This is a genomic window from Sphingomonas sp. UV9, assembly GCF_004101245.1.
GTDB lineage: Bacteria > Pseudomonadota > Alphaproteobacteria > Sphingomonadales > Sphingomonadaceae > Sphingomonas.
Genome location: NZ_SCIN01000004.1, coordinates 1 through 115,343, shown reverse-complemented (window position 1 = coordinate 115,343; position 115,343 = coordinate 1). Strand labels below are relative to the sequence as shown.

At 66.4% G+C, this 115,343-nt stretch carries 102 protein-coding genes, 3 tRNA genes and 1 pseudogene (1 of these 106 running past the window's edge); 46 read left to right on the top strand and 60 right to left on the bottom strand.

The window, feature by feature from the left end; translation table 11 throughout:
- Window positions 1–1,075, top strand: the 3' portion of a protein-coding gene (locus EQZ23_RS17540; RefSeq protein WP_128455901.1) for a DUF3526 domain-containing protein. 188 nt of this gene lie to the left of the window's left edge; the window shows 1,075 of its 1,263 coding nt (coding positions 189–1,263); its start codon lies beyond the left edge, outside the window; the stop codon is at window positions 1,073–1,075.
- 96 nt (window positions 1,076–1,171) lie between these two features.
- Here EQZ23_RS17540 and EQZ23_RS17535 read toward each other — a convergent pair whose 3' ends face one another.
- Window positions 1,172–1,999, bottom strand: coding sequence for an inositol monophosphatase family protein (locus tag EQZ23_RS17535; RefSeq protein WP_128455748.1), 828 nt, complete (start codon window positions 1,997–1,999; stop codon window positions 1,172–1,174).
- 90 nt (window positions 2,000–2,089) lie between these two features.
- Between EQZ23_RS17535 and EQZ23_RS17530 the strand changes: the two genes are divergently transcribed.
- The gene (locus EQZ23_RS17530) at window positions 2,090–2,626 is read left to right on the top strand and encodes a redoxin domain-containing protein (protein WP_128455747.1); all 537 of its coding nucleotides are present in this window, start codon (window positions 2,090–2,092) and stop codon (window positions 2,624–2,626) included.
- A gap of 200 nt (window positions 2,627–2,826) precedes the next feature.
- Window positions 2,827–3,777 (top strand): GGDEF domain-containing protein, encoded by a 951-nt coding sequence (locus tag EQZ23_RS17525; protein ID WP_240663658.1) that lies wholly within the window; start codon window positions 2,827–2,829, stop codon window positions 3,775–3,777.
- Between the two features lie 460 nt (window positions 3,778–4,237).
- Here EQZ23_RS17525 and EQZ23_RS17520 read toward each other — a convergent pair whose 3' ends face one another.
- Complete coding sequence (locus EQZ23_RS17520) at window positions 4,238–4,855, bottom strand: YbhB/YbcL family Raf kinase inhibitor-like protein (protein WP_128455745.1); 618 nt, start codon at window positions 4,853–4,855, stop codon at window positions 4,238–4,240.
- A gap of 3 nt (window positions 4,856–4,858) precedes the next feature.
- The gene (locus EQZ23_RS17515; protein WP_128455744.1) at window positions 4,859–5,368 is read right to left on the bottom strand and encodes a hypothetical protein; all 510 of its coding nucleotides are present in this window, start codon (window positions 5,366–5,368) and stop codon (window positions 4,859–4,861) included.
- 81 nt (window positions 5,369–5,449) lie between these two features.
- On the opposite strand from EQZ23_RS17515, the gene EQZ23_RS17510 reads away from it, so the two are divergent.
- Complete coding sequence (locus EQZ23_RS17510; protein WP_128455743.1) at window positions 5,450–5,878, top strand: DUF1810 domain-containing protein; 429 nt, start codon at window positions 5,450–5,452, stop codon at window positions 5,876–5,878.
- A 66-nt stretch (window positions 5,879–5,944) separates the two neighbouring features.
- Window positions 5,945–6,070 carry a hypothetical protein gene (locus EQZ23_RS20515; RefSeq protein ID WP_259457500.1) on the top strand — a complete coding sequence of 42 codons (126 nt, stop codon included), beginning with the start codon at window positions 5,945–5,947 and terminating at the stop codon, window positions 6,068–6,070.
- Window positions 6,071–6,090: 20 nt separating this feature from the next.
- On the opposite strand, the gene EQZ23_RS17505 is transcribed toward EQZ23_RS20515, so the two are convergent.
- Window positions 6,091–6,738 (bottom strand): DsbA family oxidoreductase, encoded by a 648-nt coding sequence (locus EQZ23_RS17505; RefSeq protein ID WP_128455742.1) that lies wholly within the window; start codon window positions 6,736–6,738, stop codon window positions 6,091–6,093.
- Between the two features lie 103 nt (window positions 6,739–6,841).
- On the opposite strand from EQZ23_RS17505, the gene EQZ23_RS17500 reads away from it, so the two are divergent.
- Complete coding sequence (locus EQZ23_RS17500) at window positions 6,842–7,429, top strand: alpha-ketoglutarate-dependent dioxygenase AlkB (RefSeq protein WP_128455741.1); 588 nt, start codon at window positions 6,842–6,844, stop codon at window positions 7,427–7,429.
- A 6-nt stretch (window positions 7,430–7,435) separates the two neighbouring features.
- On the opposite strand, the gene gyrB is transcribed toward EQZ23_RS17500, so the two are convergent.
- The 8 genes from gyrB to EQZ23_RS17460 form a co-directional block, all read right to left on the bottom strand.
- Window positions 7,436–9,997 (bottom strand): DNA topoisomerase (ATP-hydrolyzing) subunit B, encoded by a 2,562-nt coding sequence (gene gyrB, locus EQZ23_RS17495; protein ID WP_206364309.1) that lies wholly within the window; start codon window positions 9,995–9,997, stop codon window positions 7,436–7,438.
- Window positions 9,998–10,072: 75 nt separating this feature from the next.
- Complete coding sequence (locus EQZ23_RS17490; protein ID WP_128455739.1) at window positions 10,073–10,756, bottom strand: Fe2+-dependent dioxygenase; 684 nt, start codon at window positions 10,754–10,756, stop codon at window positions 10,073–10,075.
- On the bottom strand, window positions 10,750–11,496 hold the full coding sequence (locus EQZ23_RS17485; protein ID WP_128455738.1) for a tetratricopeptide repeat protein: 747 nt from the start codon (window positions 11,494–11,496) through the stop codon (window positions 10,750–10,752). The genes EQZ23_RS17490 and EQZ23_RS17485 overlap by 7 nt, the downstream gene beginning before the upstream one ends.
- 9 nt (window positions 11,497–11,505) lie before the next feature.
- Entirely contained in the window at window positions 11,506–13,992 is a 2,487-nt protein-coding gene (locus EQZ23_RS17480; RefSeq protein WP_128455737.1) for a TonB-dependent receptor, read from the bottom strand.
- Window positions 13,993–14,065: 73 nt separating this feature from the next.
- Window positions 14,066–14,308: a ribbon-helix-helix domain-containing protein gene (locus tag EQZ23_RS17475; RefSeq protein WP_128455736.1), complete on the bottom strand. Its 243-nt coding sequence runs from the start codon at window positions 14,306–14,308 to the stop codon at window positions 14,066–14,068.
- Between the two features lie 7 nt (window positions 14,309–14,315).
- Window positions 14,316–16,139 (bottom strand): cobaltochelatase subunit CobT, encoded by a 1,824-nt coding sequence (gene cobT / locus EQZ23_RS17470; protein ID WP_128455735.1) that lies wholly within the window; start codon window positions 16,137–16,139, stop codon window positions 14,316–14,318.
- 3 nt (window positions 16,140–16,142) lie between these two features.
- Entirely contained in the window at window positions 16,143–17,147 is a 1,005-nt protein-coding gene (gene cobS / locus EQZ23_RS17465) for a cobaltochelatase subunit CobS (RefSeq protein ID WP_128455734.1), read from the bottom strand.
- Between the two features lie 178 nt (window positions 17,148–17,325).
- Window positions 17,326–17,850, bottom strand: coding sequence for a J domain-containing protein (locus EQZ23_RS17460; RefSeq protein ID WP_128455733.1), 525 nt, complete (start codon window positions 17,848–17,850; stop codon window positions 17,326–17,328).
- 123 nt (window positions 17,851–17,973) lie between these two features.
- Here EQZ23_RS17460 and EQZ23_RS17455 point away from each other — a divergent pair, with 123 nt between their 5' ends.
- The 6 genes from EQZ23_RS17455 to EQZ23_RS17430 all read left to right on the top strand — a co-directional run bounded on the left by EQZ23_RS17455 (window position 17,974) and on the right by EQZ23_RS17430 (window position 21,999).
- Entirely contained in the window at window positions 17,974–18,261 is a 288-nt protein-coding gene (locus EQZ23_RS17455) for a BolA family protein (protein WP_128455732.1), read from the top strand.
- Window positions 18,261–18,968 carry a glutathione S-transferase gene (locus EQZ23_RS17450; RefSeq protein WP_128455731.1) on the top strand — a complete coding sequence of 236 codons (708 nt, stop codon included), beginning with the start codon at window positions 18,261–18,263 and terminating at the stop codon, window positions 18,966–18,968. Before EQZ23_RS17455 ends, EQZ23_RS17450 begins: the two co-directional genes overlap by 1 nt.
- Window positions 18,965–19,411 carry an NUDIX domain-containing protein gene (locus EQZ23_RS17445; protein ID WP_128455730.1) on the top strand — a complete coding sequence of 149 codons (447 nt, stop codon included), beginning with the start codon at window positions 18,965–18,967 and terminating at the stop codon, window positions 19,409–19,411. The genes EQZ23_RS17450 and EQZ23_RS17445 overlap by 4 nt, the downstream gene beginning before the upstream one ends.
- Complete coding sequence (locus EQZ23_RS17440) at window positions 19,401–20,300, top strand: pirin family protein (protein WP_128455729.1); 900 nt, start codon at window positions 19,401–19,403, stop codon at window positions 20,298–20,300. The genes EQZ23_RS17445 and EQZ23_RS17440 overlap by 11 nt, the downstream gene beginning before the upstream one ends.
- Before the next feature lie 106 nt (window positions 20,301–20,406).
- A complete protein-coding gene (locus tag EQZ23_RS17435) occupies window positions 20,407–21,282 on the top strand; it encodes an alpha/beta fold hydrolase (RefSeq protein WP_128455728.1) in 876 nt (291 codons plus the stop codon).
- A 237-nt stretch (window positions 21,283–21,519) separates the two neighbouring features.
- Window positions 21,520–21,999, top strand: a complete 480-nt coding sequence (locus tag EQZ23_RS17430) for an RcnB family protein (protein ID WP_128455727.1) — start codon at window positions 21,520–21,522, stop codon at window positions 21,997–21,999.
- Window positions 22,000–22,035: 36 nt separating this feature from the next.
- Here EQZ23_RS17430 and EQZ23_RS17425 read toward each other — a convergent pair whose 3' ends face one another.
- Window positions 22,036–23,136, bottom strand: coding sequence for a DUF2332 domain-containing protein (locus EQZ23_RS17425; RefSeq protein ID WP_128455726.1), 1,101 nt, complete (start codon window positions 23,134–23,136; stop codon window positions 22,036–22,038).
- Window positions 23,137–23,183: 47 nt separating this feature from the next.
- Between EQZ23_RS17425 and hisG the strand changes: the two genes are divergently transcribed.
- The 11 genes from hisG to EQZ23_RS17370 all read left to right on the top strand — a co-directional run bounded on the left by hisG (window position 23,184) and on the right by EQZ23_RS17370 (window position 34,941).
- Window positions 23,184–23,849, top strand: coding sequence for an ATP phosphoribosyltransferase (gene hisG / locus EQZ23_RS17420; RefSeq protein ID WP_128455725.1), 666 nt, complete (start codon window positions 23,184–23,186; stop codon window positions 23,847–23,849).
- Entirely contained in the window at window positions 23,846–25,141 is a 1,296-nt protein-coding gene (hisD, locus tag EQZ23_RS17415; protein ID WP_128455724.1) for a histidinol dehydrogenase, read from the top strand. Before hisG ends, hisD begins: the two co-directional genes overlap by 4 nt.
- A gap of 298 nt (window positions 25,142–25,439) precedes the next feature.
- A complete protein-coding gene (nusB, locus tag EQZ23_RS17410; protein WP_128455723.1) occupies window positions 25,440–25,895 on the top strand; it encodes a transcription antitermination factor NusB in 456 nt (151 codons plus the stop codon).
- A gap of 114 nt (window positions 25,896–26,009) precedes the next feature.
- On the top strand, window positions 26,010–26,903 hold the full coding sequence (gene thiL, locus EQZ23_RS17405) for a thiamine-phosphate kinase (protein ID WP_128455722.1): 894 nt from the start codon (window positions 26,010–26,012) through the stop codon (window positions 26,901–26,903).
- A gap of 89 nt (window positions 26,904–26,992) precedes the next feature.
- Window positions 26,993–29,149, top strand: a complete 2,157-nt coding sequence (locus tag EQZ23_RS17400) for a sodium-translocating pyrophosphatase (RefSeq protein ID WP_128455721.1) — start codon at window positions 26,993–26,995, stop codon at window positions 29,147–29,149.
- Window positions 29,150–29,294: 145 nt separating this feature from the next.
- Window positions 29,295–32,681, top strand: a complete 3,387-nt coding sequence (locus tag EQZ23_RS17395; protein ID WP_240663657.1) for a DNA methyltransferase — start codon at window positions 29,295–29,297, stop codon at window positions 32,679–32,681.
- A 186-nt stretch (window positions 32,682–32,867) separates the two neighbouring features.
- Entirely contained in the window at window positions 32,868–33,086 is a 219-nt protein-coding gene (infA, locus tag EQZ23_RS17390) for a translation initiation factor IF-1 (RefSeq protein WP_031441079.1), read from the top strand.
- A 46-nt stretch (window positions 33,087–33,132) separates the two neighbouring features.
- Window positions 33,133–33,699, top strand: coding sequence for a nucleoside triphosphate pyrophosphatase (locus tag EQZ23_RS17385; RefSeq protein ID WP_128455719.1), 567 nt, complete (start codon window positions 33,133–33,135; stop codon window positions 33,697–33,699).
- Complete coding sequence (locus tag EQZ23_RS17380) at window positions 33,692–34,639, top strand: ribonuclease (RefSeq protein WP_128455718.1); 948 nt, start codon at window positions 33,692–33,694, stop codon at window positions 34,637–34,639. The genes EQZ23_RS17385 and EQZ23_RS17380 overlap by 8 nt, the downstream gene beginning before the upstream one ends.
- Window positions 34,639–34,812, top strand: a complete 174-nt coding sequence (yacG, locus tag EQZ23_RS17375; RefSeq protein ID WP_128455717.1) for a DNA gyrase inhibitor YacG — start codon at window positions 34,639–34,641, stop codon at window positions 34,810–34,812. Before EQZ23_RS17380 ends, yacG begins: the two co-directional genes overlap by 1 nt.
- 53 nt (window positions 34,813–34,865) lie before the next feature.
- Window positions 34,866–34,941, top strand: a tRNA-Phe gene (locus EQZ23_RS17370).
- Window positions 34,942–35,137: 196 nt separating this feature from the next.
- Here EQZ23_RS17370 and EQZ23_RS17365 read toward each other — a convergent pair.
- The 5 genes from EQZ23_RS17365 to EQZ23_RS17345 form a co-directional block, all read right to left on the bottom strand.
- A complete protein-coding gene (locus EQZ23_RS17365) occupies window positions 35,138–36,208 on the bottom strand; it encodes a 5-(carboxyamino)imidazole ribonucleotide synthase (protein ID WP_128455716.1) in 1,071 nt (356 codons plus the stop codon).
- An 11-nt stretch (window positions 36,209–36,219) separates the two neighbouring features.
- A complete protein-coding gene (gene purE, locus EQZ23_RS17360) occupies window positions 36,220–36,675 on the bottom strand; it encodes a 5-(carboxyamino)imidazole ribonucleotide mutase (RefSeq protein WP_128455900.1) in 456 nt (151 codons plus the stop codon).
- A gap of 286 nt (window positions 36,676–36,961) precedes the next feature.
- Window positions 36,962–37,648 carry a 2,3-diphosphoglycerate-dependent phosphoglycerate mutase gene (gene gpmA / locus EQZ23_RS17355; protein WP_128455715.1) on the bottom strand — a complete coding sequence of 229 codons (687 nt, stop codon included), beginning with the start codon at window positions 37,646–37,648 and terminating at the stop codon, window positions 36,962–36,964.
- A 139-nt stretch (window positions 37,649–37,787) separates the two neighbouring features.
- Window positions 37,788–38,909 carry a M14-type cytosolic carboxypeptidase gene (locus EQZ23_RS17350; protein WP_128455899.1) on the bottom strand — a complete coding sequence of 374 codons (1,122 nt, stop codon included), beginning with the start codon at window positions 38,907–38,909 and terminating at the stop codon, window positions 37,788–37,790.
- An 11-nt stretch (window positions 38,910–38,920) separates the two neighbouring features.
- Entirely contained in the window at window positions 38,921–39,535 is a 615-nt protein-coding gene (locus EQZ23_RS17345) for a DUF4136 domain-containing protein (protein WP_128455714.1), read from the bottom strand.
- Window positions 39,536–39,708: 173 nt separating this feature from the next.
- Here EQZ23_RS17345 and ykgO point away from each other — a divergent pair, with 173 nt between their 5' ends.
- Together ykgO and EQZ23_RS17335 are read left to right on the top strand one after the other, a co-directional pair.
- On the top strand, window positions 39,709–39,834 hold the full coding sequence (gene ykgO, locus EQZ23_RS17340) for a type B 50S ribosomal protein L36 (protein ID WP_003046794.1): 126 nt from the start codon (window positions 39,709–39,711) through the stop codon (window positions 39,832–39,834).
- Between the two features lie 4 nt (window positions 39,835–39,838).
- A complete protein-coding gene (locus EQZ23_RS17335; protein WP_128455898.1) occupies window positions 39,839–40,453 on the top strand; it encodes an HAD family phosphatase in 615 nt (204 codons plus the stop codon).
- 100 nt (window positions 40,454–40,553) lie between these two features.
- Here the strand turns inward: EQZ23_RS17335 and EQZ23_RS17330 are convergent, their stop codons facing one another.
- On the bottom strand, window positions 40,554–41,159 hold the full coding sequence (locus EQZ23_RS17330; RefSeq protein ID WP_128455897.1) for a L,D-transpeptidase family protein: 606 nt from the start codon (window positions 41,157–41,159) through the stop codon (window positions 40,554–40,556).
- A 214-nt stretch (window positions 41,160–41,373) separates the two neighbouring features.
- On the opposite strand from EQZ23_RS17330, the gene EQZ23_RS17325 reads away from it, so the two are divergent.
- Window positions 41,374–42,078: a murein L,D-transpeptidase catalytic domain family protein gene (locus EQZ23_RS17325; RefSeq protein ID WP_128455713.1), complete on the top strand. Its 705-nt coding sequence runs from the start codon at window positions 41,374–41,376 to the stop codon at window positions 42,076–42,078.
- Window positions 42,079–42,217: 139 nt separating this feature from the next.
- On the opposite strand, the gene EQZ23_RS17320 is transcribed toward EQZ23_RS17325, so the two are convergent.
- From EQZ23_RS17320 to EQZ23_RS17290, 7 genes are all read right to left on the bottom strand, one after another.
- Window positions 42,218–43,276 carry a glycosyltransferase family A protein gene (locus EQZ23_RS17320; protein WP_276318489.1) on the bottom strand — a complete coding sequence of 353 codons (1,059 nt, stop codon included), beginning with the start codon at window positions 43,274–43,276 and terminating at the stop codon, window positions 42,218–42,220.
- A 35-nt stretch (window positions 43,277–43,311) separates the two neighbouring features.
- On the bottom strand, window positions 43,312–45,822 hold the full coding sequence (locus tag EQZ23_RS17315; protein WP_128455712.1) for a DegT/DnrJ/EryC1/StrS family aminotransferase: 2,511 nt from the start codon (window positions 45,820–45,822) through the stop codon (window positions 43,312–43,314).
- A 137-nt stretch (window positions 45,823–45,959) separates the two neighbouring features.
- Window positions 45,960–47,867 carry a CocE/NonD family hydrolase gene (locus EQZ23_RS17310; RefSeq protein ID WP_206364308.1) on the bottom strand — a complete coding sequence of 636 codons (1,908 nt, stop codon included), beginning with the start codon at window positions 47,865–47,867 and terminating at the stop codon, window positions 45,960–45,962.
- Between the two features lie 96 nt (window positions 47,868–47,963).
- The gene (locus EQZ23_RS17305; protein ID WP_060525867.1) at window positions 47,964–48,263 is read right to left on the bottom strand and encodes a hypothetical protein; all 300 of its coding nucleotides are present in this window, start codon (window positions 48,261–48,263) and stop codon (window positions 47,964–47,966) included.
- A gap of 45 nt (window positions 48,264–48,308) precedes the next feature.
- Window positions 48,309–51,143, bottom strand: coding sequence for a pitrilysin family protein (locus EQZ23_RS17300; protein ID WP_128455710.1), 2,835 nt, complete (start codon window positions 51,141–51,143; stop codon window positions 48,309–48,311).
- Window positions 51,144–51,321: 178 nt separating this feature from the next.
- On the bottom strand, window positions 51,322–53,946 hold the full coding sequence (locus EQZ23_RS17295) for a TonB-dependent receptor plug domain-containing protein (RefSeq protein ID WP_128455709.1): 2,625 nt from the start codon (window positions 53,944–53,946) through the stop codon (window positions 51,322–51,324).
- 74 nt (window positions 53,947–54,020) lie between these two features.
- Window positions 54,021–55,343 carry a sugar porter family MFS transporter gene (locus tag EQZ23_RS17290; RefSeq protein ID WP_128455708.1) on the bottom strand — a complete coding sequence of 441 codons (1,323 nt, stop codon included), beginning with the start codon at window positions 55,341–55,343 and terminating at the stop codon, window positions 54,021–54,023.
- Between the two features lie 179 nt (window positions 55,344–55,522).
- Between EQZ23_RS17290 and EQZ23_RS17285 the strand changes: the two genes are divergently transcribed.
- Complete coding sequence (locus EQZ23_RS17285) at window positions 55,523–56,554, top strand: protein CsuE (protein WP_128455707.1); 1,032 nt, start codon at window positions 55,523–55,525, stop codon at window positions 56,552–56,554.
- Here EQZ23_RS17285 and EQZ23_RS17280 read toward each other — a convergent pair.
- From EQZ23_RS17280 to EQZ23_RS17235, 10 genes are all read right to left on the bottom strand, one after another.
- Complete coding sequence (locus EQZ23_RS17280; protein WP_128455706.1) at window positions 56,539–58,980, bottom strand: DUF3772 domain-containing protein; 2,442 nt, start codon at window positions 58,978–58,980, stop codon at window positions 56,539–56,541. The genes EQZ23_RS17285 and EQZ23_RS17280 overlap by 16 nt on opposite strands.
- A 365-nt stretch (window positions 58,981–59,345) precedes the next feature.
- The gene (locus EQZ23_RS17275) at window positions 59,346–61,403 is read right to left on the bottom strand and encodes an acetyl/propionyl/methylcrotonyl-CoA carboxylase subunit alpha (protein ID WP_128455705.1); all 2,058 of its coding nucleotides are present in this window, start codon (window positions 61,401–61,403) and stop codon (window positions 59,346–59,348) included.
- 126 nt (window positions 61,404–61,529) lie between these two features.
- Window positions 61,530–62,516, bottom strand: coding sequence for a biotin synthase BioB (gene bioB / locus EQZ23_RS17270; protein WP_128455895.1), 987 nt, complete (start codon window positions 62,514–62,516; stop codon window positions 61,530–61,532).
- Between the two features lie 122 nt (window positions 62,517–62,638).
- Window positions 62,639–64,783, bottom strand: a complete 2,145-nt coding sequence (scpA, locus tag EQZ23_RS17265) for a methylmalonyl-CoA mutase (RefSeq protein ID WP_128455704.1) — start codon at window positions 64,781–64,783, stop codon at window positions 62,639–62,641.
- 130 nt (window positions 64,784–64,913) lie between these two features.
- On the bottom strand, window positions 64,914–65,693 hold the full coding sequence (locus EQZ23_RS17260; protein WP_206364307.1) for an enoyl-CoA hydratase-related protein: 780 nt from the start codon (window positions 65,691–65,693) through the stop codon (window positions 64,914–64,916).
- Window positions 65,693–66,118, bottom strand: a complete 426-nt coding sequence (gene mce / locus EQZ23_RS17255) for a methylmalonyl-CoA epimerase (RefSeq protein ID WP_128455702.1) — start codon at window positions 66,116–66,118, stop codon at window positions 65,693–65,695. The genes EQZ23_RS17260 and mce overlap by 1 nt, the downstream gene beginning before the upstream one ends.
- On the bottom strand, window positions 66,115–66,336 hold the full coding sequence (locus EQZ23_RS17250; protein WP_128455701.1) for a hypothetical protein: 222 nt from the start codon (window positions 66,334–66,336) through the stop codon (window positions 66,115–66,117). Before EQZ23_RS17250 ends, mce begins: the two co-directional genes overlap by 4 nt.
- The gene (locus tag EQZ23_RS17245; protein WP_128455700.1) at window positions 66,333–66,620 is read right to left on the bottom strand and encodes a hypothetical protein; all 288 of its coding nucleotides are present in this window, start codon (window positions 66,618–66,620) and stop codon (window positions 66,333–66,335) included. The genes EQZ23_RS17250 and EQZ23_RS17245 overlap by 4 nt, the downstream gene beginning before the upstream one ends.
- A gap of 57 nt (window positions 66,621–66,677) precedes the next feature.
- A complete protein-coding gene (locus EQZ23_RS17240) occupies window positions 66,678–67,184 on the bottom strand; it encodes a hypothetical protein (protein WP_128455699.1) in 507 nt (168 codons plus the stop codon).
- Window positions 67,185–67,319: 135 nt separating this feature from the next.
- On the bottom strand, window positions 67,320–68,846 hold the full coding sequence (locus EQZ23_RS17235) for an acyl-CoA carboxylase subunit beta (RefSeq protein ID WP_128455698.1): 1,527 nt from the start codon (window positions 68,844–68,846) through the stop codon (window positions 67,320–67,322).
- Window positions 68,847–68,947: 101 nt separating this feature from the next.
- On the opposite strand from EQZ23_RS17235, the gene EQZ23_RS17230 reads away from it, so the two are divergent.
- Complete coding sequence (locus tag EQZ23_RS17230) at window positions 68,948–70,342, top strand: XRE family transcriptional regulator (protein ID WP_128455697.1); 1,395 nt, start codon at window positions 68,948–68,950, stop codon at window positions 70,340–70,342.
- Window positions 70,343–70,483: 141 nt separating this feature from the next.
- Here EQZ23_RS17230 and EQZ23_RS17225 read toward each other — a convergent pair whose 3' ends face one another.
- Window positions 70,484–70,900, bottom strand: a complete 417-nt coding sequence (locus EQZ23_RS17225) for a thioesterase family protein (RefSeq protein ID WP_128455696.1) — start codon at window positions 70,898–70,900, stop codon at window positions 70,484–70,486.
- Window positions 70,901–71,070: 170 nt separating this feature from the next.
- Here EQZ23_RS17225 and clpB point away from each other — a divergent pair, with 170 nt between their 5' ends.
- Window positions 71,071–73,647 carry an ATP-dependent chaperone ClpB gene (gene clpB, locus EQZ23_RS17220; RefSeq protein ID WP_128455695.1) on the top strand — a complete coding sequence of 859 codons (2,577 nt, stop codon included), beginning with the start codon at window positions 71,071–71,073 and terminating at the stop codon, window positions 73,645–73,647.
- Between the two features lie 259 nt (window positions 73,648–73,906).
- On the opposite strand, the gene EQZ23_RS17215 is transcribed toward clpB, so the two are convergent.
- Together EQZ23_RS17215 and EQZ23_RS17210 are read right to left on the bottom strand one after the other, a co-directional pair.
- Window positions 73,907–74,170 carry a hypothetical protein gene (locus EQZ23_RS17215; RefSeq protein ID WP_128455694.1) on the bottom strand — a complete coding sequence of 88 codons (264 nt, stop codon included), beginning with the start codon at window positions 74,168–74,170 and terminating at the stop codon, window positions 73,907–73,909.
- Between the two features lie 127 nt (window positions 74,171–74,297).
- Complete coding sequence (locus EQZ23_RS17210; protein WP_128455693.1) at window positions 74,298–77,237, bottom strand: TonB-dependent receptor; 2,940 nt, start codon at window positions 77,235–77,237, stop codon at window positions 74,298–74,300.
- A gap of 279 nt (window positions 77,238–77,516) precedes the next feature.
- Here EQZ23_RS17210 and EQZ23_RS17205 point away from each other — a divergent pair, with 279 nt between their 5' ends.
- A complete protein-coding gene (locus EQZ23_RS17205) occupies window positions 77,517–78,035 on the top strand; it encodes a hypothetical protein (RefSeq protein ID WP_128455692.1) in 519 nt (172 codons plus the stop codon).
- Here EQZ23_RS17205 and EQZ23_RS17200 read toward each other — a convergent pair.
- From EQZ23_RS17200 to xseA, 3 genes are read right to left on the bottom strand one after another with little or no spacing between them, the layout of a single operon-like run.
- Window positions 78,032–78,910 (bottom strand): M23 family metallopeptidase, encoded by an 879-nt coding sequence (locus EQZ23_RS17200; protein WP_128455691.1) that lies wholly within the window; start codon window positions 78,908–78,910, stop codon window positions 78,032–78,034. The two genes, EQZ23_RS17205 and EQZ23_RS17200, sit on opposite strands and share 4 nt — an antisense overlap.
- Entirely contained in the window at window positions 78,907–79,107 is a 201-nt protein-coding gene (locus EQZ23_RS17195) for a DUF2093 domain-containing protein (protein WP_128455690.1), read from the bottom strand. Before EQZ23_RS17195 ends, EQZ23_RS17200 begins: the two co-directional genes overlap by 4 nt.
- Window positions 79,108–79,130: 23 nt before the next feature.
- Window positions 79,131–80,573, bottom strand: coding sequence for an exodeoxyribonuclease VII large subunit (gene xseA, locus EQZ23_RS17190; protein WP_128455689.1), 1,443 nt, complete (start codon window positions 80,571–80,573; stop codon window positions 79,131–79,133).
- Between xseA and purD the strand changes: the two genes are divergently transcribed.
- The 3 genes from purD to EQZ23_RS17175 all read left to right on the top strand — a co-directional run bounded on the left by purD (window position 80,572) and on the right by EQZ23_RS17175 (window position 84,079).
- Complete coding sequence (gene purD / locus EQZ23_RS17185) at window positions 80,572–81,837, top strand: phosphoribosylamine--glycine ligase (RefSeq protein ID WP_128455688.1); 1,266 nt, start codon at window positions 80,572–80,574, stop codon at window positions 81,835–81,837. The two genes, xseA and purD, sit on opposite strands and share 2 nt — an antisense overlap.
- Window positions 81,838–82,062: 225 nt before the next feature.
- Window positions 82,063–82,818 (top strand): hypothetical protein, encoded by a 756-nt coding sequence (locus EQZ23_RS17180; RefSeq protein WP_128455687.1) that lies wholly within the window; start codon window positions 82,063–82,065, stop codon window positions 82,816–82,818.
- Between the two features lie 145 nt (window positions 82,819–82,963).
- Complete coding sequence (locus EQZ23_RS17175) at window positions 82,964–84,079, top strand: VacJ family lipoprotein (protein WP_240663655.1); 1,116 nt, start codon at window positions 82,964–82,966, stop codon at window positions 84,077–84,079.
- A 295-nt stretch (window positions 84,080–84,374) separates the two neighbouring features.
- Here EQZ23_RS17175 and EQZ23_RS17170 read toward each other — a convergent pair whose 3' ends face one another.
- Window positions 84,375–85,676 (bottom strand): hemolysin family protein, encoded by a 1,302-nt coding sequence (locus tag EQZ23_RS17170; protein WP_128455686.1) that lies wholly within the window; start codon window positions 85,674–85,676, stop codon window positions 84,375–84,377.
- A gap of 195 nt (window positions 85,677–85,871) precedes the next feature.
- Between EQZ23_RS17170 and EQZ23_RS17165 the strand changes: the two genes are divergently transcribed.
- Window positions 85,872–86,546, top strand: a complete 675-nt coding sequence (locus EQZ23_RS17165; RefSeq protein ID WP_128455685.1) for an OmpA family protein — start codon at window positions 85,872–85,874, stop codon at window positions 86,544–86,546.
- 142 nt (window positions 86,547–86,688) lie between these two features.
- Here EQZ23_RS17165 and EQZ23_RS17160 read toward each other — a convergent pair whose 3' ends face one another.
- The 7 genes from EQZ23_RS17160 to EQZ23_RS17130 form a co-directional block, all read right to left on the bottom strand.
- The gene (locus EQZ23_RS17160) at window positions 86,689–87,036 is read right to left on the bottom strand and encodes a tRNA-binding protein (protein ID WP_128455684.1); all 348 of its coding nucleotides are present in this window, start codon (window positions 87,034–87,036) and stop codon (window positions 86,689–86,691) included.
- Window positions 87,023–87,697 carry a glutathione S-transferase family protein gene (locus tag EQZ23_RS17155; protein ID WP_128455683.1) on the bottom strand — a complete coding sequence of 225 codons (675 nt, stop codon included), beginning with the start codon at window positions 87,695–87,697 and terminating at the stop codon, window positions 87,023–87,025. Before EQZ23_RS17155 ends, EQZ23_RS17160 begins: the two co-directional genes overlap by 14 nt.
- 344 nt (window positions 87,698–88,041) lie before the next feature.
- Window positions 88,042–92,574, bottom strand: a complete 4,533-nt coding sequence (gltB, locus tag EQZ23_RS17150) for a glutamate synthase large subunit (protein WP_240663674.1) — start codon at window positions 92,572–92,574, stop codon at window positions 88,042–88,044.
- An 11-nt stretch (window positions 92,575–92,585) separates the two neighbouring features.
- A complete protein-coding gene (locus tag EQZ23_RS17145) occupies window positions 92,586–93,224 on the bottom strand; it encodes a DUF2059 domain-containing protein (protein ID WP_128455682.1) in 639 nt (212 codons plus the stop codon).
- On the bottom strand, window positions 93,182–94,624 hold the full coding sequence (locus EQZ23_RS17140; protein ID WP_128455681.1) for an NAD(P)-dependent oxidoreductase: 1,443 nt from the start codon (window positions 94,622–94,624) through the stop codon (window positions 93,182–93,184). Before EQZ23_RS17140 ends, EQZ23_RS17145 begins: the two co-directional genes overlap by 43 nt.
- Before the next feature lie 151 nt (window positions 94,625–94,775).
- Entirely contained in the window at window positions 94,776–95,585 is an 810-nt protein-coding gene (locus tag EQZ23_RS17135; RefSeq protein ID WP_128455680.1) for an undecaprenyl-diphosphate phosphatase, read from the bottom strand.
- Between the two features lie 60 nt (window positions 95,586–95,645).
- The gene (locus EQZ23_RS17130) at window positions 95,646–96,599 is read right to left on the bottom strand and encodes a complex I NDUFA9 subunit family protein (RefSeq protein WP_128455679.1); all 954 of its coding nucleotides are present in this window, start codon (window positions 96,597–96,599) and stop codon (window positions 95,646–95,648) included.
- Between the two features lie 112 nt (window positions 96,600–96,711).
- Between EQZ23_RS17130 and EQZ23_RS17125 the strand changes: the two genes are divergently transcribed.
- From EQZ23_RS17125 to EQZ23_RS17105, 5 genes are all read left to right on the top strand, one after another.
- Window positions 96,712–96,798 (top strand) — tRNA-Leu (locus EQZ23_RS17125).
- A gap of 566 nt (window positions 96,799–97,364) precedes the next feature.
- On the top strand, window positions 97,365–98,003 hold the full coding sequence (locus EQZ23_RS17120; RefSeq protein WP_128455678.1) for a hypothetical protein: 639 nt from the start codon (window positions 97,365–97,367) through the stop codon (window positions 98,001–98,003).
- Entirely contained in the window at window positions 97,978–98,250 is a 273-nt protein-coding gene (locus EQZ23_RS17115) for a hypothetical protein (RefSeq protein ID WP_240663654.1), read from the top strand. The genes EQZ23_RS17120 and EQZ23_RS17115 overlap by 26 nt, the downstream gene beginning before the upstream one ends.
- A 496-nt stretch (window positions 98,251–98,746) precedes the next feature.
- Entirely contained in the window at window positions 98,747–99,058 is a 312-nt protein-coding gene (locus tag EQZ23_RS17110) for a hypothetical protein (protein ID WP_128455676.1), read from the top strand.
- A gap of 352 nt (window positions 99,059–99,410) precedes the next feature.
- On the top strand, window positions 99,411–101,624 hold the full coding sequence (locus tag EQZ23_RS17105; RefSeq protein ID WP_240663653.1) for an ATP-binding protein: 2,214 nt from the start codon (window positions 99,411–99,413) through the stop codon (window positions 101,622–101,624).
- A gap of 33 nt (window positions 101,625–101,657) precedes the next feature.
- Here EQZ23_RS17105 and EQZ23_RS17100 read toward each other — a convergent pair whose 3' ends face one another.
- A complete protein-coding gene (locus EQZ23_RS17100; RefSeq protein ID WP_206364306.1) occupies window positions 101,658–102,554 on the bottom strand; it encodes a LysR family transcriptional regulator in 897 nt (298 codons plus the stop codon).
- A gap of 78 nt (window positions 102,555–102,632) precedes the next feature.
- On the opposite strand from EQZ23_RS17100, the gene EQZ23_RS17095 reads away from it, so the two are divergent.
- From EQZ23_RS17095 to EQZ23_RS17080, 4 genes are all read left to right on the top strand, one after another.
- A complete protein-coding gene (locus EQZ23_RS17095) occupies window positions 102,633–103,808 on the top strand; it encodes an MFS transporter (protein WP_128455675.1) in 1,176 nt (391 codons plus the stop codon).
- A complete protein-coding gene (locus EQZ23_RS17090; protein ID WP_206364305.1) occupies window positions 103,805–105,019 on the top strand; it encodes an SGNH/GDSL hydrolase family protein in 1,215 nt (404 codons plus the stop codon). The genes EQZ23_RS17095 and EQZ23_RS17090 overlap by 4 nt, the downstream gene beginning before the upstream one ends.
- Window positions 105,020–105,024: 5 nt before the next feature.
- Window positions 105,025–105,801, top strand: a complete 777-nt coding sequence (locus EQZ23_RS17085) for an SDR family oxidoreductase (RefSeq protein WP_128455674.1) — start codon at window positions 105,025–105,027, stop codon at window positions 105,799–105,801.
- 264 nt (window positions 105,802–106,065) lie between these two features.
- A complete protein-coding gene (locus EQZ23_RS17080) occupies window positions 106,066–108,003 on the top strand; it encodes a M1 family metallopeptidase (protein WP_128455673.1) in 1,938 nt (645 codons plus the stop codon).
- Window positions 108,004–108,006: 3 nt separating this feature from the next.
- Here the strand turns inward: EQZ23_RS17080 and EQZ23_RS17075 are convergent, their stop codons facing one another.
- Window positions 108,007–108,618: a DUF1826 domain-containing protein gene (locus EQZ23_RS17075; protein WP_128455672.1), complete on the bottom strand. Its 612-nt coding sequence runs from the start codon at window positions 108,616–108,618 to the stop codon at window positions 108,007–108,009.
- Window positions 108,615–109,838, bottom strand: coding sequence for a GTP-binding protein (locus tag EQZ23_RS17070; protein ID WP_206364314.1), 1,224 nt, complete (start codon window positions 109,836–109,838; stop codon window positions 108,615–108,617). Before EQZ23_RS17070 ends, EQZ23_RS17075 begins: the two co-directional genes overlap by 4 nt.
- 165 nt (window positions 109,839–110,003) lie before the next feature.
- Here EQZ23_RS17070 and EQZ23_RS17065 point away from each other — a divergent pair, with 165 nt between their 5' ends.
- The 3 genes from EQZ23_RS17065 (at window position 110,004) to EQZ23_RS17055 (ending at window position 111,940) form a co-directional block, all read left to right on the top strand.
- Window positions 110,004–110,432 carry a MerC domain-containing protein gene (locus EQZ23_RS17065; protein WP_240663652.1) on the top strand — a complete coding sequence of 143 codons (429 nt, stop codon included), beginning with the start codon at window positions 110,004–110,006 and terminating at the stop codon, window positions 110,430–110,432.
- Window positions 110,432–111,244, top strand: coding sequence for a phosphatase PAP2 family protein (locus EQZ23_RS17060; RefSeq protein WP_128455671.1), 813 nt, complete (start codon window positions 110,432–110,434; stop codon window positions 111,242–111,244). Before EQZ23_RS17065 ends, EQZ23_RS17060 begins: the two co-directional genes overlap by 1 nt.
- A gap of 201 nt (window positions 111,245–111,445) precedes the next feature.
- Window positions 111,446–111,940 carry an Hsp20 family protein gene (locus EQZ23_RS17055; RefSeq protein WP_128455670.1) on the top strand — a complete coding sequence of 165 codons (495 nt, stop codon included), beginning with the start codon at window positions 111,446–111,448 and terminating at the stop codon, window positions 111,938–111,940.
- Window positions 111,941–112,071: 131 nt separating this feature from the next.
- Here the strand turns inward: EQZ23_RS17055 and EQZ23_RS17050 are convergent, their stop codons facing one another.
- From EQZ23_RS17050 to EQZ23_RS17015, 7 genes and pseudogenes are all read right to left on the bottom strand, one after another.
- Window positions 112,072–112,341, bottom strand: coding sequence for a hypothetical protein (locus EQZ23_RS17050; protein WP_128455669.1), 270 nt, complete (start codon window positions 112,339–112,341; stop codon window positions 112,072–112,074).
- A complete protein-coding gene (locus EQZ23_RS17045) occupies window positions 112,338–113,021 on the bottom strand; it encodes an aquaporin (protein ID WP_128455668.1) in 684 nt (227 codons plus the stop codon). The genes EQZ23_RS17050 and EQZ23_RS17045 overlap by 4 nt, the downstream gene beginning before the upstream one ends.
- Before the next feature lie 108 nt (window positions 113,022–113,129).
- On the bottom strand, window positions 113,130–113,414 hold the full coding sequence (locus EQZ23_RS17040; RefSeq protein ID WP_128455667.1) for a CsbD family protein: 285 nt from the start codon (window positions 113,412–113,414) through the stop codon (window positions 113,130–113,132).
- Window positions 113,411–113,941, bottom strand: coding sequence for a mechanosensitive ion channel (locus tag EQZ23_RS17035; RefSeq protein WP_128455666.1), 531 nt, complete (start codon window positions 113,939–113,941; stop codon window positions 113,411–113,413). The genes EQZ23_RS17040 and EQZ23_RS17035 overlap by 4 nt, the downstream gene beginning before the upstream one ends.
- A gap of 52 nt (window positions 113,942–113,993) precedes the next feature.
- Window positions 113,994–114,569 (bottom strand): annotated as a pseudogene (locus tag EQZ23_RS17030) (mechanosensitive ion channel); the annotation flags it as partial.
- A 56-nt stretch (window positions 114,570–114,625) separates the two neighbouring features.
- The gene (locus tag EQZ23_RS17020) at window positions 114,626–114,940 is read right to left on the bottom strand and encodes a hypothetical protein (protein WP_128455664.1); all 315 of its coding nucleotides are present in this window, start codon (window positions 114,938–114,940) and stop codon (window positions 114,626–114,628) included.
- A gap of 306 nt (window positions 114,941–115,246) precedes the next feature.
- Window positions 115,247–115,323, bottom strand: a tRNA-Met gene (locus EQZ23_RS17015).
- Window positions 115,324–115,343: the final 20 nt, after the last annotated feature.

The following is a 115,343-nucleotide window of genomic DNA, read 5'->3' as shown; positions in this document are numbered from 1 at the left end:
TGTCGATCGTACCAAGGATGCCGGGAGCGCCGCCTATTACAGCTTCCACCCGACCTGGGATGCGCCGGCACCGCTCGCCTTCGCCGCGCTCGGCATGCGCGACGTGGCGCCGTACATCCTGCGGGTCCGCGCGCTGGGACTGGAGGCGCAGATCTACGACGGCGACACCTTCAATCCCGAACTCGCACTGCCCGGCCGGTTCGATTTCGCCTTCGTGCTGGTATTCCTCGCGCCGCTGTTCGTGATCGCGCTGTTTCACGATCTCCGGTCGGCCGAGCGAGAGGCGGGGCGGCAGCGGATGCTCGATGCGTTGCCGAACGGGGGGCGTGCGCTGTGGCGGCGCCGGACGCTGCTTCGCTTCCTGCTGACGTGGAGCGCACTCGGCATACCCTTCGGTATTGCCGCGGCATTCGCGGGGGTCGGCGTCGCATCGATCCTGATCGTCCTTGTAGTGATCGCCGCCTATCTGCTGTTCTGGATCGCACTCGCCGCGCTCATCGGCCGGCTGCATTGGAGTTCGGTCGCGAACGCGGCGGCGCTGGCGGCGGCATGGCTCGTGCTGGTGCTGATCGTCCCGACCTTGTGCAACGTCGCGATCAACGCTGCGATTCCGGTCAACCAAGGCGCGGAGATCGCGATGGCGCAGCGTGAAGCGGTCAACGGCGCGTGGGACGTGCCCCGCCAAGCCACGATGCGGCGCTTCTACGCCCGCCATCCCGAATGGGCGGACTCGGCACCGCTCGGTCCCGAATTCCATTATAAATGGTATCTGGCCTTCCACGAGAATGGTGACGACAGCGTCGCCCCTTCGGTCCGTGGGTATCGCCAGGGCCTGCAAGCGCGCGATGCAGCGGGCCGTGCGCTCGGCTGGGTCCTGCCTTCGGTTGGCGTGCAGGCGCTGCTGACCCGGATCGCGCATACCGACCTGACGGCGCAACTCGCCTATCAGGACCGTATCCGCGCGTTCCACCGCCGTCTCCGCACCTTCTACTACGGCTATCTCTTCCGCGACCGACCGTTCGGTAGAACCGATTTCGACCGCGCGCCCCGCTTCACCGATCGAGATCGCGGCTGACGGCAAGCGCGCGGTCCTGCCGGTCGACCATCGCTCGCCTTCGGGCGGTGGTTCAAATTCGATACCAGCCCGTCGCAGGCGGGGGGAGAAGTCCGGTCAGTGGTCGTGGCCGTGCTCATGCCCATCGCTCTGCAACCGGTGCATTGCCTCGAGCACGTCATCCATCCGGGCGGGGTCGCCGATCGCCAGCACGTGGCCGGCGCTGTCCGCCGTCAGCGGATCGCCGTTCCAGTCGCACATCATGCCACCAGCGCCTTCGACCACGGGCACCAGCGCGGCGAAGTCATAGATCTTGAGTCCCGACTCGCACACGACGTCGAGATGGCCGCTCGCGAGCAGGCCGTAATTATAGCAGTCGCCGCCATAGACCGGCCCCTGCCGCGGATTGCCGCCCGAGATCGCCGCAACCAGCGCGAGGTAATGCGGCACGTCGACCTCGTCGAACAGATGCGGGCTGGTGGTGGCGATCGTCGAGCCGGCGAGTTCGCGGCAGCGGCGAGTGCGGACCGGCACGCCGTTGAGCGTCGTCGGACGCCCAGCGACACCGATCCAACGCTCGCGCTGGACCGGCTGATCGATGATGCCGAGCACCGGCCAGCCATCCTCGACCAGCGCGATCAGCGTGCCGAAAATCGCCCGGCCCACCGTGAAGCTGCGCGTGCCGTCAATCGGGTCGAGCACCCATTTGCGATTGGTAACACCCTGCTTCTCGCCAAACTCCTCGCCGACGATGCCGTCGCCCGACCGTTCGGCGTCGAGCAGCCGCCGCATCGCCGATTCGGCCTCGCGATCGGCGCGGGTGACGGGGGACTGGTCGTCCTTGATCTCGACGCCGTGCTCGTGACGGAAATAGGGTCGGATGACGTGGCCCGCAGCATCCGCGAGGCGGTGCGCGAGATCGATATCGGCTTGGGTTACTGGCATTACGCACGCCTATCGGTCGCAGACGCAGGGAGCAATGGACGGAACGCCTGCGTCGGCGTAGGTCGTTGCAATCCAATCGGAGTATCGTCCATGCGCCTCTTCAAAACCCTTACCGCCGCCGCCCTTCTCGCGGCCACGCCCGCATTCGCGGCGCTCGCGCCCGGCGCCAGGGCCCCAGACTTCACGACGCGCGGCGCGATCGCCGGCAAGGTGTTCACCGTGCACCTCGCCGAGCAGCTCAAAAAGGGACCGGTCGTGCTGTATTTCTTCCCCGCGGCGTACACCGGCGGCTGCAACGCCGAGGCGCATGCGTTCGCAGAAGCGATCCCGGCGTTCACCAAGGCTGGTGGCACGGTGATCGGCATGTCGGCCGACAATGTCGATACGCTCAGCAAATTCTCCGCTGAAAAGTGCGCCGGCAAGTTCGCGGTCGCCAGCGCCGGCCCGAAGGTCGTCGCGGGCTATGACGTCGCGCTCGGCAAGCAGATTGCCGGCCGCGACGTGACCAAGCGCACCAGCTACGTCATCGCCAAGGATGGCCGCATCGCGTTCGTCCATGATGACATGAACCCTGCTCAGCATGTCGCGACGACGCTCGCCGCCGTCCAGAAGCTGACGGGTAAATAATCGGGCAAATCGTCAATCTTCACCAAACCGGCAAATACCTGCCGGTTTGGTGACTGTATGCTAACGCTTTCGGGTCTATCTTCGCTAAGGAGGACGCGGAGGATAACATGCGGGATGCGCAAGCACGAAGGTCGGTGTCGAAGCCGGAGCGGGACACCACGCTATTCGAGCGAATCGGTCGGTTTCTCGACGCCCAAGGTTTGAGCCCCGACCCCGCACATTATGATTTCGCGTTCGCCGTGTTGTCGGCGCCGGACGAACCTCTGGCCAGAGCGGTCGCAAGACTGACCGAAGACGGCGTGCGACTCACCCGGCGCGACATCGAGCGACTCGGCGGACGCGTCGTCGAAGGCTCTCCACCGATCCGGTCGCGCCAAAACAGTTCCGAGTCGAATACCGAGATCGACGCCGCCATCGCGCTGGTCACCGAGACGCAGCAGCATGTCGACGGGTTCGCACAGATCATGCGGACGATGCAGGACGAAACTCGCGTCTTCGGACGCGACCTGAAGCAGAGCGCGGCGGCGATCACGCAGCTGGCGGAAATCGACGAGATCACGCGCATCACCAGCACCATGATCGCCCGCATCCGCGATAGCGAGGTCAGGCTCGCGGAGGCGACGGCCGAGACGGATACGTTGCGTGCCAAGTTGGTCGAAGCGCAGGACAGCGCGCGGCGCGACGTGCTGACCGGGCTGCCGAACCGGCGCGCGTTCGAAGAGTCGTTTGCGGCGCGCGATCTGGCGGCCGGGCCGCACTGTCTCGCAGTGTGCGATATCGACCGGTTCAAACACGTCAACGATGTTCACGGCCACGGTGTCGGCGACCGCGTGCTGACCGCGATCGGGCAGGCGATGGCCGCCGAATGCGCGCCGCATCTCGTCGTCCGCCATGGTGGCGAGGAATTCGCGGTGTTGATCGGCGGGCTGAACCTGAGCGACGCGGCAGAACTGCTCGACACGGTCCGCGCGATCGTGGCCGGGAAACGCTTCCGCAACCGCGATACGGATATGCCGCTGGGGATCGTCACCTTTTCGGCCGGGATCACCGCGATTCATCCCGAAGAGAGCGCCGAGACCGCCTTTTCCCGCGCGGATCGCCTGCTTTACACCGCCAAGGCGGCGGGCCGCGACAGGGTCTGCGCCGGCTGATCCCGCAAATTGGTGCAATTCACGACGGCTACGTGGTGGGTTTTACCAACTCGGTGGAGCGTGAAACGGAAAGTCTCGGTAAATCAGCGGATTAAGAAACTGGCACGCGCCATGCAAAGCATTCGATGTCGGGGGCCGGATGGTCCGACACCCCGCCAATCGAAGGAAATCCTCATGTCGTTCCGTTTCGAAACCGCCCAGCGCATCGCTCTCTCGTTCGTCGGCGCAGTGTTCTTCGCAGCCGTCGCCGTCAGTGCCGCTACGCCGATCATCCCCATCGCCTGATACCGGCACCTGATCCCAGCGCCTGCTATCGGCACCCAGCCTTATCTTCCGGAGACCAATCATGGGTCGCAGCGTTATTATCGGCCTCGCCGCCTTTTCCACAACCATCCTTCTGATCGTCACGCACACCGGCACGACACTAGTCTGAACCACGACGGCGCAATCAACGCCGCGTTCAGGCAGGCGCACCCACGCCGACCGGCCCGATCGGTGCCTCCTCCTCCCGCGAATACGTCCCGATCAACAGCCCCGCTGCCAGCACATGGCCGGTAATGGCGTCGACCACCGCCGAACGACCGGGCGTCGCGCCGGCATCCCCGGCCCCCGCACCGACCGCGAACAGCTGGAACGCATAGCGATGCTCACCATGCCCGCTGGGCGGATCAGGTGGCAGCCAGCCCTCACGCAGGTATGAATTGCGCCCGACGTCGCGCCCCGCGGCGTCACCCGCGCCATCGGGAACGATCGCGCCCTCGGCCAGCCGCCCCGCATCGGCTTCGAGTCCCCAGATGATCGCATGGACCAGCGGCTGCGGCGCTGGCGCGTCGGCATCCTCGACGATCAACACCATGCGCTCGGTCCCAACTGGCGGCTCGCTCCAGACGAGGGGCGGCGATACCCCCTCGCCATCCGCAGTGAACCGTGGCGGCAGGCGGCCGTCATGCGCGAACGCCGAGCTGGTCAGATCGAGCGTTTCGAAATTCTCGCCGAGCTGGACGATCGCCAGCTTGTCGGCCCCGGCGCGCAGGCCACTCATCGCATGGCCGAGCCAGGCGGGGACGTGTTCGAGCATGGCTTATCCTTCCGAGGGGCAGGTTTCTGCACGACGCACAGGCGCAGCGCCGTCGTACCAATCGCTTTTCGCACCCATGGTTGCCGCATCGTGATGGCAGACCTCGGTCCGGCCGCGCTTGGGATCGACGATCACGGTCCAGTTATGGTCACCGCAATTATGCTGCTCGCAACCCCACGCCGCGACGCGCTCGCCGAGCATGAAGACGGGCGTCTCGGGGCCGGACCGACCGCGGATCGTGGCGCGCAATTTCGCATCGCCGACCGCGGTGACGAGCCCGGACGCGACATCGGTACGGTCGAAGAAATCTACGCCGCCGACCGCGTCGTGCGGATATTTCCCGACATACGCGGTGATCGACGTCGTCTGCGCCTGTCCCGGGATCGGCGTCGGCGCGCGAGTTTGCGGCGGCTTGTAATTGCTCGCGGCGAGCGTGTCGGTCGGATCGTCCTTCTTGCCGCAGCCGCTCAACAGGGGCAGCGCGAGCACCGCGATCGCCATCATCGTCTTCATGCGCCATCCTCTTCGTTGGTAGATCAACGTATCGGCGCATGTTGGGGTTGCGTCGAGCCGGCGCGCGACCATTTCGAGCGTATGGCTCATGATCTCGACCGCTTCGTCACCGCGCAGGACGGCGTCTATCGGCAGGCGCTCGCCGAACTGGGGGCCGGCGCGAAACGCAGCCACTGGATGTGGTTCGTGTTGCCCCAGATCGCCGGGCTCGGGCAGAGCGCGATGGCGCGGGCCTACGCGATTGCGGATGCGGCGGAGGCTCGGGCGTATCTGGCGCATCCGGTGCTGGGCGCACGGTTGATCGAGGCGACCGCCGCGGTGACGGCGGCGCGCGGATCGGCAGAGGCCATCCTGGGCGGGATCGACGCGGTGAAGCTGCGCTCTTCGATGACGCTGTTCGCCGCAGTGGCGGACGATCCGGCACCATTCCGCGCGGCGCTGGACCGGTTTTTCGGAGGTGCCGACGATCCTGCGACGCTGGATCTGCTGCGCCGGACGCCCGATCGATAAGATGCGGGCATTGTCGGCAACGCGTGTAATGTGACCGCGGGGCCTTCCGCCCCATGAGGTGCCGTGATGGCGAAGAGCCAGAAGAAATCCAGCAAGGAAGTCCGCAAGCCCAAGGCCGAAAAGGCACCAAAGGCGAATGCGTCGAACCCGACCACCAAGGGCAAGCCTGTCGAGATGACGACGCTGAACTGAGGCGTCGAACGGCGCGCGCGTCAGCCCGCCGCGGCGATCTGGCGCAGCGCCTGTTCGAAGACCTCGACCGGTTGGCCGCCCGAGATCAGATGCCTGTCGTTGATCACGATCGCCGGCACTGCATTGATCCCCCGGGCGCGCCAGAGCTCCTCCGCCGCGCGAACCTCGTCGGCATAGCGTCCCGAGCTTAGCATTTCCTCGGCCGCGACCGGATCGAGCCCCACCGCCGCCGCCGCATCGACCAGCACGCGGTGATCGCCCGGATCCGCGTTGTCGGTGAAATTGGCCGTGAACAGCGCATGCTTGAGCGCACCCTGCCGCCCTTCGATCTGCGCCCAGTGCAACAGCCGGTGTGCGTCGAACGTGTTGTAGATCCGGCTGGCGTCGGTCATCACCATCGTGAAACCGAGTTCGCGCGCGCGGTCGACGATCATCGCGCGGTTTGCCGCGGACTGCTCGCGGGTCGATCCGTATTTCTCCGCGATATGCTCGCCGATGTTCTGGCCGCCTGCCGGCATCGCCGGATTGAGTTCGAACGGTTGGAAGACGATCTCGGCATCGAGCGCGTCGGCCGCGCGCGCGAGGGCCTCCTCCAGCGCTCGCAGGCCGATGATGCACCACGGACAGGCGATGTCAGACACGAAGTCGATCTTGAGATGGGCGGTCATGGCAGTCTCCGGCAAGCGCGCACCGCGGTAGATCGCGGCGCTCGGATCGGCAACCGCGGGGCGTCGGGCTGACTACGGCCGCGCGCGTTCCTACATGCCGTCGATGGCAAACCCGACCGCAGACCTTTTCGGCACGCCGGTGCTGCCCGGCCTCGACTATCGCGACGCGTTGCTGGACCGGGACGAGGAGGCGGCGCTGATCGCCCGGATCGACGAACAGGATCTGGAGCCGTTCCAGTTCCAGGGATGGCTGGGCAAGCGGCTGACCAAGTCGTTCGGGTGGCATTACGATTTCGACACGAGCCAGTTCGGCGCGACCGATCCGCTGCCCGACTGGCTGCTGCCCATCCGCCAGCGCGCCGCCGCGTTCGCCGGACTGCCCGAGGACACGCTCGTCCAGGCGCTGTTGATCCGGTACGATCCGGGTGCCGGGATCGGCTGGCACCGCGATCGGCCGGTATTCGAGCACGTCGTCGGCGTTTCGCTCGGTGTGCCGGCGACGATGCGGTTTCGGCGACGCACGCCGGGCGGCTTCGAGCGCGCCGCCGTCCCGCTGGCGCCGCGCTCGGTGTATCATCTCAGCGGCGCGGCGCGGCACGACTGGGAGCACAGCATCGCCGAGATGGACGTGACCCGCTGGTCCATCACCTTCCGCAGTTTCACCGACAACGCACGGTCCGACCGGCGCTGACGGCGGTCAGACGTCCAGATTGGCGACGTTGAGCGCGTTGTCCTGGATGAACTCGCGACGGGGTTCGACGACTTCGCCCATCAGCTGGGTGAAGATCTCGTTCGCGCTCTCGGCATTCACCGCGGTGACGCGAAGCATCGAGCGGACTGTCGGGTCGAGCGTGGTTTCCCAGAGCTGTTCCGCGTTCATCTCGCCCAACCCCTTGTAGCGCTGGATCGCGAGACCCTTCCGCCCGGCGGTTAGGATCGCATCGAGCAGGTGGCTCGGGCGCGACACCTGGGTAGAGCCGCGGGTCGCGACGACAGCGGTGGCGGAGCCGATCACGCCGGCTTCTGGTTCCGCACCCTCTTCGGCCTCGGGCTCGGCCTCGGCATGGGGCTCGTCGGCTTGCGTGGCCTTGCTGGCGGGGATCAGGTTCGAGGTCTGCGCATAGCTCTCGGCCTGTTCGGCCGACAGCGAGTGCAGCTTCCGCGCCTCCGCCGACACCAGGAAGCTGGCCTCGATGATGTGGTGATCAGTCACGCCGCGCCATGCGCGCTGGAAGTGGATGCCGCCCTCTTCGGTCAGCACCGCAGTCCAGCGGGCCTCGCTATCGTCGAGTTCGAGACGCCGCGTCACGATTTCGAGACGCGACGTGCGATCCGCGACCGAGGCCTCGGGATCGAACACCCCGCCGAGTGCGAGCGCCTCGATCATCCCGGCGTCGTAGCGCTTGGGGACGTAGCGCATCAGCGTCCGCATCCGGCGCGCGTGGTCGACCAGATCCTTGAGCTTGTCGCCGGTCCGCGAGCCGGCTGGGCCCTCGAGGACCATCGTCGAGACGCCCGCGTCGACCAGATATTCGTCGAGTGCGGCATCGTCCTTCAGATACATTTCGGACCGGCCCTTGGTCGCTTTGTAGAGCGGCGGCTGGGCGATGTAGAGATAGCCACCCTCGATGATCTTGGGCATGTGACGATAGAACAACGTCAGCAGCAGCGTGCGGATGTGCGCGCCGTCGACGTCTGCGTCGGTCATGATCACGATCTTGTGGTAGCGCAGCTTGTCCGCGTTGAAGTCGTCGCGGATGCCGGTGCCCATCGCGGTGATGAGCGTGCCGATCTCGCGGCTCGACAACATGCGATCCTCGCGCGCGCGCTCGGTGTTCAGGATCTTGCCGCGCAGGGGAAGGATCGCCTGGAAATGGCGATCGCGGCCCTGCTTTGCCGAACCGCCGGCCGAATCGCCCTCGACCAGGAACAGCTCGGACTTGGCGGGATCGCGCTCCTGGCAGTCGGCGAGCTTGCCGGGCAGCGATGCGATGTCCATCACGCCCTTGCGACGAGTCAATTCGCGCGCGCGCTTGGCCGCTTCGCGCGCGGCGGCGGCGTCGATGATCTTGGCGACGATCGCCTTGCCGTGCGCGGGGTTCTCCTCGAGCCATTCGGCCATCTTGTCGGCCATCAGGCTTTCCAAGGGCTGGCGGACTTCGGACGAGACGAGCTTGTCCTTGGTCTGGCTGCTGAACTTCGGATCGGGCAGCTTGACCGAGACGATCGCGGTCAGTCCTTCGCGCATGTCGTCGCCGGTGAGCTGGACCTTTTCCTTCTTCAACATGCCCGATTTCTCGGCATAGTTGTTGAGCGTGCGGGTCAGCGCGGCGCGGAACGCGGCCATGTGCGTGCCGCCGTCGCGCTGCGGGATGTTGTTCGTGAAGGCGAGGACGTTTTCGTAATAGGAGTCGTTCCACTGGAGCGCGACGTCCATCGTGACGTCGTCGCGCGTGCCCGAAATCGCGACCGGCTCGGGCATCAACGGCACCTTGGCGCGATCGAGATACTTCACGAACGCGGCGATCCCGCCTTCGTAATAGAGCTCGACGGTCTTCATTTCCTCGTGCCGCGCGTCGGAGAGGAACAGGCGGACGCCCGAATTGAGGAAGGCGAGCTCGCGGTAGCGATGCTCGAGCTTGTCGAAGTCGAAATCGGTGATCTTGAAGGTGGCGGGCGACGGGAAGAAGGTGACGCGCGTGCCCTTCTGGCCCTCGGCTGCGTCGCCGACGATCTTGAGTGGCATCACCGCGTCGCCGAACGCAAAGCGCATGTAATGCTCCTTGCCGTCGCGCCAGATCGTCAGATCGAGCCATTCGCTCAGCGCGTTGACGACCGAGACGCCGACGCCGTGGAGGCCGCCCGAGACCTTGTAGGCATTCTCGTCGTTGGTGTTCTCGAACTTACCGCCGGCGTGGAGCTGGGTCATGATGACCTCGGCTGCCGAGACGCCTTCCTCGGTGTGGATCCCGGTCGGGATGCCGCGGCCATTGTCGGTGACGCTGACCGATCCGTCGGCGTTGAGGACGATGTCGATCCGGTCGCAATGCCCGGCGAGCGCCTCGTCGATCGCGTTGTCGCTGACCTCGAACACCATGTGGTGGAGGCCCGACCCGTCGTCGGTATCGCCGATATACATGCCGGGGCGCTTGCGCACTGCGTCGAGGCCCTTGAGGACCTTGATCGAGTCCGCGCCGTAATCGCCCATGTTCGGGAGGTTGGGATTATTGGTTTCGGGGTTGGATGCCATGACCAGCATATAGGCATCCGGGGGCCGAAACGGAAGCGAAATGGCCTGCGTGCGTGGTGGGGTACGGGTAGAACGAAGCGAACGTCAGGCGTCGGCCCAGCGCCGCAACAGATTGTGGTACACACCGGTCAGCCGCACCGTCGCCAGATCGCCCTGCCCTTGTGCGGCCGCGACCGCCTGCACGCCCTGGTCGAGATCGAACAGTATCCGCCGCGCACCGTCGTCGCGGACCATCGACTGCAACCAGAAGAACGACGCGACCCGCACCCCGCGCGTGACCGGCGCGACGCGGTGCAGGCTGGAGGCGGGATACACGACCATGTGGCCGGCGGGCAGCTTGACGCTTTGCGGCCCGAATTGATCCTCGATCACGAGCTCGCCGCCGTCATAGCTCTCGGGGTCGGCGAGGAAGAGCGTTGCCGACAGGTCGCTGCGGATGCGGAAATCGGAGCCGCGCTTGATCCGGATGGCAGTGTCGACGTGCAGCCCGAAATCCTGGCCCCCGGCATAGCGATTGAACAACGGCGGAAAGACTTTCAGCGGCAGCGCGGCGGCGACGAACAGCGCGGACTGGCCAAGCGCGTCGAGGATCATACCACCTGCCTCGCGCGCGGCGGCGGAGTCCTCGGGCAGTTGCTCGTTGCGCTTGGCGAGCGCGGATTGCGTGCCCGAGGTGGCGTTGCCGTCTATCCAGTCGGCCGCGTCGATCAGCGCGCGCACGCGGGCCACGGCAGCAGGATCGAGCACGTCGGGGATTGCGATCAGCATGCTACGCCCTCTCGCAGTGCCGCGACCCCGCGGGTGCGGAACGCGGGGATCTCACTGGTCGCCAGCCACGCTTCGGCCTTGGCGAGGAACGCCGCATTGCCGCGCTCACCTGCCTGTTTCAGCCAATGCAGCGCCGCCTCGATATCGCTCGCCGCACCGAGCATCCGCGCGTGATTGAAGCACCCACGGAAATCGCCGCCTTCCGCCGCTTGTCGATAGCAGTCCGCGGCCCGGGCCAGATCGCGCTCGCAGGCCCAGCCGTCCTCGGCGAAGCTGCCGACGAAGTTGATCGCCTTTGCGCTCGCGAGCCCGGTGTCCATTGCCGCTACCGTTTCCAGCAACGCCAGCGCAGCCGGTTTGTCCTCCGCCACCCCGTCACCCAGAGCGAGCAACGTCGCGTAATTGTACATCGCCCAGTCGAGCCCGCGCGCCGCTGCAACCCGGTAGCATTCGGCCGCTCGCGTCTTGTCGACGCGCGTGCCCCAGCCGAGATCGTAACAGCGCCCGACCATGTTCAGCGCCATCACGTGATGCTGCGCGGCCGCCCTGGTGAACCAGCCCAGTGCAGCGACCGGATCCGCCGCGACGCCGGTGCCGTCGAGCAGCATCTGGCCGTAGACCGCCTGCGCCTCCGCGACCCCCGCGTCCGCCGCTTCACGCACGAACGCCGCGCGCTCCGCCGGACTTCCGGAGAGGCGCGCGGCGATCGCGTCTGGGCTCAGAGTATCGATCGCCGTCACGGCCGTCCTTTAAAAGCGCAGGTTCACGGTGCCGAACACCGTACGGCCGGCGGCGAGCGTGGCATAGTGGCTGGCATAGGTCTGCGAGAAGTAGGCCTTGTTGGTCAAATTCTGCGCGTTGACGCTGACGTCGATGGTGTCGGTCAGCTTGTAGCTCGCACGCGCATCGAACCGCCAGTAATCGGGGCTGCTGCGCGTGAGAACCTTGGTCGCCGGATTGACCGTGACGACGCCAGCCGCGGTCTGCGTCGCGGTGCGGTTATCCGAATAGCCGCCGATCTGCTCGTCCATGTACAAGGCCGTGCCGCCGATCTGCAGCCGCTTCGTCACGCTGACGTTGGTCGTCGCGGTGAAGCTGTTCTTGGCGGTCTGCGGAACCTGCTTGCCGGTGTTGACCGACACGACGCCGATCGTACGGGCCGGCTGGAGGCCGGGGAGCGCGGCGGCGGTCAGCGTTAGGAAGCCGCCGTCGATGATCTTCGGATCGAGATGCGTGAAGCCGCCGAACACCGTCCAGCCGGGCAGGATCGTCCCGCTGACGTTGAACTCGACGCCACGGATCCGCGTCTCGCCGATGAACGACGCGGTGTTGTTATCGTCAAGCACGCGCGCGTTGGCGATGTCGGTCTGGAACACCGCCGCACCGAGCTGGAGCTTCTCGCCGAACAGGCTGGCCTTGGCGCCGACCTCGTACGACTTGGTCTTCTGCGGCTTCAACAGGTCGAGCACCGCGGCGGTGATCGCATTATCCTCGCGGCCTTCGCCGAGCAGGCTGTTGGGCGGCGTCGCAGCGGTCGCGTAGCTTGCATACAGGCTGGTCTCCGGCGTCGGCTTGAAGACAAGCCCAGCCTGCCAGTTGAACAGATTGTCGACGCGCTTGATCCGGGTCTGCTGGGCACCGGGCAGGGTGACGGTCGACTGGAAGCGATCGTAGCGCGCGCCGAGGTTGAGGATCAGCGACGGCATCAGCGTGATCGAATCGAACGCGTAGACCGCCTTGGTATTCGCGTCGTTCTGCGTCTCGGTCGAGGGCGCGCCCTTCACGATCGGCGTCTGCGTGGTCGACGTGTCGCTCGCGTAATTGACCCACGGCGCATACGGGTTCGGGTTGAACAGGCTCACGCAATAGGAGCGCGCGATCGTGACCGTGTCGCAGCGCGGGCTGATCGTCGAGCCATTGGCCGACACGAACGTGCCGCGCCGCGTCTTCTCCCACGAAATCTCGGTGCCGAGCGAGAAGCTGTGCTCGACCCCGCCGGTGTTGAACTTCCCGTACAGATCGGTCTGGTCGACGATGCTCTCGCTATAGCCGTAGCGCGTGTTGCCGCGCGTCCAGACATAGCCGCCGCCCGTCACCTTCGTGCCGCCGGTGGCCGGATTGACGCCACTGGTTGCCGTCGCGGTCGTGCCATAGACATTGCCCTGGCTGTCGTCGGGCAGCGTGAAGATATAGCTCTGGTCGCTATGCGTGTAGCGGGCGGTGTTGCGCAGCGTGATGCCGCCGAAATCATGCTCGACGCGGATCGTCGCCTGATTGGTGGTCGCATCGCGGAAATCGCGTGCCGCGAGCCCGTAGAAGTTCTTGCGCGAGACATAGCCGGTCTGGCCGCTCGCGGTGGTTACCGTGCCGAGCGCGGGCTGCGTCGAGACGTTGCCGGTGCCCGGATGGTTATTGATCGTGTAGAGATACGGGATGCCGCTGTCGGGCAGTTCCTTGCTCTCCATGTGATAGAAGCTCGCGGTCAGCCTGGTCGGCGTGCCGAGCCCGACGGCGAACGACGGCGCGATGCCCCAGCGCTTCGCCCAGATCGCATCGCGACCCGCGACGTCCTGGTCGTGCCACATCCCCTCGATCCGGAATGCGGCGGTATCGGACACCTTCAGGTTCACGTCGCCGGTGATGCGCTTGTAGTCCGCCTCGCCGTAACTGCCGCTGAGCGATCCGAAAGTCTCGAGTTGCGGCAGGCGCGACAGGATGTTGATCGTGCCGCCCGCCGAGCCGCGCCCGCCGAGCGTCGAATCCGAACCGCGGACGATCTGCACCGACTCCACCGCGAACACTTCGCGGGTCTGCGAGGCGAGATCGCGAACGCCATCGACATAGATGCTGCCCTGGCTGTCGAAGCCGCGGATGAAGGGGCGATCACCGATCGGATTGCCACCCTCGGCCGCGCCGAAGGTGATGCCGGGGACAGTGCGCAGCGCATCGGCGAGGCTGTTCGAGCCGGTCTGCTCGATGACCTCCTTCGGCAGCACGATCACCGAGCGCGGCGTGTTCACCAGCGGCGCGACCTGCTTGGGCCCGGAGTCGCGCGTCCGCTGACCGTTGACGAGGATCTCTTCGCGTTGCTGGTCGTCCGTTACCGGTGCCGTGGCCTTGTCGGCCTCAGCGGCATAGGCCGGTGCGGTGGCGAACGCGCCGACACACGACAGGGCGAGAAACGCGGGCACGGAGGGCGAACGCGGCAACGATGCGCGCGGCGAAGATAGCGACATGGACAAACCCCTTTGTTCTGAGAGGTTCGCTATTGAGAGTCGTTCGCACTGTCAACGCTAATGCGAGTAGTTCTCAATGAAGATTGTCAAATAGCCATGTTCTCAATGCGCTAGCGAGGTTGGGCGGATCGTCAGCGACGATCCGGATCGCATCGATCTCGGCCACGAGCGCGGACAGCGGCAGAGCGAGACGCACGGCCGCGGCTTCGAGCGCCTGCCAAAACGCGGGTTCGAGGCTGATCGAGGTTTGGTGGCCCGCGATGGTGATCGAGCGCTTGACGGGGCCGTGGAAGCCGCCGGCTGGCGCTTCGATCACGCGGCGCTCACTCGGTGTCGAACAGCGACGCGAGTTGTTCGATGATCGTCCCGCCAAGCTGCTCGACGTCCATGATCGTCACCGCGCGCGCGTAATAACGCGTGACGTCGTGGCCGATGCCGATCGCGACGAGTTCGACCGGCGACTTGGTTTCGATCCAGCCGATCACCTGGCGCAGATGGCGTTCGAGATACGAGCCCGAATTCACGCTGAGCGTCGAATCATCAACCGGCGCGCCGTCGCTGATCACCATCAGGATGCGCCGCTCCTCGGGACGCGCGACAAGCCGCGCATGCGCCCACATCAGCGCCTCGCCGTCGATATTCTCCTTGAGCAACCCCTCGCGCATCATCAGCCCGAGCGAGTTGCGCGCACGGCGCCACGGTTCGTCGGCGCGCTTGTAGACGATATGGCGGATGTCGTTGAGCCGACCCGGCTGCGGTGGGCGCCCTGCGGCGAGCCACGTCTCGCGACTTTGCCCGCCCTTCCAAGCACGCGTGGTGAAGCCGAGAATCTCGGTCTTCACGCCGCAGCGCTCGAGCGTGCGCGCCAGAATATCCGCGCTGATCGCCGCGATCGAGATCGGGCGACCGCGCATCGATCCCGAATTGTCGATCAGCAGCGTCACGACGGTATCGCGGAAATCGGTCTCGCGCTCGGACTTGTAGCTGAGCGACAGCGTCGGGTTGACGATCACGCGGGCAAGGCGCGCCGCGTCGAGGATGCCCTCCTCCTGATCGAAGTCCCACGACCGCGACTGCTGCGCCATCAGCCGTCGCTGGAGCCGGTTGGCGAGCTTCGACACGGTCGATTGCAGATGCACGAGCTGCTGATCGAGATGGCCACGCAGCCGCGCCAGTTCGTCGGCGTCGCACAGCTCGGTCGCCGCGATCACCTCGTCGAACTGAGTCGTCCACGGCTTGTAGTCGAACGCGCCGCCCATGTCCGCGAAGGGACGGTTCGGGCGGACCGGTTGCATCCCCTCCTCGCCGTCGTCGCCGGGCTCGCCGTCGATGTCGTCCATCGACTCGTCGCTCTGCTCGGAGCCGTCGCTTTCCTCGTTCTGCTGCTCGGACTGTTCGCCGCGCGCCTCGACTTCGCCCTGGCCGTCCTCGCCCTGCTCGTCGCCTTCCTCGCCCTCGTCCTGCTGCTGCTCGTCGGTGCCCTCGTCCTCGGACCCGCCTTCGTCGCTTTCCTCGGGGACCTGGTCGCCCTCGACCAGTTCCAGCTCCTGCAGCATTTTCCGCGCAAGGCCCTGAAATGCCTTCTGGTCGTCGAGCGCGTACGCCAGCGCGTCGAGATCGGTCTTGCTCTCGATCCACTCACGGACCAGCGCGAGACCGGGCGCGGCGATCGCGGGCGATTCCTGCCCGGTCAGCCGTTCGCGCACCAGCAGGCCGAGCGCGGTCGACAGCGGCACTTCGTCGCGGTTGCGCGCGCGCGTGATCGGATCGGCGCGCAGCCGCACGTCGAGCGCCATCGCGAGATTGTCGGCAATCCCCGCATAGCCCCGCGAGCCGAGCGCTTCGACCCGGGCCGTCTCGACCGAGTCGAACACCGCGCGGGCGACAGCCTCCACCGGTGCAGCCCGGTTGTGCAACGCGATGTCGTGGTGCTTCAACTGCAGCGCGAACCCGTCGGCAAAACCGCGCGCCTCGGCGACCTGTTCGAGCGGCAGCGCACGCGCGGGCATCGGCACCTTGATGTGCTTGCCCGACTGGGTCGGGGCGTCCGCGGTGAAGGCGAGCTCGACCTCGGGCTCCTCCGCGATCGCGCGCGCAGTGCCGGCCAGGACCGCCTTGAAGCGATCGAGAGGGGTTTCGTTCGCCAAGGCTTACGCCTTACCCACCACGCTCTCGGGGAGATCCTTGCCGAACACGCGCTGGTAATATTCCGCCACCAGCGGCCGCTCGGCCTCGTCGCACTTGTTGAGGAACGACAGGCGGAATGCGAAGCCGACATCGCCGAAGATCAGCGCGTTCTGCGCCCAGGTGATGACGGTGCGCGGGCTCATCACGGTCGAGATGTCGCCGTTGACGAAGCCCTTGCGCGTCATGTCGGCAACGCGGACCATGTTCTCGACAACCTTCTTGCCGTCGGGCTTGTCATATTCGCCCGACTTGGCGAGCACGATCTGCGCCTCGACCTTTGCGGGCAAATAGTTGAGCGTGACGACGATGTTCCAGCGATCCATCTGGCCCTGGTTGATCTGCTGCGTGCCGTGATACAGCCCGCTCGTGTCGCCGAGACCGACCGTGTTGGCGGTCGCGAACAGGCGGAACCACGGGTTCGGGCGGATCACGCGGTTCTGGTCGAGCAGCGTCAGCTTGCCCTCGGTCTCCAGCACGCGCTGGATCACGAACATCACGTCAGGCCGGCCTGCGTCATATTCGTCGAAGACGAGCGCGGTCGGAGTCTGCAACGCCCAGGGCAGCAGGCCTTCACGGAACTCGGTGATCTGCTGACCATCCTTGAGCACGATCGCGTCGCGGCCGATCAGGTCGATACGGCTGATATGCGCGTCGAGGTTGATCCGGATGCACGGCCATTTCAGCCGCGCCGCGACCTGCTCGATATGCGTCGACTTGCCGGTGCCATGATAGCCCTGGACCATCACGCGACGGTTGTGTGCGAAGCCTGCAAGGACGGCGATCGTCGTGTCCGCATCAAAGACGTACGCCGGATCGAGATCGGGGACGCGCTCGTCGGCTTCGGAGAAGGCCGGCACTTCCATGTCAGAATCGATCCCGAACATCTCGCGCACCTTCACCATGCGGTCGGGGGCGTCGAGGATCGTGGTCTCGCGGCTGTCGGGCTGGGTATTCGGAATATCGGTCATGTTGGCCTCGTGTTCCCGGTAGCTCTAGGCCATGCGCGGGCCGATACTCAACCGCCCGCGTCAAGAATGCGCGGATGAGTAACGTGGATGAACTGGACGAACCGCCCGGCGCGGGACGAGTTCCCCCGCAGGCGGCGGCGAAATATCGATCAGTGAGACCGCCGCATGACCGACGCTGTCAGGCGAAGGCCGCCGCGCCCTTCAGATGCTGGTACGCGGCGATCACCTTTTGCAGGTCGGACTCGTGCGCGCGGTCGCCGCCGTTGCGGTCGGGATGGAAGCGCCGCACGAGTTCGCTGTAGCGTTTGCGGAGCTGCGTGCGGTCGGTGTCCGTACCGAGCCCGAGCACCCGCAACGACCGCCGCTCGCCATCGGACAGCACGCGGCCGTCCTTGCGTCCCGCTGCCACGCGTTCGCCGAACCTAGCCCCGATCGCGTCGATCGGGTCGGCGAAGTCCGCCCATTTCGGCGGGGCATCGCCTCCGGCATGCGCGAAGGCGCGCGTCTCGCGTTCCCACCCGGCCATCGGACGCTGCGCATGGTGGATCTCGTCCGCGGTCATTCCGTCGAAGAAATTATACCCCGCGTTGAACGCGCGAACGTGATCGAGGCAGAACCAGCGGAATTGTGGCGGCCCACCTTCGCTCGCGCCCTCCAGCGGCGGCGCACGAAATTCGCCGGGTTCCTCGCAGTCGCGCCACATGCAGACACGCCCGCTCCCCTCCACGCGGCCGTGAAACCGTGGACTGGGTCGCGCCCTGCGATTGTTCTGACCATCTTCGCTCACCGGCTCCCCGCGCTTTCCGAAACGGGCTATATAGGTTCGATGACAGACCTCGCCACCGGCTCCATGCAGGACCAGATCACCGCGCGCCTCACCGCCGCGCTCGCCCCGACGCAGTTGACCGTGGTCAACGAGAGCGGACTCCATGCCGGCCATATGGGCGACGACGGCACCGGCGAGACGCATTTCCGCGTCGAGGTGGAAACGGCGAAGTTCGAAGGCCTCAACCGGGTCGCGCGCCAGCGGCTCGTGAACCAGGCGCTCGCAGACCTGTTGAGCACGCAGATCCATGCGCTCGCCATCAAGGCGCGCGCGCCCGGGGAACTCTGATGGCCTACAAGCTCTGGTATTGGCCCTCGCTGCAGGGGCGCGGCGAGTTCGTCCGCCTTGCGCTCGAAGGCGCGGAGATCGCGTATCGGGATTGCGCGCGGACGGCGGGCGAGGACGGGCTGATGGCCGATCTCAACGACCGCACCGGCCGCACCCCGTTCGCGCCGCCCTATCTCGAGCTCGACGGTCTGGTGATCGCACAGGTCGCGAACATCCTGATGTATCTGGGCGAGCGCCACGGTCTCGCCCCGTCGAGCATGGCCGACCGACTCTGGCTCAACCAGCTCCAGCTGACGATCGCCGACCTCGTTGCGGAGGTCCACAACGTCCACCATCCGGTCGCGATGATGGACTATTATGCCGACCAGAAGCCCGAAGCCGCACGTGCCGCCAAACAGTTCCGCGAGGACCGTATCCCGAAGTTCCTGGGCCATTTCGAGGACGCGGCGCAGGCCAATCCCGGCGAGTGGCTGATCGACCACAAGTGGAGCTACGCCGATACGTCGCTGTTCCAGGTGGTCGAGGGGCTCCGCTACATGTTCCCGCAGCGGATGAAGACGCTCGAGCCGGACTATCCGAACCTGATCCGCATCCATGACCAGGTCGCTGATCTGCCTGGGATCAAGGCGTATCTGAACAGCGATCGCCGCCTCGCGTTCAATACCGACGGCATCTTCCGGCATTACCCCGAGCTGGACGCCGAATGAGGGCAGCACGCCCCGCGGCGCGGATCCTCCTCGTCGACGCGCAGGACCGCGTGCTGATGTTTCGCTTCACCCCCGACGACCGTCCGCCCCTCTGGTGCACGCCCGGCGGCGCGGTGGATTCGGGCGAGAGCTATGCCGCCGCCGCGCGTCGCGAATTATGGGAAGAGGTCGGCCTCGATATCGACTGCGGACCCGAGGTCGCGCAACGCACGATCGACTTCGTGACGTTCGACGGCGTCGAGGTGACCGCGGACGAACGCTATTTCCGGGTCGACGTCGATACCTGCGAGGTGAAGGCAGGCAACCTCACCGAACAGGAGCAGAAGCTGCTCGTCGGTCACCGCTGGTTTTCTCGAAACGACATCGCGACGTTCGACGAAACGCTTTATCCAGCCGATCTCGTCGACCTCCTCGACGCCACGGAACCCCGCCATGCTCGATGATTTCGTTCTCCAGACCATCCTGCCCTCCACGCACGATCTCGGCGGGTTCAAGGTGCATCGCACCTTGCCGAACAAGGAACGGACGATGGTTGGCCCGTTCCTGTTCTTCGACCAGATGGGGCCTGCGCATCTAGACGTTGGTCAGGGCATCGATGTCCGCCCGCATCCGCATATCAACCTGTCGACCGTCACTTATCTGTTCGACGGCGCGATCGACCACCGCGATTCGCTCGGGACGCAGGCGCGGATCGAGCCCGGCGCGGTCAACCTGATGACCGCGGGCCACGGCATCGTCCATTCCGAACGCTCGCCCGGCGACGAGCGCGCGGAGGGGCCGAACCTGTCAGGTATCCAGACCTGGCTGGCGATGCCCGAGGCGGTGGAGGAGATCGATCCCGCCTTCGAGCACGTCACCAAGGCGCAACTGCCCGTGATCGAGGCGCATGGCGCGCGGTCGCGGATCATCATGGGGAGCCTGTGGGGCCAGACCGCGCCGACCACCACCTATTCGGGCACGATCTACGCCGACATCGCGCTGGATCCCGGTGCGAGCGTGCCGATCGACGCCGCGGCGGAGGAGCGCGCGATCTACCTCGCGATGGGTGAGGCGACGCTGGAGGGCGTGCCGCTCGAACCGCAGGTGCTCTACGTCCTGCGCCCCGGCATCGCGGCGACTTTGCGCTCGGCGACCGGTGGGCGGGCGATGCTGTGCGGCGGCGATGCGTTCACTACTCCGCGCCACGTCTGGTGGAACTTCGTCAGCTCCAACCGCGACCGGATCGAACAGGCCAAGCGCGACTGGAATGCGGGGAATTTCCCGAAAGTGCCCGGCGACGAGAAGGAATGGATCGAGATTCCGGCTGTGCCGAAAACGGTCAGCTATCCATAAAGATCTCCCCTCCCGCTTGCGGGAGGGGTAGGGGGAGGGCATGATCTACCGGCAGCGCGACGGGTAGGCCCTCCCCCTAACCCCTCCCGCCAGCGGGAGGGGAATAATGACCGAACTGACCCGCATCACGCTGTCCACCGGCGTGGACCTCGATGTCGCGATAACCGGCGACCCGGCAAACCCGCCCGTGATCCTGCTCCACGGCTTTCCCGAATCGCACCGCACCTGGCGGGACATCGCCCCGGACCTAGTCCGCGATCATTATGTCGTGGCTCCAGACCAGCGCGGGTTCGCGCGGTCGTCGAAACCCGATGGCGTCGACAGCTACACCCCCGACAAGATCGTCGCGGACCTGATCGCGCTCGCCGATCACCTCAAGCTCGACCGCTTCACGCTGGTCGGTCACGATTGGGGCGGCGCGGTCGCGTGGATGGCGGCGCTGCGCCGCCCGGAGCGGATCGCCAAGCTCGTCATCATCAACGCGCCGCACCCGCTCGTCTTCCAGCGGACAATGTTCGACGACCTCGAACAGCGCGCCGCCAGCCAGTATATCCGCGCCTTCCGCAATCCCGATCTCGAAAGGCATGTCGAGTCGATCGGCCTCGAAACCTTCTTCGACACGAGCTTTTCGAAGCATGCGGACCTCGCCGCGATGGCCGAGGACAAGGCCGCCTATCTCGACGAATGGGGCCAGCCCGGCGCGATCACCGCGATGCTCAACTGGTACCGCGCCAGCGCGATCGTCGTCCCCGCCATGGACGAGACGCCGCCGCGCCCCGCGTTCCTCGACGCGCCGTTTCCGCCGACGACGATGCCGGTGCTGGTGATCTGGGGGATCCAGGACAGCGCGCTGCTGCCGAGCCAGCTCGACCTTGCCGACTATGTCCCAGACCTGACGATCGAGCGGGTCGATGCGGGACATTTCGTGCCCTGGCAGAAGCCGCAAGCGGTGATCGCCGCGATGCGGACATGGGGCGTCTGAACGGGAGCGCCTGCCGAAGATCCCCGTCATCCCAGCGAACGCTGGGATTTCATCGGGGCGGAAGTCGTGGCCCGAACCGGGAGATCCCAGCGTTCGCTGGCATGACGGGAAGCGCGGACGCCCACCCGCCTGCGACCTGTCTGAATCCTGACGACCGCATTCGGAAAGCGTTCAGCGGGAACGGTGCAAATCTCTCTTCATGCCGCCAGAAACGGCACCGAACACAGGAGAGCAATCATGCGCAAGATCATCCTCGCGGCCGTCGCCGCCGCCACCCTCGTGCCCAGCTTCGCGACCGCGCAGAGCTACGGCGAAGTCCGCCGCGACCAGCGTGAAGTCCGACAGAGCCAGCGCGAACTGCAGCAGGCCCGTCGCTACGGCAACCGCGGCGATATCCGCGAAGCCCGCCGGGAACTGCGCGAAGACCGTCAGGAGCGTCGTGAAGATTGGCGCGACTATCGCCGCACGCATGGCAACGTCTATCGCCGTCCGGCCTATGTCGGCCCGCGCGGCTATCGCTATCGCCCGGTGACCGTCGGCTACCGGTTCGCGCCCGCTTATTATGGTCGCAACTACTGGATCAACGATTACCAGACGTATCGCCTGCCCCGCCCCGGCTACGGCTATCAGCGCTGGGTTCGCTACGGTCGCGACGTCGTCCTGGTCGACACGCGCAACGGTCGCGTCGCGCAGGTCAACAACGGGTTCTTCTACTAAGTGTGGTCCGGCCCGGGAGCGATCCCGGGCCGTTTCCTAGTCCGCCTCGTACGCACCGCGCCGCATGACGTAATCGCGCGTCTCGTACGGCGGCGCGAGACCCTCGACCCAGGCGCCGTGCGCGTGCGTCAGCGCGACCAGTTCCATCGGCCGATCGCCAGGCCAGCCGCGAACGCGGACTTCATGGCGATGCAGATCGCGGTTCGGCTCCATCATTACCCAGCCAAGCGGTCGCTCCGCCGACGCCCGCGCGCCCGCTTCGTCCATCGCGATCCTGATCCGCTCGCGCGACGCAGGCGGCAGATATTGCCAAACCACAGAATGCATCAGCACGCGCGTGACACCCTCGGGCTGCGGCTCGACCAGCCGCGCCTCGACCCAGTCGGCCGCATCGCCCTCCGCCAGATCGACGCCGCCGTCGCGCACCATCGCGATCGCCGACGCCAGCCGCGCCTGCCGCTCGACCGCGTCGACCCAGACATAGCCCTCCAACCGAACGCCCGCCACGGGGTCGGACAGATCAAGCGGGTGGATATCGACGCCGCGGGCCGACACGATTTCGACCGGCACAACCGGCGGCGTCTCGCCGCGCCATTCGGGCCGGATAGTCACCGGCGAGTCGGGCGGCCCGACCATCACGCCGCCCAGATCGAACCGATAGCGATCGATCAGCAGGTTCAGCCCCGCGCTCGAGCCGATCTCCAGCACCTCGATCTTTGGCCCGTAGCGTTGCGCGAGATGCAACAGCCCGGCCATCAACCCCGCCGACCGCCCCGCCTCGTTGGTTTGTGGCGGCCCGTCGAGCCAAGGCAGCAACGCCGCGTCATGCTTCGCGAGCGTCGCTTTCAGTGTGGCACCGACTGACGCGGAATCGGTGTCTTGCCCTGAGAACACGGCCGACAGCCGCGAATCTACTCCCGCCCGGTGCAACGCGTGCAACCCGCCGACTAGCCGCAACGCCAGCGCATCCGCGACCGGCTCGCCCGGCCAGTCGAGCACTTGTCGCCCCGTCTCGCTTTCTCGATCGAGCGCCGTCGCCAGTGCGGTGCAGACGCGCGCGGTGATCGGCGCGTCCATCGCGCTGCAATAGCCCGCCTGGATGTGGAAGCAGTCGCGGTTCGCGGTTTCATTGGCCATGCGCCAGGTTGTTGCACGCGCCGGGCCCCACCCGTAAAGCCCGGCGCGTGCCAGAGTCCCAGATCATTATCGCCGTCCCCAAGGGACGTATCCTCGCCGAAGCCCTGCCGCTGCTCGCGCGCGCCGGCGTGCATCCGGAAGCCTCGTTCTCCGACGAGAACTCGCGCGCGTTGCGGTTCGCGACCAACGACCCGGCGATCTCGCTGATCCGGGTGCGCGCGTTCGACGTCGCCACCTTCGTCGCGCACGGCGCCGCGCAGCTCGGCATTGTCGGGTCGGACGTGATCGCCGAGTTCGGCTATTCGGAACTGTACGCGCCGGTCGATCTCGGCATCGGCCATTGCCGCCTGTCGGTCGCCGAGCCCGCCGAGATGGCAGCGAAGGACGATCCGCGCGGCTGGAGCCACGTCCGTGTCGCCACCAAATATCCGCATGTGACGGCCGCACATTTCGCGGCTCGCGGCGTCCAGGCGGAGTGCGTGAAGCTCAACGGCGCTATGGAGTTGGCACCAACTTTGGGGTTGGCGCCGCGCATCGTTGACCTCGTCTCCTCGGGTCGCACGCTGCTGGAAAACGGCCTGGTCGAGGTCGAGACGATCATGGAGGTCACTAGCCGCCTGGTCGTCAACCGTGCCGCGATGAAGACCCGCAGCCGCGTCGTGCCGCTGGTCGAGGCGTTCCGCCGGGCGGTTGAGCAGGAGCAAGCGGCATGATCCGCCTCAACACCACCGACGCGGACTTCGCCACGGCCTTCACCGCGCTCGTCGAAGACCGCCGTGAGTCCGACGCGGGCGTCACGCAGGACGTTGCCGCAATCATCGCCGCGGTCCGCCGCGATGGCGAAGCAGCGATCCGCGACCTGACGCAGAAGCACGACCGCCACGATCTCGAGACTACCGGCTGGCAGATCGACGCCGCCGACTGCAAGGCCGCGTTCGACGCGCTGGATCCGGACCTGCGCGCCGCGCTCGAACTCGCCGCCACCCGCATCCGTGTCTATCACGAGAAGCAACGTCCGCTCGACAGCGACTCGGTCGATTCGGCGGGCGTCCGTCTCGGCGCACGCTGGCTCCCCGTAGACGCCGCCGGCATCTACGTCCCGGGCGGACGCGCGGCGTATCCGTCGTCGCTGCTGATGAACGCCATCCCCGCGAAGGTCGCCGGCGTTGGACGTTTGACGATGGTAACGCCGACCCCCGATGGCCAGATCAACCCGCTCGTCCTCGCCGCCGCGCATCTCGCCGGCGTCGACGAAGTGTGGCGCATCGGTGGTGCACAGGCGGTCGCCGCGCTCGCCTATGGCGCCGGCCGGATCACGCCGGTCGACGTCATCACCGGCCCCGGCAATGCCTGGGTCGCCGAAGCCAAGCGCCAGGTCTACGGCGTCGTCGGCATCGACATGGTCGCCGGCCCGAGCGAAATCGTGGTCGTCGCGGACGCGCTCAACGACCCCGAATGGACCGCCGCTGACCTGCTCAGCCAGGCCGAGCACGACCCGTCGACCCAATCGATCCTGTTCACCGACGATGCCGCGTTCGCCGACAAGGTCGCCGCCGCGGTCGACCGCCAGTTGGGCGAACTCGCCACCGGCACGGTCGCGCGCGTGGCATGGGACAATAACGGCGCGATCATCGTCGTCGAGACGCTTGCGGATGCGATCCCGCTGGTCGACCGCCTTGCCGCGGAGCATCTCCAACTGGCGATTCCCGATCCACAGGGATTCTTCGACCGGATCCGTCACGCCGGCTCGGTGTTCCTCGGCCGTTACACGCCCGAGGCGATCGGCGATTACGTCGCCGGCCCGAACCACGTCCTCCCCACCGGCCGTCGTGCGCGGTTTGCATCGGGGTTGTCGGTGCTTGACTTCATGAAGCGCACCAGCTTCCTGGCTCTGGACGAAGCGGCGTTGCGCGAACTCGGCCCCGCTACCGTCGCGCTTGCCAACGCCGAAGGGCTCCCTGCGCACGCAAAATCGGTGGCGTTGCGATTGCGGCTCAACAGATAGATTTGTTCACGCGGAGACGCGGAGACGCGGAGACGCGGAGACGCGGAGACGCGGAGACGCGGAGACGCGGAGACGCGGAGACGCGGAGACGCGGAGGTGTCGACCTTGCCGCGTAGCGGTCTTTCAATCACTAGCGGATGAAGAGGTCGAAGCGGCTGCGCCGCACGCAACATCTCCGCGCCTCCGCGCCTCCGCGCCTCCGCGCCTCCGCGCCTCCACGTGAACCAACATTCTTCCCATTCCGCGTGAAAAGCAAAGGGCTGACACGCAACGCCCCCGCGCCTACAGGCAACCGCTTATGACTCGAACCGCCCCCCGCACCAAGGCGCGTGCCGCCGCTCGCCTCGCCGCCGTCCAGGCGACCTACCAGCACGAGATGGAGGGCACCGCGATGCCCGTCCTGCTGAACGAATTCCACCAGCACCGGCTCGGCGCGACGATCGAAGACGTCGAATATGCCGAGGCCGATGTCGATTTCTTCGACGATCTGGTGACCGGCACCAACGCCCGCGCGGGCGAGATCGACGTCCTGATCGAGGGCAAGCTCGCCAAGGGCTGGACGCTCGCGCGGCTCGACAAGCCGATGAAGGCGATCATCCGCGTCGGCACCTACGAGCTGCTCGCGCGCCAGGACGTGCCGGTCGCCGCGGTGATCAGCGAATATGTCGACGTCGCGCACGCATTCTACGACAAGCGCGAATCGGGGTTCGTGAACGGGTTGCTCGATGCGATCGCGAAAGAGGTGCGGGCCTGAAAACTCCCTCTCTCCTCCGGGGAGAGGGTCGGGGTGAGGTGCTGTTCCGGGCGGAGCGCTGTGTGGCAGCCCCTCACCCCAGCCCTCTCCCCGCAGGGGAGAGGGAGCAGTAGAATGACCGAAACCGAGTTCATCGCCGCGCTTCGCCGCCTCCCGCTCCACCCGGCGGCGCGCGGACTGCTCGACGATACCGCGCTGATCGATGTCGGCGCGCTCGTTGTTACGACCGATACACTCGTCGAGGGGATCCACTTTCTCCCGACCGACCCCGCGCAAGACGTCGCGTGGAAGCTGGTCGCCACCAACCTCTCAGATCTGGCCGCCAAGGGCGCGAAACCCGAAGGCATACTGCTCAACTACCCGCTCGGCGACGACGCGTGGGACCATGCATTCCTCCAGGGTCTGCACGAGGCCCTGACCGCGTTCGACACGCAGATCATCGGCGGCGACACCGTCACGCTCCCACCGCACGCGCCGCGTATCCTGACTGTCACGGCGTTCGGCAGCGACGCCGCAGCACCGGCCCGTAGCGGCGCGCGAGACGGCGATGCGCTGTACGTCACGGGGACGATCGGCGACGCGGGCGCGGGCCTTGCCATCGCGCGCGGCGCGCACGGCCCGCCCGAGCTGCTCGCCGCCTATCGCCGCCCGCACCCCCGCCTCGCCGAGGGCCGCATCCTCGCGCCGCAGGTCCATGCAATGATGGACGTGTCCGACGGCCTGCTCATCGACGCCGCCCGCATGGCCCGAGCGAGCCGTCTTGCTATCGCGATCGATCTCGCCTGCACCCCGCTTTCGGACGCCTATCGCGCGTTTTCGGGCGACAGACTCGCCGCCGCGATCGCCGGCGACGATTATCAATTGCTGTTCGCCGCACCTGCGGGCTTCGTCACCGATGCCACGTGCGTCGGTAAATTCTCGCAGGGGTCCGGCCTCAGCCTGCACAACGCCGGCACGTCCGTCCCGCTTCCCGCCAGCCTCGGCTACGAGCACGCGCCCCGCGCATAGCTTGCGCAATGTCTCCGCACTGATAGGCTCCACGTCTGGAACCCGGCAAAGCCGGGACCGGGGAGGAACCAGAATAGGGATAGCGCCGTATGACGACCGTCTATTTGGCCATGATCTGCGGCGTGATCGCCGTCTTGTACGGCTTCGTCACCAGTCGACAGGTGCTCTCCGCCTCCCCCGGCAACGCAAAGATGCAGGACATCGCCGCCGCTATCCAGGAGGGCGCGAAGGCCTATCTCGGGCGGCAATACACCACGATCGCGATCGTCGGCGTCATCGTCGCGGTCATCCTCATGGTCACGCTCGGATACATCTCGACGATCGGATTCGTTATCGGCGCGGTGCTGTCGGGCGTCGCCGGCTATGTCGGCATGAACATCTCGGTCCGCGCCAACGTCCGCACCGCGGAGGCCGCGCGCACGTCGTTGCAGGCCGGCCTGACGATGGCGTTCCGGTCGGGCGCGGTCACCGGCATGCTCGTGGCGGGCCTCGGCCTGCTCGCGATCAGCGCGTTCTTCTGGTACCTCACCGGTCCCGCCGGCCATGCGCCAAACGACCGGATCATCGTCGAGGCGCTGACCGCACTGGCATTCGGCGCATCGCTGATCTCGATCTTCGCGCGATTGGGCGGCGGCATCTTCACCAAAGCGGCGGACGTCGGCGCGGATTTGGTCGGCAAGGTCGAGGCGGGCATCCCCGAGGACGACCCCCGCAACCCGGCGGTGATCGCGGACAATGTCGGCGACAATGTCGGCGATTGCGCGGGCATGGCTGCCGATCTGTTCGAGACGTACGTCGTGACGCTGGGCGTGACGATGATCTCGATCGCGCTGCTGATCCAGGCGAGCGGCGCCGAATTGATGCGGCTGATGACGCTTCCGCTGCTCGTCGGCGGCGTTTGCATCATAACCTCGATCATCGGCACCTACATGGTTCGCCTCGGTGGCGGCACGATCATGGGGGCGCTCTACAAAGGCTTCTTCACGTCGACGATCCTGTCGATCCCGGCGATCTATCTCGCGACGACATACGTACTCGGCGACCTCGACCGCGTGATCGGCGGCGCGGGCTTCCTCGATCCCGCGACCGACGACCTGACCACGCAGGCCGCGCCGTCGCTGACGCAGAGCTTTACCGGCATGGACCTGTTCTGGTCGATGATGATCGGGCTCGTCGTGACCGGGCTGATCGTCTGGATCACCGAATATTATACCGGCACCAACCACCGCCCGGTCCAGTCGATCGCCAAGGCGTCAGAGACCGGCCACGGCACCAACGTCATCCAGGGCCTCGCGATCAGCCTCGAATCGACCGCGATGCCGACGCTTGTCATCGTCGTGGCGGTGGTCGTCGCGTACCAACTCGCAGGAATCATCGGCATCGCGTTTGCCGCGACCGCGATGCTCGCCCAGGCCGGCATGGTCGTCGCGCTCGATGCGTACGGCCCGGTCACCGACAACGCCGGCGGCATCGCAGAGATGGCAGGCCTGCCCGACGACGTGCGGCAGAAGACCGACGCGCTCGACGCGGTCGGCAACACCACCAAGGCGGTGACCAAGGGCTATGCGATCGGCTCGGCGGGCTTGGCCGCGCTCGTGCTCTTTGGCGCCTACACCACCGATCTCGCGACGTATTTTCCCGACGTCACTGTCGATTTCAGCCTGAGCAATCCGTACGTCATCGTCGGGCTGCTGCTCGGCGCGCTGCTCCCGTATCTGTTCGGCGCGTTCGGGATGACCGCGGTCGGTCGCGCAGCCGGCGCGGTCGTCGAGGAAGTGCGCGAACAGTTCCGCACCAACCCCGGCATCATGCTCGGCACCAGCCGCCCCGATTATGCGCGCACCGTCGATCTCGTGACCAAGGCCGCGATCCGCGAGATGATCGTGCCCTCGCTGCTGCCGGTGCTGTCGCCGATCGCGGTGTATTTTATCATTACCGCGGTCGCCGGCCAAGCCTCGGGCTTCGCCTCGCTGGGTGCGATGCTGTTGGGCGTGATCGTCTCCGGGCTGTTCGTCGCGATCTCTATGACCAGCGGCGGCGGCGCGTGGGACAACGCCAAAAAATATATCGAGGACGGCAACCACGGCGGCAAGGGGTCCGAAGCGCACAAGGCGGCGATTACCGGCGACACGGTCGGCGATCCCTACAAGGATACGGCGGGTCCTGCGGTGAACCCGATGATCAAGATCACCAACATCGTCGCGCTGCTGCTGCTGGCGGCGCTGGCGGGCGGCGGGGCCGGCTGATCCGTTTCGGAGCAGTCGGGCGCAGAACATTCGCGGATTTGGTCCTTATCGCACCTACCTCCGGATGACGGGCAGGTGAACACACTTACGCTGCGATCGGATGAACAGTCCGGTCGCAGCTTTTTCCGACGCCCCCTCTTCGACGGTGATAGACACCTTCGTCGCTCGCTGGAGGGCCAATGAAGGCGGGGCCGAGCGCGCCAACTTTCCCCTTTTCCTCACCGAACTCTGCCGGCTGATCGACGTGCCCGTGCCCGACCCCGCCGATGCGACGCACGACCGCAACGACTATGTCTTCGAACGTGCCGTCCGGCTGCAGGATATCGGAGGCGTCCAGCGCAACGGTCGGATCGACCTCTATCGCCGCGGCTGTTTCGTCCTCGAAGCCAAGCAGAGCCGCGAACGGGGCGGCACTAAAGAGGTCGCCGATGCAGGGAGGGCATTGGAACAGCCATCACTCCCCGGCTTGCCGATCTTGCCAGACGCCGACCGCCGCGGTCGCCGCAGCGCGCATCGAAGCTGGGACGTGCTCATGCGCAACGCCCGCGAACAGGCCGAGCAATATGCGCGGGCGCTGCCGACCGATCACGGCTGGCCGCCGTTCATCCTGGTCTGCGACGTCGGCCACGCGATCGAATTGTTCGCCGACTTCTCCGGCCAGGGCAAGGCGTACCGGCAATTCCCCGATCGCGCCGGCTTCCGCCTGTATCTCGACGACCTGCATGACCCAAGAATCCGCGAGCGCCTGCGGCAGATCTGGCTCGACCCGCATGCGCTCGATCCCGCCCGCCACGCCGCGATCGTCACGCGCGACATCGCGCGCCGCCTCGCGGAAGTGAGCAAACGGCTCGAAGACCGCGGCCACGCCGCCGAGCCCGTCGCGCATTTCCTGATGCGCTGCCTGTTCACGATGTTCGCGCAGCGCGCCGATCTGCTCGATCGCGGCAGCTTCACGCAGATGCTGGCCGACGCAAGCGACAATCCCTCGAGCTTCGCGCCGATGCTGGAGGATCTGTGGAGCGCGATGAACACTGGCGGTTATTCGCTGGCGATGCGCTGCAAGGTGCGTCGCTTCAACGGCGGGCTGTTCGCCGAGCGCACCGCGATTCCGTTGCGTCGCGAGGAGATCGGCGAGCTGCTCGAAGCGTCGCGCCACGACTGGACCGAAGTCGAGCCGGCGATCTTCGGGACGCTGCTCGAACAGGCGCTCGATCCGGTCGAACGGCGCCGCCTCGGCGCGCACTACACGCCGCGCGCCTATGTCGAGCGGCTGGTCATCGCGACGATCATCGAGCCGCTCCAACGTGAATGGGAGACGCAGGTGCTCGGTACGGTCGAGCGCGAGCGACTGTCGCGCCCCGCCGCGGCGATCCGCGCGGTGCATGATTTCCACGAACGCCTTGCCGCTACGACGGTGCTCGATCCCGCCTGTGGCACGGGCAATTTCCTCTACGTCGCGCTCGAACTGATGAAGCGGCTGGAGGGCGACGTGCTCGAAGTGCTCGCCGACCTTGGCGGCCAGGAAGCGCTCGCGCTGGAGACCGCCACCGTCCACCCGCGCCATTTTCTGGGACTCGAACTGAACCCGCGTGCGGCGGCGATCGCGGAGCTCGTGCTGTGGCTCGGCTATCTCCAATGGCAGTTGCGCAACCGCCGGACGATCGCCGATCCGGTGCTGGAAAAGCTCGACAACATCGCAACGATGGACGCGGTTCTCGCGCATGACGGCGCCGGGGAGGATGGCGCGCTGAAAAATCCCCGCCCCGCGCCTTGGCCTGGGGCGGACTATATCGTCGGCAACCCGCCCTTCATCGGTGGCAAGGACCTTCGCGCAAGATTGGGCGATCGCCACGTGGCCGCGCTGTGGGAGGCGCACCCGACGATCAACCGATCCGCGGATCTCGTCATGTACTGGTGGGACATGGCGGCGCGGACGCTCACCCGCAAAGGCGCACGGTTAAAACGCTTCGGTTTTGTCACGACCAACTCGATCACGCAGGATTTCAGCCGGCGCGTGATTGCCGCCCACCTCGAGGGATCGTCACCGCTCAGTCTGGTCATGGCGATTCCCGACCATCCCTGGACCCGCGCGACGCGCGATGCCGCCGCGGTGCGGATCGCGATCACCGTCGCAGTTGCCGGGACCATGGAGGGCGTGCGGCTGACGATCGCACAGGAATCCGCGCTCGACACGGATACGCCGTCTCTCACGTTCATCGAAACGGCGGGTAGAATCCACGCCGACCTGACCACCGGCACCGATACCACACGCACCAAGCCCTTGATCGCCAATGCCGGGATCGCCTCGCCCGGCGTCAAACTCCATGGTCGCGGTTTTGCGATCACCGCGGCACACGCCGATTATCTCGGGCTCGGCCGGCGGGACGGGCTCGACCGCTATGTCCGGCCCTATCTAAACGGACGCGACGCTACCGCGCAGTCGCGCGACCTGATGGCGATAGACCTGCTCGGCTTGGAGGAAGATGAGATTCGCCGGCGCTTTCCGGAAATCTACCAGCATCTGCTCGTTTCCGTCCGCCCCGGCCGCGTGACGAACAACCGCCCGAGCTACCGCGAGAAATGGTGGCTGTTCGGCGAGCCGCGCGGCGATTTTCGCCCCGCACTCGCGGGGCTCGATCGCTACATCGCCACCGTCGAGACATCCAAGCATCGCACCTTCCAGTTCCTCGATAGCGCGATCCTGCCGGACAACATGCTGGTCTGCATGGCGCTGGACGACGGATTCTCGCTGGGCGTGCTCTCGTCGCGCGCGCACCTGCAATGGACCTATGCCAATTGCGGGCTAATCGGCGTCGCTCGGTTCGAGCAGGGCCACCGCTACACCAAGTCGCGAATCGTCGACCCGTTTCCGTTTCCCGACCCGACCGATGACCAGCGCGAGACGATCGGCGCGCTGGCAGAAGAGCTCGACGCGACGCGCAAGGCCGTGCTCGCCGAGCAGCCCGATCTGACCCTGACCGAACTTTACAATCTGCATGGCCGTATCACCGTCGGCGCGCCGCTGTCGCACGCCGACGCAGACGCCCGCCTGCGTGGTCGTGTCGACATACTCGCGCAGCTCCACCACCATCTGGATGCGGCCGTCACGGCCGCCTATGGTTGGCCCGTCGGGATCGACGACACCGCGATCGTCGCGCGTCTCGTCGCGCTCAACGCCGAGCGCCATGCCGAGGAGAAGGCCGGTCGGGTACGCTGGTTACGGCCCGATTATCAGATCGCGCGGGCCGGATTGACCGCATTGCCGCTGTCGACTCGTGCCGAACAGATCGACGCCGACCTTCCCGTCATGGCCCTCAGAAAGCCCTATTTCCCGCGCGATGCGATCGGCCAGACTGCCGCGGTCCTGGCAGACCTGCGTGGTGGCGCAGGGCTGACGAGCGACGAGATCGCACGCCGCTATGCGCAAGGCCGAAAGGTACGTCCGCGGATCGCCGCCACGCTCGCCGCACTTACTCGGCTCGGTCATGTCGCCGCGGACGGGGATCGCCACACCCTTCGCCGCGCGGCATGAGCGCATTGCCGAAAAGCGCTAGTCCCCATTGTCGGATCGCAATTTCGTACCATATCGCAGGGGCGAGCAGGGAATGACGTCCGCGACAATATCGCGAGCGTTTCCCGTTGCGTGTCCAGCTTTCCTTTTTCGCGAACCTGCGGTAAGGGCGCTCGTCCCGAAATTCCCCCAATTCAGAGATTATATTTGGCCAAGGAAGAACTGCTCGAGATGCGCGGCCGCGTGGTGGAACTGCTCCCCAACGCGATGTTCCGGGTCCAGCTCGAAAACGACCACGAGATTCTCGGTCATACCGCCGGCAAGATGCGCAAGAACCGCATCCGCGTGCTGGTCGGTGACGAGGTGCTGTGCGAACTCACGCCGTACGATCTGACCAAGGGTCGCATCACCTACCGCTTCAAATAAGCCTGTGGGCGCTCCGGCGCCTGCCGCTTCTTATCACGAGGCACCCATGCTGGTCCTGGCATCTTCCTCGCCCCGCCGCCGCGATCTGCTCGCGCGGCTCGGGGTCGTGCCATCGCGCGTGGCATCCCCCGACATCGACGAAACGCCGCGCAAGGCCGAGCCGCCGCGCGTCTATGCGCTGCGCCTCGCGGTCGAGAAGGCCAGCGCGGTCGCGCGTGCCGAGGGCGAGATCGTCCTGGCCGGCGACACGACGATCGCGCTCGGCCGTCGCATCCTGCCGCCCGCCGACACGCTCGAGATCCAGCGCGACCTGCTCGGCAAGCTGTCGGGGCGCCGCCACCATTGCCTGTCCGCTGTCTGCGTGATCGACGCGACCGGCAAGGTCCGGACGCGGATCGCCGACACGATCGTCGCGTTCAAGCCGTTGTCCTCTGCCGAGATCGACGACTATCTCGCGTGCGGCGAAGGGCTCGGCAAGGCGGGCGGCTACGCGATCCAGGGTCGCGCCGAGGCGTTCGTGCGGTTCCTGTCGGGCAGTCATTCGGGGGTCGTCGGCCTGCCGCTGTTCGAAACGCGCGCGCTGCTGAAGACCGCAGGCGTTGCGCTTGCCTGAATGGCTCTACGAAGCCGGCATCGGCGAGGCCCGCGCCGCGCTGGTGGACAATGACGCGATCGTCGAAGCGGCGATCGAACTGGACGACGATAGCAGTTTGAAGGTTGGCCTCGTTGCCCGTGCGCGGCTCGTGGAGCTGTTGCCGGGCCGACGCGGTCGCGTCGTTCTCGACGGCGGCGAGGCTCTCATCAACCACCTCCCGGCCGGCATCACGCAAGGCTCCAGCCTGACCGTCGAGATCGTCCGCGAGGCGCTGCCCGAAGCCGGTCGCGCCAAGCTCGCCAAGGCGGTGCCGACCGATCTGGCCCCCTGCCCTGCCCCGGCGCTGTACGAGCGCCTCGTCGCGACCGGCCTGCCCATCCGCTGCCCGCGCGCGCACGAACCCGACGCGCTGGAGGCGGCAGGCTGGTCCGAACTGCTCGACGAGGCGATGAGCGGCGAGATCGTCTTCCCGCTCGGCGCGCTCCGCCTGTCGCCGACCCCTGCGATGACATTGTTCGACGTCGACGGCGCGCCACCGCTCGACGGGCTGGCCATTGCCGCCGCCCACGCCGTTGCCCGCGCGATTCGCCGGCACGGCATCGGCGGCTCGGTCGGCATCGATTTCCCGACGCTACAGGGCAAGGCACAGCGCAACGCCGTGGCCGTGGCGATCGACGAATCGCTCCCGCAACCGTTTGAGCGGACCGCGATGAACGGCTTCGGGTTCCTGCAGATCGTCCGGCCCCGCCCGCGCGCGTCGATTCCCGAGATCCTGCGCAGCGATCCGGTCGGTGCCGCGACCCGCGCGGCGCTCCGCACGCTCGAACGGACGCCGCCGACCGCCTCCCGCCGCCACACCTTGCCCGCCGGCGTCCATGCCCGCCTGATGGCGCGCCCGGTGTGGCTGGCGGAACTCGCGCGCCGTACAGGCGTCGTCCACGAACTGGAGAGCGCCTGATGCCGACCGTCAAATGCCCGATCTGCGACCAGCCCGCAGTGCCTGAGTACAAGCCGTTCTGCTCGAGCCGCCACCGCGACCGCGACCTGTTGCAGTGGCTCGGCGAAGGCTATCGCATTCCCGGCCGGCCGATATCGCAAACGGGGCTGGACAGCGCCGAAGACGCCGACTAAACGCGCCCTTCCGATCGCAAGGTCGGACGCTTCTCCGGTCCCAGACCGGACGTGCCCGGATAGCTCAGTTGGTAGAGCATGCGACTGAAAATCGCAGTGTCGGCGGTTCGACCCCGTCTCCGGGCACCATTTTTTTACCCCCCCCTGCTGCTCTCTCGCCGTTCGTGCTGAGTAGAGACCGAGTAGCTTCGTAGAAGCGTATCGAGGGCTCGTATCGAAGCATGGGCTTCGCGCGCCAACCAGTCCCTCGATACGCCGTCTCGATACACCCTTGCAGGGCTACTCGACGGCTACTCGGGACGAACGGAAGGGCTGCGTGGCAGCGTTAAGCGCGGACGATACGCGTGACGTGGCCCATCTTGCGGCCGGGTCGCGCGGTGCCCTTGCCGTAGAGGTGGAGATGCGCGCCGGGTTCGGCGAGGAACCCCGCCCAGCGATCGGCATCGTTGCCGATCAGGTTTTCCATCGTCGCTTCACGGCCGGTCAGCGTCGTCGCACCCAGGGGCAGGCCGCAGATCGCGCGGATGTGGTTTTCGAACTGCGAGCATTCGGCGCCCTCGATCGTCCAATGCCCGGAATTGTGAACACGGGGCGCCATCTCGTTGAACACCGGGCCGTCCGCGCCGACGAAGAACTCACACGCCAGCACGCCGACATAGTCGAGTTCCGCTGCGATCCGCCCGGCCAGCGCCGCAGCCTCCTCCGACTGCGCCAATACCGCAGCGGGTGCTGGGACGGTCGAGTGGCGCAGGATGGCGTCGCGGTGGAGATTGAGCGGCGGATCGTAGCGTACCGTGTGCCCGTCATGGCCGCGCGCGATCAGGATCGAGAACTCGTGGTCGAAGGGGATGAAGGCTTCGAGCACCGCGGGGCCGCCGATCGCGTCCCAGGCGGCCTGCGCCGCCTCGACGGTATCGATCTTGACCTGCCCCTTGCCGTCATAGCCGAAGCGCGCGGTCTTGAGCACAGCGGGGGTGCCGACCGCCTCCAGGCCGCGTAGCAGGCTGTCGAGGCTGTCGACCGCCGCCCAGGGTGCCGGACGGCCGCCGACGCTCTCCACGAAGCGTTTCTCGCCGATCCGCTCCTGCGCCACCTTCAGCGCGCGCGGGCTGGGGTGGACGGGGACGCGTTCGGCGAGCCATTCGACCGGTTGCACGGCGATGTTCTCGAACTCGTAGGTCACGACGTCGCAGGCGTCGGCGAAGTCGGCGAGGACGATGCGGTTGTGGTAGTCGGCGCGCGTCATGGTCGAGGCGGACTGCGCGGCGACGCTCTCCTGGTCGGGAGCGAGCACGTGCGTGTGATAACCGAGCTGCGCGGCGGCGGTCGCGAGCATGCGGCCGAGCTGGCCTCCGCCGAGGATGCCGATGGTCGATCCGGGGGGAAGCGGGGTCATGCTGTCGTCTTTCAGATAGGGTCGGTGGCGACGCCGTCGGTCTGCGCCGCGCGCCAGGCCTTCAGGCGCTCGGCCAGCGTATCGTCCGCGGTCGCCAGGATCGCCGCGGCGAGGAGCCCCGCGTTGATCGCACCGGGCTTGCCGATCGCCAGCGTGCCGACCGGGATGCCGCCGGGCATCTGGACGATCGAGAGCAGGCTATCCATGCCCTTCAGCGCCTTCGATTCGACGGGCACGCCGAGCACCGGGAGGTGCGTCATCGCGGCAGCCATGCCGGGAAGATGCGCCGCGCCACCCGCGCCTGCGATCACGACCTTCAGGCCGCGGTCTGCGGCGGTGGTCGCATAGTCGTAGAGGCGTTGCGGCGTGCGGTGCGCGGAGACGACCTTGGTCTCGTACGCGACGCCGAGCGTGTCGAGCGTCTCGGCGGCGTGGCGCATCGTCTCCCAATCGGAGGTGCTGCCCATGATGATGCCGACTAATGCCACGGTCGTCCCCAGATCGAAGGAGCGCCGTGCCTAGCGACGTGGGGGGGTAAGGGCAACGGGTGTTGGGGGTAGTTGTTCGCCGGGTCGACATGCCCGCCACACGCTATCCCGCACACCACCTCCCCACCCCGGCGAAGGCCGGGGCCCAATTGGGGGACGCTTCTAACGAGGCTCAGCGCTCCGTTATATCCACCTTTCCAATTGGACCCCGGCCTTCGCCGGGGTGGTAACGGGGGCCGGGGTGGCGTTAGTCGCTAGGCGCGACTTACCGTTCGCTCAGGTAGTAGCGGTCCGTCGCGGTCAGGTCGGCGTCGAGTTCGTAGACGATCGGCTGGCCGGTCGGGATCTCGAGGCTCGTGATCTCGTCGTCTGGGATGTTCGAAAGGTGCTTCACCAGTGCGCGGAGCGAGTTGCCGTGGGCGGAGATCAGGATGCGCTGGCCGTCCTTCAGGGCTGGCGCGATGCGGGCGTCCCAATAGGGGAGGACGCGGTCGATCGTGTCCTTCAGGCTCTCGGTCCTGGGGATCGCGATGCCGTCGTAGCGGCGGTCCTTCGACAGGTCGAATTCGCTGCCGTCCTCCATCACGGGGGGCGGGATGTCGAAGCTGCGGCGCCAGGTGTGGACCTGCGCGTCGCCGTGCTTTGCCGCGGTCTCGGCCTTGTCGAGGCCGGTGAGCCCGCCATAGTGCCGCTCGTTGAGGCGCCAGTCCTTCTCGACCGGCAGCCAGAGCCGGCCCATCGCCTCCAGCGCGATGTTGAGCGTCTTGATCGCGCGGGTCTGCAGGCTGACGAAGGTCTGGTCGAAATCGAGGCCCTTGGCGGCCATCAGCTCGCCGGCGGCCTTGGCCTCGGCCTCGCCCTTGGCGGTCATGTCGACGTCCCACCAGCCGGTGAAGCGGTTCTCGAGGTTCCAGGTGGACTGGCCGTGGCGGATCAGGACGAGAGTGGGCATCGGGGCTCCTGCAAAAGTCGGGACAAGGGAGGCTGGTAGGAAGAGGGGGCCGGCAAAGGTTAGGATAAGGTTACACCAAGATCGCCGTTCAGTGTGCCGCCTGCGCTTTACGACGCCCCCTTAAGTCATTGATATAGCTTTATATATCGTCGATCATGTCGGCGAGCGTCTCCAACATCGCATGGGCGAGCCGCTTCGAGCGCTCGGGCGACCAGCCGAACGCGGGATCGGCGTTGGCGTCGTGATCCTTGAACGGCATTTCCAAGGTCATCGACACCGCGCCGAACCGCTCGGCGACCTGATTGGTCGACATCGACAGGTTCGCCGAGCCGGCCGCGGACTTGGGATAGCCCTTCTCGGTCTGGAAATCGGGCGTGTGCACCGCAAGCCGCCGGCCATAGTCGTAGAATTTCTCGCCGTGCGCGTCGGTCCAGGACGGGATGCCCTCGAACCCGGCGATGAAGTTCGCCGGGATCGCCTCGTCGCCGTGGATGTCCATGGCGACGTCGACGCCGGTCTGGTCCATCGCGTTGCGGACGCAGAGCACTTCGGGGCTCTTCTCGGGCGTCGGCGTATGCCATTCGCGGTTGAGGTTCACGCCGATCGCATTGGTGCGCAGATGCCCGCGGCGCGTCCCGTCGGGATTCATGTTCGGCACGACGTTGAACGTCGCCTTGGTCAGCAGCGCCGCCGTGATCGGATCGGCCGAATCGGTCAGCCGCTCGAGCGCGCCCTCCATCCACCATTCGGCCATCGATTCGCCGGGATGCTGGCGACCATAGATCCAGACCTGCTTCGGCCCCGACCCGATCGTGAAGCAATCGATCGCCTGCCCGTCGAGCGACTGGCCGAGCTCGCGGTGCGTGACGCCAGGCTGCAACGCGGTGCGCGCCACCACCGCCTCGTGCATCTCCATCGTGTACGGCGCGAAATAGGCGAACCAGGCGAGATCGGTGTCGGCGGTGAAGTCGAATTCGAGCATGCCGTCGGCATAGCGCGTCTCGATCATCCGCCACGCCTGCCGATCGGTGCTGGCGCGCGTCTTGTAGCCCGGCCAGCCGAACGGATACGCCGACTTGCCTGCATTGAGGATGCGATAGGTGAGTGTACGGCCGGCCGCCCCCGCCACTCGGAAATAGAACCACTGGAAAAAGTCGGACTGGAAGTCCGTCACGATCTCCAGGTCGATTCGGTCTCCCTCGATGGCGACAACACGGATGTTGCCACCATCAAAGGCGGCATTGATGGCGACGGGGGTCATGGTTTCGGCGTTCATTTCACCTGAATAGTGCGCCCAGACTCACCGGGGAACCCCATGAACAGCGCGCGGGCGAGCTTCCCGGCCTGAATATCGGTCGTCGCATCCTCCTTGCGCGCATCGGCGAAGGTCTGTGCGCGGCCTTCCCAGACGGGCGACTGGTCGGCGGTACGCTTGATCGTCACCGACAGTTCGGAGACGAGGATCGCCGTGCTCCCCCCGCCGCCGATCGGGAAGCCGACCCCGCCGCCGAGACCGAGGCCGCCACCGCCACGACCGCCGCTGAAGCCGCCGCCGCCGAGGCCGATGCTGATCGGCGACCGCTTGGGCGGGCCGGCCTGCGTGGTGCGCGCGAAGCCGACGGTCGCGACGAGCAGCGGCTTTGCACCTGCCATCGGCACGCTATATCCGGCCTTGAGCAACTCGCCCTGCACGGCGGCGGCATAGGTCTTGAACTCCAGGCTGGCAGGGCCGCCGCCGGTGAGCGGCTGGACCCCGATCGTACCACGTTCGATCGGCTCGCCGAGATGATAGCGCAGCACCTCGGTCGGCGGCAGCGACGGGCCGGTCGCGCACGCGGTGAGGGATGCGCCTGCCAGCGCCAGGACCAGGATCGAACGAACCGCCATCGGGACTTCCTTAGAATGTTGCGCTACAGTAACGCTCGGACCGGCCGAGTGGGTTCCCGGATGGGATGCCCTCCTGGTGGTACGAACGCGTCCGTTGCTTGACTTGGACACACCCCGCCATTAGGCGATCCCGTCTTTCCGCACACCTAGAATTGAAAAGAAGCGAATCGATCATGAAGATCCGCAATTCCCTGAAGTCGCTCAAGGATCGCCATCGCGATAACCGCGTGATCCGTCGTCGTGGCCGTACCTACGTCATCAACAAGACCAACCGTCGCTTCAAGGCACGCCAGGGCTAATCCCCTGCCGACCGCCGTCATTTTCGACGTCGGTCGTGTCCTTTACGACTGGGATCCCCGGATCCTGTACGAGCGCCTGATCGATGACGATCGGGCGCTCGACGCGTTCCTGCGCGACGTCGTCACGATCGATTGGCACTTCCAGCATGATGCTGGCCGTGACTTCGCCGACACCTCGGCGGAGCTTGCAGCGTTGCATCCGCAGCATGCCGCGCTGATCGCCGCCTGGGGGCCTCGTTTCAACGAGAGCATCGGCGCGGGGATCGCAGGCATGCACGAAATCGTCGAGGAACTGGACGCGGCCGGCGTGCCGCTGTTCGCGATCACGAACTTCAGCCACGAGTTCTGGCCACCCTTCCGCGCGCGTGAAGCACGGCTGTTCGATCGGTTTCGCGACGTGGTCGTGTCGGGCGAAGAGAAGATGGTGAAGCCGGACGCAGCGATCTATCGGCTGGCGCTGGAGCGATTCGGGCTGGCCGCGGCGGACGCGGTGTTCGTCGACGACAATCCGGCGAACGTGGGCGCGGCGCGGGCTTTGGGAATCGAATCGGTGCTGTTCACGGACGCGGCGGATTTTCGCGCGCGGTTGGTCGAGCTGGGGCTCCCGATCGCAGGCTGACCGTCACCCCGGACTGGTTTCCGGGGTCCACGGTTCCGCCAACTGATCAGCCGTGAGCATGCGGAACCGTGGATGCCGGAACAAGCCCGGCATGACGAAGTCACGGATCGAGCGAGACCGACTGGCGCAGATTGGCGATCGCGGTCTCCTGATCCGCAACCGGCGGCTCCGGCATCGCGCCACCCTCGAAATCGTCCGTCACGGTCACGGTCGTCCCCAGCGTCGTCACCCCAAACAACCGCTTCGCAAAACCGAGCGGCACGCGAATGCAGCCATGCGAATCGGGAAAGCCCGGATTTCGCCCCGCGTGGATCGCAATGCCGTCCCAGGTGAGCCGCTGCATGAACGGCATCGACGCATCGTTATACAGATTCGACTTGTGGACCGCGTTCTTCTGCAAAATCGGATAGGTGCCGAGCGGCGTGTCCTTGCCGTTCTTGCCGCTGGAAATTGTCGTCGCCGCGATCATCGTCGAGCCGCGATAGACGAACGCACGCTGCGCCAGCAGGCTGATGACGATGCTGACCGGCTCGCTTGCGGCCCCGCTTGCGGTATCGTCCTTCCAGACGAACTGGTTCGGCGAGAGTTCTGTCGCGGCCTGCTCGATCGGCATCGCAGCGAGTGCGCCGGCAGACGCGGCCAGAGCGGGATTTGTGCTCATAAGCAGCGCCAGGGTCAGCCCCACTGCCCTAACCGACCACGCCATCCTGCTCATTCTTCCGTCCGCCCCCGAGTCTCGATATTTCGCCCAACGCACGATTCTCCGGAATGTGCCGCTGCACGGGTTGAGTCGACGAACCGACCCCAAGCCGGGGTAGTTCGAGGGAACAGACCCACAACCGGTGGAAAAGGTTGCAGAATATTCACCGAAAATCGGCTATACCGGGCTCACGGGAATTGGGGCAATTACGGGAAAATCGATGCACGACGATCACGGTCATGTGCGCGAACGACGCGCGCTTCTGAAGAACGGTTTGGTTTTGGCGGGGGCTCTGGCGGTACCGGGTACCGTTTCCGCAACGACGCGGCTCGGACGTCCGCTGACGGCGCGCGACCTGAAGCCGATGTCGCAGCCACCGCTGCCGCGCACCACGGTTGCGGTCACCTCGCCGAAAGTGGTTCGTCCGGACCTGCTGCGTCAGGCGATGGCCTCGCTCAGCCGTCACGGCAGCCGCATCCAGCATCACGACCGGATCGCGATCGCCGATTTCGCGGCGGCGTCGGGCAAGCCCCGCTTCCATTTCGTCGATCTCGCCAGCGGGCGGAGCACGTCGCTGCTGGTCGCGCACGGCAGCGGCTCGGATCCGGCGCATACCGGGTATCTGGAGCGCTTCTCGAACCGCTTCGGCTCCAATGCGTCTTCGGAAGGCGCGTTCGTCACCGACGATTACTATGTCGGCAAGCATGGCCGTTCGCAGCGCCTGATCGGGCTGGATCCGACCAACGACAACGCGCTCGACCGCGCGATCGTGGTGCACTCGGCGTGGTATGCGAACAAGGACATGATCGAGACCCACGGCATGCTCGGTCGCAGCCAGGGCTGCTTCGCGGTCGGCGAGCGCGACCTGGATCAGGTGTTCGCGCGGCTTGGTACGGGCCGGATGATCTACGCGGCCAAGGTCTGATTTCAGCCGTCATCCCAGCGAACGCTGGGATATCCCGTTTAGGCGGGCGTCACCCGCCTCGTGAAATACCCCAGCTTTCGCTGGGGTGACGGCGATGATTGGGTGCCAGGTTTCTCCAGCTTATCCGCTTGCCGCTTTCCTACTCCGCAGTCTGCGCCATCCGGCTTTGCTCCATCCGCCGGCGCGCGCGGCGGACGCCGCCGATGAGTCCCGACCACAGCAGCGCCTCCAGCCCGGCATACCCCAGCCCGAGGTGATCGGGCCGCACGGCGAGCACGTCGGCCAGCCGGATCGTTCCGGCTCGCAAGCCCGCGCGGCCGATATCGCCCCACCGTCGTGCCGTCTCCCAGCGGATCAGGCGGATGTCGTGCGCGGAGCAGTCGTGCGTCGCCAGGAAGTCCGCCTGGATCACGCCCAGCGCACTCCCCAGCGTCGCCAGCGCGGCGCGATCGGGGACCGGGCGCTTGGCCATGTTGTGCAGCATGATCAGCCGCGCGACCCGCTCCGCACGATCGTCGAACAGGCGGGCATAGCGTTCGGTCAGGACTCGCACCGACGCCGCCTCCATCGTGTCGACGAAGCGCTTCGAGACGCCGCCGGGATGGACGCGGTACAGCACCAGCGCCTCGTCCAGCCGCGCGATCGCGCCAAAATGCTGGATCCGCTGATACAGGTCGAAATCCTCGGCGTAGAGGAGTTCGGGTCGCGTCACCGGATCGAGCCGCCGCGCAACCTCGGTCCGCATCATCGTCGACGACCAGACCAGCGGGTTCTCGATAGACGTCAGCCACGCGACCAGCGCGGGCGTCGTGGTCGGCGCATAACTGGACGGGCCGACGACGCCTGCGGTCAGAAGCTCGGCGGCAGTGCCCAGCAGGACGGTGTCCGGATGCGCGTCGAGATACGCCACCTGCCGCGCGAAGCGATCGGGGCGGCAGATATCGTCGTGGTCGAGCGCGGCGATGTAGCGCCCGCGCGCCTCCGCAAAGCCGCGGTTGCGCGCGAGCACCGGGCCGCCATTTTTCGCCATCTCCACCAGTCGCACGCGCGGATCGGGCCAGGCGCGCACCACCTCGCGGGTGTCGTCGGTCGAGCAGTCGTCGACCACGATCACCTCGAAATCGCCGAAAATCTGCGCCTGGAGGCTGGCGAGCGTTTCCTCGATCAAGCCGGCGCCGTTATACGCGGCCATAACCACGCTGACTGCGGGATCGGCCTTTCGAACGCTCGACGTCACGCGGCCGCCAGCGCCTTCGACGCCATCACCTGACCGATGATCATCAGCCCCACATCGTTCTGCCACAGCCACAAGCCATTGGCCTGCCCCGTAAAACTGCTTTCGCCGCCAAGCGCACCCCAGGGTACGAAACCCGCGGCCAGTCCCAACCCATAGAGTCCGGGGATCGGCGCGCCATCGGCATCGACGATCCGGCAATGACGATCGACCATCGGCTGACCGTCATGCGCCGCTAGCGGTATCTGTGCGCCATCGCGATCGGCGATCGGCATGCCGATCGGCCGGTAGCCGAGCGCGGCAACGACCAGGTCCGCCTCCTCGATCGCCGCCCGTGCGCTTGGGTCGTCGTCGACGGAAATACGGTGCAGCGTCACCCGCGGATCGGGCGCGCGACCGTCGATGCCGAGCATCCGCAGCACCAGATCGCGCGCTTCCAAACGGAAGCCGGCGAGGCGGTAGACGAACCCCGACACCGGGCAGATGTCGTCGGGGCCGAAATCGGTGAAGCCCTCGGCCTGCGCCGCCTCGACCGAATGATAGAAGGGGCGCAGCGGCCGGCGGTGCAGCAGTGTGACGGCCCCTGCCCCGAGCGGCAGCGCCGGCTGGCTTTTCAACAGCAGCGCGATCGTCGTCAGCGCGCTGGTCGACCCGCCGATCACCGCGATCTTCGGGTTGCGCTTGCCGGACAGGATATCGGCGACCTTCTTGAACCCGCCGACCGTCAGCACGTCGTCCGACTGGAGCAGGCGTCCGCTCGCGAGGTCGATCAGACGGCCGCCGGCAACGCGCTGCGTCGCGAGCCGGTCGAGCGGCTGGTGCCCGCCGGTCGCGACCACCACGTTGCGCGCGAGCTGGTCGAAGACATGCCCGTCCGACAGCCGGCGGATCTGCACGCTCCACAAGCCGTCGCCGGCACGCTTCGCCCCCAGCGCCTCGTGCCCGGTCAGCACGACGCCGCCATTGCCGCGGACGATATCGGTCAGCCGGTCGCCGGTCGCACGCAACAGCGGCCCGACTTCGGTCAGCGGGACGCCCAGCGCGCCCTCATGCGCCGCGACCGCGCGCCCGGCGGGGTGATCGACCAGCCGCGCGAGTTCGGGGTGCACATTGTCGCGCACCGCGGTCAGAAAGGTCTGCGCGGTCGAGTCGGAGGTGATCGCGTAGCGCCCGAGCCGCCCGCCACCGATCGCGTTGCCGCGCTCGATCACCATCAGCCCCGATGCGGCGAGATCGGGGAGCAGACCGCGCTTGGTCGCCGAGGTGAGCATCGCCGTGCCCGCGGGACCGCCGCCGATCACGATGACCGAGGCGATGGCGCCACCGGGGCCGCGCACCGACGCGCGTCGATCGCGCGGGCGGACGATCGCGGCGCACGCCGAGGCCAGCGCGGTCGCCGCCTGTCGCGCGTCGTCGACCGACATCGCGTCGGTGATCGGCAACGACAGCATCCGCCCGGCGATCTTGTCGGCGACCGGGGTCGGCTCTATCATCGCGGTCGCCTGGAACCAGGGCTGTTCGCCGAGGTGAGGGCTGAAATAGCGGCCACAGCCAATGCCGTCCGCCTCGATCGCCTCGACGATCGCATCGCGGTGGTGTGCGATATGGTCGGGGAGCAGCACCGGCATGAACTGCATCGCACGGCGCCGGCCCGACACCGCCTGGAACTGGAAATCGGGCAGCGTCGCGCGGTAGGTATCGTCGAGTACGGCGCGGTGGTCGGCGATCGCATCGATCTCGGCGAGCTTGGCCTGCGCGATGATCGCGGTGATCTCGGGCAGCTTGGCGTTGATCCCGGGCAGCGTGGCGCTGCGGCTGCCCTCGAAGCCGAAATTGCCCATCGACCGCAGCGTGGTGATCAGGTCGACGTCGCCGCTGTGGATCAGCCCGCCCTCGCCGACCGCGAACGTCTTGGTCGCGTGCATCGAATGCACCACCGCGAACGGCGCGCGCGCACCGAAGCCCAGCCCCGCATCGTCGAGCGTGCCGAGCGACGAGGCCGCATCGACGACCACGCCGACCCCGTAGCGCCGCTGGAAATGCACGTAGCGGTCGAGATCGATCGCATTGCCGAACGTCGCATAGGGCACGACCACGCCGATCCGCTCGCCGAGGCGCTGGAGCAACCGCTCCTCCTCCAGCGCGCAGGCGCCCCAGTCGTCAGGATCGATATCGCAGACCAGCGGGGTCAGCCCCGCCCATGCCGCCGCCTGCGCGGTCGCGGCGAAGGTGAGCGCGGGCATCAGCGCGAGCGTGCCCTGCTTGGGGTTCAGCCCGCCCGTCCGCATTCCCGACGCGTGGCGGATCGCGAGCATCAGCCCTAGAGTCGCGTTGCCGACCGCCAGACATGCACCGTGCCCACCGAACAGCGTGTCGGTCACGCCGGCCTCGAACGCGCGAACCTCCGGACCGTTGTTGCTGAACACCCCCGACGCCTCGACCCGGCGCAGCGCGTCGAGATGCTCGCTCAGCCGCGGCGGGTTCGGCGCGATCAGGGGGAGGTGTGTCATTGGCGTTCCGGTCTGTTGTACGGCCGACCTATGATCCACCGTGTCCTAAGAACCAGTTACGCGAGCAAACGCCAATATACGCAGTGAAGTTCTTTCCTTACATCACCCCGGATCGCATCCGGGGTGATGCAGGACTTTCAGCGGACGAGCGGCAGGCTGATATAGCTTTCGTCGGCACCCGACACGGTCACCTTCTGCGTCGCCTTCACGTAATCCTTGGGTTGCGCGAAGAAGATGTTCGGTACGAAGGTCTGCGGATTGCGATCGTACAGCGGGAACCAGCTCGACTGCACCTGCACCATGATCTTGTGCCCCGGCAGGAACACGTGATTGGTGGTCGGCAGCGCGAACTTGTATTTTAGCGGCACGTTAGCGGCGATCGGCTTGGCGACGCTCAGGCTTTCGCGGTAGCGCCCGCGAAAGATGTCCATCGCCACCGACAATTGATAGCCGGCCATCGCCTTCTCACCGGGATAGACGTCCGGATACACGTCGATCAGCTTCACCACCCAGTCGCTGTCGGTGCCGGTGGTCGAGGCGGTCAGGTTCACCTCGGGAACGCCCGCGATCGTCGTCGGCGCGGTCAGTGCGTCGGTGGTGAAGGTCAGCACGTCGGGGCGGCCCGAAACGCCACGCTGATCGTCGACCAGCCACTGTTTCCAGGTCGATCCGCTCGCATAGGTCGGCAGCGTCGGCCGGACGCGGTAGCTGACGGGTGCCGCCGGGTCGGAGAGATAGTCCGCCGTCGTCGCTGCGCCGCCCGCCGCGGTGAAGCCGAGCGTGCCACCGGGCTTGAGGTAGAGCGGTGTGCCCGCCGTCGGTGCGGTCGGCCAGCTCTGCAGCTTTTGCCATTCGTTGCGCCCGGTCTGGAACATCGTCACCGGCGCGACGTCCATCGCCGGCTGGTCGCTCTTCAGATAATGCGCGAGGAACGGCGCGAGGACGTGCCAGCGCCACCACTTCGCGGTGTCGGCGTCCCATTTGATCGCACCGAGCGCGCTACCGTCGCGCACCTCCTGCCCGTGATACCAGGGGCCCATTGACAGATAGACCATGTCGTTGGCGGTATCCTTGGGCTCCAGCGCGCGGTAGACCGCAGGCGCGCCGTAGATGTCCTCCTGATCCCACAGACCACCGACGATCAGCGTCGGCACCTTCAAGGGCTGGCCGGCGAGCACCGTGTCCATCGCCTGGCTCGACCAGAACGCGTCATAGGACGGATGCTGCGTGATCTTGCGCCAGAAGCCGAGCTGTTCGAGGCCCTGCGCCTTGCCGATCGCGCCGGCCGAGCCGCCTTTCAGGTAATAGTCGTAATCGTCGGCGGTATCGGTGATCCACGGCGTGCCGGCGTCCTTGGTCGCCTCCTGGCCTAGGATGTACGGCATCATGCCTTCGCGGAAGGCACCGTTGTGGAACCAGTCGTCGCCGCGCCAGCCGTCGACCATCGGGTTCATCGGCACCGAGACCTTGAGCGCCGGATGCGGGTTGATCAGCGCCATCAGCGGCAGGAAGCCGTCATAGCTGATCCCGCTGATCCCGACGCGGCCGTTGGATTCGGGGACGTGCTTCACCAGCCAGTCGATCGTGTCGTAGGTGTCGGTGGAATCGTCGGTCTTGGTCGGGTTCTGCGGCGTGCCGGCGCGCGCCGGGTTCATCATGTAGATGCCCTCCGACCCGTCCATCCCGCGGACGTCCTGGATCACGCGGATATAGCCCGCCGCCGCGATCACGTCGCCAGCGCCATCGCCGTGCGCGAGGATGCCCGCATAGGTGCCGCTGTCGACCTTGGTCTGGCCGTCCGCGTCATAGGGCGTGCGCGTCATCAGGATGCCGGCGTCCTTCGCGCCCTTCGGCACGATGATGACGGTGTGCAGCTTCACCCCGTCGCGCATCGGGATCTCGACGACTTTGCGCACATAGTCGTAGCCGACGTCGCGCGGCGCCATCTTGGCGGGGCGTTCGTCGTAGTTCTGGGCGGTCGCGGGCAGGGCCTGGGCAGCCAGCGCAGCGAACGCGCAGGCGGTGAGCAGACGGGGTATCGACATCATCTTTTCTTCTTCCTTCCCTCCCGGATTGAAAAAGAAAAGGGCCCGCCTTCCCCGGTGGAAAGACGAGCCCCCTCTCGTAGTAACCTTAGTCGATCAGGCTGTCCGCGTGCCGGTCAGCGGGAAGCTGCCGAAGGCGCCGGCCGCGACGCTGCCCTTGAGGACGTCGTCCTCGACGGTTGCCTTGCAGTCGAGCGTCATCGGCATCGGCACGGTCATGCTCTGCTTCCAGGTGATCGTGTCGCCATCGACGTCACCGGTCACGTCCATGCCGCCCATCGCGCCCGATACCGCACCGGTGAAGGTGCTGCCCGCGCTGTTGACGGTCAACGTCATCTTCTGATCGCCCAGCGGCGATTTGACCACGCAATCCCAGCTGCCATCGACGTTTGCCATTGCTCTCTCTCCAGAATCTTCGCCCAGGACGCCTGGGCTCTGCAATTAATTGGCGCCGGCAACCGACGCCGCGGGGATGACCTCGACCGGCAGGCCGATGCTGTCAAGCTGCGGCCGCACCGTCTTCGCATCGCCGACCACGACCCAGATCGTCTTTCTGGGATCGAGCGCCTGCTGGATCGCGGTGTTGAGTTGCGGCAGGTTAAGCCCTTGATAGCGCTGCGTGATCGTCGCGTAGTAATCGTCCGGGCGCTTGAGCAGGTCGTTCTGCTGCATCGCGCTCAGCACCGCATCCGACGTCTCGAAATTGCCCGACAGCGAGCGGATCGCACCGTTGATCGCACGATCGAACTCGACCTGCGTCATCGGTTCCTTGCCGAGGAACGCGCCGATATCGCTGCTCAACGCGGCAATCGACGGGCCGGTCTGGTCCGCCTGCACCGGCGCAAAAAGGACATAGGGCGCGGCCTGCTCGTTTTGCTGGAACCGCCCCGACACGCCGTACGACCAATGCTTGGTCTCGCGCAGGTCCATATTGACGCGACCGAGGAAGCTGCCGCCGAGCGCATCGTTCGCGGTCGCGATCGGCAACAGGTCCTGCGTGCCCTTGAGCCCGGTCGGTACGCCCGCGACGATCAGCGACTGCGGGCTGTCCGGCCGATCGATCAGCACGATCTTCGGGGCGGACGGCGCGACGGTCGCGGGAAACGCCTTCACGCCGGGCGCCCCTGTCGGCCGCCACGTCCCGAACCGCGCATCGAGCGCCGCCTTCACCTCGGCGAGCGGACGATCGCTGACGACGAAGATCTTCGCCTTGTCCGGCCGCAGCCACGCCTGCTGGAACGCGATCAGATCGGCGCGGGCCAGCGCCGCGACGGCCTTCGGATCGCCGCTACCCTGCGCCTTGGCGTAGGGCGAGGTCGGCCCGAGCAGCTTGGGCAGAACGCGCGTCGCCAGCCCCTGCGGGCTGGTCAGTTCCTGCGCGATCTGCGCCAACTGCTGGTTCTTGACGCGCGCGACCTCGGCATCGGCGAAGGCCGGGTTCTGGGCGATGTCCGCGAACAGATCGACCGCGGGCGCCAGGTTCGCGCTCGGCACCTGCAGCGACAGGAAGGTCCGGTCGTTCGTCGCGCCCGAGCCGATGTCGGCACCAAGCCGCTCCTTGGCTTCTGCCAGCGCGAGCGAATCGCGCGTCGCGGTGCCTTCGTCCATCATCGATAGCGTCAGCTTCTGCGTACCGAGCTTTCCGGCCACATCCGCCGCGACGCCGGCATCGAAGCTCAGCACCGCCTGCGTCACCGGCACCGCGTCGCGCCGCGCGTAGACGACCTCGATGCCGTTCGCGAGACGCGTGCGCTCGACCGTCGGGAAGCTGAGCCCGGCCACCGTCCCGACCGCGGGCAAGGGGCCGCGCGTGCCCTTTGGCGGCGCTTCGGGCGCGGGCACGACATTGGCCTTGGGCGGCACGACCGCGTTGGCATAGGCATCGCGCGCACCGGGCACGACGGTCAGCGAATAGGCGGGACGCGACAGCCACTTGGCGGCTGCCGCGCGGACACTCGCGGGGGTCTCGGCCGCGAGTTGGAGGAGCTGTTTCTTGTAGAAGCCGGGATCGTTCGAATACAGCGCGCCCTCGGCCAGCGCGACCGCCTTGCCGCCGAAGCCGCCGACCGATTCCAGGCCCTCCATCCGACGCGCGGCAGTGGTCGTCGCGACACGGCTGACCTCGTCCGCGGTCGGGCCGTTCTTGAGGAAATCGGCGAGGATCTCGTCGATCCGCTTGGATACGAGTGCCGGGTCGACGCCCTCGCGAACGATCGCCTGGATCTCGAACATGCCGAGCTGGCTGAAGCTGCTGTTCTCGGCGGAAATCCGCGTGACCAGCTTCTCCTTCTTGACCAGCGCAGTGTCGAACCGGCTGCTGGCGAGCCCGCCGAGGACGCCGGCCGCAACGTCGAGCGCGGTACCGTCCTTGTCGTTCAGACCGGGCACGACCCAGTTACGGCTGATCATCACCGCCGCGACCCGGTCCTTGATCGTCTCGCTGACCGGCTGGGGCAAGGTCGGGATCGGCGCGGGCGGGACGATGCTCTCGGGGCCCTTCGGGATGCCGCCGAAATACTTCTCCGCGAGCGCCTTGCCGGTCGTGGCATCGACGTCGCCGGCCAGCACCAGCACGGCGTTGTTCGGGCCGTAATGATCCTTGAACCAGTCCTTCACCGTCTGCAGCGATGCCGCATCGAGATCCGCCATCGAGCCGATCGTGGTGTGGCCGTAGGGATGGCTGGCGGGGAACAGTCCCTCGGTGATCTTGTACTGGGTCAGGCCGTAGGGCTGGTTGTCACCCTGACGCTTCTCGTTCTGGACGACGCCGCGCTGCTCGTCGAGCACCCCTTGCGTGATCGCGCCGGTGAGATAGCCCATCCGATCGGATTCGAGGAACAGCGCGCGATCGAGCGCCGCGGTCGGCACCGTCTCGAAATAATTGGTGCGATCGAAATAGGTGGTGCCGTTGAAGTCGGTCGCGCCGACCTGTTTCAGCGGTTCGAAGAAATCGCCCGGTGCGTTCTCCGAGCCGTTGAACATCAGATGCTCGAAGAGATGCGCAAAGCCGGTCTTGCCCTTGGGCTCGAACTTCGACCCGACATTATACCAGACCGACACCGCCACGACGGGCGCCTTGCGATCGGTATGCACGACGACGCGCAGGCCGTTTTTCAGCGTGAACTGCTGGTAGGGGATATCGACCGACTTGACCAAATCGGCGACCGGCGCGGGCTTGGCTGCGGGCGTCGGCCGCTGCGTTTGGCCGAACGCGAGGGCGGGCGAGACGAGGGCGATTGCAGCGACGCCGGCAAGCGCGCTCAGTTTGCGTGTCATGGTCGAACGATACCCCGAATTCGAATGATGTTGTCGCAGCATAGGCGGGCTTCGTCGGCGGGCAACAGGATTGATGGGTCGATTTCCGAAGGATCGACATCCCCTTCGGCGCAGTCCGTTTCCGCCGACGACCGTCGAACCGAACACCGCCAGCGCGCCACCCGGCGCGCCGACGATATCAGAAGAACAGCTTGCGGATGCTGAGCCTGACCGTGCGGCCCAGCGGATCGAGATAGTCCGGCTGATAGTTGTTCGGCGTCGCGCCGGTCGCGTCGGTCACGCGCTGGCGGGTGTTGAGGACGTTGTCGACCGACAGGCTGACGCGCATGCCGCGCAGCCACGGGCGCGCCTTCACCCATTCGAGGCGCTGGCCGAGATCGGCGAACAGGCGGAGATTGGCGGTCGCGAGGCCACCGAAGTTGAGCGTCTGGGGCGCGGCGATGGTGCCGCCGTTGACGCGGGTTCCGGTCGCGTAGTTGGCCGAGATGCGCGCGCCGAGGCCGTTGTTGGTGTAGCCCGCCTGCGCCTCGAGTTCGTGGCGCGACTGGCCGCCGCTGCTGCCGATCGCGTCGCCGTCGAGCAGGTTGAGGCTCGGACCGCCGTTCGCGACGAGCACGCGGTCGGTGAAATGCCAGGTGTGGTAGACCGCGAACTGGACGCGGCCACCCGCCTGCCCCCCGCGACCGCCGAAGCCGCGCCCGCCGCCACGGCCGCCACCGCCTCTAGCGCCGTCTGGACCGCCGCCCGGACCAGCACCGGCGGCGCCGCGCGGCCCGTCGCCGTTCGCGCCTCCGGGACGACGGAACCCGCCGGGGCGCTGCATCCCCTCGAACGGGTTGGGGCCGGTTCCTGCGCGATACGCCTCCAGTTCCCGCTGGATCTTCGATTTCAGCGGTGCGGAGAAGTTGATGCCCCAGCGCAGTTCGGAGCGCTCGCTACGGGCGAAATTGATCGGCCGGCGATCGACCTGCAACAGATTGCCCGCTCCGTCGCGGACGAAGCGGTCTGGAAATGCCGCCTCGATCGCAGCCGTCGCCGACGGGAAGGCGGCGATCGGGTTATCGACGCGGCTCTCGACATAGTTCGCGGTGATCGACAGGTCCTTGGCGGTCCACGGCTTGAGCGTCAGCCCGATCTTCTTGACGTGGTTGTTGTCCGCGATGAGCCCGGCATTGCCGCCGCTGATCGTCGTGACGGTCGCGGTCGTGCCGCGCACATAATCGAAGATGCGGACGTTGGGCGTGGTGATCGACGGGTTGCCGAGTTGCTGCGCGGTCGGCGCCTCGTCGGTGTCGGTTACCGAGGCGATCACGCGCACGCCGTCGATCGGCGACCAGTTCGCACCATAGCCGAGCGTGGTCAGCGTACCGAAATCCGACAGATGATCCTCGGCGAGGTTGAAGTTCGCCGACAGCGTGCCGAGGAACGGCAGCACGTCCTTCGACCGGCTGGCGATCGGCACGTCGACATTGACCTGGCCGTTGACGGTATCGCGCGACACCATGCCGCGCTGCGTCACCTGACCGACCAGCAGATCATTGGTGCGCGACGAACGGCTGCTGAAATCGGCGGTTTCCGCGCCGAGCTTGAGCGTCGTCGAGACCGCCCCTGCAGGAAGATTGAACAGGGAGCCGTTGGCCACCGCATCGACGCCGCCGGTGCTCTGGCTGGCATAGGCGCGGTTGCCGGGGGCGGCGCCGATGTCGCTGGCGGTGAGGCGGCTGAAGGGGCTGGCGGTCGGATCGCCGGCGGTCAGTCGCGTCTGGAACGCGGTCGCGTCGACGCCGGTATCGGTGAAGGTCTGCGTGTCGCTGCGGTCGTAATTGCCGGTGACGTTCCAGCGCCACGTGCCGATATCGCCGTTCAGCGTGGTGCCGAGATGCGCCGCGATCGACGACACGCGTTGCGCGAGCGGAAGGAAGCCGTCGTCGTCGAGCGCGCGATTGACGACGCTGCCATCCGCCAGCGTCAGCCGCGCGACGGGCAGGCCGTTGAGGCTGCGGCTATCGGTCGATTCCAGCCGGCCGTTGATGGTCGCGCCGATGTTGCCGAAGATGTTGCGGGCATACACGCTGTTCGCGGTGAAGGTGCTGGTCGCCGCCTGAAGGCTGCGGAACGGCGTGGGATCGACGATCGCGCCGTTCGCGCCGACCGCGGTGCTGGCGGTCGGGACGATGTCGCGTTCCGCCTCGGTCAGCGCCGAGGTCGAGGTATATTCGACATGCAGGTTGACCCGGCGATCGCGGGCGATCGTGAGCAGGTCGAGTTCGCCCTGCGGCGTGTTGCTGCCGCCCTCGGTCGGCATCTTGTCGGTCGCCTCGGCGGTCACCGCACGGAAGCGGCGGCGCAGGACGAAGTTCACGACCTTCTGGTCGGCGCGGTAGCCGTATTTGAGCGCGACCTCCTCGGGCAGGATCTCGACGCGCTGGATCGCCTCGGTCGGGATGTCGCGGATTTCGCTGAAGCTGGAGATACGACGACCGTTGAGCAGCACGACCGGCGCACCGCCGCTGCCCCGCCCGCTGGTCGTCTGCGGGCTCAGTTCGCTCAGCAGGTCGGAGATCGAACTCACGCCGTAGGACCGGATCTCCGCCTGGCCCAGGGTCTGGTCGGGCGGGATGTCGCCGATCACCGACCCGGGCAGTTTGCGCGACCCGGTGACGACGATCTCTTCGGCATCGGCGGCTTCGTCCTCCTCGGCAGCCTGCGCGGCAGGTATGGTTGAGCCGGGCGTCGACGGGGCCTGTTGCGCCGCCGCCATCGCGGGTGCGCTTACTGCCAGAACCAGACCCAATGTACGCATAGTCGTAATATCCCGATGATCGCCGTCGATCAGGAGGGCGGACTAAACGGCAATTGTCGCAGGATTATGCCGGTTCACCGTGCCAGATGCGCGTCCATGTCTTCCAGCGGCACGCCCTTGGTTTCCGGGAAGTAGAGGAACACGGTCACGAACTGCACCGCCATCATCGCCGCGAAGAAGAGGAACGGCACGCCCGCCGACCAGGCGGCGGCTACGGGGAAGACCTGCGCGATCACCGCGTTCCAGCCCCAATGGCTCGACGAGCCGATGCTCGATCCGCGCGCGCGGACGTTCTGCGGGAACACCTCGGAGATATACACCCAGATCACCGCGCCGGAACCGGGCGCGAAGAACGCAATGAACACGATCAGCGACGGCAACAGCAGCCAGTTCGGCAGAACGCCCAGCAGCGTCAGGCCGCCAACGGTGAGCGCGGCGGTCATCCCCGCAGAACCCCAGAGCAGCAATGTACGCCGCCCGATCCGGTCGATCAGCAACATGCCGAGAAGCGTGAACACCATGTTGGCGACACCGATCATCACCGCCTGCAGGTCGGGCGAGAGGCTGCCGCCCGACGCCTTGAAGATGTCGTTGAGGTAGTAAAGGAACGCGTTGATGCCGCTGAACTGGTTGAACATCGCGACCAGGAAGGCGAGCGTGATCGGCTTGCGGTGGCGCGACCAGGACAGCGTGCCGTCGCCCTTCGGCGCGTCGAGTTCGCGGCGCACGATGTCCGGACTCATCCCGACCATCGCCAATACGTCCTTCGCCTCCGCATCGCGCCCCTTGGCGAGCAGCCAGCGCGGCGAATTGGGGATGCGGAACAGCAGCGCGAAGAAGACCAGCGATGGCGCCGCGACGATCCCGAGCTTCCATCGCCACTCGACATCGCCGAGCCCGAGCGAGCCGATGACCGCATTCGAGACATAGGCGAGGAGGATGCCGAGGATGACCGCGAACTGGAACCCGCCGACCATCTTGCCGCGCTGCGCCGGCGGTGCGAGTTCGGCGATATAGGCGGGCGCAAGCACCGACGAGCCGCCGATCGCGATGCCGTTGATGAAGCGGAAGCCGAGGAAGCTGTGCCAGTTCCACGCCAGCGCGCAACCAAGCGCGGTGACGACGTACAGGAAGGCGAGCATTCGCAGCACGTTGCGACTGCCATAGCGATCGCCGGGCATGCCGACGAACAGCGCACCGATCAGCGTACCCCATAATGCCGACGACACCGTGAAGCCGAGCCACGCCTCGCTCAGCGCGAACTTCGCTTTCAGCGCGCCGGTGACACCCGCGATCACCGCGGTGTCGAAGCCGAACAACAGCCCTGCCAGCGCCGCGGTGGCGACGCTCGCGATCAGGACGGTGCTCGGACGCAGCGTTTCGGCGTGAGCGCTCATGCGCGGCGGGCTTTGCAGGGGGCGGTCGTCATGCCGGCTGTTTCGAATGTTTCGGCGCGCCGGGCAAGGCCATCGCAGACCATTTCGGCCTGCGGAAAGACCCGAATCCGGTTCTTCAAAACGCATTAACGAATACCGGCCAAGGGTCTTCGCATAGCTAGTGCCTGGGGGACGACGCGTTGACGAGCGGACTGCCGAAACTGTTCTTCGCCGTCCTCGCCTGTGCGCCGTCCTCGGCATGGGCGGCGTGCGCGGTCACCAATACCGGCCCGACGACGCTCGGCACCTATTCCCCGCCGGCGCTGGTCAACGGCGCGCCTCCATACAGCGCAGTGCCCGGCGGCTTCGACTGTCCCGCCACCGTCATAACGCTTCTGACGGGGAATTTCCTGCGCGCCACGGTGACCAGCGCAGACGGATTCAAGCTGACCTCGACCAACGCCGCCGATACCGTCACCGCGCGATATACGGTCGCCGCGGACAGCGCCGGCACCTACCCGTTCACGCCGGGCACGCCGTTCGTCTACATGAATGGCGGAATCATCAACCTGCTCGGATTGCTGGGCGGTTCGGCGCGCGACGTCCAGGTCCATGTCCGACCCTCGTCGCTGACGGCGGTGCAGCCCGGAACCTACACGGGCAGTTTCACGATCGGATGGGAGTGGCGCTTTTGCTCGCTGCTCGGCGCGCTGGGCATATGTGTCGGTACGCTCGACCGAAGCAGCGCCGTCACCTCGGCCAGGGTCGATGTGACGATGATCGTTTCGGCAAGGCCGGTCGGCGTGGTCATAACCACGCGCACGACCTATGATCCGATCTCGACCGTCAATAACCCGCGCGCCATTCCCGGCAGCAAACAACGCACGACGATCACCCTGACCAACCCCGATATCGTCGCCGTCGATGCCAACTCGGTCGCCGTCGTCCTGCCGACCCCGACCCGCGCCGCCGTCGCGCTGGACGGCGACGGGACCGGCTCGACCGCGTTCGTGACGACGGCGGAAGGATCGCCGGCGTCGTCGCTGGCGGTAACCTACGCCGCCCCCGCGAGCACGACCGACGACGTCGATTTCTCGGCGAACGGTGGGGCGAACTGGACCTATGATCCGACCACCACGCCCAAGGCCGTCACCACCATCCGCATCCGCCCGCGCGGGACGATGGCGGCAGGGTCGAGCTTCAGCGTGTCGCTGCCCTACGCCCTGTTCTGATCGGGGTTCTGACCGGGGTTCCGATCGGGGTTCTGATCCGGATTCTGATCGGGGTTCTGATCGGGAACAGGCGAGCCCGGCAACGGTCCGACCAGTTCCATCTTGGTCGCCGTAGTTCCGACCTCGATACCGGCTTCGCGGAACTGGCGGAGCAGGGTGAACAGCAGTTCGCTGCGGATCGGATAGGCGTCGCGTGGGCTCGCCACATAGGCGAAGCAGTTGAACTTGGCGCGGCCGGCGTCGATCGAATCGATGAACACCTTGGATTCGGGATTGTCGAGCACCTCGTGCTTCTCCGCGAACGCCGCGAACAACATCGCGCGCACCGCATCCAGATCCTCCTCGAGCGGCACCGAGAATTGCAGCTGGATCCGGCCGATCGGCGCTGCCAGCGTCATGTTCTGGATCGTCTTGGTGATCAGCTCCGAATTCGGCACGATCAGCGTCGAACGGTCCGCGACCTCGATCTCGGTCGAGCGCACGTTGATCCGCTTCACGTCGCCCTCCATGTTGCCGATCCGGACGAGATCGCCGATCTTGACCGGGCGCTCGGCGAGCAGGATCAGCCCCGAGACGAAGTTCTGCGTGATCGCCTGAAGCCCGAAGCCGATGCCGACCGACAGCGCACCGAGCACCACGGCCAACTTCTCCATGCCGATGCCGAGCGCGCCGAGCGACCACAGCACCGCGGCGATGATGCCGGCATAGCGCGCGACCATCGTAACCGAATTCTGCGCGCCGGCATCCATCGCGGTGGTCGGCAGATAGCTGTTCACCAGCCAGTGCTGGAGCCCGCGCATGATCGCCAGCGCGACGAACAGCACGGCGACCGAGCGCAGCACGGCGCCCGGCGAGATCGTGACCTGGCCGACCGTGATGCCGTTCGCGACCGTGCCGAACAGCTCGAACGCCGAGCCTACGCCCGCCCCGAACGGCGCCATGACGGCGCCGGCCGCGAGCAGGATCAGCAACAGCCGCATCACCGCCGACAGCAGCACGCCGATCTGGTCGACGGTCTTGTTGTCGACCCCGAAGCCGCTGTTCGCCGACCGGCCGAGGCGATTGCCGCTCGACAGCAGCGTCCGGCACGCGTCGTCGGTGAAGGTCATCATCAGGTACAGCGTCGCGCCGACGATCGCACCCCAGACCAGCCACGTCGCGACCTTCAGCGCGAAATTGACGTAGCCGAGCAGGCCTGCGCCGAACGCGACGAGCAGCACCAGCCACACCAAAGTCGCAACGATCGCGAGCAGCGTGTTGCGCGCGGGCTTCGCCGGATCTGGCAAGGCCGCGGCGCGCAGCCGGCCGAGCGTGACGAGGATCGCGCCGAGCAACACGATGTGCAGCAACGCGACGACCGCGTTGGCGGCACTCGATGCGGGCGCGCTGACGCCGATCAGCATGTTCGTCGCGATCAGCAATTGCCCGAGGAAGATCAGCGCGGCCGCCATCCAGCTATAGGGCCTGAGCGCCTGGGCCGCGGCATCGCCGATCGGCAGCAGCCGCCAGGTCGACTGGTTGCGCAACAGAAGCGCGCCGCCGAGCGACGACACGAACGCGGCGAAGAACGAGATTCCGACGAAGATCGCGCCGAACCTGCTCCAGGCGGGTGACACCAGCCCGCCCCAGCGCAGCGACGCGACGATCGCCAGCGCGGCGAATCCGGGGAGCGCGGTGCCGATCACGACCAGCCACAACGCGTAGGCGGACCGTCGCACGCGCCCGCCCGGTGCATGATTGGTGGCGTAGCGCCGCCCGACGCCGTGCAGCCAGCGCCGGAGCGGAACTAGCAGGACGAGTGCGGCCAGCACACCGATCAACAGGCCGATCGCGGCGCGTCGATCGAACCGCTGGCCGAACTGCCGGAGTTCGGTTTCCGCGAACCGCTTGAGCCTCGCGGAATCGCGCGGGAAATGGTCGACGATCGCCGCCCACGACGTCGGCGATAGTGGCGAGCCGGTGTTTTCGGACAATTGCTGGCCGAGTTCCTCCGCCTCGGCCGCCCCGATGTCGTCGATCTGCTGCTTGGCCTCGATCCCGATCAGCTTGGCGCGCTTGATTGCCGAGTCGATCGCCGACTGGCTCTGCGCGAGGAGCCGGCGTTGCTGGCGGATCTCGGGCGCCTCGACCACGCCCGGCGTCGCGGCACCGAGTTCGGCGACGCGCGCCTGGACCAGCGCCATCTCGGGGGTGAGCGTCCGGACCGCCTCGGCGGCGGTCTCCTGCACCGCCTGCGCGCGATCCCGCAACGCCTGCCGCGCCTTGTCGTCGCGCGCGACCGGGGTGGCGTCATCGATCGCCTGGAGCTCGGTAGAGGCCTTGGTGAGCGTGGCTGCAACCGTCGCGACCTTGGGCTCGTCCTGCGCGATCGCCGGGAGCGCGGTGGCGAGCAGGAGCAGCGCGACTAGGTAGCGGAGGGGGTTCATGCGGGCGGCTTTACAGCGTCGGACGGGTAAACGGGAGGGGGCGGTGTCGCGCGACCCACTTACCCCACCCCGGCGAAGGCCGGGGCCCAAGTGGAAAGGTGGCAATAACGAGGTGCTGCCCTCAGTTTGCGACGTCCCCCAACTGGACCCCGGCCTCCGCCGGGGAGGTGCTTCAGGAGCGAACGATACGCTGCGGTGTCTTTCGGCTACCCTCCTCAATCAGCGCAGACGCTCCGTGACCCACCCCCCACTCCGTCACCCCGGCGGAGGCCGGGGCCCACCGGTCCGCGCATTCAGATCGCTCGATTGTGCGGAACAGTGGATGCCGGAACGAGTCCGGCATGACGGGAGTAAATTGGCCGGATCTAGTCGAGCTCTAGGATCACCTGATCCACCGCCAGGCTGTCCCCTGTCTTCGCCGCGACCGACTTCACCGTGCCGGTCTTTTCGGCGCGCAGGATGTTCTCCATCTTCATCGCCTCGACCACCGCCAGCGGCTGCCCCGCCTCGACCTTGTCGCCCGCCGCGACGTCGAGCCGCACGAGCAGACCCGGCATCGGGCAGATCAGGAATTTCGACAGATCGGGCGCGATCTTTTCGATCATGTGCGCGGTGTAGGGCGCGACGCGGGCGGGAAGGACGCGCACGACGTGGCTCGCGCCTCGCGCTGTGAGCTTGAAGCCGGCGCGGGCCTTGGCGATGCGGACGGTCAGGTCCTCGGCGCCCTCGACCGTCACCATCCGGTCGCCCGGCGTGTATTCGAGCGACAGATCGAGCTCCTCGCCGTCGACCGCGATGCCGTCGGTCGAGACGGTGACCGCGTGGTCGATCCCGTCGATCGTCACCGACCAGTCGGCGGGCGGGCGCAGGCGCTTGCCGAGCTGGCCGTCGACGCGGCGCGCGCGGTCGGCCTCCGCGGTGGCGGCGAAGGCGGCTACGGCGGCGAGCGTCCGCAGCAGTTCGGCGTCGGCGGGGGCGCCGTGGAAGCCGTCGGGATATTCCTCGGCGATGAACCCGGTGGTCAGCGCGCCCGACTGGAAGCGCGGGTGCTGCATGATTGCCGAGAGGAAATCGATGTTGTTGCCGGGCCCCTCCAGCTCGAACGCGTCGAGCGCGGCGATCTGTGCGGCGATCGCGCCGTCGCGGGTGGGCGCCCAGGTGATGAGTTTCGCGATCATCGGGTCGTAGAACATGCTGACCTCGCCGCCCTCACGCACGCCGTCGTCGACGCGGACGCGAACACCGTGTTCCTGCGCAGGCAGGAACCCGGGGTCACGGGTGTTGCGTTCGGAACCCTGGGCTCCTGCCTGTGCAGGAGCACTCGGGAGTGGCGGATTATACCGCACCAACCGACCGATGCTCGGCAGGAACCCGCGATACGGGTCCTCCGCATACACGCGGTTCTCGATCGACCAGCCCTCGAGCTTCACCTCGTCCTGCCCGATCCCGAGCGGCTCGCCGGCTGCGACGCGGATCATCAGTTCGACCAGATCGAGCCCGGTGATCTCCTCGGTCACCGGATGCTCGACCTGAAGCCTCGTGTTCATCTCGAGGAAGTAGAACCCCTCGCCCGTCGTGTCCGCCCCCGACACGATCAGCTCGACCGTGCCCGCCGAATAATACCCAACCGCCTGCGCCAGTGCGACCGCCTGCTCGCCCATGGCCTTGCGCATCTTGGGCGTCACGAACGGCGACGGTGCCTCCTCGACGACCTTCTGGTGACGCCGCTGAATCGAGCATTCGCGCTCGTTGAGGTAGACAATGTTGCCGTGCTGGTCGCCGATCAGCTGGATCTCGATGTGGCGCGGGCTCTCGATGAACTTCTCGATGAACACGCGGTCGTCGCCGAACGACGCGAGCCCTTCGCGCTTGGTCGCCTCGAAACCTTCGCGGACGTCCTGTTCGCTATAGGCGAGCCGCATGCCCTTGCCGCCGCCGCCCGCCGACGCCTTCATCATCACCGGATAGCCGATCCCGCCGGCGATCTCGACCGCGTGATCGGTGCTGTCGATCTCACCCAGATAGCCCGGCACGACATTGACGCCGGCGGCCTTGGCGAGCTTCTTCGATTCGATCTTGTCGCCCATCGCGGCGATGGCGTTGGGTGGCGGACCGACAAAGGCGATCCCGGCCTCCGCGCACGCCAGCGCGAAACTCTCGCGTTCGGAGAGGAAGCCGTAGCCGGGGTGGATACAGTCGGCCCCGGTTTCCTTGGCGGCGAGCAGGATCAGTTCGGCCTTGAGATAGCTCTCGGCGGCGGGTGCCGGCCCGAGGCGGACGGACTCGTCGGCCATCAGGACATGCGGCGCGCGGGCGTCGGCGTCGGAATAGACCGCGACGGTCTTGATGCCCATCGCCTTGGCGGTCCGCATGACGCGGCAGGCGATCTCGCCCCGATTGGCGACCAGGATTTTCTTGAACACGCTCTTCTCCCCTCCCGCTGGCGGGAGGGGTCGGGGTGGGCGCCCGGCCTCCTGCTACGGTATCGTCTGCGGTGAGCGCGAGCCCACCCCCCAACCCCTCCCGTTTACGGGAGGGGAGCTAAGTCTTTACTCCGCCGCCGCCCGCATCGGTTCTTCGCCAAGCATCGGCTTAATCCCGAGCTTCGCCAGCAACGCCGCATCGGCGCTGTCGCCGGCATTCCCCGTCGTCAGCAGCGTGTCGCCGGTGAAGATCGAGTTCGCGCCCGCCATGAAACACAGCGCCTGCGTGGCTTCCGACATGCTCTCGCGGCCCGCGGACAGGCGCACCATGCTCAGCGGCATCGTGATCCGCGCGACCGCGACGGTCCGCACGAACTCGATATCGTCGATCTTGGCGAGCGGCGTGTCGGCGAGCATGTTCCCGAGCACGGTGCCCTTGACCGGGACCAGCGCGTTGACCGGCACGCTCTCCGGATGCCGCGGCAGCGTGGCGAGCGCGTGGACGAAGCCGACGCGGTCGGCGCGCGTCTCGCCCATCCCGACGATCCCGCCGCAGCACACCGAAATCCCGGCGTCGCGGACGTTCGCCAGCGTCTCCAGCCGGTCGCCGAAGGTGCGCGTGGTGATGACGTTGCCGTAATTCTCAGGCGAGGTGTCGATGTTGTGGTTGTAGTAATCGAGGCCGGCGTCGGCGAGCTGCTTCGCCTGGTCCGCGTCGAGCATGCCGAGCGTCATGCACGTCTCGAGACCCATCGCGCGGACGCCCTCGACCATGGCGACGACCTTCGGCATGTCGCGCGGCTTGGGGTTGCGCCAGGCGGCGCCCATGCAGAAACGCTGCGAGCCTGCGGCCTTGGCTTCGGCGGCGGAGGCGAGGACCGCGTCGACGTCCATCAGCTTTTCGGCCTTCAGCTGCGTGTCGGCGCTGGCCGACTGCGAGCAATAGCCGCAATCCTCGGGGCAACCGCCGGTCTTGATCGACAGCAGCGTGCAGAGCTGGACTTCGCTGACCGCGTGGTGCGCGCGGTGGACGGTCTGCGCGCGGTACATGAGGTCGTCGAACGGGAGGTCGAACAGGGTCGCGATTTCCGCGCGGGTCCAGTCGGTGCGCATGCCGTTCGTTTCGAGCGCAGTCGAGAAACCCTGGTTCGTGGTCGTGGCCGCCTTCTCGACTTCGCTCGAAGCGAACGGGCGGGGGGTCGTGTTCGGGCGCGCAAGGGCGTGGTCCATAATCGTCATTCAGCGGCTTCCTCTTGCGGGGCCATGTTGTGGCCGAGGAGCTTCAACACGTCCTCGGCGGCCTGGATCAGGTTGGTGCCGGGGCCGAAGATCGCCTGCACCCCGGCGTCGCGCAGCGCCTGATAGTCCTGTGCGGGGATAACGCCACCCGCGATCACCTTGATATCGGCGCGGCCAGCCTCGCGGAGATAGCCGATCAGCTCGGGGATCAGTGTCTTGTGCCCGGCCGCGAGGCTGGAGGCGCCGACGATATCGACGTCCTTCTCCAGCGCGAGCGCGGCGGCTTCGGCGGGGGTCTGGAACAGCGGGCCAGGGACGATCTCGAAGCCCAGGTCGCCGAACATCGACGAGACGAGATTGGCGCCGCGGTCATGCCCGTCCTGCCCCATCTTGGCGACGAGCATGCGCGGCTTGCGACCCATCCGGCGCTCGGTCGCCTCGACGCCGTCTGTGAGGCGGGTCCAGCGTGCGTCATCCTCGTAGGCGCCGCCGTAGATGCCGGAGACGGGGGTCGGCTGCGTGCCGTAGCGGCCGAACACATCCTCCATCGCCGACGAGATTTCGCCGAGCGTGGCGCGCGCGCGCGCGCAGTCGACGGCGAGCGCGAGGAGGTTTTCGGAGCCTTTTGCGCCTTCTCGCAACGCGTCGAGCGTCGCGCAGCATTCCGCCTCGTCGCGCGTCGCCTTGACCCGCGCGATCCGTTCGATCTGGCCGGCGCGGACCGCGACATTGTCCACGTCCAGAATCTCGATCGCGTCCTGTTCGGCGAGCTTGTACTTGTTGACGCCGACGATGACGTCCTCGCCGCGATCGACGCGCGCCTGGCGCCCCGCGGCGGCTTCCTCGATCATCGCCTTGGGCCAGCCCGCGGCGACCGCCTTGGCCATCCCACCCTCGGCCTGGATCCGCTCGATCAGCGTCCAGGCGCCGTCGACCAGGCTCTGCGTCAGGCTCTCGATATAATAGCTGCCGCCGAGCGGATCGACGACCTTGGTCATCCCCGTCTCTTCCTGGAGCACGATCTGCGTGTTGCGCGCGATCCGGGCGGAAAAGTCGGTCGGCAGCGCGATCGCCTCGTCGAGCGCGTTGGTGTGGAGCGACTGCGTGCCCCCCAGCATCGCCGCCATCGCCTCGATCGTGGTGCGCATGACGTTGTTGTATGGGTCCTGCTCGGTGAGCGACACGCCAGACGTTTGGCAGTGCGTGCGCAGCATCTTCGAGCGTTCGTCCTGCGCGCCGAGCTGCGTCATCGCGCGGTGCCAGAGGACGCGCGCGGCGCGCAGCTTGGCGATCTCCATGAAGAAGTTCATGCCGATCGCGAAGAAGAACGACAGGCGCCCGGCGAACTTGTCGATGTCGAGCCCCGACGCCACGCCGTATTTCACATATTCCATGCCGTCGGCGATCGTGAAGGCGAGCTCGTGGAGCTGCGTCGCCCCCGCTTCCTGCATGTGATAGCCGCTGATCGAGATGCTGTTGAACTTGGGCATCTCGCGCGACGTGTAGCCGAAGATGTCCGAGATGATCCGCATGCTCGGCTCGGGCGGGTAAATGTAGGTGTTGCGGACCATGAACTCCTTGAGGATGTCGTTCTGGATGGTCCCATCGAGCAGTGCGCGCGGCACGCCCTGCTCCTCGCCGGCGACGATGAAGAAGGCGAGGATCGGGATCACCGCGCCGTTCATCGTCATGCTGACCGACATCTTGTCGAGCGGGATGCCGTCGAACAGGATCTTCATGTCCTCGACCGAATCGATCGCGACGCCTGCCTTGCCGACGTCGCCGGTGACGCGCGGATGATCGCTGTCGTAGCCGCGGTGCGTGGCGAGATCGAACGCGACCGAGAGGCCCTTCTGCCCCGCGGCGAGGTTGCGGCGGTAAAAGGCGTTGGACGCCTCCGCGGTCGAGAAGCCGGCGTACTGGCGGATCGTCCAGGGGCGACCGGCGTACATCGACGCGCGGACGCCGCGCGTGAACGGCGCGAAACCGGGCAGGCCGGGGTCGGCGGTGACGTCGTCCGCGGTGTAGAGCGGCTTGACGTCGATGCCCTCGGGGGTCGGCCAGGTGAGGTCGGCGCCTTTGACTTCCTTGGCGGCGAGCGCCTGCCAGTCGGCGAGGGTTGGGTTCGGCTTGTCGGTCATGCTTGAAACACCACCCCGGCGGAGGCCGGGGCCCAAAGGGAAAGGTCACAGTGATTGAACGCAGCACCAACCAATGGGCCGTTGCCCAATTGGGCCCCGGCCTTCGCCGGGGTGGTGGCGTGGGCGGGCATCATTTGCCCGTGAACACCGGCTTACGCTTCGTCAGGAACGCGAGGCCGCCCTCCATCGAATCCGCCGACCCGCGCGCAGCACGCTGGTTGACCGCTTCGGCCTCCATCGCGGTCGCATAATCGCTCTCATACGCGGCGGTGATCGCCCGTCGCATCAGCCCCAGCGCGACCGTCGGCATCGCCGCCAGCCGCTCGGCCAGCGCGAACGCTTCGCCGTCGAGCGCGTCGTCCGCGACCACCTTATGCACCATGCCCCAGTCGAGTGCCTTCGCCGCGGGCACGCGCTCGCCGAGCATCATCATTTCCGTCGCCCGCGCGCGGCCGATCAGGCGGGGCAGCATCCACGACGCGCCGCCGTCCGGCACAAGCCCGATATTGACGAACGCCTGAAGGAAATACGCGGTGTCGCTCGCGACGCAGAAATCAGCGGCGAGCGCGAGGCTGCAGCCAATGCCCGCCGCCGGCCCGCGCACCGCGCTGACCACCGGCACCGACAGATCGGCAAGCGCCGCCATCGTCGGATTATAGCTGCCCGTCAGCGCGGCATAGGTCGCCTCACCCGGATTGTCCGAGCCCAGCGCGCCGCCGCCAACATCGGCGCCCGAACAAAAGGCACGCCCCGCGCCTGCGATCAGCACCGCCCGTGCGCCGTCGAGATTGGCGAGCGCCGCGGCCAGTTCCTCGAACATCGCCGGGGGCGCCGCGTTCAGCCGATCGGGACGGTTCAGCGTCAGCACCAGCACGTCGCCGCGCCGTTCGCTCAGGATATGCTCGGCCATCAATGCGCGCCCTTCGGTGTTTCCATGAGTTCGACCAGCATGCCGCCAAAATCCTTCGGGTGGACGAACACGATCGGCGTGCCGTGCGCGCCGATGCGCGGTTCACCCAACACGGTCGCGCCCTTGGCCTTCAGGTCCGCAACCGCGACGCCGATATCCGCCACCTCGAAACAGACATGATGTTGCCCGCCCGCCGGGTTCTTGCGCAGGAACCCCGCGATCGGCGAACTCTCGTCATACGGCTCGATCAACTCGATCTGCGTGTTTGGGGCATCAATGAAGCACACTTTGACGCCCTGCGCGGGGAGATCGAACGGCTCGCCGATCGCGGTCGCGCCGAGCAGCGTGCGATACGTTTCGATCGATTTCGCGATCGACGGCGTCGCGACCCCGACATGGTTGAGGCGGCCCAAAGTGACAGTCATCCTTCGATCCTCGGCTGGTCAGGCATGCGGCGCGCCATCGCGGCGCCTTCGATGATTCCCTCGAGTCGGCTGACACGGTCGCGCAGCGCGCCATGCGCTTCGGCCAGCCGCGCGAGCCGATCGCTCTGCGCATTCGCGGCGTCCTTCATCATCCGCAGATCCTCCTGCATGAGCAGGACGGTGCGCATCGCCTTCAACGCATCGCCGACGACGCTCATGCACGCGGCCCTTCGCCGGCAAGGACCGCGTCGACCGCGTCGTTGGCACGCTGGATCGAGGCGATCGTGTCGCGGATATCGGCGCGCATCAAGGGAACGGCCGCCTCGACTTCGCGGACGAGCAACGCCAGCGCCGCCTCCTCGTCCGCTTCGCCTTCGACGAGGTACCGGGTCGACGCCGCGCGCAGGACGTGACCGACGGACTTGCCGTTGCTCGCGGCGAAGGCATCGAGCGCCGCCTTGTGATCGGGAGAGGTCAAAAAGGTTACGCGTTCGGTCTGCATGTCACGACTCCTTATCATGACATGATAATGTGCGGGCGAGGCGGATACAATGATGGATCACTGCACCGGCTCCGCTGCCGGCTTGGGGGGCGGCGGCGGGACGATGCCGAGCGTGTACCCGCAAACACCGAGCACCTGCCGCACCATCGCATCGCTGGGCGGCGCGACGAAATTCGCCTGTACTGCGAAGTTCGCGCCGTTGGTCGTCTCGACCCGCAACGTCTTCGCCTTCACCAAGAACGTCGTCAGCTTGGTGATTGCCCCGGGATCAGCGGTGTAGGTACCGGTTCCGGGGAACTGCCAGTTATAGGTGAAGGCGGGCCCGCCATCGAAGCGCACCGCGACCGGCTTGTCGGCGCCCGACCCGAGCGGCTGCGGCTGGATGAACTGGATCGACACGATCGGTTCGGACGCGACGTCGCACTTCACGACGAACCGCGAGAGCCCGTCATTGCCGGTGACCGATGCGGATATGCTGCGCACACCCGCCGGGCTGCTGCGATCGGCGAGTTTCCACGCAGGGGTGGGCGAAGTGGCTTGCAGAAGCAGGAGAAACGCGAACATCAAACCTCCGTCCCCGTAGACGTCGTCACCCCAGCAGAGACTGGGATCTCAATCCGCCGGCCGGCCCCCTGCAACCCCAGCCCCCAGCTTTCGCCGAGTTGACGGGTCGAGGACTGGTCCGCGTGACGTACCGGGTCACAGCGGGATGTTATCATGCTTCTTCCACGGATTCTCGAGCGCTTTGCCGCGGAGCTTCCGCAGGCCCAGCGCGATGCGGCGGCGGGTGGAGTGGGGCTGGATCACCTCGTCGATGAACCCCTTGCTCGCCGCGACGAACGGGTTGGCGAAGCGCGCCTCGTATTCCGCGGTGCGCTCGGCGATCTCTTCGGGCGTCTTGCCGCGGAAGATGATCTCGACTGCGCCTTTCGCGCCCATCACCGCGATCTCGGCGGTGGGCCAGGCATAGTTAAGGTCGCCACGCAGGTGCTTCGACGCCATCACGTCGTACGCGCCGCCATACGCCTTGCGCGTGATGACGGTGATCTTGGGCACGGTCGCCTCGGCATAGGCGAACAGCAGTTTCGCGCCGTGCTTGATGATGCCGTTATGCTCCTGCGCGGTGCCGGGCAGGAAGCCGGGGACGTCGACGAACGTCACGATCGGGATCTCGAACGCGTCGCAGAAGCGCACGAACCGCGCCGCCTTCTTCGACGAATTGATGTCGAGCACGCCCGCCAGCACCATCGGCTGGTTCGCGACGAAGCCGACGGTGCGCCCCTCGATCCGGCCGAAGCCGGTGATGATGTTGGCCGCATGCGCCGGCTGGGTCTCGAAGAAATCGCCTTCGTCGACGGTCTTCCGGATCAGCTCGTGCATGTCGTAGGGCTGGTTCGCCGAGGCCGGGATCAGCGTGTCGAGGCTCTCCTCGATCCGGTCCCACTCGTCCGCGGTCGGGCGCTCGGGCACGCCCGCGCGGTTCGATTCGGGCAGGAAATCGAAGAAGTCGCGCGCCGCGAGCAGCGCCTCGATATCGTTCTCGAACGCGTTGTCGGCGACCGACGTCTTGGTGGTGTGCGTGACAGCGCCGCCCAGCGCCTCCTGCGTCACGACCTCGTTCGTGACCGTCTTCACCACGTCGGGGCCGGTGACGAACATATAGCTCGAATCCTTCACCATGAAGATGAAGTCGGTCATTGCCGGGCTGTAGACCGCACCGCCGGCGCAGGGGCCCATGATGAGCGAAAGCTGCGGCACGACGCCGGACGCGAGCGCGTTGCGCTGGAACACCTCGGCATAGCCGCCAAGCGAGGCGACCCCCTCCTGGATGCGCGCGCCGCCGCTGTCGTTGAGGCCGATGATCGGCGCGCCGACCTTCATAGCGCTGTCCATCACCTTGCAAATCTTCTGCGCGTGGCGTTCGCTCAAGGAGCCGCCGAAGACGGTGAAATCCTGGCTGAACACGAACACGAGGCGGCCGTTGATCGTGCCCGATCCGGTGACCACGCCGTCGCCGGGGATCACCTGATCCTGCATGCCGAAATCGACGCAGTTATGCTCGACATACATGTCGAGCTCCTCGAACGATCCCTCGTCCAGCAGCACGTCAAGGCGCTCCCTCGCGGTGAGCTTGCCCTTGGCGTGCTGCGCTGCGATCCGCTTGATACCCCCGCCCACTCTTGCGGCTTCGCGGCGTCGTTCAAGCTCTTCGATCGTCGATGACATCGTCTCTCCGTCCCGTTGCTGGCCTTCACAGAGCGGGACGCTTCGCGCAAATGCAATGTTGCAAACTTGTCGGCCACATGTTTGCAAACTAGGCCAGCGACATGCCAACACCACCTCGTCGCCTCTTCGTCGGACACCGGTTGCGCGCGCTCCGCGCCACGCTGGGCATCAGCCAAGCGGCGATGGCGGCGCGGATCGGGCTGTCGGTCAGCTATCTGTCGCAGATCGAGAATGGCGATCGGCCGGTGACGGAGGCCGTGCTCGTCACGCTCGCGCGAGAATTTCCCGCCGACTGGGGCAGCATCGATGCGGCGGACGATACCGCGCTGCTGATCGCGACGCTGGAGGCGGTGTCGGACACGAGCGTCGCCGCGCCTGCGCTGGACGAGACGGCGGTGCGGCGCGCGGTCAAGCACCAGCCGGTGCTGGCGCAACGCCTCGTCGCGATGCACGACGCGTATCGCCGCGCGCAGGAGCAGTTGCGCGCGCTCGATGACCGGCTGGTGGCGGGATCGGGCGCGCCGGGGTTGCTGCCGTGGGAGGACGTGCGCGACTGGTTTCATGCGGCGGGCAATTATGTCGATGCGCTCGATCGGCGGGCGGAGGAGATCGGCGAGACTTTGGGGGCGGACCGCGTGGCGGCGCTGGAGGCGCGGCTGGCGGCGCGCGGCGTGGCGGTGGCGATCTCGGGCGCGCTCGCCGCGCCGTTGCGCGATTATGATGGCGCCACGCTGAGCCTCGACGGGTCGCAACCGGGCGAGACGACCTTGTTCTCGCTCGCGCATCAGGTCGCGCGGCATGAGTTCGGCGATGTGATCGGCGGGATCGTCGCGGCGTCGGACATGGCGTCGGAAACCGCGCGCGCGCTGCTCACCGCGGGGCTGACCAACTATGCCGCGGGGGCGATCGTGATGCCCTATACGCGGTTCCGCAGCGAGGCGCGCACCGTCCGCCACGATATCGACCGGTTGCGGCGGATCTTCGGGACGAGCTTCGAGCAGACGTGTCACCGGCTGTCGACGTTGCAGCGGCCGGGGGCGCTCGGCATCCCGTTCTTCTTCTGCCGCGTCGACATGGCGGGGAACATCACCAAGCGGCACTCCGCCACCCGCCTCCAGTTCGCGCGGTTCGGGGGGGCGTGTCCCCTGTGGATCGTCCATGAGGCGGTCGCGATCCCCGACCGGATCCTGACTCAGCTGATCGAGACGACCGACGGCATCCGCTACGTCTCGATGGCGAAGGGGCTGGTGAAGCCGTCGGAGACGTACACGCGGCCGGCGCGGCGTTATGCGGTGGCGCTGGGGTGCGAAGAGGCGAACGCGTCGGAGTTCATCTATGCCGATGCGTTGGGGACCGGGGGGATTGCGACGCCGATCGGGTCTTCGTGCCGGATATGTTTGCGGACGGACTGCGACCAGCGGGCGTTTCCGCCGGCGGCGAGTGCGATCCGGGTGGATCCCGACCGTCGTGGGGCTGTGCCGTATGAGGTTGTCTAGCGGGGGCCTTTGCCCCTCCTCGCACCACCCCGGCGAAGGCCGGGGCCCAATTGGGGGACGGCGGTAACTAAGGCAACGCGCCGTTACTGCGACCTTCCCAATTGGGCCCCGGCCTTCGCCGGGGTGGTTACGTGGTCTTGATCAGGCTGCCGCCGCCGGATCCTTCGGAAAGAAATGCTCGATCACGTTGTTCGTCAGGCGCGACGGCCGGAGCGTTTCCGCATCCAGGCAGCACCAGCTGGACTTCACCTCGGCGAGCACATCCTCGCCGCGCTTGATGATCGTCTCGTAGAACGCGCGCGCGCCCTGCACCTTTTCCAGCAGCACCGTCGCGATGACGTCGTCGTCGAGGAACGCCGGTTTGCGGTACGTGATCTCGTGTTTCAGCGCGACCCACAGATGCCCGGCTACCGCTTCGGCGGGTGCGAGGCGTTGCCAGTGATCGATCACGGCGGCCTGTACCCACTTCAGATAATTCGCGTTGTTGACGTGACCCATGAAGTCGATGTCGGCCGGCTCGATGCCGATGGCGTAGATATGGGGAATCGCTTTTGTCACGCATGACACATAGCACGCCATGCTGAACATAGCGATGACAGGCCCGCTTAGATACCGAGAATAAACGCTATTCCGGCGCGCCGCGGGCCGCCCTAGCATCGGGTCAGCGCCGCCTCTTGTGTTGCCCAAATACAACACCATCTCTGCCCCACGACCACAGGGATATACCGATGAACATCGAAAAATTCTCCGACCGCGCGAAGGGCTTCCTTCAGTCCGCGCAGACCGTGGCGATCCGCATGAACCATCAGCGGATCGCGCCCGAGCATCTGTTGAAGGCATTGCTCGAGGACGAGCAGGGCATGGCCGCCGGGCTGATTGCGGCGGCCGGCGGCGACGCCAAGCGCGCGACGTCCGAAACCGATCTGGCGCTCGCCAAGATCCCGGTCGTATCGGGATCGGGCGCGCAGACCACGCCGGGGATCGACAACGACGCAGTCCGCGTGCTCGACCAGGCCGAGCAGATCGCGACCAAGTCGGGCGACAGCTTCGTCACCGTCGAGCGGCTGCTCGTCGCGCTCGCGCTATCGCTCAACACCGCCGCGGGCAAGGCGTTGAAGGCCGGCGGCGTGACGCCCGAGGGGCTCAACACCGCGATCAACGCCGTCCGCCAGGGCCGCACCGCGGACACCGCGGGCGCCGAGGACCGCTATGACGCGCTGAAGAAATTCGCACGCGACCTGACTCAGGCGGCGCGCGACGGCAAGCTCGATCCCGTGATCGGCCGCGACGAGGAGATCCGCCGCACGATCCAGATCCTCGCACGCCGGACCAAGAACAACCCGGCGCTGATCGGCGAACCCGGCGTCGGCAAGACCGCGATCGCCGAAGGTCTCGCATTACGCATCGCCAATGGCGACGTGCCCGATACGCTGAAGGACCGCCGCCTCATGTCGCTCGACATGGGCTCGCTGATCGCGGGCGCGAAATATCGCGGCGAATTCGAGGAGCGGCTGAAGGGCGTGCTCGACGAGGTGAAGGCCGCCGAGGGCGACGTCATCCTGTTCATCGACGAGATGCACCAGCTGATCGGCGCGGGCAAATCCGAGGGCGCGATGGATGCGGGCAATCTGCTGAAACCGGCCTTGGCGCGCGGTGAGCTCCACTGCGTCGGCGCGACCACGCTCGACGAATATCGCAAATATGTCGAGAAGGACCCCGCGTTGCAGCGGCGGTTCCAGCCGGTAATGGTCGGCGAACCGACCGTCGAGGACACGATCTCGATCCTGCGAGGGCTGAAGGAGAAGTACGAACTCCATCACGGCGTGCGGATCACCGACGGCGCGATCGTCGCCGCGTCGACGCTGTCGAACCGCTACATCACCGACCGCTTCCTCCCCGACAAAGCCATTGATTTGATGGACGAGGCCGCCTCGCGCATACGCATGGAGGTCGAGTCGAAGCCCGAGGCGATCGAAAATCTCGACCGGCGGATCATCCAGCTGAAGATCGAACGCGAGGCGTTGAAGCGCGAGACCGACGACGCGTCGGTCGACCGGCTCGACACGCTGGAAGGCGAACTCGTCAACCTGGAGGAGCAGTCGGCCGCGCTGACGACGCGGTGGAAGGGCGAGAAGGACAAGATCAACGCCGAGGCACGGGTCAAGGAACAGCTCGACGCCGCGCGGCTGGAGCTGGAGCAGGCGCAGCGCTCGGGCGATCTCGCCAAGGCGGGCGAGCTGTCCTACGGCACGATTCCGGGGTTGCAGCGCCAGCTCGACGAGGCGGCGGGCGCGACCAAGGGCGCGATGCTGCGCGAGGAAGTGACCGCGGACGATATCGCCGGCGTCGTCAGCCGCTGGACCGGCATCCCGGTCGAACGGATGCTGCAGGGCGAGCGCGACAAATTGCTCGCGATGGAGGCGACGATCGGCAAGCGCGTGATCGGCCAGGCGCATGCGGTGAAGGCCGTGTCGACCGCGGTCCGCCGTGCGCGCGCGGGGTTGCAGGATCCGAACCGGCCGCTGGGGTCGTTCCTGTTCCTCGGGCCGACCGGCGTCGGCAAGACCGAGCTGACCAAGGCGCTCGCCGAATTCCTGTTCGACGATCCCGCCGCGATGGTCCGCATCGACATGAGCGAATATATGGAGAAGCACGCGGTCGCGCGGCTGATCGGCGCGCCGCCGGGCTATGTCGGCTATGAGGAGGGCGGCGTGCTGACCGAGGCGGTGCGGCGGCGGCCGTACCAGGTGATCCTGTTCGACGAGGTCGAGAAGGCGCACGGCGACGTGTTCAACGTGCTGCTGCAGGTGCTCGACGACGGGCGGCTGACCGACGGCCAGGGTCGCACGGTGGATTTCAGCAACACGCTGATCATCCTGACGAGCAATCTCGGCAGCCAGTATCTGGCGAACATGGCGGAGGGCGACGACGTGTCGTCGGTCGAGCCGCAGGTGATGGAGATCGTCCGCGCGCATTTCCGGCCGGAGTTCCTCAACCGGTTGGACGAGGTGATCCTGTTCCACCGCCTGGGCCAGGCGCACATGGCACCGATCGTCGACATCCAGGTGAGCCGTGTCGACAAGCTGCTGGCGGATCGCAAGATCGTCCTAGACCTGACGGATGCGGCGCGCGCGTGGCTTGGCCGGGTGGGCTATGATCCGGTGTACGGCGCACGGCCGTTGAAGCGCGCGGTCCAGCGCTATCTGCAGGATCCGCTCGCCGACATGATCCTGCGCGGCGAGGTAAGGGACGGCTCGACGGTCAAGGTCGACGAGGGCGACGGAAGGCTGGTGCTGGTGGTCTGAGGCCAGCGCTAATGTCGACTCGACGCCCCAAGCAGACGCTGCCACCTGTGACGAACCGCGTCTGGCTGTATCACCGCTGACGATGCGGATATACCATCGCCGGGTCGTTAGCGGGAAACCTGCTACGGGACTGTAGTGAAGATAGCCGACAAGGCTAGACTCACCAGGGTCCTGCAGTAGTCGCAGCGCAGCTATTCGCCGTTCGCCTATCTCACGCTCCGCCTCCCAGGAGATCGGCGGAACAAAGAGATGCGGCCTCCTACTGAGCGCCGGGAACCGTCAGGGCGGGTAGCATGCTTCGTCCCAACGCCTGGCTGGAGCGCGCCAACTGGTCCCACTCGGTCTTGCTCATACAGACCTTACGTCGCGCGATGTTCGATCCAACTTGCGCATAGCGACGGCAGATTGGCTTTGACTCGTCCTTAACCGCTTGTGTCGCCGGTTCACTTGCCGCTGCGTTAGTTTGTAGCGTTGGTGGTGCACCCGCCATGGTCAACGCAAACAGGATAATGCTGATCGTCATCGCTATTCCCTCGATTACGCCATCTGACATCGAAGACTATCAACGCCGATCGCCACGCTCAAACAAAAAACGGAGGCGGGACTGGCCCACCTCCGTCGTATAGTTGGTTAGTCAGATCCGCCTCAGATCAGAACCGAAGGCGGGCACTTGCTGCGAAACGGCGACCCAGGGCATCGTACGTCGAGGGGTAGACGTTGCCGCTGTTGAAGGCGGTATCGCCGATCGACGCACCGACAACCTTCGGCTTGTTGTCGAGCAGGTTCATTGCCGACAGCGTCAGATCGAAATTGTCCGTGACACCGAACCGGGTCGTCAGATCGAAATAATGCTCCGCACCAATGCGCTGGAACTGCTCCAGCGGACCGCCACCGGCATCAATGTCGTCTGCGAGGGCGAGCGGCTCGTACTTCACCGCATCGACATAGCGCCACAACAGCGAGACGTCTGCCGCACCGATGGTCAGCGTGGTCCGCTGGTTGAAGCTGAACTCCGGCTGGATCGAGGCGCAGTTGACGCTGTAAAAGCCGACGCATTCACGGTTGACCGAAGTCGGCGTCGCCTGGAACTTGTTGCTGTTGGTCCAGGTTCCGATGAACGACAATGCAAGATTAGCAAAGCCCAGGTCGGTGCGATAGTTCGCAGCCAGATCAATACCGTCGGTCGCGATACGACCCAGGTTCGAAAGCGGCAGCGCCAAGCCATCGGCGGTACCGTTCAGGCTACCGTCGACCGGGTCACGCGAAACCGCCTGGCAGGCAGCCGACGTTGCAGCCTGAAGCGGCGTGTAGCAGGCCGAGAACACATCGCCGACCGTCGGGGACGTGATCGCATCGCGAACCTTGATATTGAAGTAATCGACGCTGATGTTGAAGCCGCGGACGAAATCGGGCTGGAACACAGCACCAATGGTCCAGGTATTCGCTGTCTCGACACCCAAAGCAGCGTTACCGCCCTGCGTGACGTTGATCTGACCCGCCGACGGCAAAGGAATGGTACCGACGAGGGCATTGGCCTGAGCCTGCGTGCCACCACCCGCAACGATCTGTGCGGCGCAGACGCCGCCCAGAGCGCTGCCAGCCGTGACACCAGCACCCGCGCAAGGGTCGTTGGCCGAATTACCGAGCCCTGTGACCAGCGGCGAGAACAATTCGCCGATGTTCGGCGCACGCGCCGCCTTCTGGTAGTTACCCCGGATCTTCAGGCTGCGGACGGGCTCCCAGGAGCCGCCGACCTTCCAGGTCCAGTTGGTTCCGGCCGTGGAATAGTCGGAAACTCGGCCACCGGCTTCCAGCGTCAGGCTGTGGAAGAACGGCTTGTCCTCGACGAGCGGCATGATCAATTCGCCGAACGCTTCCTTGACGTTGTACTGGCCGGAAACGTCCGGCGATGCCGCGCCGTTGCCCAGCACTTCGTTCGGGCGCTGCGTCAGTTCGTCGGAGATCACCGCGGCAGTATACTTGCGATATTCGGCACCGAGCGCGAACGAGATCGCCTGCGTTGCGAACGGGCTGGACACGCCGAAATCGCCATTCACAACGCCGTGAGCCTGCGCGATCGTCGTGCGAGTGAGCGTGCTGTTCGTGACGCCCAGAAGATAGCCCAGCTGATCGGGGGTGATCGTTCCGGCTGCACCGAACAGGTTGATCGGGACGCAGCCGTTGGACGCGTCGACGCACGCGGTGGTGCTGGTGGCCAGCGACGCCTGGCGCAAACGGGTCAGCGTGCCGTTGCCGGTCTGACGCTGAACATTCTCGCTCTCGCCGTAGTTACCGCCAAAATCGAAGCCGATCGTGTCGGTGATGTCGCCGCGGATGCCTGCCGTATAGTCGAACACCGTCGTGGTGTACGTCGACAGGCGCGGCCCGGCCTCGATGAAGCGCCGCGAAGCGTTGGTCGTGAAGGTGCGGTAGTCGGCGCTTCCCGGTGCAGCAGTGGCAGCTGCGTTGCACTGTGCGACGGTCAGACCGTTTGCCGCGCAGATCTGACCACGCGCAGGGCCCGGCAGATAGGGATTCGAGTAGTTGATCGTCAACGCATTGCCGAACGTACCGGACGACGCGATGACGGTTTGAACCGTGTTGCGCGAGAAGAGGCCGCGGTTATAGACCTCGATACCCGGCGTCACTTCATAATGCGCCGCGCCGAACATGTTGTAGCGTGTGAACGGCGTCTGGAAGATGTTCTGCGGGTTGAAGTTGAACAGGGCAAAGGTCGGCACGATCCGACCGGTAGCCGGATCGATCTGCTGGTTCGCGCCCAGACCCAGGCCGGTGAAGCGCCCTGGCACGGTCGTGCCCGACCCACCTGCCAAGCCGGTGTACGAATCGATGTTGTTGATCGAAAAGTCGCGTTCGCCCTGCGTGACCGGGTCAGCCTGCTGATAGCCGACGCTGAACACCGCGTTGCCGCGACCGTCGCCGAAGTTCGCGCCGATCGTCAGATCTGCGCGGAAAACGTTGCCGTCGCCACGCTGCGTGATCTGATTGCTGATATTTGCTTCCACGCCGGAAAAGTCGCGCTTGGTCACGAAGTTCACGACGCCGGCCACTGCGTCGGCACCGTAAGTGGTGGACGCACCGCCCGTCAGGATATCGGTACGTTCGACCAGTGCCAGCGGGATGTTGTTGAGATCGACGACGCCGGAAAGCCCCGACGGCGCGATACGCTGACCATCGAGGAGGACGAGGTTGCGATTGTCACCCAAGCCACGAAGATCGACGGTCGATGCGCCGCCGTTGCCGTTGTTCACCGAGCTGCCGATCGACGGAACGACGCCGGGAAGCTCGCGCAGGAACTGTTCGGCGACATTGGTCTGGCGAAGCTGCAGTTCTTCCGAGGTCACCGAATTGATCGGCGACGACTGAACCAGGTTCGGATTACGAACCAGCGTGCCGGTGACGACGATATCGCTGCCATTCGCAGCCGCGTCTTGGTCGCCTGCGGGCGCAGCGCCATTGGGCGTGGAGATCTGGCCAGTATCCTGTGCCTGGGCGGCGGTGCTCGCGATCAGCGCGATACCTGCCAGGAGGCTAGACGCCAGCAGGCGCCCCCGGAAAATGTTCGTCATGTAAAACCCCTTTATTTGCCCGCCCTCTTCGGGTTCGGACCAAACAATCGTGCCGGCGGCATGCCGCAGATGCCACAAGGTTGCGGATGTTAGCCGCATTGCACAATGGCGATTGTTTCATTCCGCCTAATTTTAGCAGATTGTATCATTTGTGCCACACAAGGATGCATGTCGGGCAACGCCGGAATGCTGCTCGGCTAGGATTAGGGAGAAGACGCTCGACACCGATCGGCAAAGTCGACAGACAGCCGCTTTCATGTACGGTCGGACACGAACGATATGGGTTTCTCAACGCCTCTCGGGCTCGCCATCCTATTGATCTCAGCGCCCGCTGTTGCGCAGGTTGGAGGATCGGCGAATCCGCTGACGGACATCGTCCGCTGTCGAACGATCCAGCCTGATGCACAACGACTCGCCTGCTTTGACGCCGCCGCCGCATCGGCCAGCAGCGCCGAGCGCGCTGGCAATATTCTCGTCATCGACCGCAAACAGGTGGTGGCGGTCAAGCGGGCAGGATTTGGCCTTCCCAGCCGTCCAACCGACCTTTTCGGCGGCGGCGCCGCGGACAAGGCGACCAAGGTGGACCAGCTCGATTCAACCATACGATCGGCTGCATTCTCCGGCAGCAGCAAGCGCTGGAACCTGCGGCTTGCGGACGGCAGCGAATGGCAGGCCATCGACGCGATCCCCGTCGCCCCCAAGGCTGGCACTGCCATCGTCGTAAAACAGGCATCACTGGGCGGTTACCGCGCAACGATCGGCAAGGGGCGTTCAATTCTCGTCAAGAGATTGCGCTAACCGCCAGGCATCGGCCCCGTCACGAGCAGCGGATCGAGCTTGGCGGCGTTCCAGCGCAGGCTCCAGTGGAGGTGCGGGCCGGTGGCGCGGCCGGTCATGCCGACGGCGCCGATCGGCTGGCCTTTCGTGACGCGATCGCCCGGCTTCACGTCGATCCGCGACAGGTGCAGGAACGCGCTGTTGAGGCCCATGCCGTGGTCGAGCATCAGCAGATTGCCCTCCAGCGTGAAGGGGCGGTCGGCCGCGAGGATCACCACGCCGTCGGCGGGCGCACGCACGACCGTGCCCGTCGAGCGGGCGATGTCGATGCCCGAATGATAGGATCCCGCTTCGCCGTTGCGGTAGATGCGCTGCGATCCGAACAGCGTCGAGATCCGGCCGGTCACCGGCCAGGCGAAGGCCTGCTGCCAGCCGTCCGAGGCCGCGGCTATCCGGCGGGCGGCGACGATCTGTGCGAGTTCGGCCGGGCGGATGCGGGCGAATTCGGCTTCGGGCACGGGATATTTGGGCAGCGTCGACAGGCGCGAGATGTTCCAGCTGCGCGGGGCGATCGTCAGCGGCTGTCGGATCGTGCGGCCGTCCGCCAGCGTCGCGGCGAGCACCGCCTGCGTCCCCGCGTCGCGGTCGAAACCGGCGAGGAAGCGGCCGTCAGGCGCCAGCACGATCGGTTTGCCGTCGAGCGTGATAGCGCGCGCGCCAGCGGGGGCGCTGCCGAGGATCAGGCCGCCCTGGCTCAGCGTGCCGGTCCAGCGGAACGCCGCCGCGGGTGCGCCGACGGGCGGGGCGACGGGCGGGGCGACGGGCGGGGACGCCTGCTGCGCAGTCGCGCCGGTGGCGGCGAGCAGCAGGGCCGCGCCTATCGACGCCACCCTCATTTGGGGGCCATCGCCTCGGTCGCGGCCGCGGCGGTCGCATAGGCGGCCTGATCGGCGACGCTCCAATAGCGCAGGTCTTCGAGCGCGATGCGGTGGCCGGTGGCAGCGCACGCGACGTGATCGCCCGGTGTCAGCACGCGAAAGCCGTTGGCCATGTAGTGGAGGCGGGCGACGCGATCGGTGTTGGACATCAGCATGAGAGGACTTTCTTTCGGCGGGATCAGAACAAGGTCGGCTGGCGTGAGGCGGCGGGTTTGGCGCTCGGCGATGCGGGTTTCGGCTTCGCCGTATCATGGGGTTTGGCGGGCGCGCGCTCAAGATCGCCCGTGCCGTCGGTGCGCGCGTCGACCATGCCGTCGCGGAAGTGGAGCGTCAGCGTGGCCGCCCCCCGCGCTGCCTTGGCGGAGGCGAGCGTTTCGCCGCCGGGGCGGGCGGTGACGCGGGCATAGCCGCGGTCGAGGATCGCGTCAGGGTTGAGCGACTGGACGAGGCGCCACGTCGCGTCGAGCTGGGCACGCTTCGCTTCGAGCTTGCGTTCGAGGGTCGCGGGACGAAGCGCGGCGCCCGAGCGATCGAGACTACCCCGCGCCAGCGTCAGCCGGCGCTCCAGCCCGCGATCGAGCCGCTGGCCGAGATCGTCTGCGCGCTGGCGTTGCGGCCCTAGCAACTGGTCGCGCTTGGGTAGCAACCGCGACAACGCATCGAGGCGCTCGCGGCCGCGCTCGACATAGCGGCGTGCGCAACGTTCGGTGCGGTTGCGGTGGCTGTCGATCGTCAGGCGCAGGTCGGCGAGCACGGGCACCGCGATCTCGGCGGCGGCGGTCGGCGTCGGCGCGCGCAGATCGGCGGCGAAATCGCACAAGGTGGTGTCGGTCTCGTGCCCCACTGCGGAGATGATCGGGATCGTGCAGGCGGCGACCGCGCGGACCACGACCTCCTCGTTAAACGACCAGAGATCCTCGACCGAGCCGCCGCCGCGCGCGACGATGACGAGGTCGGGGCGCGGTACCGGTCCGCCGGGCGTGATCGCGTCGAACCCGCGGACCGCGGCGGCGATCTCGCCCGCGGAACCCTCGCCCTGCACCTTCACCGGCCAGACGATGACGTGCGTCGGGCAGCGATCCTCGAGCCGGTGGAGGATGTCGCGGATGACCGCGCCCGTCCCCGAGGTGACGACGCCGATCACCTGCGGCATGAACGGCAGCGCCTTTTTCCGCGCGCCGTCGAACAGCCCCTCGCCAGCGAGCTTCGCCTTCAGTTTCTCGAGCAGCGCCATCAGGGCGCCGACGCCGGCCAGCTCCATCCGCTCGATCACGATCTGGTATTTCGAGCGGCCGGGATAGGTGGTGAGCTTGCCGGTCGCGATCACCTCGATGCCGTCCTGCGGCACGAAGGCGAGGCTCGATGCATTGCCCTTCCAGATGACGCCGTCGATCACCGCCTGGTCGTCCTTGAGCGACATGTAGCAATGCCCCGACGCGACTCGCTTCCAGCCCGAGATCTCGCCGCGCAGGCGGACATGGCCGAATTCGCCCTCGACCATCCGCTTCAGCTTGAACGCGAGTTCACCGACCGACATGGCGAGCGCGTTGTCGCCGGGGACTTGCTCGGCTACCAGCCGCCCCATGTCACTGGACACGTCATCGGAAAAGGGATCGGGCATGAACGTCCTGCTGCTGGGCTCGGGGGGTCGCGAACATGCGCTCGCGTGGAAGCTGGTGCAATCTAGAGGCCTCGATACGCTGTATGCCGCGCCGGGCAACCCCGGGATCGCGCGGCTTGCGACGCTCGTGCCGCTGGATGCGACGGATCACGCGGCGGTCGTGGCGTTCGTGCGTGCGCAGGACGTCGGGTTGGTCGTGATCGGGCCCGAGGCACCGCTGGTCGACGGGCTCGCCGACAGCCTCGTCGCGGCGGACATTCCGGTGTTCGGGCCGTCGAAGGCGGCGGCGCAATTGGAGGGGTCGAAGGGCTTCACCAAGGACCTGTGCTTCCGCGCGAACATCCCGACCGCCGGCTATGTCCGTGTCAGGAACCGCGCCGAGGCGGATGTCGCGCTCGCCCGCACCTTCTCGCTGCCGGTCGTCATCAAGGCGGACGGGCTGGCGGCCGGCAAGGGGGTCGTCATCGCCTTCACCCGCGCCGAGGCCGATGCCGCGCTCGACGCGCTGTTTGCGGACGGTGAAGCCGAAGCGGTGATCGAGGAATTTCTCGAAGGCGAAGAGGCGAGCCTCTTCGTCCTCACCGACGGCGTGGCGTTGATGCCGTTCGGCTCCGCGCAGGATCACAAGCGCGTCGGCGAGGGCGATACCGGGCCGAACACCGGCGGGATGGGCGCGTACAGCCCTGCCCTCGTTCTCACACCGGAACTGGAGAAGCGCGCGATCGACGAGATCGTCGCGCCGACCGTCGCGACGATGGCGGCGGAAGGCATGCCGTTTTCGGGAGTCCTGTATGCGGGCCTGATGCTGACGCCGCAGGGGCCGAAGCTGATCGAATATAATGCGCGGTTCGGCGATCCCGAGACGCAGGTGCTGATGATGCGCTTCCAGGGCGACCTGCTCGCGACGATGCTAGCCACGGCGGAAGGGCGGCTGGGCGACATGCCCGCGGCCAGGTTCAGCGACGAGACCGCGTTAACGGTCGTGATGGCGGCGGACGGCTATCCGGGCACGCCCAAGGCCGGCGGATCGATCGTCGGGCTGGATTCGGCGCAGGCGGCGGGCGGCACGGTGTTCCATGCGGGCACGCGGATCGCGGATGGCGGGCTGGTCGCCTCGGGCGGGCGCGTGCTGGCGGTGACCGCGACCGGCGACGACGTGGCGACGGCGCAGGCGAACGCGTATCGCGCGGTCGAGGCAATCGACTTTGCGGAAGGCTTCTACCGACGCGACATCGGCTGGCGGGAAATCGCTCGGGGGGCCTGAGGCTGGCAAAAATCAGGGATTCGCGCTCGTTCTGATCCTCACCCGCAAGGGGGAGGTGGCTGGCACTTGCCAGACGGAGGGGGAGGCAAGCGAAACCGCGGCTCCGTGTCCTACCCCTCCGTCACCTTTGGCGACACCTCCCCCTGGCCGGGGAGGATGAGTGAGTTGCAGCCGCCCGCCAATTATCTCTCGCCGCCTCTCCCGCGTGACGCTACGAGTATGAGCATGAACGAAACTTCCGCGACCTCCGCCTCGGGCATGAGCCTGCTGCCCGACGGCATCGCCACGCTGACCGCGATCCACTTCACGATCATAGCCGTGGTGGCGATCCTCGTCGTGATCGGCCTGCTATGGGGCATCAAGGCGAAACGCAGCCGGGTGAAGGCGTCGCGCGACATGATCGCGCATGCCGAGGAAGCCGGCGTCGCACCGGTACCCGCGGAGTCGGATTCGCCGCGCGCGCAGCCGCAAGAATCAGCAGCCCCAGCGCCGGCACCGGCCCAGCAGCGCAAGGCCGAGCAGTCCCAGGCGCAAACGCGGACGGTTGCTCCCACCTCGCCACCGCCGCCGCCACCACCGCCGGAATCGGTCGCGCGCCCGGCGCCTGCTGCCGCACCGCAGCCGCCGATCATCGACGACCCCGCGCCCACGCCGCCGGATCCCGCCCCGGCCCCCGAACCAACGGTTCCAGCACCGGCCGAACCCGCCCCGATCCAGGCACCTGTACCGGCACAAGCCTATGCAGACGGTCCGGTCACGCAGTTGAAGGGCCTCGGGCCGAAAGTCGCCGCGCAGCTCGGCGCGCTCGGCGTCTCCACCGTGGGCCAGATGGCCGCGCTGTCGGAGAGCGAGGCGCAGTCGATCGACGCACAGCTCGGCAGTTTCACCGGGCGGATGGGCCGCGATCGCTGGATCGAACAGGCGCGGTTGCTGGCGGCCGGCGACAAAGCGGGCTTCGAGGCGGTGTTCGGCAAGCTATAAACCGAGTCGATCCGTCGACCGGATGGACGACACGCGCACGCGACGCATGTCGATTGGCTCTATGCCGGACGCGCGGCGACGGGCATGCCACGCGGTGTCGCACCTCGAAGTATGGGGGCGGCATCAGACAGGGTGATGAGTGCACATGCTGGCAATGATGAGTGCGATGCTGCTGACCACCGCGCCGGTGCATGTGACGGCAGGACCGATCGCGTTGTCTGGCGCGATGCCCTCGCCGTTCGCAGACGACTTTCCCGTTCCCTCGTCGATGCCCCCCTCGGCGATCACGTCGATGCCCATTTCGATGGCGACGTCCCCATTGGCCCTGATCGGGTCGCTTCCAGCGGTCGAGTTTTCGCCGCAGGGTCTTCCCACCCAGACGATCCCCCCGGTCGGTCCGGCGCCGTTGAGCACGCCCGCTACCGAGCGGGGCACGCAGACCGACATCATCGTCACCGGCCGCAAGGAGACCGCGGGCGATCCGCTGCGTGCCGCCAACGCCGAATCATTCGCGGTGACGCAGAAGGTCGACGACGCGGTGATCGGCCCGGTCGCGCGGACCTACAAGAAGACCGTGCCGAGCCCGATCCGGCGCGGCATCCACAATTTCCTCTACAATCTGCGCGAGCCGATCGTCTTCCTGAACTTCCTGCTGCAGTTCAAGCCGGGCAAGGCGGCGGAGACGGTCGGGCGGTTCGCGATCAACTCGACGATCGGCGCGGTCGGCGTGCTCGACGTCGCCAAGCGCAAGCCGTTCCGCCTGCCGCGGCGTTCGAACGGGTTCGCCAACACGCTCGGCTATTACGGCGTGAAGAACGGCCCGTTCCTGTTCCTGCCGCTGGTCGGACCGACGACGGTGCGCGATCTGTTCGGCGGTGCGATCGATCGCCTGATCCTGCCGGCCGCAGTCGGTCATCCGTTCACCAGCGCGTCGTACACGATCCCGGCGGGAATTCTCGGCTCGCTCGATCATCGTTCCGAGTTCGATCAGACGCTGAAGGATCTGCACGACAACTCGCCCGATCCCTACGCGGCGACGCGGTCGTTCTACCTCAACCGGCGGCAGGCGGAGATCGACCACCTCCACGGCCTCGTCGAGGGCGATCCAGCCGGCATGTCGGGGCCGCCGCCAAGCGTGGTTCCGTTCGTGCCGAAGGATCTGGAGCCCGGGGCAAAACCGGTTTCGGAGACGCCCGAGAACGCCCCAGTGGTCGCGACGCCCGAGGTCGATGCTAAGCCGGCTGCCGAAACCGGCCAGTAAGAGCGGGCGGAGTCGAACTGTTTTGTCTCTTCATCGCCTAACCCGTTCGTGCCGAGTAGAGACCGAGTAGTTCCGCAAGGAGCGTATCGAGAGCTCGTATCGAAGCCTGGGTTCCGCGCGCTACCCTGTCCTTCGATACGCCGCTTCGACAGGCTCAGCAGCTACTCAGGACGAACGGATGGTGGCGGTCTCCGCGCTTTCCGCAAGCGAGGCGCGAGCAACTAACGCAACGCTGACGGCCACCCCGGCGGAGGCCGGGAGGTAGCGGGAGCGGGGATACGCTTCCCCGCCCGCCTCAGACTTCGCTGACGAGCAGCTTGTCGATGCGGCGGCCGTCCAAGTCGACGATCTCGAACTTCCAGCCCTGCTCGACGAAGCTCTCGCCCTCGCCCGGCAGATGGCGGAACACCGACAGCGCCAACCCGGCGACCGTCGCATAGTCGCGGTCCTCGGGCAGGTCGATGCCGAGCCGGTCGGCAAGCGTATCCGCCGCCATCGTCCCCGCCACCAGCAACGAGCCATCGTCGCGGACCACGACGGAGGGCGCATCGTCCGGATCCGAATCCGACTTGAACTCGCCCGCGATCGCCGCGAGCAGATCCGCCGGCGTGACGATGCCCTCGAAATGGCCATATTCGTCGTGGATCAGCGCCATCGGCACTTCGGCTTCGCGCAGCGCGAGCAGTGCGTCCATCGCGTCGATCTGGTCGATCACGACGGGCGCTTTCCGCATGAGCGCACGCAAGTCGAGCGGTTCGCCGCGGAACAATGCCGCCGCGATGTCGCGCGCCTGGACGACGCCCTTGACCGCGTCGATCGAGCCTTCGCCGACCGGCAGGCGGGTGTGCTGCGACGCGAGCAGGGTCTCGCGGATCTCGTCGGGGCCCCAGTCGCAGTCGAGCCAGTCGATCTCGGTACGCGGCGTCATCACCTCGCGCACCGGACGATCCGCGAGGCGGACGACGCCCGAGATGATCGAGCGCTCATGCTCCTCGATGATTCCCGACTTCGAGGCCTCGGCAACGATCATGTGGAGTTCTTCGGCGGTGACGTGCTCTTCCGATTCGCGGTTTAGCCGGAGCAGCTTGAAGATCAGCGCGCTGGTCGAATCGAGGACCAGTACGATCGGCGCGGTGCCGATCGCGAGCCAGCGCATCACCGGCGCCATGAACGAGGCAATCGCCTCGGGCGAGCGGAGCGCGAACTGCTTGGGGACGAGTTCGCCGATGATCAGCGATGCGTAGGTCGTCAGGCCGATGACGATGGCGAACCCGGCGGTTTCGGCCGTCGAGGCGGACAGGCCCCAGGCCTGCAACCGGGCGGCGGTCGGCATGCCGAGGCTGGACCCCGAATAGGCGCCGGCGAGGATGCCGATCAGCGTGATGCCGATCTGGACGGTCGAAAGGAATTTGCCCGGGTCGGCCGCGAGCACAAGCGCTGCGCGCGCGCCCTTCTTGCCCGACCGCGCCATCGCCTCGAGCCGCGCTTTCCGCGCGGAGACGATCGCGAGCTCGCTCATCGCGAACACACCGTTCAACGCGACCAGCGCGAGGATGATCGCGACGTCGATCCAGGGAAAGGGGGGAAGCGGTGCCATTGGCTCGGGCTCTCTTTGCAGGACAACGGCCGGTCGCACAACCGTCCTTGCGTTTCGGGTGGCACATACTCGACAGGCGGGCGCGAAGGTGGTCTGACTTGATTCAGTGCGCAGGCGGAACAATCGTCGCGAAGCCGGGTTGTCGGCCGTATTGGGCATAAAGCCGTCATCGATCATGTCTCAGGGAGTTTATCTATGAAAACCAGGATGTTCGCAGGTGTCGCACTCGCCGCACTGATCGCCACCAGCGGCTGCACGACGGATCCGGAAACCGGCCGCCAAACGATTTCGAAGACTGCGCTGGGCGGCATTGGCGGCGCCCTAGGCGGTTATCTGCTCGGCGACGTGGTCGGCGGTCGTCGCGACCGTACCGAAAAGCTGCTCGGCGCGGGCATCGGCGGCCTCGCGGGCGCGGGCATCGGCGCGTACATGGACAAGCAGGAGCGTGACCTGCGCGCGCGCACCGCGGGCACCGACGTGCAGGTGATCCGCCAGGGCGACGACCTGGTGCTGAACATCCCGTCGGGCATCACGTTTGCGTATGACAGCGCCGATGTGCAGCCGCAGTTCAAGCGGACGCTCGATCAGGTCGCCGACACGCTGGCGCAGTATAACCAGACCTATATCGACGTGTACGGCCACACCGATTCGACCGGCAGCGATGCGTACAACCAGACGCTGTCGGAGCGCCGTGCGCGCTCGGTCGCGGATTATCTGGCGGGCCACGGCGTGCAGACCGCGCGGATCGGCACGCGCGGCTACGGCGAGACGCAGCCGATCGCATCGAACGACACCGATGCCGGTCGCGCGGCGAACCGTCGCGTCGAAGTGAAGATCGTGCCGATCTCGCAGAACGACATGCGTCAGTAAGAGCTGGGGCTGAACCTCCCCCGCAAGGCGGAGGTGGCGCCGAAGGTGACAGAGGGGGAGGACACGGAACCGAGGTTCGCCCTACCTCCCCCTCCGTCTGGCAAGCGCCAGCCACCTCCCCCCGGCGGGGGAGGATTGCTCTTCAGAACAGTCGTCCGCCGTTGGGGACTTGTCCGGTCGGCGAGATCAAGACCACCTTCCCGTCCGCATCGGGAAAGCCGAGCGTCAGGACTTCGGACATCATCGGACCGATCTGGCGCGGCGGGAAGTTCACGACCGCCGCGACCTGTCGCCCGACTAAAGTCTCTGGCGTATAATGCTCGGTGATCTGCGCGGATGAGCGTTTCACGCCGATCTCGTCGCCGAAATCGATCCGCAGCTTTATCGCCGGCTTGCGTGCTTCGGGGAAGGGCTCGGCCGCGACGATCGTGCCGACGCGGATGTCGACCTTCTCGAAGTCGGTATAGGCGATCTGCTCAGAAATCGACATTGTCGTAATGCGCCGGGGGAGCGATCATCTCCATCCGTTCGCTGAGCAGCGGGCGGAAGCTCGGGCGGCTCTTGAACCCGCGATACCAGCGTGCGGTCTGGTCATGGCCCTTCCAGTCGATCCCGCCTAGATAATCGGTGACCGAGATCTGCGCGGCCGCCGCGAGATCGGCGAGGCTCATCGTCGCGCCGCCCAGCCAGTTCCGGTGATCGAGCAGGTAATCCATATAGTCGAGATGCCCGACCGCGGCCTTCATCGCCTCGCGCAGGCCCTTTGCATCGGGCGCGGCGCGATGCGCGAGCCGCTTGACCATCCGCTCGTGAAGCAGCGGCCCGGTCACGTCGCGGTAGAAATGCGTGTCGAACCACGTGACGAGGCGGCGGATCTCGGCGCGGTTGGTCGCGGTGCCGTTGATCATCGCCGCCTTCTCGACGGTTTCCTCGAAGAACTCGCAGATCGCCATCGAATCGATGAGGGGCGCCACGCCGCGTGACGCGTCGACCATCACCGGCGTCTGGCCGGCAGGGTTCATGTCCATGAACTCGTCGCGGCGATCCCAGGGCGATTCGCGGACCAACTCATAGCCGATCCCCTTCTCGCCCAGCAGCAGGCGCACCTTTCGCGAGAAGGGACACAGGGGGAATTGGTAAAGCTGCCACATGCGCTTCGTTTAGGCGGTGCGGGGCGGGTGTGTCACTAGCGCGGGTCGGGTCGGTGGTAAGAAGATTTGGTTCGCGCGGAGACGCGGAGACGCGGAGGTGTTGCGTTTGCGTCGAGCGAAGCTCCTCCCTCACCGATCGCAACCGAAAAGCAGAAGATCGAATTTTAGCTCCGCGTCTCCGCGTCTCCGCGTGAACCATCTCACCTTTGCGCTGCCCCCTACCCACCCCGGCGAAGGCCGGGGCCCAATTGGGGGACGTCGCTGACGGAGGACGGCGCGTCCTTACTGCGGCCTTTCCAATTGGGCCCCGGCCTTCGCCGGGGTGGTGAGCGGACAGGTGGGACCTATTCCGCCGCCACCAGTTCCACGCTGTCGTCGAGCGGATGGCTCAGGCGCGTCAGCATTTCCTTTGGCACCACCTGCCAGAAATGCGGCGCGACGCGGTCCCAGTCCTCCAGCAGGCCCTTCGACCATTTGCTGTCGGTGGTGTCGGCATGATCGCGCACCAGGTCGAGCAGCACGTCCGCCCAATGCAGCGCCTTCACCCGGTCCCAGGTGATGTTCTCCGGGTTCGCGCGCTTCTCGAACACGCCCTCGGGGTCGTAGATGAACGCCATCCCGCCGGTCATCCCCGCGCCGAAGTTCGCGCCGACCTTGCCCAGCACCACCGCGATGCCGCCGGTCATGTATTCGCACCCGTTCGCGCCGCAGCCCTCGACGACGACGTTGGCGCCCGAGTTGCGCACCGCGAACCGCTCTCCCGCCTGCCCCGCCGCGAACAGTCGGCCGCTGGTGGCACCGTAGAGCACGGTGTTGCCGATGATCGTATTGTCCTGGCTCGCCAGCGGCGAACTCACTGCCGGGCGGACGATGATCGTGCCGCCCGAGAGACCCTTGCCGACATAGTCGTTCGAATCGCCGAACACCTCGAGCGTGATCCCCTTGCACAGGAACGCGCCCAGTGACTGGCCTGCACTCCCCCGCAACCGGATCGTGACGTGATCGTCGGCGAGCGTCGACATCCCGAATTTCCGCGTGATCTCGCTCGACAGCCGCGTGCCCACCGCGCGGTGCGTGTTGCGCACCGAATAGGTCAGCTGCATCTTCTCCCCGCGGCTGAACACCGCCGCCGCGTCCTTGATGATCTGCGCATCCAGGCTGTCGGGCACTTCGTTGCGCCACGTCGACAGCGAGAACCGCCGCTGCGAATCGTCCGCATCGACCTTCGCCAGGATCGGGTTCAGATCGAGATCGTCGAGATGCTCCGCCCCGCGGCTCACCTGCCGCAGCAACTCGGTCCGCCCGATCACGTCGTCGAGGCTCTTCACGCCGAGCCGCGCGAGGATGTCGCGCACCTCCTCGGCGATGAAGGTCATCAGGTTGATCACCTTCTCGGGCGTGCCGACGAACTTCTGCCGCAGCGCGTCGTTCTGCGTGCAGATGCCCACCGGACACGTGTTCGAATGGCATTGCCGCACCATGATGCAGCCCATCGCGACGAGGCTCAGCGTGCCGATGCCGTATTCCTCGGCTCCCAGGATCGCCGCGATCACGATGTCGCGACCGGTCTTCAGCCCGCCATCGGTGCGCAGCCGGACGCGACCGCGCAGGCCGTTGAGCGTCAGCACCTGGTTGACCTCCGACAGCCCCATTTCCCACGGCGTGCCCGCATATTTGATCGAGGTTTGCGGGCTCGCGCCGGTGCCGCCGACATGGCCGGCGATCAGGATCACGTCGGCATGCGCCTTCGCCACCCCCGCCGCGACCGTGCCGATCCCCGCCGACGAAACGAGCTTCACGCAGACGCGCGCCCGGGGATTGATCTGCTTCAGGTCGTAGATCAGCTGCGCCAGATCCTCGATCGAGTAGATGTCGTGATGCGGCGGCGGCGAGATCAGCGTCACGCCGGGCGTCGCATGGCGCAGCTTGGCGATGAACTCCGTCACCTTGAAGCCGGGCAGCTGCCCGCCCTCGCCGGGCTTCGCACCCTGCGCGACCTTGACCTCGATCTCCTCGCACGCGTTCAGATATTCCGCGGTCACGCCGAACCGCCCGCTCGCGATCTGCTTGATCGTCGAGTTCGCATTGTCGCCGTTCGCGTAGGGCACGAAGCGCGCCTTGTCCTCGCCGCCCTCGCCCGACACGGCCTTCGCGCCGATCCGGTTCATCGCGATCGCCAGCGTCTCGTGCGCCTCGGGGCTGAGCGCGCCGAGCGACATGCCCGGCGTCACAAAGCGCTTGCGGATCTCGGTGATCGCCTCGACCTGGTCGACCGGCACGCCCTCCGCCGGGAAATTGAACTGGAGCAGATCGCGCAAATACACCGGCGGCAGGTCGGACACGCCGCGCGAGAATTGCAGATAGCTCGTATAGCTGTCGGTCGAGACCGCGGTCTGGAGCAGATGCATCAGCTGCGCCGAATAGGCATGCGTCTCGCCGGTGTGGCGCTGGCGATAGAAGCCACCGATCGGCAACGTCGCCACGCCCATATCGAACGCCGCCTCGTGACGATCGGTCGCATTGACGTGCAGCGACGCATAGCCCTCGCCGCTGATCTTCGCCGGCATCCCCGGGAACAGATCGTTCACCAGGCTGCGCGACAGCCCGACCGCCTCGAAATTATAGCCGCCGCGATAGGACGAGATGACCGCGATGCCCATCTTCGACATGATCTTGAGCAGCCCCTCCTCCACCGCGACGCGGTGACGGCGCAGGCATTCGGCCAGCTCCAGATCGCCGAACAGCCCGCGCGACTGGCGGTCGACGATCGCCGCCTCGGCCAGATACGCGTTCACGGTCGTCGCGCCGACGCCGATCAGCACCGCATAATAATGCGTGTCGAGGCATTCGGCGGTGCGCACGTTGATCGACGCATAGGAGCGCAAGCCCCGCCGCACGAGATGCGTATGCACCGCCGCCACCGCGAGCACCCCGGCGATGCCGACCCGGCCCTCCGAAATGGCTTCGTCGGTCAGGAAGATCTCGCTCTTGCCCTGCCGTACCGCCTGCTCCGCCTCGTTGCGGATCCGCTGGATCGCCGCACGCAGCTTCTCCGGGCCGCCGCCGACCTCGAACGTGCAGTCGATCTCGGCGACCGCATTGCCGAAATGCGCCTTCAGCCGCGACCAATGCTCGCCCGTCAGCACCGGCGAATCCAGCACCAGCACGCGCTCGCGCTGGTCGCGCACGTCGAGGATGTTGGCGAGATTGCCGAACCGCGTCTTCAGCGACATCACGTGCCGCTCGCGCAACGGATCGATCGGCGGGTTGGTCACCTGGCTGAAATTCTGGCGGAAGAACTGGCTGATCAGCCGCGGCTTGTCCGAGATCACGGCGAGCGGCGTGTCGTCGCCCATCGATCCGATCGCCTCCTTGGCCGATTCGACCATCGGCGACAGGATCAGCTCCATGTCCTCCATCGTCTGCCCCGCCGCGACCTGACGGCGCGCAAGCTCGGCCCGGTCGTAGCGCACGACCGCGTCCTCGACCGAGGGCAGGTCGTCGAGCGTGTGGAATTCGCCGATCATCGCGGCGTAATCCGCCTCGCCCGAAATGCGATCCTTGACCGCGCGGTCCTGCAACAGGACGCCCTCGTCGAGATCGACCGCGATCATCTCCCCCGGCCCCAGCCGTCCCTTGGCGATGATCGTCGATTCCGGCACGACGACCATCCCGCTCTCCGACCCGACGATCAGCAGGCCGTCGGACGTCAGCGTATAGCGCAACGGACGAAGCGCGTTGCGATCCATGCCGGCAACCGCCCAGCGGCCATCGGTCATCGCGAGCGCGGCCGGGCCGTCCCACGGCTCCATGACGGAGGCCAGATACTGGTACATCGCGCGGTGCTCGCCCGGCATGTCGGGGCTGGCGGCCTCGGGCACCAGCATCAGCTTGGCGGTCGGCGCATCGCGGCCCGAGCGACAGATCGCCTCGAACACGGCATCGAGTGCCGCGGTATCGGACGCACCCGCCGGGATCACCGGCTTGATGTCCTCCGAATTGTCGCCGAACGCGAGGCTCGCCATCCGGATCTCGTGGGACAACATCCAGTTCTTGTTGCCGCGGATCGTGTTGATCTCGCCGTTATGCGCCAGACAGCGGAACGGCTGCGCCAGCCACCATTGCGGGAAGGTGTTGGTCGAATAGCGCTGATGGAAGATCGCGACGCGGCTTTCGAAGCGCTGGTCGCAGAGGTCTGGGTAGAACACCGATAGCGATTCGGCGAGGAACAGCCCCTTGTAGATGATCGACCGGCACGACAGCGAGCAGATGTAGAAGCCCTGGATCTGCGCCGCGATCACGCGCTTCTCGATACGCCTGCGGACCAGATAGAGCGTCTTTTCGAATTCGGCGGCGTCCTGCTCGTCGGGCAGCGGCCCGGCGATCATGATCTGCTCGATCTCGGGGCGCGTCGCCTGCGCCTTCTGGCCGATCACCGACACGTCGACGGGCACCTGGCGCCAGCCATAGATGGTATAGCCCGCCTCTATGATCGCGCTCTCGACGATCGTCCGGCAATCCTCCTGCGCGCTGAGATCGGTACGCGGCAGGAAGATCATGCCGACCGCGAGCCGGTTCGGCCGCACCTTGTGCCCCGACGCCGCGACCGCATCGTCGAAGAACCGCAGTGGCAGGTCGATATGCAGCCCGGCGCCATCGCCGGTCTTGCCGTCCGCATCCACCGCGCCACGGTGCCACACGGCTTTCAGCGCATCGACCGCCGACTGCACGACGCGCCGCGACGCGCGCCCATCGGTGGCGGCGACGAGGCCCACGCCGCACGCATCGCCCTCATAGTCGGGGCGGTACATGCCGTGCTCGGCGAGGCGGGCGCGTTCGGCGTCCATGTGACCAGCATTCATAGGAGCGGTGTCCATCTCAGTCATCGTCACTTCTTCTTCGGTTCGAGCGCGGCGACCTGCTTGGCGAAGTCCGCGACGTCGTCCTGCACCTTGCCCATCGAATCGGTCATCATCGTCCGCTGCCAGGCACCGATATCGGGATCGGCCATGATCGTGGCCGCCTGCTGCATGTAGATGCGGCCGGTCGGCGTCATGAAGAACGCCTTGATCTCGCGCATCTGCGTGACGTCGAAGCGACGGGCATAGGCGCGGGTCATCGCATCCGACATGCCGGGCAGGCTGGCGCGCAACAGCGTCATCGTCCGCTCCTGCTGACGCTGCATGAACGCGTCGAACAGCGTCTTCACGCGCGGATCGCCGTTCATCGCCGCCGCGAATACAGGGTTTTGCGCCATCCCCCGCCGCATATTGACGAGCATCGGCGTCATCATGCCTTCCACCATCTGCGCGCGCGACGCAGGCGGCATGAGCAGGTCGATCAGCTCGCGTGCCGCGGCGATCCGGCCCGGATCGATCGTGGCGGAGGGTGGCGCGACAGCGGGCGCGGCGGGCGCCGGCGCGGTCTGCGCGAAGACCGACGGCGCAGTCAGCGCGAGCGCGGCCGCGGCGAGATACCGGCGCATCATGCCGCCACCTTCGCGCTCGCGGCCTTGGTCTTCAGCCATTTGTGCATCGTCGCCGCGACGTCGCGCCCGTCGCGGATCGCCCACACGACCAGGCTCGCACCGCGGACGATGTCGCCCGCCGCGAACACGCCGTCGAGGCTGGTCATCAGCGTCTTGCCGTCGACCAGCACGGTGCCCCAGCGGCTCACCCCAAGCTCGGGCGTCGCGAACAAGGTCGGCAGGTCCTCGGCATCGAAGCCCAGCGCCTTGATCACCAGATCGGCGTCGACCGTATAATCGCCCGCCGGATCGGGTTCGGGCGCGCGGCGGCCGCTCGCATCGGGCGCGCCGAGCCGCATTTTCCGCACCTTCACGCTCGACACGCTATCGCCGCCGTCGAAGCTCTGCGGCCCCGAAAGCCAGACGAACTCGACGCCCTCCTCCTCGGCATTGGCGACTTCGCGCTGCGATCCGGGCATGTTCGCGCGGTCGCGGCGGTACAGGCACTTCACCGATTTCGCACCCTGGCGGATCGCGGTACGCACGCAGTCCATCGCGGTGTCGCCGCCGCCGATCACGACGACGTCCTTGCCCTCGGCGTTGAGACTCCCGTCGTCGAATGCGGGGACCGCGTCGCCGAAGCCCTTGCGGTTCGACGCGACGAGGAAGTCGAGCGCCGCGACCACGCCATTGGATCCGCCACCCGGCAGGTCCATCGCGCGTGCCTTGTAGACGCCGGTCGCGATCAGGATCGCGTCATGGCGCTGGCGCAGCTCGTCGAGGCTCGCATCGTCGCCGACCGCGAAGCCTTCGTGAAACACGATGCCCGCCGCCTTCAGCCGCTCGACGCGCCGCATGACGATCGGCTTCTCCAGCTTGAAGCCGGGGATGCCGTAGGTGAGCAGCCCGCCCGCGCGGTCGTAGCGGTCATAGACATGCACGTCATAGCCATGCCCGCGCATATATTCCGCCGCGGTTAGCCCTGCCGGCCCCGCGCCGATCACGCCGACCGACTGGCCGCGCGATTTGCCGGGGACCAGCGGCTCGACCCAGCCATTTTCCCAGGCGGTGTCGGTGATGAATTTCTCGACCGATCCGATCGTGACCGCGCCGTGCCCGCTGAATTCGATGACGCAATTGCCTTCGCACAGCCGGTCCTGCGGACAAATCCGGCCGCAGATTTCGGGCATGGTCGAGGTCGCGTTGCTCAGCTCATACGCCTCGCGCAGCCGGCCTTCCGCGGTGAGGCGGAGCCAATCGGGGATATGGTTGTGCAACGGGCAATGGACCGAGCAGTAAGGCACGCCGCACTGCGAACAGCGTCCGGCCTGCTCCTCGGCGGGCTCGACCGCGTATCGCTGCGCGATCTCGCGGAAATCCTCCTGCCGCTCGTCCGCGGTGCGCTTTGCCGGGTACGATTGCTCCGTGCCGACAAACTTTAGCATCGAATCGTTCGCCATACATGCCTCCGACAGCCGCGTTATTGCGCTGCGGGAGGCTTGTCACGGCTAAAACCGCATTTAGGTAAGTTGTGCTGACCTAGAAAAGCGAATTATTCGCTTCAGTATTTGAGAGCGGATCGCATCAACCGTTATTGTTTCCGAAACGGTCCTACTTGCTAAGCAGCCAGATCAATGCGGCAGAGCCTGCCACGACGCGGTACAGGGCGAAGGGCACGAAGCCGTGCTTGGTGACGATGCCGACGAACCACTTCACCACCAGCAACGCGACGATGAACGACACCGCGGCGCCGATCGCGATCGCGCCCAGTCCGACGCCGCCACCGCTTGCGATCGCCTCGCGGTTCTTCAGCAGTTCGAGCCCGCTCGCACCGAGCATCGTCGGAATCGCGAGGAAAAAGCTGAACTCCGCCGCAGTACGCCGCTCGACGCCCAGCGCCAGCGCGCCGAGAATGGTCGCGCCCGACCGGCTGACCCCAGGCACCATCGCCAGGCACTGAAGGAAGCCGATGCCAATCACCGTCTTCAACGGAATATCCGCAACGCCGCTGATATCGCTGCGGGGCGCGAACCGTTCGACCGCGAGGATCGCGAAGCCGCCAACGATCAGCGCGATCGCGACGACCTCGGCGTTGCCGAGCAACGCCTCGATATATTTATGCAGCGCCAACCCGATCACGGCGGCCGGAATGAACGCGACAATCAGATTACGCAGGAACAGCCACGACTTCGGCTCACGGCGGATCAGCCCCATGCCCACCGCCCAGAACGTCCGCCAGTACAGCACGACGATCGCGAGGATCGCGCCGAGCTGGATCACGACATTGAACACCTCCCAGCGCCCTGCATCATAGCCGAGCAGCCGCGTCGCGAGGATCAGATGTCCGGTCGACGACACGGGCAGGAATTCGGTGATCCCCTCGACGATGCCGAGGAGGATGACGGTGAGAAGTTCGGTCAAGCGGGGCTCCGGCGCGGAAGGTCAGGATCGGTGAGTCAGCACGCCTTTAGCGCGAAAAAGTCAGGCCGTCCTCGTATCCGCACGCGTTTCGGCGCGACGACCGAACCGCCCGGCCTTGCGAAAGCGCACCAGCCAGCCCGGCGCGACCGTCGACAGCGGCGTCGCCTCGATCCCGAATGCCGCCAGCCCGTCGGTGCCGGTGACGACATTGTCGCTCTGCAGCATCGTCCACTGATCCTTGGTGATCGGCGCGCCCGGCAGGAAGCCGGCCCTAGCTATCATTGCGCCGGCAAAGTCGGGAAGCTCGACGATCGACGGATTGCGGCCGATCGTCTTGGCGATCCAGCGGATCAGATTGCCCATCGTGATGATGTCGGGCCCGCCGAGCTCCAGCGTCTGCCCGCCGAACGTCTCGGGCGCCGACGCAGCCGCAACGATCGCATCGGCGACGTTGCCGACGAACACCGGCTGGAACTTGGCCCCTGCGCGCAGCACCGGCACCACGGGCGCCTTGACGATCATGCCGGCGAAGCGGTTCACGAACTGGTCTTCCTGGCCGAACACGATCGACGGCCGCAGGATGGTGGCGGTCGGGAACGCGTTCAGCACCGCAGCCTCGCCCTGCCCCTTCGACTTGCCATAGGCCGACGCGGACTCGGGGTCGGCACCGATCGCCGAGACATGCACCAGCGCGCCCACGCCCGCCTTCGCCGCGGCCTCTGCGACCGTCTGCGCACCGAGCGCCTGGATGCGCTGGAAATCGCCCGCGAGCACGCCGACCAGATTGACCACCACGTCGGAGCCTTGGACCGCATGCGCGATCGTCTCGGGCTTGGTGACGTCGGCACCGACGAACTGCGTCTGGCCGAGCCCGCCGAGCGGTTTCAGGAAAAAGGCCTGCCGCGGATCGCGCTGCGCGATGCGGACGCGTGCGCCCGACGCCAGCAGCGCCTGTGCGACATAGCGGCCGACGAAACCGCCGCCCCCGATCAACGTCACCAGTTTGTCGTTCATCGCCCGTCCGTCCACTTTGTTTGCATGCCCATTCGCGAATAACCCCTTGCCCCAGCAAGAGGCGTGTTGACAAGCATCAGGACCCTCCCCTAGAGGCGCCCTCCTACCCCGTGCCCGGATGGCGGAATTGGTAGACGCACCAGCTTCAGGTGCTGGCGATCGCAAGGTCGTGGAGGTTCGAGTCCTCTTCCGGGCACCAGGGTCCCCCCGCGGTTGGGGGGCCCATTCGATCCCTCATAGATCGACCAAGGCGCGGCATTTTCTGCGGCGAAACGGCTCTGGTAATACCCCGGCGTGTCACCGCCCCGATCCATATTTCAATCTCAAGCCCTTCGTCCCTGCTTTCCCGAGCTGGACCCACGCCCCTCTGTGTGGATGCCCATCCATGCTTCACGCTGGCGCGCGCCCATTGACGATTGTCCCGACTGGGATCTCGACAGCATGTCCGCAATGCAGGCAGCCATTCGGTTCATTTGGCAAAAACATCGATAAACCGGGCGGCCCCCCGCTATTGGGTCCAGCCGCACTCGCGAAGTCTTGGTAACCGCTACGTTTCTGATGAGGTGAGTTTTCCGCGGGCGCTTGTTCTACGATTTCGTGCTAACGAAGTATTGCTGCTTGCGATGTTGGATTTTCTTGATCAGATGTTCTTGCTGCACGAGTGGGTAGGGGAAGCAGCATGGTTCAGACAGCGAACGGCGGACACAAGTCAGGGTTCTCGCACTGGCTGCGAACCGGTAAGCTGCTGGCCGCGGGATTGCAGGCATGATCGATACCGCGATCGCCGCCGAGGACACGCCAGCTCGTATCCAGGTTTCGCGCGCAGCGGAGGCCGTCGCCAACGCCTCGGCGCGCGATATTGGTCGCGCTACGGGGGCGGTCGCAGCAAACGCCGCATTGGCAGCCACGCCGGGGGCAGCGCTCGCCAGGGTTTCCGCATTGCGCCGCCTTCGCATGGCGAGGCCGCGCCCGACCTTTGATCCGCCGCAAATCGGTTGGGCAAAAGAGACGATCAAGTCCGACGAACCTTGGAAAGCCTATAATGACTCAGCGACTGGCGCGCGCCCTGGTCAGGCGCCGACGCTGATGCGGACGATGCCGGACGGCTCGAAGCGACCGGTCAAGTTCGACGGCATACAAGGCGAATACGTTATTGATCGGAAGTGGGGCGTAAGGGACGCGCCGCATGCGCGAGCACAGCTATTGCGACAATCTCAGGTGTTGGCGCAACATCGACTTATCGGCACGTGGGAGGTTCCCACCCAAGTCCAGAAGGCCAAAGCGGTAAAACTACTGAAGAAGATGAACGTCACAACATCAAAGTCAGAGCGGTCAAGCCATGATAGCCATACAGGTCGCCCGCATCATTGCTCGGTTTGTGATTTTTGCGGACCTGACAGATGAAGATGTGCTGGATCCTGATGCCGCTGTTGAGATGATGGAAGTACTCGGCGCCCAGCTTGAAGCACTGGACAAGGGTTTCCTCCGCGAGTTGGTCGACGCCTTCGCTGTTATCGCTGCCGATTATAGCGGTGAAGCGCAAGAGGTGGTGCGCAATATCGCGTATGGTTTCTATCTCGAAGAAGCGCTCGCCGCCGACGATCCGGTGAGGTTGGCCGAGTTGGAAGCGCTGCGCGATGCGAGGGATTGAACGCGAGGGCGCCGGGGTGAGAACGATCTGAAGATCACGCGATCCCGGTGCCGCGAACTTTGGATGAGTGGCGTTCGATGTGAATTGTCCAACAATCCGGGTGCCCAGCTTTAGCCCCTGTGGGGCACCATTTCTATAAGCATCGCGTGTTGCAGCCGACTAGGCTGCGCATCAGTGCGCGCCGCTTGCCTTGTACGATAATGTTGCTCAGTTTTTCTCTCCGCAATAATTAGCGGGGACGGCATGGTCCAGTCATCGGGCAGCAGTAAGCGGAACGCGTTTTCGCGTTGGCTTCTGACGGGTATATGATCGACCGAAAATGGGCTGTCGTGAACAGGCCTCGCTCGCGGGCCCAGATTTTGCGGCAGTCGGAGGTATTCGCACACCACCGTCCGATCGGGACGTGGGAGGTCCCCACGCCTGTCGAGAAAATCAAGGCACTGAAACTGCTCAAGCAGATGAGCAGCACCAACATCCAGGTAAAGGTCGTGAAGCCATGATCGCTATGCAGGTTGCAGAAATTATCGCGGAGTATGCCGTGTTCCTCGAACTGACCGGCGAAGAGGAACTCAACCCTGACACCGCCGTGAAGATGATGGAAGCCTTGGCTAGCCATCTTCAAGAGATGGACAAGGGATTTCTCCGTGAGCTCGTGAACGCGTTCCCGATCATTGCAAAAGAATATAGTGGTGAGGCGCAAGAGGTGGTGCGCAACATATCTTATGGCTACTATCTTGAAGAGGCTCTTGCAGTTGACGACCCGGTCGAGCTGGCGGCATTGGAAGCTTTGCGCGACGCGAGGGGCTGAACGGCGGTACTTGGACTCGTGGGAATCTCAAGGCCGCATAATTCAGCGTCGATGCGTACATCACTGACGACTGACCGAAATTATCCGATGATCTGAGTGCCCGTTTTTGTCCCCCATAGGGGACCATTTTCGCGTCAGCGGAACCCGTCTTGTTGGGGCGGGCATACAGCAAATTCTGCGCATCAAGCAGGCCGCCCGAAGAGGATGGGCCTCCGCTTATGCTTGTCCTTCTCTAAGTGAGTGCGCGCTGACCATAAATGGAAGCGACGCGGCCGATACTTGGCGCTATCCGGCAGGGCGAGCGGCTGTCGCACCGACAGACGATGCGGGACAAGCACGAGGGTCGAACGACGTGGGCGAGATTCCGGCGTTTCTGGATTGCGACGGCGAACTGGGGCGCCTGATCGCCGAACATGACTGGTCGGACTCGTCGATCGGCTCGATCGAGACATGGCCGCCCTACCTTCGGGCCGCGACCGGGATCGTGCTGCGATCGCCGCTGCCAATGGCGCTGCTATGGGGCCCCGAGGGCCTGTTGCTCTACAATGATCGGTATGCCGAGATCGCCGGTCGAAGCCACCCCGAGATACTCGGACGCCCCGTCCAAGATGCGTGGCCCGAAGCGGCCGCATTCAACGAAAGCGTCCTGCGCACCTGCCTGACCGGGCAAACGCTGACCTATTCCCGCCAGCCGATGACGCTGTACCGTGCAGGGCCGCCCGAAGACCTGTTCTTCGATCTGAATTATTCCGCGGTACCGGATGCCGACGGCAGGCCGGCCGGGGTGATCGCGGTCGTCATCGACGTCACCAGAACCGTCCGCATGGAGGACGATCTACGTGCCGAGACGCATACGCTCGAGACCCTGAACCAGACCGGCGTCGCGTTGACCGCCGAACTGGATCTCGAGCCGCTCGTACAGATGGTGACCGACGCGGCGGTAAAGCTGACCGGGGCGCAATTCGGCGCGTATTTCCACAACCTGATGGACGAGACGGGCGAACGCCTTCACCTCTTCACGCTGTCCGGCGCGCGGCATGCGGATTTCGAGGCGCTCGGTCGCCCGCGCGCGACCGCCGTCTTCGGCCCGACGTTTCGCAACGAGGGCGTCATCCGGTCCGACGATATCCTCGCCGACCCCCGCTATGGGCGCAACGCACCCTATGCCGGCATGCCGCCGGGCCATTTGCCGGTCCGCAGTTACCTCGCCGTGCCGGTCGTGTCGCGATCGGGAGAGGTGCTGGGCGGCCTGTTGTTCGGTCATTCCAAAACGCATCGGTTCGGCGAACGCCATGAGCGGCTTATCGTCGGCATCGCCGCACAGGCCGCGATCGCGATCGACAATGCGCGGCTGTTCTCCGCGGTCCAGGATATCAACACCACGCTGGAACGACGGGTCACGGAACGCACCGAAGACCTGACCCGCGCGCATGATGCCCTTCGCCAAGCGCAGAAGATGGAGACCCTCGGCCAGCTGACCGGTGGCATCGCGCATGATTTCAATAACCTGTTGACCGTCATCCGCGGGTCCACCGATCTACTCAAGAAGCCGGGGCTGAGCGAGAGCCGCCGCGATCGGTATATCGACGCGATCTCGCAGACCGCCGACCGGGCGACCAGACTCACCAGCCAGCTTCTCGCCTTCGCCAGACGATCGTCGCTGACCCCCCGCGTGTTCGACGTGGGCAGCACCATCCGAAGCCTCAACGAGATGATGGAGATGCTATCAGGCGCATTGATCGAGGTGGACCTCTGCCTGCCCGACGCCGTGTGCCTCGCGAACACCGATGTCAGCCAGTTCGAGACGGCGATCGTGAACATGGCCGTCAACGCGCGCGATGCGATGGGTCAGCAAGGGCGGCTGACGATTACGGTCGAGCCGCGGAGCGTCATCCCGCCGGTCCGCGGGCACGAGGAACGCCACGGCGACTTTATTGGCATCTCGATCGCGGATACCGGCGCGGGCATCCCGCCCGAGCATATCGAGCATATCTTCGAACCCTTCTTCACCTCCAAGGACGTAGGCCATGGCACCGGCCTCGGCCTGTCGCAGGTCTTCGGCTTCGTGAAGCAGTCGGGCGGCGAAGTGACCGTCGCCAGCGAACCGGGCAACGGTGCGACCTTCACGCTCTTCCTTCCCCGCGAGCGGACCGAGGGGATCGCCGAAAGCGTCGAGACCCTGGCCGGCGAGAGCGACAGTAAGAGTATCAGGATCCTGGTGGTCGAGGACAATCCGGAAGTCGGTGCGTTCGCGACGGGCGCGCTTCACGATCTCGGCCATGACGTCGTCCTCGCGCGCAATGCAGCCGAGGCTCTGGCCCAGCTGGACCGCGAACACGACACCTTCGATTTCGTGTTTTCGGACGTGATGATGCCGGGCATGAACGGTATCGAACTCGCCCGCGAGATACGCCGCCGCCGGCCGTCGCTACCCGTGGTCCTGACCAGCGGCTATAGCGAGATCCTGTCGCGAGAGGGGGCAGGCGAGTTCACGCTCCTGCGCAAACCCTATTCGATCGACAGCCTGAGCGCGGCGTTTCAGGCACCGCGAAACGACACGCAATAGGCGTCGGCGAATAGGGGCAGCGTACGATCGGCATCACACCACGCCGCCGTGCAGAGAGAGGGCGTCGAGCACGACCCGGACGCGCTGGGGCAACGTGTCCGACCGGCCGACATAGATCGCGTGGAACGGCTCGCTGGCGGGCGGCAAACGATCGACAAGCAGCGGGACCAGCCGCCCGGCCGCCAGATCGTCCCGGATCGTGAACCCCGCCAGCCGCGCGGGTGCCACGCCCGCGAGCGCCAGTTGGCGAATGCCTTCGCCATCGTTCACGCGCACCCGGGCTGGCGTCGCCGAGGCGGAATCGCGCGACGACCGAAGCCAGGTCCCTGCCGCCCGCGGGTAGGAAAAGCCCAGCAGGTCATGGCCGGCAAGGTCGTCGAGCGTGATCGGCAGTCCGTGGCGCGCGATCCATGCGGGTGCGGCCGCGACGATCAGTGGAGTCTCGCCGAGCGGGCGGGCGATGAGACCGGAATCCGCGAGCGGCCCGGCGCGGATCGCCAGATCGGTGCGATCGGCGAGCAGATCGCTGATCGCGTCGCTCTGTACGATATCGATGGCGATTTCGGGGTAGCGCGCCAGGAAGTCGGGTAAAAGCGGCGCGAGCACGTGGGCGACATAGGAGGCGCTGCTCGCGATCCGCACCCGCCCCGCCGGTCTTCGCGCGCCCCCTGCCTCGCGCTCCGCAGCCTCGATCTCGGCGAGGATAGCGACGGCCCGGACATGGAATGCCTCGCCCTCTGCCGTCAACGCCAGCCGCCTCGTCGAGCGTCGTAGCAGACGCGTGCCGAGCCGTGCCTCAAGCCGCGCGACCAGCTTGCTCACCGCTGATGGACTAAGCCCCAACGCGCGGGCTGCGCCGGAAAAGTCTCCTGCCTCGACGACCCGGACGAAGACCGCCATCTCGGCGGCGCGGTTAGGCTCCTTGGTCACGACTATTCCCCAAGTTCACAGGTGATGTTCCCCGGTTCCGTCTAATTCATCAATGCCGCTGGTGCCATAACCATGGACATGACACGATCCCCCCCTCCCCTTGCGCTGCTTGCGCTCACCGCTGGTGCCTTTGGCATCGGCGTCACCGAATTCGTCATCATGGGCTTGCTGCTCGAAGTTGGTTCGGACCTTCACGTGTCCGTCAGCGCAGCCGGCCTGCTGATCTCCGGCTATGCACTCGGCGTCGTCGTCGGCGCACCGATCCTGACCGTCGCGACCGCGCGCTGGCCCCGCAAACAGCTTCTGCTCGCGCTGATGGCGATCTTCGTGATCGGCAACATCGCGTGTGCCCTGGCGCCGAGCTATGGCCTGTTGATGGCGGCGCGCGTGATGGCGGCGCTGGCGCACGGTACATTCTTCGGCGTCGGCTCGGTGGTCGCGACGCAGTTGGTGCCGCCCGAGCGCAAAGCGTCGGCCATCGCGATCATGTTCACGGGCCTGACCGTCGCGAACATCCTCGGCGTGCCGATGGGGACGTGGCTGGGTCAGCAGGCTGGCTGGCGTGCGACCTTCTGGGCGGTATCGGTCATCGGCGTCGTGGCGTTCGCCGTGATCGCCGCCGCCGTCCCTGCCGACCGGGAGGCCCAAGCAGACGCCGACTGGCGCCGTGATCTGCGCGTACTCGGCCAGCGGCCGGTGCTGCTTGGCTTGGCGACGACGGTGCTCGGTTATGCAGGCGTGTTCGCGGTGTTCACCTATATCGCACCATTGCTGATCGAGCGCGCGGGTTTTGCCGCCGACGCGATCTCGCCGATCCTGCTGCTGTTCGGCGGGGGTCTGGTGCTCGGCAACCTGACCGGCGGCCGGATGGCGGATCATGCGCTGATACCCGCGGTGTTCGCCAGCCTGATCGCGCTCCTCGGCGTCTTGCTGGCGATGGGACCGTTGCTGGCGACCAAGACGGGTGCGCTGGTCGGTGTCGCGGCGCTTGGCTTCGCCGCGTTCGCGACCGTCGCGCCGCTCCAGCTCTGGGTCATGTCGAACGCGCGCGGTGCAGGGGAAAGCCTTGCCTCCAGCGTCAACATCGCCGCCTTCAACCTCGGCAACGCGATCGGCGCCTGGATCGGGGGTATCGCGCTTGCCCGGATCGGCTTGGCGGCGATCACCTGGACCGCCGCACTGTTCCCGCTGGCCGCGATTGCCGTCGCCTTCGTCGCCGTCCGCGAACGCCGCCTTGGGAAAGTTCCAGCATGAGCCTCCTCGTTGCCGCAGCCCTGATGATGCCGCCTGGTCCGGCCCGTACCGTGCCGGCATGGACCGCGAGCCAGCAACCGGTCTGGGGCGAGGACTTCCTGTTCCCGACCAACATCCCCGCGCAACTTGGCGATCGATCGCTGCGGCAGGTGGTGCGGCTCGGGATCGGCGGCCGCGCAATCCGCTTGGTCCTGTCCAATGCCTATGGCACCCGGCCGCTCACGATCGCGGCAGTCCATGCGGCACCCTCGCGCGGCGGTAGCCGTATCGACCCCGTACGCGACCGCGCCATCCGCTTCGGCACCCGCGCAAGCGTGACGATCGCCCCGGGCGCGACGATCACCAGCGACCTGTCGGCGATTCCCGTGAAAGCAGGGGAAAACCTCGCCATCACGATCCGCTTTGCACACGCGCCGGATATCCGCGGCTTTCACTGGGACGGCAGGCGCACCGGCTATGTCCTAGCCGCCGACCAGATCGCCGCCGCCGATCCGCCCGTCGGAGCCACGACCACCGCTCGGCTGGTGCTGGCAGCGGTGCTTGTCGATGCGGCGCGTGCGAACCGGACCGTGGTCGTCGTCGGCGATTCGATCACCGACGGCGCCGGCGCGACGCTGGATGCGGACACGCGCTGGCCCGATCATCTGGCGAAACGCGCGGCGCCAGCGGGAATTGCGGTCGTCAATGCGGGCATTTCCGGCGCCCGGCTTCTCAGCGACGGCATGGGCGCCAACGCGCTCGCCCGGCTCCACCGCGACGCGCTCGCACAACCCGGCATCGGCACCATCGTGGTCGCGCTGGGGATCAACGACATCGCCTGGCCGGGCACACCGTTCGACCCGCAGGGACGCCCGGTCGATTTCGCAGCGCTGGTCGAGGGATATCGCGCGATCGTCGCCAGCGCGCATGCCTCGAAGGTGCGGGTGATCGGGACGACCTTGCCACCGTTCGCCGACGCGCTGCCCGGTACGCCACTCCACGCCACCTATTACAGCGTGGCGAAGGACGCACTGCGCGGCCGGATCAACGAATGGATCCGCCGTTCCGGCACTTTCGACGCCGTCGTCGATTTCGACCATGTGCTCCGCGATCCGAAACGCCCCGATCGTCTCGCCCGCGCCTACGACAGTGGCGATCACCTCCATCCCGGCGACGCCGGCAACGCAGCTATGGCGGACACGCTCCCTCTCAGTCTGCTATTAGGACACTGATTTTCATGAACATCGATCTCACCGGCAAGACGGCACTCGTCACCGGCTCCACCGAGGGCATCGGTTTCGCCATCGCGCAGGGGCTCGCGCGTGCCGGCGCCACCGTCATCGTCAACGGCCGCACGTCCGCCAAGGTCGATGCCGCCGTCGCGCGGATCGGCGGCAGCGCACGCGGGGTCGCGGCCGACCTCGGCAACGTCGCGGGCCATGATACGCTGGTTGCCGCCGAGCCGCAGGCGGATATCGTCGTCAGCAATCTCGGCATCTTCGAACCGGCCGATTTCTTCGACGTCGACGACGCGACCTGGGATCGGCACTGGCAGATCAACGTCATGGCGGGTGTTCGGCTCGCCCGCGCCTATTTGCCGGGCATGGAAGCGAACGGCTGGGGTCGCTTCCTGCTGCTCGCGTCCGAATCCGCGTTCAACATACCCGTGGAGATGATCCACTACGGTGTCAGCAAGACCGCCGACGTGGCGCTTGCCCGCGGACTCGCCAAGCGGATGGCTGGCACCGGCGTCACCGTGAACTCCGTGCTGCCTGGCCCGACGCTGTCCGAAGGCGTTGCAGCGATGCTGGAAGCCGAACGCGCCAAGACGGGGAAGCCGATCGAGGATGTCGCGGCGGCCTTCGTCCAGGCGCACCGCGCGAGCTCGATCCTTCGCCGCGCAGCAACCGTCGAGGAGGTTGCGAACATGGTCGTCTACCTCGCGTCGCCGCTCGCTTCGGCGACCACGGGCGCAGCGGTGCGCGTCGACGGCGGGGTCATCGACACGCTGTGATTTAGCAGCGCGACGGTTCTTCGTATCGCCGAACCGCGATCGGGTTCGAATGGCGGCCGGGCGAGGTTTGCCTGGCAGCGGGGCGAGGTTTGCCTGGCGGCGGGTCGAGGTTTGCCTGGCGGCGGGTCGAGGTTTGCCTTGCGCGGGGCAACCGGGCGATACAATCTCCCATCCTGGATCGATCGTGCCCGCCTGCGGACGGTTGCCCGCCAGTGAACCAGGGGATGAACGATCAGAACGTATGTAGCAGCAGTGGCGTCGGCGATGATCGTCGCCCTGGTCACATCCGCTGGCGCGCAGACCGGCGGGACGCGTTATCGACCGGGCGAGACGTTTGCGCCGTTCGACATGGGCCAACCGGCGGGGCGCGTGCGCGCGGCGAGCGGCTTGCCGGGTCCCGATTACTGGCAGAACCGCGCCGACTATCAGATTCGCGCGACACTGGATCCGGCGGCCAAGACGATCACCGGCAGCGTCGATATCCATTACACCAATGCCAGCCCCGACGTGTTGGACATGCTTTGGCTCCAGCTCGATCAAAACCTGTATCGTGCCGGATCACGCGGCGCGGACTCGCGGGGCGGTGCGCCGCGGGGCAATACCGACGGCATGACGCTGGAGACCGTCTCGGTCGAGAGCGGCGGGCGGAGTGCGACGGTGATCCCGCTGATCTCCGACACGCGCGCGCAACTGCGGCTCGCGACACCGTTGGCAGCGGGGGCGAAAGCTGTGATCCGGATCCGCTATCGTTACACCGTGCCGTCCGAGGCGTTCGGCGGGCGGACCGGGTGGCTGACGTCGAAGAATGGCGGTGACATCTTCTCGATCGCACAATGGTATCCGCGAATGGCGGTGTACGACGACCTGCGCGGATGGGACACGGCGCCGTATCTCGCGCAGGAATTCTACCTGGAATATGGCGACTTCGATTACTGGCTGACGCTGCCGTCGGACATGCTGGTGGCGGGATCGGGCGAATTGCAGAATCCCACCGAGGTCCTGACGCCGACGCAGGTCGCGCGGCTGGCCAAGGCGCGGACGAGCGACGCGACCGTGATCATCCGCGCGCCCGGCGAAATCGCCGACCCGGCGACACGGCCGAAGCGGGGCGGCACGCTGACCTGGCATTACCGGATGGAGGATACGCGCGACGTCGCGTTCAGCGCCTCGCGCGCGTTTGCCTGGGATGCGGCGCGAATCAATCTGCCGGGTGGCAAGTCGTCGCTGGCGATGTCCTTCTACCCGGCGGAATCACAGGGGCAGGATCGCTGGGGTCGCTCGACCGAATATCTGAAGGATTCGGTCGAGCGGTTCTCGGCGAAGTGGTTCGCTTATCCATGGCCCGCCGCGGTCAACGTCGCAGGCCCCGCGTCAGGAATGGAATATCCGGGCATCGTGTTCGACGGCATCGAGGACAAGGGCAAGGAGCTGTTCTGGATCACGGCGCACGAGATCGGGCATAGCTGGTTCCCGATGATCGTCGGCTTCGACGAGCGCCGCCACGCGTGGATGGACGAGGGCTTCAACACCTTCATCGACACCTATCAGTCGGACGAATTCAACCGCGGCGAATACGCCCCCAAGCGCGACAGCGAGTACGCACCAGGCGGTGGCAATCCGGTCGACGAGATACTGCCAGTGCTGGCGGATCCCGACGCCCCGCCGATCCTGTCGCGATCGGATACCGTGATCGAAAAGTGGCGCCATCCGGTGACCTATTTCAAATCCGCGCTCGGCCTCGTTCTGTTGCGCGAGCAGATCCTGGGACCTGACCGTTTCGACCCCGCTTTCCGCAAGTTCACCGCCGCCTGGGCATTCAAACATCCCAAACCCGCCGACTTCTTCCGGGCGATGGAGAGCGATGCGGGCGAGGACCTGTCGTGGTGGTGGCGGGGTTGGTATGCGAACAACTGGCAAATGGACCTGGCGGTGGCGGGGATTTCGGCCGCGAAGGACGGCACGCCGCTGGTGACCGTGGAATCGCGCGATCGGCTCGTGATGCCGGTGACGCTGCGGGTGAGCTATGCCGATGGTCGCAAGACCGACCTGCGGTTGCCCGCCGAGACGTGGATCCGACAGCCGGCGACCGCGATCCCGGTGCCGCGGGGGACCGTGACACGGGCGGAACTCGACCCCGATCACACGCTGCCAGACCGCGACCGGAGCAACAATTCAGCGCAGGCGGGACCGCGTGCCCCGTAACAATCAAGGACGCGAGGCGGCGGCGAAGCCTGGGTCGATCACGAGCAGCACGCGCGTAATCCCCGTCGCGCCGATCGGCGGCGAGCGGTGGAGAATGATCGGCTCCTCCGCCCAGACCCGTCCTTTGAACAGCCCGACGTCGCCTATCCGCAACTGGCCTTCGGGGATCTGCCCCTGGGTGTTCGCATATGCCCACTGGGTACCGGGACCGACCAACGGCATAAGCAACCGCACGGTCACCTGATCGGCGTGGAATTTTCGACACGCGTCGGTCTCGATCACGTCGAGCCGGATACGAAGCTCGTCGCACGCCATCAGAGTGGCGAACGACGAGGCGAGCGGGACGATCGCGTCGGCCAGCGCGATGGCATCGCGGTAGCCGGCCGACGTCAGCGCCTCGGGAATCGCCGATGCCAGTGCCACGACCGGCACGTCCTGGTCGATATCCGCAATCGCGTCCCAGTCGAGCCCATCGAGGCTGGGCACGTCCCGATGCCGGCAGATCGCAAGATGCACCTCGGGATCCAGTATCCGCTGGAGAACCGCCTGATCGTCGCTGATCGCAACCGCCCCGTCCCACAACGCATCCTCGCGCATCGCGCGTGCCGCACTCATTCCGCCGCCTCCAGCACCTGCTCGCCCCAGGCCGGAAACGGATCGCGCAAGCCCTTCCACATCTCGGGCGTATAGACGCAGACCGGCATCAGGCAGGCGTCGAGCCGCGCGCGGATCACCGCTTCGTCCATGCCGATCCCGATGAACACGAGTTCCTGGCGCCGATCACCCCAGATCTGATCCCAATGCGCCGCGACGAACCGCTCGAACCGGTCATCGACCGGCCATTGCGTCTTCGGCACCGTCGCCCACCAGCGGCCCATTCGCGACGTCGTGGTCTCGCTTCCGGCAACAGCCAGTTCGCCAACCCAGTCAGGGCGTGTCGCCAGCCAGAAATGGCCTTTCGCACGGACGACGTGATCCAGCCCGCCATCGACGAGGAAATCATGGAGGCGGACCGGATGGAACGGCGCGCGTGCGCGGTAGACGAAGCTTTCGATACCGTATTCCTCGGTCTCGGGCTGGTGATGCGCGTACCCGTAGAGTTCCTTGGCCCAGAGCGGATGGCGCGCCGCCTTCTCCTCGTCGAACAGCCAGGTATCGAGAATTGCAGAAAGCGGCACGCGCCCCTGGTCGCAGGTGACGATCCGCGCGTCGGCGTTAAGCGAGGCGACCAGCTTCTTGACCACCGCGAGTTGCTCGGCCGACACCGCGCTTGCCTTGTTGACGACCACGACATCGGCGAATTCGATCTGCTCGACCAGCAGGCCGACCAGACTGCGGGTATCCTCGTCCCCGAGCGACTGCCCGCGATCGGCAAGAAAATCCCGGCTCGAATAGTCCTTCAACAGATTGAGCGCATCGACCACCGTGACCATCGTATCGAGCCGCGCGACGTCGCCCAGCGACACGCCGTCCTCGTCGCGGAACGAGAAGGTCGTCGCGACCGGCAGGGGCTCTGAGATGCCGGTGCTTTCGATCACCAACTGGTCGAACCGCCCCGCCTCCGCCAGCGTGCGGACTTCTGCGAGCAGATCGTCGCGCAACGTGCAGCAGATGCAGCCGTTCGACATCTCGACCAGCGTCTCTTCGCTGTGCGCGAAGGCGGCATCGCCCCCGCGGACGAGATCGGCGTCGATGTTCACTTCGGACATGTCGTTGACGATCACCGCCACGCGCCGCCCCTCGCGGTTGGCGAGGATATGGTTGAGCACCGTCGTCTTGCCGGCACCGAGAAACCCAGACAGCACGGTCACGGGCAGCCGACTATCGGTCGTCATCCCGCCGGCACCGTCATTGGGAGAAGCGTTCGGTTTCATCGTATCCACATTTACACCTTGCGAATCATGATATGATGTATCATCGCCGTGCTGCTGTCATCGATCGCGGTTCGGGTCAAGCCGCGAGGCACGTTCAGGTCACGCCGCGAGGCCCAAGGAGATTCCATGATGCGACACCCTGACGAACCTACAGGCTCGAGCCCGCGGCCTGCCCCTGGTGGCGACATGCTCGACAGCCTGGCGGTCTGCGCATCGGTGGTCTGCATGGTGCATTGCCTGGCGCTGCCGTTACTGCTCGCGGCGTTGCCGGCGCTCGCGACATGGTTCGATCCGGGCGAGACATTCCACGTCGCCGTCCTCGCCTTCGCGGTCCCGACGAGCGCGCTGGCGTTGATCGGCGGGTGGCGCGTGCACCACGCCATCCCCCCGGTGATACTGGGCGCCAGTGGACTCGTGCTGATGACGCTCGGGATCGTTTTCGGTGGCCGCGCGGCACTCGAGACCATGTTGTCCGTCAGCGGCAGCCTGATGCTCGCGTTCGCGCACGTCGCCAACTGGCGCAACCGCTTGACGCAGACGGCGGCGACCGCGTGATGCCGCGCCCGAGCAGCGCGAACGCGGTTCTTGCCGCAACGCTAACCGCGCTATGCCTTGGCGGCGGTGCAGCCTTGGCGCGGGTCGAGAGGACAGAGGCTCGATCGGGGTATCTCGCCCCCGGCGCCTTCGACGTACTCGCCGTCTTGCCGCCTGCGCCGCGGCCCGGCGATCCGCGCGCAACCGCCGACCGTGCGGTTTTCAGGGCGACGCGGGCGTTTGCCGGCACTGCGCGCTGGGCGATGGCGACCAACGACGTGAAGCTCGCACCCGTCGATATGATGCGTGATTACAGCTGTGCGGTGGGCATCGTGCTGACTCCGCAAATGGCGCCGCGCACCGCCATGCTGATCGCTCGCGCTTCGTCGGACACCGCACGCGGCACCGGGATCGCCAAGAATTTCTACAAGCGCCAGCGCCCGTTCCTGATCGACCAGGGCGCGACCTGCCAGCCCGCTGCAGAGGTCGCGGACAGCTATGACTATCCGTCGGGGCACACCACGGCGGGCTGGACCTGGGCGACGTTGCTCGCCGAACTCGCCCCCGACCGCGCCACGCCGATCCTGGCACGCGGCCGCGCGTTCGGCGAAAGTCGCCTGGTCTGCGGCGTCCATAATGCGAGCGCGGTCGAGGCCGGGCGCCTCTCCGCATCGGCCACGCTGACCGCAGAGCGTGACGTTACGGCGTTCAAGGCCGATCTCGCTGCCGCGCGCGTCGAAATGGATGCGCTCCGTCGAAATCCGACGACACCAAAACCGGCGCCCGCACTCTGTTCGCGAGAAGCGGCGTTGATCGCGCAACGGATCGACTGAACCGTATCGTGGTCGGCTTCTCAACCCTTTCCATCAATCCAACACCCGCCACGACAGAAAAAATTTCACGCGAAAATCTTGACGCTCGGACGCCGAAAATTATTTTTGCAATCGCCGGACGCGTTGATCGGTCCGGTGACTGAGGGCACCGGCTCTCCCGGTGTTCCTCGTGCTCAGATTGCTCATGAGGAGGATTTGGATATGAGGACGAACTTCGATTTCACGCCCTATCGTCGCTCCACCGTCGGTTTCGACCGGTTGTTCGACCTGCTGGAGGCGACCGCGCGGACCGAGACGGTCGATGGCTATCCGCCCTTCGATATCGAACGCGAGAGCGAGGACAGCTATCAGATCACGCTCGCGGTTGCCGGGTTCCGTCCCGACGACATCGAGATCGTCGCGCAGAACAACCAGCTGACGGTCAGCGGGCGCAAGCCGGACGACCGCGACGAAGGTCGCTTCGTTCACCGCGGGATCGCGACGCGCGCGTTCGAGCGGCGTTTCCAGCTGGCCGATTTCGTCCAGGTGCAGATGGCGAGCTTCGACAACGGGCTGTTGCGGATCGCCCTGAAGCGCGAGATCCCCGAGGCGATGAAGCCGCGCCGGATCGAGATCTCGGGTGCCGCGGCGAACGATCGCGCGCGCGATACCGAGGTCCGGATCGAGGATCATCAGGCGGAGCGCGACGCCGCCTGATCGGACCATCGTGATGGGATCTGCCCGACAGGTCCTGCATGATCGAAGGGCGGTTGCCGGCAGCGATGCCGGCAACCGCCCTTTCTTTTATGTCGACGATACGGCCCACACTCGGCGAGCCGTATCCGGGGTCAGCGTGGTGGGGGCGGCTTGACGTGGATATCGGCCGCGGACGGGACGATGTGGCTCGGCCGCGACGACAGGCGCAACCAGCCGCCACGCACGACGACCAGTGCGGCGGCGGCCGCGACGACGACCAAGCCGAGCTCGATCTTGCGCATCGCGTCGCGATTGCGCTCCTCCATATTCCACACGCCTTCCCATTCCTCATCGGAACGGGACTCGTGATGGGCTGCGTCGAACTCCGCATCGTAATCGCTGTGATCGCTATGATCGATCATGCGCGGCCTCCCTGCGTGCGAACCTCCGCGGGGGTGCGATGGTCGCCGACAAACAACTCGACCGGGGTATCGCCGATCGGAATCGAAATCAGGTGGATGAGCGTCAGCGCGAGGCCGATCGACAGTGGCGCGAACGCCGCCGGAGAGCGCACGTCGGTGGCGCCGAGAATGACGATCAGGAAACCGGCCGTCAGGATCGCTTCGGCGACAAACGCGGCCGCGGCGCTGAAGCCGCCCGGCGAATTGGCACCATAGCCGTTAGCCGCGAAGCCGCTGGCGACCAGGTCGAACCCGGCCGTGCCGGACGCGAGGGCCGCAAGCGCCGCGCTGGCGAGAATCCCGCCGACGAGTTGCGCCAGGACATAGCCCGGCAGATCGCGCACGGGAAACCGGCCGGCGATCGTCACGCCCAGGCTGACCGCGGGATTGAAATGTTCACCGGAAATGAAGCCGACGGCAAGCGCCATCGTGAAAACGGTGAGTCCGAAGGCGAGCGAGACGCCGACCAACCCGATGGAACCGGGAACGCTAGCGCCGGCTGCCAGAAGCACGGCGCCGCAACCCCCGAGGACCAGCCAGAAAGTCCCGATCGTCTCGGCTGCCAGACGGCGCGCGGTGGCGATCGGACGGGGGCGCCGCGCTGATCCTGCAACGGCGCGAAACTGTGACGCTTCGGTCATCCTCTTGTGCCTCGTACAGGACGCCTCGACGTGCGTCTCTGATCCTCGAAATCAGGGGCAGCGGAGGCCGTGGCCATCCGCCGCCCCTTAGGGCCTAGCCCGTACGGCTTACTTGCCGCGGAGCGTGTTGATCAGCGCGATGCCGAGGACGCCGGCAACCGCTGCTGCGGCCAACGGGCGCTCCTTCGAGAACTGGCGCACATAGTCGACGAGCGGACGGATGTTCTCCTCGACGACGTCCTTGGCTTGGCCGACGGTCTTCTGGACGGTGCCGCTCAACTGATCCGCAACGCCTTCGCTCTTGAGCGACTGGTCACCAGTCGCGGTGCCGAGCGTTTCCTTGGCCTTGCCGCCGAAATCGGTTGCTGCGCCTGCGAGGGTGTCGGTGTTCATAAAAAGTCTCCTTGGTTGATAATGGGTTGAACAGAGTGATCAAAGATGAAGAAGTAGAAACGAGGCGTTTCGGTAACGTCGTGGACGTCGTTACGATCCTCGAAAGATCCCGATTGCGGACGGTTCATCGAATCTGCCGTCGTTTCTTCGCCTTGCTGCTCACCCAGACCTTCACCGGGCGAACGCCTCGTGGCGGTGTCCTCGTTTGGCTTGATGCCATCGAGCCTGCGCTTGACGGCATTGCCGGCGGCGTCGCGACCGCCCAGGCCGAACGCCAGCGCCGAGGCGACCGCGATCGCTCCGAGCAACAACCCGAACGCCAAGTTGATGATGTCGTCGGCCGGACCCATGAAGGGCCGGCCGATCGCCGTGCCGAGCACGATGATCGCGATCCGCACGACGGGCGCGGCGACGCGCGTGCCCTGGTCGCCGTTACGCTCGATGGCGTGGGCCACGAAACGCGCGATGACGACCGATGCGAAGATGATGATCGCACCGAACACGACCTGCCCGAACAGCGTCAGCACGCCGGAATGATCTGCGAGTCATAGGCGAAGTTCAGCTGGCGGAAGGCTTCGATCAGGCCGAAGATCGGGATCGCGACAAATGCGCCGGTGCCGACGGCCTTGGACGGCACGAACGAGGGACCGGTCGTGCCGAGCTGGCGGTTCTCTTGGCTGCCGAGAGGATGATGCGCAGCATGGCGGTTGCAGACTGCGAGATCGCCGCGATGGTCAGCGTGTCGAGTGCCGCGATCGACACCGGGATGATGATCAGCGCGAACACGATGCCACCGATGGTCCGGGGCAGCATGGTCGGATCGGTCGGCTTGGTGGCACCGACGTGCGTCGAGAAGCGCTCGACATGGCTGGCCGTGATGACCGCCTTCTTGGCGACCTTGGCGAGCACATAGCCCAGGAAGAAGATCAGCGCCGCGCCGATGATCCGCGGCACTGCCCGACATAAGCCCTGCAGCATGTCGCCGAGCGGGCCGGTCGCGCCGGCAAGGCCCAGTGGCTGCGTGGCGAGGAACGGCGTGATCAGCAGAACCACCCAATAGGCGGCATCGCCGACCTGCGCGCCGATCATTGACGGGTTGCGCGGGTTAGCGTTGGGCTCGTTGGCGTGGATCGCGAGCGGCGTCTTGTTGACGAGCTTGGCGACGCCTCACTTCACGGCGCGGGCGATCGTCCAGCCGATCGCCAGGATGATCAGCGCGGCGATGATCCGCGGCGTCCAAATTTCCACATAGCTCTAGGCTTGCGCCCCGAAGTCGCGGGTGTTCGATACGACCGTATCGCCCGCTTGGGATCCTTGACCTGCCCCGACACGCGGATGAAATCGCTCACGGTCAGGCGGTCCGTCGTCGTGTCGCCGTCGCGCGAGGCCTTGGCGGCACGACCCAGCTGCTGGAGCTGCCCGAGCGACAGGTTCGCCTCGAGCCGATCGCCGACGCATTGCGACTGCGACGGCTGGAAGCCATAGCCCTCCAGCGAGATCGCGATCTTCGCCGGCGGGTGACGCACGCGGACCGCGACAGCGCGCCCATCCCGACCGTTAGAACCCCCGCCATGCGCGCAAAACTACGATGCTGGGTCATGATAAGCCCTGTCTTCGGGCACCGTGCAGTCTCGGTCCGATCGGACGCAAAGCCCATATTTCCCAATTTGCAAACGGGCCGCGCGCATTTTGGTGCGATAAGTGGGGGCGTGGGGAATAGCTCGGGTGCGTATGTTCGGCACAATGGAGGGCAAGTCCGGCCGCCGCCGGAACGCATAAAGTCCCCGGAGCTGTTGCTACGGGGATTTGCGGTTGTGGTGATGTATTGGAATTGGTTGCGGGGACAGGATTTGAACCTGTGACCTTCAGGTTATGAGCCTGACGAGCTACCGGGCTGCTCCACCCCGCGACGGTCCGGCTGTGCGGACG

Bases quoted from the DNA above. Each gene is read 5' to 3' on its own strand.
- EQZ23_RS17535 (WP_128455748.1), bottom strand. From the start codon at position 1,999: ATGCCAGTAACCCAAGCCGATATCGATCTCGCGCACCGCCTCGCGGAT.
- EQZ23_RS17530 (WP_128455747.1), top strand. From the start codon at position 2,090: ATGCGCCTCTTCAAAACCCTTACCGCCGCCGCCCTTCTCGCGGCCACG.
- EQZ23_RS17520 (WP_128455745.1), bottom strand. From the start codon at position 4,855: ATGCTCGAACACGTCCCCGCCTGGCTCGGCCATGCGATGAGTGGCCTG.
- EQZ23_RS17515 (WP_128455744.1), bottom strand. From the start codon at position 5,368: ATGAAGACGATGATGGCGATCGCGGTGCTCGCGCTGCCCCTGTTGAGC.
- EQZ23_RS17510 (WP_128455743.1), top strand. From the start codon at position 5,450: ATGGCTCATGATCTCGACCGCTTCGTCACCGCGCAGGACGGCGTCTAT.
- EQZ23_RS20515 (WP_259457500.1), top strand. From the start codon at position 5,945: ATGGCGAAGAGCCAGAAGAAATCCAGCAAGGAAGTCCGCAAGCCCAAG.
- EQZ23_RS17505 (WP_128455742.1), bottom strand. From the start codon at position 6,738: ATGACCGCCCATCTCAAGATCGACTTCGTGTCTGACATCGCCTGTCCG.
- EQZ23_RS17500 (WP_128455741.1), top strand. From the start codon at position 6,842: ATGGCAAACCCGACCGCAGACCTTTTCGGCACGCCGGTGCTGCCCGGC.
- gyrB (WP_206364309.1), bottom strand. From the start codon at position 9,997: ATGCTGGTCATGGCATCCAACCCCGAAACCAATAATCCCAACCTCCCG.
- EQZ23_RS17490 (WP_128455739.1), bottom strand. From the start codon at position 10,756: ATGCTGATCGCAATCCCCGACGTGCTCGATCCTGCTGCCGTGGCCCGC.
- EQZ23_RS17480 (WP_128455737.1), bottom strand. From the start codon at position 13,992: ATGTCGCTATCTTCGCCGCGCGCATCGTTGCCGCGTTCGCCCTCCGTG.
- cobS (WP_128455734.1), bottom strand. From the start codon at position 17,147: ATGACCGATATTCCGAATACCCAGCCCGACAGCCGCGAGACCACGATC.
- EQZ23_RS17460 (WP_128455733.1), bottom strand. From the start codon at position 17,850: ATGTGGCGCGACTGCGAGGAACCCGGCGAATTTCGTGCGCCGCCGCTG.
- EQZ23_RS17455 (WP_128455732.1), top strand. From the start codon at position 17,974: ATGACAGACCTCGCCACCGGCTCCATGCAGGACCAGATCACCGCGCGC.
- EQZ23_RS17450 (WP_128455731.1), top strand. From the start codon at position 18,261: ATGGCCTACAAGCTCTGGTATTGGCCCTCGCTGCAGGGGCGCGGCGAG.
- EQZ23_RS17445 (WP_128455730.1), top strand. From the start codon at position 18,965: ATGAGGGCAGCACGCCCCGCGGCGCGGATCCTCCTCGTCGACGCGCAG.
- EQZ23_RS17440 (WP_128455729.1), top strand. From the start codon at position 19,401: ATGCTCGATGATTTCGTTCTCCAGACCATCCTGCCCTCCACGCACGAT.
- EQZ23_RS17435 (WP_128455728.1), top strand. From the start codon at position 20,407: ATGACCGAACTGACCCGCATCACGCTGTCCACCGGCGTGGACCTCGAT.
- EQZ23_RS17430 (WP_128455727.1), top strand. From the start codon at position 21,520: ATGCGCAAGATCATCCTCGCGGCCGTCGCCGCCGCCACCCTCGTGCCC.
- EQZ23_RS17425 (WP_128455726.1), bottom strand. From the start codon at position 23,136: ATGGCCAATGAAACCGCGAACCGCGACTGCTTCCACATCCAGGCGGGC.
- hisD (WP_128455724.1), top strand. From the start codon at position 23,846: ATGATCCGCCTCAACACCACCGACGCGGACTTCGCCACGGCCTTCACC.
- nusB (WP_128455723.1), top strand. From the start codon at position 25,440: ATGACTCGAACCGCCCCCCGCACCAAGGCGCGTGCCGCCGCTCGCCTC.
- thiL (WP_128455722.1), top strand. From the start codon at position 26,010: ATGACCGAAACCGAGTTCATCGCCGCGCTTCGCCGCCTCCCGCTCCAC.
- EQZ23_RS17400 (WP_128455721.1), top strand. From the start codon at position 26,993: ATGACGACCGTCTATTTGGCCATGATCTGCGGCGTGATCGCCGTCTTG.
- EQZ23_RS17385 (WP_128455719.1), top strand. From the start codon at position 33,133: ATGCTGGTCCTGGCATCTTCCTCGCCCCGCCGCCGCGATCTGCTCGCG.
- yacG (WP_128455717.1), top strand. From the start codon at position 34,639: ATGCCGACCGTCAAATGCCCGATCTGCGACCAGCCCGCAGTGCCTGAG.
- EQZ23_RS17365 (WP_128455716.1), bottom strand. From the start codon at position 36,208: ATGACCCCGCTTCCCCCCGGATCGACCATCGGCATCCTCGGCGGAGGC.
- purE (WP_128455900.1), bottom strand. From the start codon at position 36,675: ATGGGCAGCACCTCCGATTGGGAGACGATGCGCCACGCCGCCGAGACG.
- gpmA (WP_128455715.1), bottom strand. From the start codon at position 37,648: ATGCCCACTCTCGTCCTGATCCGCCACGGCCAGTCCACCTGGAACCTC.
- EQZ23_RS17350 (WP_128455899.1), bottom strand. From the start codon at position 38,909: ATGACCCCCGTCGCCATCAATGCCGCCTTTGATGGTGGCAACATCCGT.
- EQZ23_RS17345 (WP_128455714.1), bottom strand. From the start codon at position 39,535: ATGGCGGTTCGTTCGATCCTGGTCCTGGCGCTGGCAGGCGCATCCCTC.
- ykgO (WP_003046794.1), top strand. From the start codon at position 39,709: ATGAAGATCCGCAATTCCCTGAAGTCGCTCAAGGATCGCCATCGCGAT.
- EQZ23_RS17330 (WP_128455897.1), bottom strand. From the start codon at position 41,159: ATGGCGTGGTCGGTTAGGGCAGTGGGGCTGACCCTGGCGCTGCTTATG.
- EQZ23_RS17325 (WP_128455713.1), top strand. From the start codon at position 41,374: ATGCACGACGATCACGGTCATGTGCGCGAACGACGCGCGCTTCTGAAG.
- EQZ23_RS17315 (WP_128455712.1), bottom strand. From the start codon at position 45,822: ATGACACACCTCCCCCTGATCGCGCCGAACCCGCCGCGGCTGAGCGAG.
- EQZ23_RS17310 (WP_206364308.1), bottom strand. From the start codon at position 47,867: ATGTCGATACCCCGTCTGCTCACCGCCTGCGCGTTCGCTGCGCTGGCT.
- EQZ23_RS17305 (WP_060525867.1), bottom strand. From the start codon at position 48,263: ATGGCAAACGTCGATGGCAGCTGGGATTGCGTGGTCAAATCGCCGCTG.
- EQZ23_RS17300 (WP_128455710.1), bottom strand. From the start codon at position 51,143: ATGACACGCAAACTGAGCGCGCTTGCCGGCGTCGCTGCAATCGCCCTC.
- EQZ23_RS17295 (WP_128455709.1), bottom strand. From the start codon at position 53,946: ATGCGTACATTGGGTCTGGTTCTGGCAGTAAGCGCACCCGCGATGGCG.
- EQZ23_RS17290 (WP_128455708.1), bottom strand. From the start codon at position 55,343: ATGAGCGCTCACGCCGAAACGCTGCGTCCGAGCACCGTCCTGATCGCG.
- EQZ23_RS17280 (WP_128455706.1), bottom strand. From the start codon at position 58,980: ATGAACCCCCTCCGCTACCTAGTCGCGCTGCTCCTGCTCGCCACCGCG.
- bioB (WP_128455895.1), bottom strand. From the start codon at position 62,516: ATGCGCACCGACTGGACCCGCGCGGAAATCGCGACCCTGTTCGACCTC.
- scpA (WP_128455704.1), bottom strand. From the start codon at position 64,783: ATGACCGACAAGCCGAACCCAACCCTCGCCGACTGGCAGGCGCTCGCC.
- EQZ23_RS17260 (WP_206364307.1), bottom strand. From the start codon at position 65,693: ATGGCCGAGCATATCCTGAGCGAACGGCGCGGCGACGTGCTGGTGCTG.
- mce (WP_128455702.1), bottom strand. From the start codon at position 66,118: ATGACTGTCACTTTGGGCCGCCTCAACCATGTCGGGGTCGCGACGCCG.
- EQZ23_RS17250 (WP_128455701.1), bottom strand. From the start codon at position 66,336: ATGAGCGTCGTCGGCGATGCGTTGAAGGCGATGCGCACCGTCCTGCTC.
- EQZ23_RS17245 (WP_128455700.1), bottom strand. From the start codon at position 66,620: ATGCAGACCGAACGCGTAACCTTTTTGACCTCTCCCGATCACAAGGCG.
- EQZ23_RS17240 (WP_128455699.1), bottom strand. From the start codon at position 67,184: ATGTTCGCGTTTCTCCTGCTTCTGCAAGCCACTTCGCCCACCCCTGCG.
- EQZ23_RS17235 (WP_128455698.1), bottom strand. From the start codon at position 68,846: ATGTCATCGACGATCGAAGAGCTTGAACGACGCCGCGAAGCCGCAAGA.
- EQZ23_RS17230 (WP_128455697.1), top strand. From the start codon at position 68,948: ATGCCAACACCACCTCGTCGCCTCTTCGTCGGACACCGGTTGCGCGCG.
- clpB (WP_128455695.1), top strand. From the start codon at position 71,071: ATGAACATCGAAAAATTCTCCGACCGCGCGAAGGGCTTCCTTCAGTCC.
- EQZ23_RS17215 (WP_128455694.1), bottom strand. From the start codon at position 74,170: ATGACGATCAGCATTATCCTGTTTGCGTTGACCATGGCGGGTGCACCA.
- EQZ23_RS17210 (WP_128455693.1), bottom strand. From the start codon at position 77,237: ATGACGAACATTTTCCGGGGGCGCCTGCTGGCGTCTAGCCTCCTGGCA.
- EQZ23_RS17205 (WP_128455692.1), top strand. From the start codon at position 77,517: ATGGGTTTCTCAACGCCTCTCGGGCTCGCCATCCTATTGATCTCAGCG.
- EQZ23_RS17200 (WP_128455691.1), bottom strand. From the start codon at position 78,910: ATGAGGGTGGCGTCGATAGGCGCGGCCCTGCTGCTCGCCGCCACCGGC.
- EQZ23_RS17195 (WP_128455690.1), bottom strand. From the start codon at position 79,107: ATGCTGATGTCCAACACCGATCGCGTCGCCCGCCTCCACTACATGGCC.
- purD (WP_128455688.1), top strand. From the start codon at position 80,572: ATGAACGTCCTGCTGCTGGGCTCGGGGGGTCGCGAACATGCGCTCGCG.
- xseA (WP_128455689.1), bottom strand. From the start codon at position 80,573: ATGCCCGATCCCTTTTCCGATGACGTGTCCAGTGACATGGGGCGGCTG.
- EQZ23_RS17180 (WP_128455687.1), top strand. From the start codon at position 82,063: ATGAACGAAACTTCCGCGACCTCCGCCTCGGGCATGAGCCTGCTGCCC.
- EQZ23_RS17175 (WP_240663655.1), top strand. From the start codon at position 82,964: ATGCTGGCAATGATGAGTGCGATGCTGCTGACCACCGCGCCGGTGCAT.
- EQZ23_RS17170 (WP_128455686.1), bottom strand. From the start codon at position 85,676: ATGGCACCGCTTCCCCCCTTTCCCTGGATCGACGTCGCGATCATCCTC.
- EQZ23_RS17165 (WP_128455685.1), top strand. From the start codon at position 85,872: ATGAAAACCAGGATGTTCGCAGGTGTCGCACTCGCCGCACTGATCGCC.
- EQZ23_RS17160 (WP_128455684.1), bottom strand. From the start codon at position 87,036: ATGTCGATTTCTGAGCAGATCGCCTATACCGACTTCGAGAAGGTCGAC.
- EQZ23_RS17155 (WP_128455683.1), bottom strand. From the start codon at position 87,697: ATGTGGCAGCTTTACCAATTCCCCCTGTGTCCCTTCTCGCGAAAGGTG.
- gltB (WP_240663674.1), bottom strand. From the start codon at position 92,574: ATGGACACCGCTCCTATGAATGCTGGTCACATGGACGCCGAACGCGCC.
- EQZ23_RS17145 (WP_128455682.1), bottom strand. From the start codon at position 93,224: ATGGCTGAAGACCAAGGCCGCGAGCGCGAAGGTGGCGGCATGATGCGC.
- EQZ23_RS17140 (WP_128455681.1), bottom strand. From the start codon at position 94,624: ATGGCGAACGATTCGATGCTAAAGTTTGTCGGCACGGAGCAATCGTAC.
- EQZ23_RS17130 (WP_128455679.1), bottom strand. From the start codon at position 96,599: ATGAACGACAAACTGGTGACGTTGATCGGGGGCGGCGGTTTCGTCGGC.
- EQZ23_RS17120 (WP_128455678.1), top strand. From the start codon at position 97,365: ATGATCGATACCGCGATCGCCGCCGAGGACACGCCAGCTCGTATCCAG.
- EQZ23_RS17110 (WP_128455676.1), top strand. From the start codon at position 98,747: ATGATCGCTATGCAGGTTGCAGAAATTATCGCGGAGTATGCCGTGTTC.
- EQZ23_RS17095 (WP_128455675.1), top strand. From the start codon at position 102,633: ATGACACGATCCCCCCCTCCCCTTGCGCTGCTTGCGCTCACCGCTGGT.
- EQZ23_RS17090 (WP_206364305.1), top strand. From the start codon at position 103,805: ATGAGCCTCCTCGTTGCCGCAGCCCTGATGATGCCGCCTGGTCCGGCC.
- EQZ23_RS17085 (WP_128455674.1), top strand. From the start codon at position 105,025: ATGAACATCGATCTCACCGGCAAGACGGCACTCGTCACCGGCTCCACC.
- EQZ23_RS17080 (WP_128455673.1), top strand. From the start codon at position 106,066: ATGATCGTCGCCCTGGTCACATCCGCTGGCGCGCAGACCGGCGGGACG.
- EQZ23_RS17075 (WP_128455672.1), bottom strand. From the start codon at position 108,618: ATGAGTGCGGCACGCGCGATGCGCGAGGATGCGTTGTGGGACGGGGCG.
- EQZ23_RS17070 (WP_206364314.1), bottom strand. From the start codon at position 109,838: ATGACGACCGATAGTCGGCTGCCCGTGACCGTGCTGTCTGGGTTTCTC.
- EQZ23_RS17065 (WP_240663652.1), top strand. From the start codon at position 110,004: ATGATGCGACACCCTGACGAACCTACAGGCTCGAGCCCGCGGCCTGCC.
- EQZ23_RS17060 (WP_128455671.1), top strand. From the start codon at position 110,432: ATGCCGCGCCCGAGCAGCGCGAACGCGGTTCTTGCCGCAACGCTAACC.
- EQZ23_RS17055 (WP_128455670.1), top strand. From the start codon at position 111,446: ATGAGGACGAACTTCGATTTCACGCCCTATCGTCGCTCCACCGTCGGT.
- EQZ23_RS17050 (WP_128455669.1), bottom strand. From the start codon at position 112,341: ATGATCGATCATAGCGATCACAGCGATTACGATGCGGAGTTCGACGCA.
- EQZ23_RS17045 (WP_128455668.1), bottom strand. From the start codon at position 113,021: ATGACCGAAGCGTCACAGTTTCGCGCCGTTGCAGGATCAGCGCGGCGC.
- EQZ23_RS17040 (WP_128455667.1), bottom strand. From the start codon at position 113,414: ATGAACACCGACACCCTCGCAGGCGCAGCAACCGATTTCGGCGGCAAG.